Genomic DNA, 115,343 nt, shown 5'->3' on the forward strand with positions numbered 1-115,343 from the left:
TTAGGATTTTCATTTAAAAAACGTTCTAAAGATTCACTGAATACTTTATTAACAGCTCCACGTGCATCTTTATTTCCTAGTTTTCCTTTTGTTTGACCTTCAAAGACAGGTTCGGTGTGTTTAATTGAAATAATTGCAACAATACCCTCTTTAACGTCGTCCCGAGTAAATTTTTCATCTTCAGATTTAATAAATGAATTAATAGTTGCGTAATTATTAATTAAACGTACAAGAGCATCATAGAAACCTAATTCATGAGTTCCACCTTCAACTGTAATTATGTTATTTGCGTAACTTACAACATTACTTGTGATTTTTTCGTTATATTGTACAGCGACTTCAACAGCAACCGCAGGTTCATCACCGTGTGAATATTCACCCTCGGCATATATTACTTCTGGGTGAATTAATTTTTGACCTTTATTCAATTCTTTAACGTAGTCAACAATCCCACCTTCAAAATGGAATTCAATATTGCTGTTATCTCTTTGGTCAATTACGCTTATTTTAAGTCCACGGTTTAGATAAGCTATTTGTTTTGCGTGGTCAACAACAACGTTTTTATCAAATGGGTGTTGATCCATTATGGTGAAATCTGGGTGAAATTTAACTTTAGTACCAGTATCATCAGTTTCAACAGAATCAATCGCTGTTAAATGCTGAGCAATATGTCCACCATTTTGGAAGTGTGCATAATGTAATTTGCCATTGCGTTTTACTCATACATGAAAATCATCACTCAATGCATTTACGACCGAAGCACCTACACCGTGAAGTCCACCTGAAACTTTATAGCTATCTGAGTCAAATTTACCACCAGCATGTAGTACGGTTAAAACAGTTTCTACAGTAGATAAACCAGTCTCTGGGTGTGGGTCAGTTGGTATACCTCTACCATTATCTTCAATTTCTACGTATCCGTCATTAGTTAATGTTATTGTTACTTTATCGGCATAACCTGCCATACATTCATCAACTGAGTTGTCGACGATTTCTCAAATTAAGTGGTGTAAACCTCTTGGACCCGTTGAACCGATGTACATTCCCGGACGTACTCTTACAGGATCTAAACCTTTTAGAACCTTAATATTCGAGGCGCCATATTCTTTTGTTTCGCTCATTGTTTCTCCTTCTTAATGTCTTTTATATATATTAATATTAAATACTATATTGTAATTATATATGTTTTGAATTTTGTAAAAAATAATTTATAATTAATACATTAAGGTGTAACTAAATTTTTTTAGTGCAGTTTTTTTATTCAAATTACTCATGAAAGGAGAAAAAAATGAAAAATTCTGAAAAAAAGAGTGAGTTTACCAGTGAAGAAAGCAAAAACCAAAAAGAATTTATTGCTTCTGAAACTAAAAATCATGTTCAAAATGTTGATATTTTTACGCAAGAACCTGATAGTCCGGTTTCAAAAACTGTTGAACGTAAAAACACAAAATATAAATACACAAAATTATCTAACTTTGTACTAAGACTTTCAAGATTTTATGCGCCAATGCCAATGTGAAAACTTATGTTAATTACATCTGGTTTTGCAATAGTTTTTGGGATTATTAGTGTGTTTTTAGTTAAAAACCCAGGTATTTATAACTTCGGAGCAGCTGCATTTGGTCAAGCAACTGCTAGAATTACTAACGTTTTGCTTAGAAATAACCCAAATATTACTCCGGCAATTTACAATGTTATTGACCACGCCTTATTCTGAATCTTATATATTATTTTATCTATCCCAATTTTTATTTTCGGATGGAAAAAGACCGGAAAGGTATTTACAATGCTTACATTACTATTCTTGGTGGTGTCTAGCCTTGTTTCGTTTGCTGTTGGACAAATTCCTGGTTCAGATAAGTTATACATTATCGGAAACTTTTCACACAGTGATATCCCCGATGAATTAAAGAATTATATTTCAAGCGAATATTGATCTGGAAAAGATCAAATGTGACAATTAATTCCTTTAAGCTGAAATGACGCAGGTAACGTCATAGCACAAATTATTTTTGGTGTTGTTTATGGGTTCCTATTAGCATTTTTCTTTGCTGTAATTGCTATCATTGGTGGTTCAGCAGGTGTTACAGGAATTATTGGTGAATACATGTCTGTCGTTAAACAAAAAAACTTTGGAACAATTAATGGGTACATTAATCTAGGCATTTTGGTTGTTGCGGTTGCAATCGGTTCATACCTACCGGGAAGCTTATTGATTAATTCATTTGCCAAAGGTATTTCTGCAACTGACACAGCATCAATCATGAACAGCGATTTCTTCAAAAATATGGAAACATGATTCGAAACCAACAAAATAAACCTTACTGATTTTGAAAAAGGAAGAATTATTGAAACGTTGCAACAATTTAAGGAATTAAGTTGGTCTCCAGCAATGTATTTCTCACCTAACTTTGTTTCAACTCTAATCTCAAACTTTGTGTTTGTATTTGCATTGAATAAATTATTCCCAAGATTTAAAATTGTTCAATGTAAAGTTTATTCACCTCATATGTCGGCAATTAAAGCTGCAATTATTGGCGATCAAAAAACAATTAATAGTTTTACAGTCACAGTTGGTGAAGGTGGTTACTCAGGTTCAAAAACTAAGGTATTATCATCAATTACCCTATACAAACAAGTTCCACGTTTAATTAAAAAGATACGTGCAGTTGACGAAAATGCATTGATTACAGTTTCGAATGTATCATCAGTTGATGGTAGATTATATATCCCTGACAGTAAATTTTAAAGTGGTGAACCCACTTTTTATTTAAAATTTAATTTAATATTGTTAAAAGATAATCATAATCTATAATTAAGCTATGTTATTAAACTATATTAATTATAAAAATAAAAAAGTCCCTGTTTATCTGGAAGACAATAAAAAAGACACAACAATATTATTTTGTCACGGAATAAATTCAAGTAGTGATTTTATATGTAAACTTGAACCATTTAAAAAAACTTATAATGTGGTTGCTGCTAATTTTATTGGGTCAAAATATACTCAAAAACCAAACCCAGATGATGTAAATATAGAAGACTGAATAAATATTGGAAATATACTGTTGAATTCTATAAAAACGAAAAAGGTTATTGTTTTAGGCCACTCAATGGGCGGGGTTGTTGCATTGCATCTAGCAGGTGATAAACGCGTTAATAAAGTTATAATGATGTCTACTGTCAATCCAACCATGACTGAAAACAATAGTTATAGTATTTTAAAATCAGCAATAGCGCCCACAAATTTTGTATCTGATGTAATAGGTAAGTTAATTGTAAAAGTTAGTGAAAAATTCAAAAAAACATCCAAATTAGTTGAATCATTTAGTAAAAAAGGTGTGTGAGCACCCTTGCTTGAAAAAGTTATCTTGAATAAAGAATATCTAGATTCATTGGGAAAATTATATTCAGAAAACGCCAATAAGATGAATTTTGTTGTAGGTTCTAATGATGCAATAATTGGTGCAAAACATTTTGAGAAGTATGCAAATGAACTAGGTATTCCTTTTACCATAATTGGTAAAGGACATTCACCGATTAAGGATGATCCAATTAAGGTGAATGAATATTTAAATTCGTTTTCATTAAATAAAAATAGACATTGGTGAAACAGATTTGTTACGATTAAAAAACACAAAATTGAATTCAGCAGTTGAAAAGACATTGATGATTTAAACACTGAAATATTAGAAGAATTAGGAGAATAATATGGATTACACAAGTTTCGAATTGAGATTAAAACAATTATTAATGAATGGGAATGGACCAAAGTTGTTGTTGAAATTATTGGAAAGCCCATTTAGATTTAATTCTAAATTACACCCGTTCAATGTATTAACTAGAATGGAACAATCATTTTTAAGAACTCAAGAAAATAAGTATTATAAATTTATTATTGAATGTGCTGAATTTGTTTTAAATGAAGCGGAAGTTGAGCATGTTGAAAATTCATATTGTTTAAATTATGTGGACACATCAAAGATCGAAGCATGAGATGGAGAAAACTTAACTCCTGAAGATATTGTTAATGCCAGCGAAATAATTAAATTTAGAGCCCCACTTGCTTTTAGGAATAAAGATAACACGAAACTAACACTCGTTTTCCCTAAAAAAAGGGATATTGCCTCAAAAAATGAAGCGGCTAAAACTATTGAAATGTTTACAAAGAGAATTAAAGCTTTAAGAGCCAATGATAAAACTCCTAAAGTGGAAATTCTAATATGATTTGTTGATTCATTATATACAAGAAACGAAGAACTATACAAGAAAGCTTTTCAAGCTGTAAACACTGAAGAGTCAATTGCGGACGTTAAATACGGGTCTGAATTATTTGATGAATTTAATTTAAGAACACAGTGGGATGAAATTGAATCATACATCGCCAATTTTAAAGATCAAAATTTAGATTTCTTTTTAAAAATGCCGGATTTGAACAATGACCCAGAAACTTTTGAATTCATGGTTGGATTGAGCAATTCTGCCTGGGAAAAACTAAGTTCTGATAATCCTGATATGGTTTTACTTAGAAATTTAATTTTTGGCGAAGAAAACGATAATTCTTACACTAGAGCAAGAGATATGAGAAATTCAAAGCTAGTCGAATCTGTTACTGAACTTAACTAAAAGCCTGATTGGCTTTTTTTGTAATTTTTATAGTAATTTCTAGTACTTTTATCTTTAAATAATACTTTATAATTGTATTATCTATTTATTAGGAGGAAATTATGTCGATAAAGCGTATTGGTTTAAGAGTTGGTAATTCAATTAATGCAAGTCCTAATTTTGAAAAGATTAAGGAGTATACTGATTATTTAGTTGGCTGATTAACCCAAAGAGTTAAAAAAGCTCACGCAAAAGGAATTATAGTTGGAATAAGCGGTGGAATTGATTCAAGTTTGGTTGCTGCGTTAGCTAAAAAGGCTTTTCCTGATAATACGCTTGGTGTGGTAATGCCTATTGATTCAATGAGTTTTGATTTAGTTCATATTGAGGAGTTAATGAAAAATTTGGACCTACAAACAGTCACTGTAGATTTAAAAAATACTTTTGACGAAATTAAACGTGTAACGTGTGTAGATGACAAAATGTCTTTAAGCAACATTAAACCAAGATTAAGAATGACAACATTATATGCTCTGGCGCAACAACATAACTATATTGTTGCCGGAACTGACAATGAAGATGAATTATTCATTGGATATTTTACAAAACATGGTGATGGTGGAGTTGATATTTTGCCAATAAGCCGATTATTGAAAAACGAGGTGCGATTAATGGCCAGATATTTAAACGTTCCTGAATCTATCATTAATAAAAAACCATCGGCAGGTTTGTGAGAAGGTCAAAGCGATGAAGATGAACTTGGATTTTCTTATGCCGATTTAGATAATTATTTAAATAATAATTTTAATTTAATAAATAGTGATATAAAATTAAAAATCGATAGGTTGCATAAAAACACTCATCATAAAAGACAAAAGCCTTATCAACCAAAATCAATAAAAGAATTTTTTAAAAAGGAGAGATAAAATGGCAGGACATTCACATTCAGCAAACATAGCACACCGTAAAGGTGCTCAAGATAAAGCAAGAGGAAAAATATTTCAAAAATTATTTAAAGAAATTTATGTTGTTGCTACAGGACCGGGAGGAGCTGACGTAGACTCTAACCCGGCCTTAAAACTTGCAATAGCTAAGGCAAAATCAAAAAACATGCCAAAAGCAAATATTGAAAGAGCGTTAGCAAAAGCAAAAGGAGAAGCTAAAGATGGAGCAAATTTTGTTGAAACATTATTCAATGCAACAATAACAGGAGGAGCTACCTTCTTAATTAAAACTCTAAGTGATAACATGAATAGAACCAAATCTTCTATGGCTGCATTATTCAACCGTCAAAATGCGGTATTAGGCAAGACAGGTCAAGTTCCATTTCAATTTGATTTACAAGGAGTGTTAGAAGTTTCTAAAGATTTAATTGATGAAGATACAATAACACTGTGCGCACTAGAACATGGTGCAACAGACATCGACACTGATGAAAGTTCGTATCTAATTTCATGTGCTCCGGAAAGTTTTCCAGAACTTAAGGCCGCATTAGAAAACGAATTAGGAATCAGCGAATTTTTACAATGTGAAGTTACATATGTACCAAATTCAACTGTTGAATTTAGTGGAGAAAAAGCAGAAAAAATCAAGGAATTTATTGCCAAACTTGAAGATGATGATGATGTTCAAGAAGTATTCCACAACATAGAACTTCCAGAAGATAACGACGAATAATAACTAAAAATTCCAAATAAAAATTAACATCTCAAAAATGTTAATTTTTTGTTTATAGTAACCTTTTATTCTTTTTAAGAAATAATAAAAGGTTCTAGAATTGAAATAAATTCTTCCCAGTTTTCTTCAAACATCATGTGACCAGTTTTTGGAATAAAGACCGTTTTAATATTCTCAACATTTTCGCGAAAATATTTTAGACAATTTTCTCTGTCAATTACTCCATCTTTTTCACCTAGAATTAATAAAGAAGGCACTTTAATTGATTTTAATCCATCTTCAATTTGGTTATGAAGTTCTAATACAGGTAATGAATTACCTAATTTAATTACATCTGGGTTATTGTAATCGTTAGGATTGAAATTTTCTTTAGCTAGTTTCATTCATTTTTTATCGTTTGTAAATTTACTAATATCATAGTAAAGAACAGATAAAAAGTTTAAAAATTCTTCAAAATTCTTCGGAAAATATGTTGAATTATAAGTATCAACAGTTTTTAGAGATGTTTTATTCATCGGCGCAACAAACACCATTTTACCTATTAAATCAGGACGCAATTTATAAGCTAATGAAATAATTCCACCCCCCATTGAGTGACCAATTAATGTTACATCTTTAAGATTGTTATCAATTATAAATTTGATTAACAATTTTGCATATTGGTTCACACTTAACTCATGATTTTTTATTGCCTTTACACCATTGCAACCTGGGAATTGAATTGCGTAATAGTCTGTTTTTATTCAATAATTTTCAAAAATTAAAAATGTCGCTGGTTTTGAGTTGAAACCATGAACAAATATTACAGGCTTATGTGGTTGTTTATTATTTTTAAAAACATAAGGATAATCATATTTAATATTCATATTGCCTCCTTGGCATTTACATTTTACCAACACAATAAGATTTAAATAAATAAATTAGGTTAAATCGGTTAATATGGTATAAATTAATTGCGATGAGTCGTCATTGAGGTTGTATAACTTTAATGTACCGCCTGTTTCCACAAACAGGTGTTTTTTATGCTTTTTTGTATAAAAAAAAGTTTGCCATATTAACAAACTATTTATTATTTACTAATTCAAGATTTCAAATTTCTTCGATTAAATCAGTATCCATACGATATGATGAAGCAGATTTAATGGTTGCTTCAGTGTATGAAAATGCTTTTTTATCTGGCGAGATTTCGTTTAAATGTTTAATAAGTTGAGTATCGTATTGTTCTACTTCATGATTTAAATTATTGTAGTCATAGAAGTTTTCGTATACACGGTTTAATTTAGGTTTAACGTGTCCGTCATTAAGTCTGTGACCAATTGTTAATCCAACTACAGGGAATGCTTGACCTTTTATATTTAATAAGTCAATTATTTCTTTTTCGATCGTTCTGACAAGACCTATAAAACAAGTTCCTAATCCTAAATCTGTAGCAATATCTTGAGCCATTGTAGCTTGTATAAATGCATCACCAACTGCCACTGTATAAGATTCAGACGAATGACTATTATATTGTAGTTCTGGGTGTTTTAATTTTGCAATATTCATTCTATTGTAGTCTGCTAAAAAAACCAAAAACATATCGCATGATTTTATTGCACCAGTATATTTACTAGTTTCTCCTAATTTATTTAATATTTCTCTATCTCTTATCACAATAACACTCGATGAATGTCAATTTGAAGATGTCGGTGCAGATTTAATAACATTTATTATTTTATTGTAATCTTCATCGGTAATTTTTTTGTTTGTGTCGTATTCACGAACACTGTATCTTTCGATAGCTTTATTATAAAAACTCATTTTACTCCTTATTTCTTAAAAATGTTTCGTATGCTAATTTAACATTTTTATAACTTTTTCTGTGTTCTGGAATTAATCCATATTTTTCCATTGCTTGTTTATGTTTGAAAGTTCCATAACCTTTGTGTGTTTTGAACGAGTATTGAGGATATTTAATATCCAATTCATCCATATATCTGTCTCTCGAAACTTTCGCTAAAATTGAAGCAGCTGCGACAGTAAGAGATTTTGAATCGCCTTTCACTAAATTTAGTTGTTTCACAGTACAATTAGGCAATTTTTCATAATCTGTAATAACTAAATCAACATCATTAAATTGGTTCGCAATTTCAGTCATTAGTTTTACAGAGCTGGCTTTAGGATTTAATTTATCAACCTCAATACTGGTTAAAAATTTAATATCGTATTTAATAGCATCTCTTTTAATCTGTTCGAAAGCAATTTCTCTTTGTTTTGCATTTAATTTTTTAGAATCGTTTATTAATGGGCTTGAATAATTAGGAGGGAATACTACTCCCGCAACAACTAATGGGCCAGCACAGCAGCCTCTACCTGCTTCATCCAAACCTAAAACTTGTTTTAGATTTTTAAATTCTCTTAATTCGATATTAACTTTATATTCCATTTATCTCCTAATTAAAATTGTAGCAAAGCGCCACAAATCTAATTATTTTTTGTCAGTAATGTCAATTATTTTGTTAACCAATTCCTCTTTTTCCATTTTTTCATAGCCACTAATATACAATTTCTTAGCTATTTCGTATAAACGATAATTTGGAAGCATTAGCAATTTTTCTATTTTTTGTTGTCTATCAGTTTTAACTATCTCGGCTTCGGTTTCGTCTGCGGGTTGATTAGGCATTTGATTTTGTGAAGATTCTGGTGACACTGAATTATGATTGAAAATATTATTTAAGTCTGAAAACATGTTAGTGCTTTGGCCAATTGTCTTGATAAGCTCGAATTGTTTAGCGTTTGCAAAAGCGATATAAATAAATTTAGTTTCACGCACAAATCCATAATATAAAGATATTGTTAGGAACGAAATTATAATAGGTAATACTAATTGTAATATTTGTAAAGTGTTCAATTTTGTGTTTGAAGTGTTGCCTTTTGATATAAAGAAAGTAATAATTTCGAAAAAGCTTATAAACGACATTATTCCAAAAAAAGTGGCTGTACCAGGTTTTAAATGTTCAAAACTTTTATTTTGATAACTTTTAATCATTCCCAAAATGTATGATATAGATATCCATACTCATATTGCGATATACAACAATGGAATTAAGATGTTATAAATAAGGACTGAGCTATTATCTACTTTTGTTGTAAACACTCCATCTTTATATTGAAGTATAAATAGTGATATTTGATGTACTAATATTACTATCGCAACTACAAGTATAGATATTAATGAGCCAATCACGTATTTACGAAATGTTGTTTTTTCCAGCTTTCATAACTCGGCTGTACTATTTATGTTTAAATATGTTCTTTTCATTTTTCTCCTTAATTATTCTTCGTTTTTCAATTCGCTAAAATCAAAATCCGTAATGTTAAATTCATTTGGTATAGGTGCAAAAACAGTAACTTTTTTATCGCTGATTGGATGAATAAATTCTAATTTATAAGCATGTAAACGTTGATTGAATTCATCAATTTTTTTGTTATACACAGGATCTCCATAAACTGGGTGCCCAATATATTTTAAGTGTACACGAATTTGATGAGTACGACCAGTTTCAAGTTGACATCTCACTAACGATTTTGGTTCTTTTTCTAAATAAAAATGCTTAAGTAGATACACTGTGGTAATTGAATCTTTCCCATCCTTGTGGACAGTCATCTTCTTACGATCATTTGCGTGTCTGTTAATTGGTAAATTTATTTTGGTTATTTTATTTTCAATTAAACCATCGCAAATAGCCAAATATGAACGATGAATTTTATGATTTTTTAACATTTCAACCAATTTAACGTGGGTTTCATTATTTTTGGCTATAATTAGCAATCCACTTGTGTCTTTATCGATTCTATGAACTATGCCTGGCCTCAATAAACCATTTTCGTTTGATAGTGTCTTGAAATGAAACAGCAATCCATTTACCAATGTATCATCATGATGCCCTGGTGCTGGATGAACAACTAAATCTGTAGGTTTGTTTAAAACAACTAAATCATCATCTTCATAAACAATGTCTAAGTCCATTTTTCTAGGAACAACATTAGTTTCCTTATCGATTAATTTTGTAATAGTAATATTTCAACCTGGTTGAACAATGTATTTTGGTTTGTTGACTGGTATTGTATTATCGTTTAACAAAACCGCGCCTTGTAAGATTAATTGCTTAACATCGTTTCTTGATAATTCGGTATTATCTGAAATATATTTATCTATTCTCTCTTTATATGTAACTTCTAATTTAATCATATTAACATTATATATATAAAGTAAAAATAAGCACGCAATAAAAAAACGAACTTTTTTATAATTTTTTGGTTGTTTTATTAATTAATGCTTTTTATTCAAAATATTTGAGATTATCTAAAACGTTGTTTATTAATCAAGAAAAATCAAATTCAGGATTAATTGTTAGCGATCATGCAATTCCGTAAAAATTTGCCAACGCTTTGGTTTTATGATACTCGTTTAGATCGATTATTCTACTGCTATTTTCAGAGTAAGAATTAAGAAATTTTATCTCCAACTCTGGCGACAGCTCTAAGGCTGAAGCGCAATAAGAAAGATCAAAATAAATACTGTTCATACTAGAATATTCAAAGTCAATAAACTTAATATTGTTAGTATTATCAAGTAATATATTTTCTTTGTTTAAATCATTGTGGGACGGAACGTCATTAGTTAAAAATTCCGCATATGTTAACAGTGTTTTAATTATATTCGGAGTAAATACTAAGTTAAATTTTCTATGGTTATTTAACACTTCAATGTATTTTTCAATTCTTTGACGAATTACATTATCTTTTAATTTAATTCGGGAACAATGTAATTCAGATATTGCCTTCGCAATGTCAGTAATTATATATTCGTTACCAAAATTAATATCTAATGAATTTATGTATTTTCTAATTATCATATTTTCATTCTCAAATATAACTTTTTCATTACATTTTAGTTTGTCAAATAAAGATAATTTGTTTAGGTGATTAAACTCATTTTTTTGTTTGATTTGTATAAATAAATCATTTTGTACATAAGAAAGATTTGTCAATCCTCTTCCTATTTTTTTGTTATCGCCATTAATAACAAAATTTGAATATACCGATTCATAACCATGTTGTCTGAATTCATCAGATATAAATGTTATTTCTTCAAATTGTTGGTCAGTCATGCAAAATTCAGTTTTAACAATATCGGTGTTAAAATTCTGTGATTGAACCAATGTTATAGCGTCAAAAAAGGGATGGGCTTTACGAACTCATTCAAAATCTATTAATTCTATATCACCTGTTTCATTTATTAATATGTTTTTAGCGGATAAGTCACAGTGTGAAGTCACCAGATTGGCGTCTTTTGTGTATTTCTTGACTAAATCTGCGTATTTTTCACTGCCCTTTTTGTAGTAATGAAAATCCATTTTTGGCACATTTAATGGTAATTGGTGGAATTGTTTTATTTTTTTTATTACTTTCAGTTGAATTTCCTTCGTTAATTTGATATCTTCAAGTGTTTTTCCATCAAATCACTCACGAATTAATATTCCATTTTCATAAAATAAAGTCGTAGAGAGTGATTTTAAGACTTGTGCTTCAATATCATGATTAACGAGATTGGAAATAGGTATTCTAACCTGTACGTCTTTTCTTTTATATTTAGCCTTAAATGTGTAGTTGTGAAACCCCTTATATATAAATTTGATGTCAGAAAGTTCACTTAATAATTCTTTACTGATATTTTCTTTTAAGAATTGTATATAGTTTGTCATATTTAAATTATATCCTTACACTAAGTTTGGGTCACTTAATCTCGTATATGGCATTTGTCAAATATCAAAAATATATTTGATTAAGGATTCATGATATTTCATGAACTTATTCTCTCTTATCAAATTAATGACTGTGTCATAATCGGCTCACATTAATTGTTCAACTTCTTCTTTTTGAATTTCGAACTTCTCTATTTCTCAGTCAGTAAAACCGATGAAATAGTCACAAAATATTTTCTTTAGGTTGATTGTGAATGCCGCTTTTTGATGCAAAGGTTCAAAGTTATAACCAATTTCTTCTAACGCTTCTCGTTTTATTCCTTCAACAGCACTTTCTCCATGATCGACCGCTCCACCAACACTAACATCTCACAAACTAGGATATTTTGGTTTATTTGAAACTCTTTTTTGTATTAACATTTCACCCTTTTTATTAAATAAACACAGAAAAGCAACTATATGGTTGCTACCATACTCTAAACCTTCTCCGCGAATGAATGTTTTGCCTGTTTTTTGACGTTCATTGTCATAAATATCTAATAATTCCATTTGTATCTCCTATATCTTTTATTTATAAATATTATTGCATTTTAAATATTTTTTTATACTTTATATATGAAAAAAAATAGTAAATATAAATGGAAATTCGCATCTAAAAAACCGATTAAACTTTTTGCTTTATTTGTGGCAATATTTTTTTTAATTTTTATGTTAGCTTTTTTAGGTGTAATAATTTGAAAATCATTTGATATCGTTAAGGAGTTTGGATTTAAACCTTGGTCATTTGATTTTGATGATGTAGACGGTATTAAGGGAGGTATATTTAATTCAATAGCTATCTCTATAATAATTGCTATTTTTACATTAATTTTCAGTATTCCTTTATCAATAAAAAGTGCAGTTTTAATTACATTTAGACTTAATAATAAAGTAAGCAAGATTATAAAGCTAATTGTGAAAATAATAGGAAGCGCCCCTTCAGTGATTTTTGCATTGTATGCTCTCAATGTTTTAACGAATTTTACTCATTTTATGTTTAATTCGTTTAATGGAAAAAGTTTTATAGCATGTGTTTTGATGTTTATTATATTTAATTCTGCAGTTTTGATAAATAACTTAGTAAATTGTTTTGATTCCATAAATTTTAACCAGCAAAAAATTGCAAAAGATTTGTGAATAAATTCAACATTGATTATCTATAAATTACTATTAAAATCTAATAAAAAGCAAATTTTAAAATGTTGTTTTACGGCTTTTGTTAAAGTAGTTGGTGAGGCATCAGCAGCATCATTTATTATGATTAGTAATAATTCATATAATTTATGGTTTAGTGGCAAAAATTTCTTCAGCAACTCCGTTAAACCAGCTGCAACAATGGTAACAACTAACTTTTTCGCTTTTAAAAGTCGATATGTGAAAGAATATCTATTTGCATTATCATTAACATTAATTATTATGATTGGAGTAATTAATTTTCTTATTACTTTAATTATGAAAACAAATTCGTTTAAAACAACATACAAAGACAATTTAATTATATTGTCCAACAAGTGAAATAATGGAAATAATAAGGAATCCAAAAGAACTAAAATTTATGATAATATTCAAAAATCAATCGAGTGGTTATTTTTTACAATTATTGGCTTGTTAATCATTAGTGTTTTCGTTTATATCTTGATATTCGGATTTTTATCAGTAATTAAACCGACATCAACTATAAAATTTGGTGTAGATACGACGCTTTGATCGATGTCAACCACATTATATGGCGCTATTTGAACAGCAATTATCGTTATACCTTTTAGTTTGATGGTTTCACTTTATTTTGAGAGATTTTCAAGAAAAACGTTTTTTAGCAAGTTAATTAATTCACTATTAATAACAAGCGGAGGTTTACCTTCATTAGTACACGGTCTATTTGCGTATGGTATTTTTATCCATCTTTTTGGTTGAACATTAGATAAAGGTCACGATTCATCATTATTGGCTGGTGTTGCTTCTGTTGTTGTATTGTTAATACCGGTAATGATTAAACAGTTTAATAACGGATTCAAAAAAATTAACAAAACATTAATTAAACAAGCCGCAAATAAAGGTTTAAGTAACCAAAAAATATTTTTCAAATTAGTCCTTCCATTGATATCACCGACAATTTTTAATTGTTTCTTTATGGTGCTAACTCTATTTGTTGCTGAAGCATCACCATTTTTATTAACTTCAGGAAGACAAAATTCAAGAGTCTTTTCGTTGCTTTACCCTCAACAAACGTTAACAACAAGAATGGTGGCAGAATTAAATAAACACGGTTCTAATTCAGGTAATGTGATGTTGGAATGTGCTTTTATAGCTATTTTATTAACTTCTTTATTTTCTTTAATTACTCATTTTGCGACACCGTTATTGAATGTAAAAATGCAAGAAAAAGTTAAGGTGTATTTAATTAAAAACAAAATAGCCGCGTAGGCTATTTTTTAGTATTTTCAATTAAATTAACAACATCTTGTATTGTTTTTAATTTCAGTAATTCTTCATCACTGACACGAATTTTTAATTCGTCCTCAAGGTCAAAAACAAGTTCAGCCAAAGTTAATGAATCTATTTTAAGTTCTTTTAATTCAGAGTTTAATGAAACTTTAGACTTGGTAAATTTTTGCACTTTTTCAATAACTAAATTTGTAATATTCATAGCGTAATTATACAATAATAGCAAATCTTGGTTTATTGTTTATATCATTTAAAATTTTGACATTACTCAATTCATTTCATTTATTAATATGCAAGGGATTAATTTCGAATATAAGTATGCCATCATCGTTTAAATAATTTTTATAATGTTCAAGTATTTTTTTATAAAAATACCACCCTTCGTCTTTTGAATATAAAGCATGTTGTGGTTCTCATTTTAAATCTTTGTCATTATTTAAGATAATATTTTCATCGAGGTATGGAGGGTTAGATATTATTAAATCAAATTTTTCATTTACATTTGAAAATAAGTCACTTTGGATAATATTTACGTGTGTATCACTGCCAAGGTTATCAATTGCATTTTCCCTAGTTTGCTTGATAGCGATAGGATCAATATCAGAAAGAGTTACTTGTACTTTTGGCGCATTCACCTTAATTGCCAAACCAATAAAACCTGACCCGCAGCAAAGATCAAGTACTTTAAAATCATTGTTGTTTTTCACATATTTTTTTAAAACCAAATCAACCATTTCTTCAGTTTCATATCGAGGTATTAAAACCTTATGGTCTAGTTTTATCTTAGTATTTAAAAATTCAATATATCCCATAATATATTGAATAGGCATTCCTTTTTGAAGTTTTTTTAGTTCTTCATCAGAGATTATTTCGCTTAATCCATAACGACGTTTTTCTAATTTTAATTCTTCGATTGTAGGCATTATTTTAATCCACTTGCTGCTATTTTTTGGTTTTGTTCTTCAGTCAGCAAACTTTCAATAATTGAATCTAATTTGCCTTCAATTACTTGTTTTAAAGATGTGGAATAACCGATTCTATGGTCAGTTACACGGTCTTGAGGATAGTTATATGTTCTAATTTTTTCACTTCTGTCCCCGTGTCCCGCTAATTTTCTATAACCCGATTCTTCATCCTGTTTCTTTTGCATTTCAAGGTCGTAAAGTTTAGATCTAAGAACTGACATTGCAGCTTCTTTGTTTGCAATTTGGCTACGTTGATCTTGAGATGTTACCACAATTCCGGTTGGAATATGTGTAATTCTAATCGCTGAGTCAGTGGTATTAACACTTTGTCCTCCCGCTCCAGAAGAACGATATGTATCAATGTTAATATCTTGAGGTTTAATTTCAATATCTATACTATCATCAATTTCTGGCATTACTGTTACCGTTACTGTTGATGTATGAATACGCCCTGAACTTTCGGTTGTTGGTATTCTTTGGACTCTGTGCACACCTGTTTCAAATTTTAGTTTTGAGTAGGCGTTTTCGCCTTTGACCATAAATACTATTTGACTAAATCCGCCGGCATTTGCTGGCGAAGTTGAAAGAACACTTTGTTTAAAACCGACCTCTTCAGCGTATTTTGAATACATTCTGTATAAATCGCCGGCAAAAATGTTTGCTTCATCACCTCCGGCAGCTCCACGAATTTCAATGATAACGTTTTTATCATCATTTTCATCTTTTGGTAGAATAAGAATTTTTAATTCTCCCTCTAGTTCAACTAGCTGTGGTTCGTTTTCGTCAATGATAGATTTAGCGAATTCAACTTCGTCTTGATCTTTTGATGAAAGCATAGTTTTGGCCGTTGCTATGTCTTTTTCTAAGTTTAAATATTTAGTGAAAACATTGGCAATATCTTTAATTTTGCCAACTTCACGATTTATTTTTGTGTACTCCTTTATGTTGTTAATTACTGATTCTTCGGTTAATTTTTCGACTAGTTCATCATGTTTATTTTTGATACCCATTAATGATTTGTACATTGTTTGTTCCATAATCTAATATTATAAACTAAACCAGCAATATTTACATATGTCTTTAGGCGATAAATAAAAAAACGAGAATTTTCTCGTTATTATAGTAAGTGTATGTTTTGTTCAGCGAGTTCTTGCTTCATTTTTTCGGGCCAATATGAAGATTGGACCTCTCCGATATGGTGTTTTTCTAAAATTAACATACATAATCTGCTTTGTCCTATTCCACCACCAATTGTTAATGGTAAAAGATTATTTAATATGTTAGCGTGAAACTCCGACATTTCAGTCAATTCTTGGACACTTCTATTCGATTGCTTTAATAAAGCGTCTCTATCTACTCTAATACCCATGGACGAAATTTCAATTGCCTTATCAAGTCAAGGTGCATAAATAATTAAATCACCGTTCAAGTCTCAGTCATCATAATCAAAAGCTCGACGAGATTGCACATAACCAGATTTTAAAGGTCAGCCAATTTGATATATAAAAATTGTTCCTTTTTCTTTGGCTAGTTTTTGTTCCCTTTCCTCGGGAGTTAATTCAGGATAAAGATTTTCTAATTGTTGAGAACTGATAAAAAACACTTCTTTACTAAATTTTGTGTCTAATTTGAACTTTTCATTAATGTGTTTTTTGGTGAGTAAAACCGATTTATAAATCTTATTTACTGTATATTTTAAATACTCAATATTTCTATCTTTTTTATCTATTATTTTTTCTCAATCTCATTGGTCGACATAATATGAGTGTATATTATCCAATTCTTCCTCACGCCGAATTGCGTTCATATCGGTAAACAAACCTTCATAAAGATTGAAATCATAATCATGTAATGCCTGTCTTTTTCATTTTGCTAATGAGTGAACTATTTGCAATTCTTCTGTTGAATTTTTTGGTAAAAATGAAACCGGTTTTTCGCCATTTAAACCATCATTTAAACAAGATTCTGATGTAACAAATAGTGGTGCGGTAGCTCTCGTTAAATTTAACTCTAATTTGAGCAGGTCCTGGAAGTACGAGCGCAAATCTTGGATTGCGCTCTGCGTTTGTCTAATTGATAACTTTGATTTATACATTTTAACTCCTTAGTGAATAGATTATATAAGATTATTGTGTAATTTAAAATTTTCCTTATTCATTGAGAAATGAGTATTTTAAGATAACTCTTTAATTCATTTTTTTTGACAAACACTTATATATTAAATAAATACAAGGAATTCCTAAATTGGTTTCGCGATTAACGAGTCGATAACTATATGTCCTCATTGTAGCTTACTGATTGTCATAATAAAAACCAAAACAAATTGGCTCCATAAACATGTTTTTGGTCAAGAGTCTTATAAAACGATTAATTAACAAGAAAATACAATTCCCCATCCACAAAAGCGAATAACGTACTTATGTATTTTTTCTTATATATTAATAGTACTATATCAAAATTAAAAAACACATGTCTAGTATAAGTAATCTAAAGTCTTGTGACGACTTGGAATATTGTCGGGTATTATGATATTATTTGCCCTTTTTTTATTATTATTTTCTTGTTAATAGTTATAGCAATAATAAAAAAATAAAAAACCAAGCGTTTGCTTGATTAAAAATATTTATTTTTCGATTTTAACTTTGATACCAGGACCCATAGTAGGTGAGACAACCAAGTTTTGCATGTATGCGCCTTTAACTGCGGTAGGTTTTAGTTTTTTAATTAGTGAAATAACAGTTTGCGCGTTTTCAACTAATTTTGCTGTATCCATAGATACTTTTCCAATTTGAGTATGTACAATTCCGGCTTTATCTGTTCTATAGTTTGCTTTACCTTTTTTAAGTTCTTCAACTGCTTTTTCAGGAGTTGGAGTAACTGTGCCAGTTTTAGGGTTTGGCATTAGACCTTTAGGCCCAAGTTTTTTACCGTATTTACCTAATAATGGCATCATTGCTGGATCAGCAACCATTACGTCAAAGTCAAATTCGTCTTCTTTAATTTTTTGTTCTAAAGCAGCACCGTCAACTACTTGATCAGCACCCGCCGCCTTAGCAAGTTTTTGTTTTTCTGGGTTATTTGTAACTACTAATACTTTTACAGTTTTTCCTGTTCCATTAGGCAATAGAACTGAACCACGTAGTTGTTGGTCAGCTTTACGCACATCTAGGTTTAGTTTGAATACTAATTCGATTGATCCGTCAAATTTTGTGTATGAAGTTCTTTTAGCTAAGTCAATAGCTTCTGTTAAATCGTAAGCAACTGATTTATCAAATGATTCTCATGCAGCTTTAATTTTTTTACCAACTTTAGCCATTATTCTTCTCCTTCAGTTTCTTCTTCAACGGTGTCAAATGATGTATCTGAACCTTCTGCAGCGGCTCTAGCATCCTCATCTAATTGAGCCTCAAATGCTTCAGCGGCAGCAGCAGCTTTAGCAGCAGCTTTAGCAGCAGCTTTTTCAGCAGCAACATCATCTCAACCTTCGATTAAAATACCCATGTTTTTAGCTGTGCCAGCTATTGTAGCCATTGCAGATTCAACATCGTTTGTATTTAAATCAACTAGTTTGTATTCAGCGATTTCTTTAAGTTGTTGCAAAGTAATTGTTGCAACTTTAGTAGTTTTAGCGTTTGAGCTACCTTTTTGAATTCCAGCAGCTTTAATTAATTTGTAACTTGCAGGTGCAGTGTAAATTTTGAAATCAAATGTTTTATCTTTGTAAACAGTAATTTTAACTGGAACTGGTTCGTTACCTCTGTCACGTGTTGCGTCATTGAAAGCACGGGTGAAGTCAGGCATGTTAATACCTACACCAGCCAATTTTGGACCTGGTTTGGCTTGTCCCGCTGGGAATTCTAATTTACGTACACGAACAATATCAGATTTTGATTTTGCCATAATAAATTTATCCTTTCGATATTGTGGTTCTAGCGATATATATCTCCCACTAGTTTAGAGGCAATTATTAAATTGCTTTTTAATTATATATTAATGATTAATTTTTAAGATATTTATTTTTTCTACATTTTAAACTGTTAAATAACTGTTCTCATAATGAATGATTTACTGAATAATATAGAATTTAAGTCATATTTGTTTAAATAATATAGCAACATTATTTAATAAACACAATAATTCATTGTTATTAAATAAAATTATTTTTTGTAAAAAACCCTTCGCTCACCATAAAACCATAAACCTTTTTTTGTGGTTTTGGCGAGATTTTCGCTCTTTTTAAGTTCGTTTAAATATTGTATATTCTCATAATCATTAGTTCAATAATTTATATTTTTTCTATTTTTTGAAATATATTTTACTCTTGCTAAACCGGATTTCAGTAAATTTAATGCAATGTCTTTGTCATTATGGTTGAATACTTTGCATATCCATCTTTTATATTTATCTTCTGTAATTTTAACAATTTTGATAGGTTTTTTATTTAATAATTTGATAACTTCAACTTTAGCTTTTTGCGCAAAAAAATTTTCTAAATCAGCCACAGAATTATTGCTTTTTTTCGTTTCTGGCGTATCAATGCCATAAAAACGAATCCCTACTTTAACATTATCAATATAAGCATAAATTGTATCTCCGTCTGCTACATAATAACTATTTAATTTATAGTTAGAATATTGCGAAAAATTCATGGTACAAGCCAATGTTGATAAAGGAATAGATAGTAGCGGTATAAGTTTTAATCATTTCATATATTATTAATATCTTTCAGAGATTCCTTTTTTTAAAAAAAGTAAAAAAAATGTATTTTTACTGAAAAATGCAATAAAAAAGCAACAAAGTTGCTAATTATTAAATTTTTCTTTTAAAATAGTTTCGACTATTTCTATTGCTTTAGTTGGGTTTACTTGGCCACCAGAAATTTTCATTAGAGAACCTTGTATCATTTTTAATACTCTTTCGGGACGTGAAGTGTATTCACCAACTAATTTTGTATTTTGTTCAATTATTTCATTAACTCATTTTGTGATTATATTAGGGTCTGATATTTGTTCCAAATTGTGTTTTTTAACTAATTCATTGACATCGTCATGATAATTTTGTAATAATGGAATTAGTTTTTTAAATGAACGTCCACTTATAATATCTGAATCCATTAGTTGTATTGACTGAGATATTTGCTCTGGGTTAATATTTAGATCACAAACATGTTTTTGTGTTGAATTTGCTAATGAAACAATTTCAGCGAAAAACAATTTTGATAATTTTTCTTTATCAGGGTAATTAATTGAGTCAAAATATTTAGCCATTTCCAAATCATTTACTAATGAATTAATGTAAATATTTTGAATACCTTCTGATTTATAACGTTCAGTGCGTTCTCAAGGCAATTCATTCAGTTTTATATTACTTATGAATTCATCACTAATTTTTATAATTGGAATATTCGGTTCTGGGAAATATTTATAATCGACCCCACCAGTTTTTGTTCTCATTACTATATTTGATTGAGATTCAGGGTCAAATCTTTTTGTTTGTTGTAGAATTTTTTCTCCAGTACGCAATTTTTTGGTTTGTATTTCGATTTCGTTTTCAATAGCTTTTGCAATCCCTCTGAAAGTGTTGATATTCTTAATTTCAACCTTGGTTCCTAAATCATTAAAACCCTTAGGGCGTAATGAAATGTTGATATCAGCTCTTAAAGAACCTTCTTCCATTTTTGCGTCTGAAATTCCTAATGAAAGAGCAATTTGACGGATTGAGGAAACATAACTAACCGCTTGTTCGGGGCTTTTAATGCAAGGTGTAGTAACTATTTCTATTAACGGAGTACCAGCACGGTTATAATCTAGTTTAGTAACTTCTCCGTGGTGTTGTCTGGCGGTATCTTCTTCTAAGTGGATTCTTTCGATAGTTACAGTATCTCCAGTGTTTTGGTCAATAATTAAAGTACCATTTGAGCCTATTGGTTTAAAGAATTGTGTGATTTGATAACCTTTAGGTAAGTCGGTGTAAAAATAGTTTTTACGGTCAAAATGCAACTCAGTATCTATATCCATTTTTAATGCCTTAGCCAATTTTATAGCGCTAATTACTGCTTGTTTATTTAACAGAGGCAATGTGCCCGGATAACCTAAGTCGATTTGATTTATACATGTATTTGGTTCAGCATTGAAATCAATTTTAGCACTTGAGAACATTTTTGTTTTAGTGTTTAATTCAACATGAATTTCTATACCAATTATTGTTTCAAAACTATTCATTATTACCTCCTAAAAATTCTTCCATTCAAAGTGCAAATGAAAGCAATTTTTCATCTGTGTAAATTGATGTTTCTAATGCTATATTTACACCTAAACCATCAGAATTTTTGATTCATGGAACGGTGATTGAGGGCAAACCAGCTAAATTAGAAGTAGTTAGTATGTATTCCATATAATCTCTAGAAATATTTTTTGTTGATTCTATAAATGGCGCTATGTCGCCACTGGCAGGGAAAATAATTAAATCATATTTATCATGCAATTGGTCTCAGTATTGTTTTATTATTCGGCGAACTTGCTGTGCTTTGATTAAAAGTTCTTTTTGATTTTCAGAGTGTAAGAAAAAGCTACCCAATGTCAGTCTTCTTTGAACCATCGTTCCGAATCCTTGAGAACGAGTATTGGTCATTATTTCTTGTCAAGTTTGACCTTCTTTTCTTGAACCGAAAGCTATACCATTAAGATTGGCTAAGTTGCTTGATGCTTCAGAGTATGAAATAATATCATAAACTGGCTTTACAGCACGAATCAAATCTTCATTAATTTTTACCATCTCTATTGAAATATCAGTATTTTGAAGCTTTTTAATGATATTAGTATAGGATTCTTGAACCACATCTGACAGCAGATTAATATTTATGTCTAAAATCCCAATTTTTTTAGGTTTGATTTTTTCAATATTATTAATTTTAACTTCTACGGTCGTGAAATCGTTTTTATCAATGCCATATAGAACCTTTGAAATCACTGCAATGTCATTCACGTTGTGAGCAAAATAACTTACAGTGTCAAGTGATGAAGCATACGGGAACATCCCATACCGACTGATTGCACCATAACTAGGTTTGAATCCAACTAGCGAATTGTATGAAGCTGGTAAACGCACTGAGTCGCCGGTATCTGAACCTAATGAGAAGCAAATGTCTTTAGTTAATGTTGCGGCAGAACCAGAAGATGAACCTCCAACTAAACGTAGTGAGTCTAGTGGATTTTTTATCAAACCAAACGCACTAAAGGTACCTGTACCTCCCAATGCTAATTCGTCATTATAAACCTTTGCAACTGGAATAGCACCTGCATCAATTAATTTAGATACAGCAGTAGCGTTATAGCCTGGATGAAAATTTTCCAGTATTTTGCTTGAAGCAGTTGTTTTTGCCTCCTTAGTAGCAAAGACATCTTTAATTGTAAAAATAGCATTGTTTAGTAACCCGTCCCCAACTTTTTTAGGAGCATTAAAAATATGAGCAACAGCATTATTTTCGTCTTTTTCAATGGAAATTAAAGCTTTTTCGAGATTACCTAAATTTTTAATTTTCATTACTGTACCACCTTCGAAGTTATGATGTAATCTTCATCAGAATCATACGCATTTTTTAATGCTATTTCTTTAGTTATTGCTCCAGTGTAGTCAACTTCATCTTCTCTAAAAAAGTCAACTACCGGTGTTTCGTTGATATGGGTTAACGGTTTTACTCCGTTGGTATCTATTTTATTTAAAAAAGATAACTGTTTTTGAATACTGTTTCATTCAACTAAAATTTGATTAATTACTTCATCGCTTGGTTCAAGCATTAATGAACTAACTATTTCAACAAGTTTTGTTTTATCTATTTTTTTCATTTTTCCTCCTCGATTCAATTGATTGGATTTGCTGTAAATTGTTTATTATTTAAGTATTCTAAACTTCCTTCTAAATTGTTAAATTTTAATGAATATGAGTGTAAATAAAGTCTTCTGGCTCTCTTTGCTCCATATTTAATATCACCCAAAACAGGTGCTTTTAAGTTAGCACAAGTTAATCTAATTTGGTGTTTACGCCCACTTAATAAAGTAGCAAAGTATTGATTATTAATAACTTCGATTTTGGTTGTAGCTAACTTAGCATTATTTCGATTCTCTTGAGTAACGACCATTTTTTGTACTGAATCATCCTTTGAAGTCAAAAAAGAATAAATACCAGGTTCAATATGATGTTCGGGTATAAAAAGATACTTTTTGACTAATGAATCTTGTTTTGTGTTTAATTGGACAAGCGATTCATAGTTTTTGGCATAAATTATTAAACCACTTGTTAATTTATCCAATCTACCAACATGGCTTGGTTTAAATGCCGTGTTTTGAGTAAAGTTTAGATATGAATAGACCTGTTGGTCTAAGGAATTTTGGTTTGAGTGAACCTCAACACCTGGTAATTTATTTATTAATAGAATATTTTTATCTTCATAAATAATTTCAGAGTTCAAAGTTAGATTTGGATTTGATTTTAACAAAAATGCATCGGAATCATTTAAGCCATAAATAGTTATTGAATCATTTGAATTTATAATGTAATTTGGATCTTTATTGCGCTTTGAATTTATACGAATATCGCCTTTTCTTAATATTTTATGAATTCTTGATATAGGAACATTTTTATAAATAGAAGTTAAAAACTTTAGTAATTTACGACCTTGGTCATTACTGGTTGCGATAAATTCTTGTTTTGACATAACTAATAGAAAATAGTGGTAAAACCACTATTCGTATTGGTCCGGTCTTTGCGAATCAAAGAAACTAAAGTCTTCTTGAGATTCCGATTCCACTCCATCAATGAAGTTGAATTCAGTTAACTTTGGTAACTCAGCAAGAGTTCTAATTCTAAAATAATCATAAAATTTGTTTGTAATACCATACAAAACTGGATTTCCTGGTGTTGGACTAATTCCTACTTCTTCAATAACACCTTTAGCTAAAAGCGTGTTCATAACTTGTTCACTGGCGACGCCACGAATATTATTTACCATTGAACGAGTAACTGGTTGTTTATAAGCTACAATTCCAGCGACTTCTATAGCAGCATTTGATAAACGGTGTTTTTTAACCACTTGAACCATTTTTGTAATGTATTCTTTATAGGTTTCGCGTGTAGCTAGTTTGTAGATGTCATTAAAGTTTACAACCTTAAGTGCTCCATCACGGTTGTTATAGTCTTTGGTAAAATCAGCCATAACTTTTTTTGCTTCATGAATTGTGTTTAAGTTGAATATTTCTTTAACTTGTTCAAGAGATAACCCTTCATCTCCTTGAATATATAACAACGCTTCTAAAATATTATTTTTCATAATCTGGTCCTTTCGCAAATGTTATTGTTCCAAATTGTTCATTTTGTTCCATAGTAATTTTTTGCATTTTCACAAGCACTAATACAGCCATAAAGGTTATAACAAAGTGATTCATTGAAGGTTGATTAAAAATCATTTCAAATGTTACATTGTCAGTGGTTTTGAAAAGTTCTAAAATAAAAGGTATTTGATCTTGCGGAGTGAGTTGAAAATGGTCTAACTTGGTTTTTCTAAGTTTTTGCGCATATGTTCGTTCGAACATTTTTCTTAAAATTGTAATTAACTTAAGCGGTGTCGAATTACCGTCTAGTTGTGTTTTGTCATCATCAAGAAGATATTCCTCAATGTCGCTTGGTTTTTTGATAAAAATATTTGTACGTAATTCTTCGTGTTCGCGAAGTGTTTTAGATATTTCTTTAAATTGTTGATATTCATATAGACGACGTAAAATTTCACGCTTGTCTTCTTCAATTTCTGGTTTTTCTTCAGGAGTAAATAACATCATCTTTGTTTTCAAAGCAAGCAAAGTTGCGGCCATAACTAAATATTCACCAGCAAGATCTATTTCGTTTTCTTGCAAATCTTGAATTATTTTTAGATAAGCACTGGCCAATTCGGCAACATCGACATCCATAATATCTTTGTGTTTATCTTGGACTAATGCTAAAAGTAAATCTAATGGCCCATCAAAATTTTCGATACTTATATCAAATTTTTTATCGTCTGATTCATATAAATTATTCATTTTTGTCTAAACTCATTTCTATTTCGTTTTTTACTCTGTTAATGATTGCTAAATTATCCATTGCTAAAAAGTCTGTTGGTTTAATAGGTTTTAAAAATTTAACATTTACTATTATTTTTTTACCTCTATTTTTATTCAAGGCTTGGCGAGTATCGCTGATTGATACTGGCACAATTGTTAGATATTGGCTTTGGGCAACCTTAATAGCTCCTGCCTTAAATTCGCCCAATTCATTAGTCAAGATGCGTGTACCTTCGGGGAAAATAACTCCATAACGTTTATTATTTTTAACAAAATCCCCAAATTCATTAAGTGATTTAAGAGATTGGCGTAAATCCTGACGATTAATGAAGATTGTATCTAATAATTCTAAAACACCGCTTGCAAATTTTTTACGCTTTAATTCAATTTTGCCCAAAAATGTAGGAATTTTATTTCCTCCTAACATTGCAAAGTCTTTCTTTTCCAAAGCAGCTAAAATAATTAGCGGGTCAATATTAGATTTGTGGTTGGGCAATAGTAATGCAGGCGATTTAGGTAAGTCGTTATAACCTTCAACATTGATTTTCACATTGAAATATCACAATAACTGTTTTGCTCTTTTAAGTAAATAGTCATTTCTTTGTTGTGGAGTCAATTCATCCGGCATACGACGGTATTTTTTTACCATTGCCCTTAATCTTCAAAGACATCATAAAAAATGTCACCATAAAAAAACCATTTTAAAATTAAAACTCATTTTACACCTCCTCTAATGCCGCGATTGCTACTAGCATATTTCCTTCGTGGCTGGTTGAAATTTTTCAGTCTTCAAATGTTCAAACACCAGATTTTTCTTTGACAAGTTTAATTTTCGAAAAATCAAAAAATTTATTGTCAGCCTTAAATAGCGCTTCTTTAATCGCTCAAAGTGATGCTAAATATGTCACTCTAACCTCTTCGCTGGCTAAATTGTGAAGATAATCGATTTCCGATGGATGACAAAAGCGCTTTTCAAATCCTTGTTCTATAGATCTAAATCTATCAATTAAAACTAAATCGATTCCTAATTTCATAAGATTATTATATGTAAATTTTAATATAAATATAAATATTAATATTTAATTAATGTGATATTAATTCAGCATAATAATTAATTTATTAATTTTTTCAATAAAAGTGTTAATTTTTTCCATTTTAAGATGACATTTTCAAAAAAATGGAAAAGACAATGTATGAAGAAAAACCGCGGAATGTTATTAGAGAAAATTATCAATCAAACAATAAATTATTATGAAAAAAATAATTTGGCTTTCATAGAGAAAAAAAGTTTACCAATTAAGTTTTATAAAATTAATGAAAACCGTCAATTGTTTGATGCTTACATTTTCAAGAAGAGTACTGTTGACTATATTGGTTGTTTTGAAGGTCGTTTTATTGCATTTGAAGCTAAATCCACTAATGAATTTAGACTGCCTAATAGTAATATTAAAAAACACCAAGTTGAATATTTAGACAGAATTTATAAATCGGGTGGTTTTGCTTTTTTCATAATTTTATTTAGCAATGTTGATGAGTTTTATATTGTTAATTCAGTATATCTCAAAGATAATTGAAAAAATTCATGGAGCTATGATGAAATAAAAAAAATCGGTTTTCAAGTCGAACTCACATATCCTGGTGTGATTGACTTCTTACCGATAATTAAAGGTTTTAGTTAATAACATCTTTAAGGTATTTAGATGGTTTGAACTTTACAACACGTTTTTGTTCGATTGTAATGCTTTCTTTTGTAAATGGGTTTAGAGTTTCACGCCCTTTTCTAATTGATGTTTCAAAAGTTCCTAAGGAACTTAATTGTACTTTCTCATCATTTGTTAAACGCTCTTTAAGAACAAAAACAAATTTATCGAAAAAATCATTTGCAACTCTAACTGGTACATCCATTAAATCAGCTACTTCTGCCACGAATTCTTTTTTAGTCATAATGCATCCTTTCATGTATAAATGATTATTTGTATACAGTCATAATAATCATGCAATATTATTATAACAATTTTTGTCTAATTTGTGTTTGATAAACTATGAATAATTACCCAAAAGTATTGAAAAAAGGTGGTTATTACTCAAGTCCTGATTTATTTTTGAAAATTAACTTGATTGGACAACCCGTAAAATCAATAACTTGGCGTAGTTGTTTTTCAATATAACGTTCATAACTTCAGTGTAAGTATTTTTTGTTGTTTACAAAGATTAGAAATGTTGGTATTCTTGTGTCAAATAATTTTCTGGCAAAGTATATATTTAATCTACCTCCATTGTATGGTGCAGCAGGTTGTATTAATTGTGTCTCTCTTATTAAATTTGATAGTAATGATGGTTTTACATCCCGTTCAAGATTTGTTTTAACTTTAATGATTGTGTCAATTAGTTTATCTACGCGCTTATTATGCAATACCGAGATGAAACAGAAGGGGACTCATGGTACAAAATGAAATCTGTTTCTCATATTTTTTTCATAATTTATCATTGTGTTTGTTTCTTTTTCGATTAAATCTCATTTGTTTACTGCAATAATTATTGGTTTTGAATTTTCAAGTGCGTAGCCAATTATACGCGCATCAAAATGACTTAGTTCTCTTGAAGAATCAATCATAATAATCGATAAATCTGATTCATCAAGTGCGGAAATCGCGCGCATTAGTGCATATTTATCAATCATGTCAACGATTTTGCTTTTCTTAGTAATGCCGGCAGTATCAACAATCTCAAATTTTTCACCTTTTAACTCCACAACCGTTTTAACACTATCTCTGGTTGTGCCTGCTATATCACTAACAATTGAACGATCTTCACCAGAAAGGAGATTAAGAAGCGATGATTTTCCTGAATTTGGTCTACCAATAATTGATAATCTAAAGTTTCGGTCAGTCTTCTCGTCATCCAAATATAGGTTTTTAAGACATTCATCAAGGACATCTCCCACTCCATGGCCATGCTGTGCGCTAATTTGGAATATTTTGTCAGCTCCCAATGAATATCATGATCAGTTAAACATGTCGGTATTATCCAATTTATTAGCAACAACCACAACAGGCTTCTCGCTTTTTCTTAACATGCTTAAAATCATTTGATCATCATTTGTAATTTCGGCAGAACCGTCAACCATAAAAATAATTACATTAGCTTCCTCAATAGCTATTTTTGCTTGAGTTCTGATTTGTTCCTGAAATGGTCTATTTTCCACTTCTATACCACCGGTATCAATGACTCTAATTTCTTTACCGCTCCACTCAAAAGTTTCGTATAGTCTGTCTCTTGTAACACCTGGTTCATCGTATGTTATTGAACTTTTTTTGCCAACAAAACGATTAAAAAGTGTACTTTTTCCAACATTTGGTTTTCCAATGATTGCTATTACATTATTTCTCATTTACAACCGCCTTTATTAATCTTATTATTTCAACAACAACGGCTTCAAAATTCATCTCTGTACAATTAATAACATATGCATCATCAACAATTTTTAATGGATCATTTTTTCTGTTAGAGTCTTGTTCATCGCGCGCTTGGACTTCTTTGAGAACTTGGTGAAAATTTGTATTGTAGCCCAATTCTTTGTTTTGAAGGATTCTTCTATTTGCTCTCTCGTGAGCAGTAGCGGTTAAAAATATTTTAACTTCAGCATAAGGCATAATTCGATATGTTGTATCTCTACCATCCATAATATAACCTTTTTTAGCTTTAGTAATTTGTTGGATGTATTTAACAACGTATTCTCTAACGTGTTTGTAAACGGCAATATCTGATGAAATTTTCGATATTTTATCGGCTCTAATTAATGAACTGATATCGACACCGTCGCTATATATTCTTTCATGTTCATCCAAACTAATTTTTAAAATTTGGTCATCTAAAATAGCATTTACTGCTTTTTCATCTTTAGGGTCAATATTTTTGTTAGAAACAACATAAGCTATGGCTCTATAGACGCTACCAGAACTAATAAAAGTATATCCTAGACGCTTCGCCACTTCTTTTGATACAGTCGATTTGCCAGCACCAGACGGCCCATCGATTGCAACATTTATTTTTTTCATAAATCCTCCATTTGAATTGAAACCAATATAATTTATATTATTTAATATTACTAAAAAATATCATTTTTGAATTAAAGTTGTACTTTATTTATGACAATTTCAGCTGATTCAGCCATTGTTACGGTATCTTCGTTATTAAAACGAGATTCTAAACCCAAATCTAAGTTTGAACCGCTATTCAACATTTCATATACATTTTCATTCATAAATTTAGAGATATCTTTCCGTTGCAATGATACTGATTTAAATATATCTTTTTTAAAATTAGACAGTTTAGAAGTTAGTATTCCTAAATTAACCTGAAGGTCATATCAATCTCTAACTTCAATATATTTGATAACGTCGTTTACTTTTGATTTATAAGCAAATAAGCAAGGGTCAATCATAATTGAAATAAGTGAGTTATTTGGTTTCAACTTGTAATAAGTTGAAACATCTTCTAAAAATTCAGAATCTGCTTCCAGAAAACTAGCAAATAAACTTTGTTGGCTATAGTCATTGTGATTAAGATGTTCAATAAAATTTTGGTTCTTCTTTGTTTTCATAATATATATTATATTTTAAATAATAATTAAGATTAAAATAAAGAAAAAACACCGATTGGTGTTTATTTGAATTGTTTAATGAAATCTGTGTTTGTTGTATCCGAATATTGCTCAAGATCTTTCGAAAGTTTTTTTAGGTCTGAAGTTGAAAGTTCTGGAATAACAACCTTCAATAATATTTTTAAATCACCGGCACGATTGTTCTTTCTAACACCTTTGCCGCTTAGAACAAGTGTTTTGCCGTTTTGATAAGTTCTTCGTAATTTAATAGTTTCTGTTCCAAAAGGAGTGGGTACAAGTACTTCGTTTTCTTTGATTATATCTATAAATGAAACTGGATATTCTAGATAAATATTTAGATTATCCCTTTGGAAAAATTGATGAGCCTGAACATTAATTTCAACATATAAATCTCCTGAAGGGCCACCATTTTCACCTCGACCACCATAGCCGTTAAGTTTGATTCTATCACCATTATCAGAGCCGGCGGGAACTGAAAAAGTTACAACTTTTTCTTTTTTGATGTAAATTTTTCCTGAACAAACTTTACATTTATTTATTATTTTTTCTCCTTTACCTTTACATCTATTACATACCGAAGTGTTATTAATAATACCGAAAGGTGTTCTTTGTTGAATTTGCTGTTGCCCACTACCGTGACAAGAGTCGCAAGTAACAATATCGGCAGGTGTTTCTCCACCATGACCGTTACAATGGCTACATACTTCTCATTTATCTAGATTTTGTTTGACTTCCTTACCTCTTATTGATTCATTGAATGATATCTGTAAGCGCATTAACATATCGTTACCACGTGATGGTTCAAATGAATTACGGCCAAATCCACCAAATCCACTAAAGAAATTGCTGAAGATATCACCAAAACCACTAAAATCACCAAAACCACTAAATCCTTGTGGCCCTTCTTCAGAACCATATTTGTCGTAGTTTTCACGTTTTTGTTTATCGCTTAGAACTTCGTACGCCTCATTTAATTCTTGCATTTTTTTATCACTGGTTCCATCTTTTAACTTATCTGGGTGATATTGCATCGCAAGTTTTCGGTACGCTTGCTTAATTTCTTTTTCTGTTGCGTCTTTTGAAACGCCCAAAACTTTATAATAATCTTTTTTACTCATGACTTATATTTTAGCACAATAATAATTAGACTGCTAAATTAAATTGCCGTGATAAATAACATAATAAAATTAGTTTATTAGATAAAAAAGCTAATTCAATAAAAATTTATTTAATTTTTTTAAAAAGTCATTCACGTTTTGCAATTGTGTAGCTAGAATGGTAAGTTTTATAATAGGATTCGTTAACGATTAAACCTAGGAAAATAAAGTAAGAAAGCGATGATACGAACAAAGCAATATACATAAAAGTTCCGATTGCTCCATATTGGTTGTATTTAATTAACGATGTAAGATAACCAAAAGCACCAATAAATAACATATTTGGAAATGAAGCAATAAGAACGCCCGGTAATACAGAGTTTCACGATAATTTAAAACTTGGTGTTAGTTTGTAAATTAAAGTAAAACCAAAATATAAGACTATCATTAAATAAATATCGAAAGAAACATAGAAAAATATTTTTTCGCCAACTGAGTTTAAATTAGTTGAAATTAATTTATAGATAAAAATATAAAATGCGGTTACTAAGAATAAGTAAATACTTATACTAACAACAATAAAAAACCCCTTAATTCTATTTATGAAGAAGTTTCCTAATGTTTCATGTCCATAAATGTAATTTTGTGAGTAAATAAATCTTCCTCAGCCGTTTGAGCCCAGTCATGTTGATGTTAATAATAAAATGGCAATTGTTGTGTACTGTACACCGTGATTAATATTAAGATTTGGCACATTAATTAGGTTTTCAACCCCGGGAATGATTCTAACTAATATTACATTTAAAAATACATTATTGTAGTCTTGAATAAATGAAAGTAGGACAATAACTACCGTTAAGATAGGAACAAAAGAAACCAAAAAATAAAATGATAGAGAAATTGGTATAAAAGTTAGATCTTTGGCGGTAAAACGATTATACGTTCTATCAATTAATTCCTTTGTTTTGCTTTTATTTTTCCATGTAGTTTTTGGAGTTGCAATTCACAAAATAAGCATAATAAAAAATTTGATTATTTTTTCTAGTAATCACCATTGTTTATTTTCGTTAGGTATAACACTTTTATTAATAACTGATTTTTTAATCTTTTTATTATATGCCTTTTTTATTTTTTTTGGATTTTGGCCAGTGTAAATTTGTTCTTCGTTATTGCTCATATTAATATTATATGGAGATTTATGAAAAAAGCAACACAAGTATATTGAGTTGCTTATTAAAGGACTTGATTATGAGTGTTTATTTTTTATTTATTAATAATAAATTATTAATTGTCAATGCTATAGAAATAATCGTAAACACTGTGATAACAATTGAAAACGATAAAAAGATATTGATATAATGTTTCACAGGTAATAGAATTCATGTCACAATCATAGCAAAGTATGCAAATACTGATAAAATTACTATTATTTCAATAATTAGAGAGTTTTTTCTATATTCTATAAATACACAAGAATTGATATATTGATATAAAGATGTAAATCCTGCAAATATCATAAAGCAAAACATTAACGATATAAATGTAAACATAGGCAGAGCAGCAAATTTATTCACTTGTTCAATGATAGAGAATATTGAAACGGTTATTGAAATGAATAAATAGGTTAAAGAAGTTACTAAGAATAAAATTAATGATGTGCGATAATTTTTTTTATTCATAATTTTCCTTTCTTAATCTTTTGGCTAGTTCTAAAAGTAAAAGCTCCCTGATGTCAATACTGATACTTCCATTGTTTTCGTTTTGTATTCCTTTGAATTCGTCTATAAGTGAGTTTAAAACTCCCGATAGATTTTTATAATCGATTTCTTTAAATCTAGACATCAAAATATTGTATTCATTGTCTGAGGAAAAAACTCTTTTCAGACTACAAATTGTTTTATCTTTATGTGTAGAAATATTTAATATTTCCTGTTCAAATTTATATTTATCTTTGATTATTTCATTAATTTTCTTGCTGATTAAATTAAATTTTTTGAGATTCATCTTTTTAAAAATTAAATTAAATAACTCATTTAATTCAAACAGATGACCATTTAAATTGAGTTTGGAATTAATATAAATTAAGAAAGAATTAATATTATCTTTTGTGGGTACAAACGCATCGGATTTCATAAAATAGGAAACAAAGAAATTTGAAAAATACATATATTCAATGTGACTAATAATTTTTTTGATACTTAAAATATTTGATTTTGATATCAAAAATGCTAAATCCATCAACGCATTTTCTACTTTTTCATCACTTTTGTCGAGATTTTTTTTACTAAGCATGAAACTTTTAAAAAGTTGGTGTATTTTCATTGAAATTAAAAAGTAGCGTTTTGGAAGGAAAAATCCATTTTTGTTTCAAATTTTGTTTTTTTGTATAAATTTAGGCAAGAAGATTTCCACCGGCTTATTGTCATAAGAGTATTTTGCAAATAAACCATCGTTGTAAATAGTTTTTAAATTACCAATATTATTTAATTTACAGTTTTTTTCATAAGAAATGAAATCTAAATCGTTTGCCTTTCTGAAATAATCTTTATATTTTAGTTCAAGTGATTTAGAACCATGCAAAACGAAACCGTTTTTTTGCATTCTGAAAATTATATTTCTTTCGACATCATCCTTTTGTTCGTTTTTAGTAGTCATTTGTTTCAAAACTCTTATATTCAGAGTAACAAAAAGTTTCAATTTTAATCATTTATATGCCCTGAATCAGTTATATTCATAATATTTGTTAATATAAATTATTGAAAGCGAATTTAAGAATCAAATAACCTGCAAAAATAATAAAACAATTAGTAGAATATACAAATAAACGTAGGTTTTAAAAGCTATATCTTGTCCTTTATTTTTATTTTTCAGGATATTAAATAATTCAAAATTACTGGTACTTACCAAAACAAAAATGTATAAAATTACTGAAAAAAGCAGAGTAGAAAGAAACAAAAATAAGTAATATCTTTTCAAGCTGTTTTTGATTCAGTTTTTTTGTTTTAAAAAATTAATTTTATCTTTTAATAACATGTTGTACCTCACATAATATCTCTGTTATATTCCATTAGTTTTTCATACGCAATTTCATAAATCGTTTTTACTGTATCGTAAACCCGATTTACTTTAGATTTTGAGATTTTTAGTGAAATGAAGTTATTCCATTTGGAAGTGACATTATTTAAAGCTCTTTGTGCCTCCTCCAATGAATTCATTATTAATATTATATCTTTTGATTCGGCAATGTTTGTTAATTTTCCGAATATTTGGATAACAAATGCTTTGGAATAAGAATTATATTCTTTTAAGTTTTGAAGTTGACCTAAAAGCGTGCAAACCAAAACTCCTCCTTGTAATGCGACTTGTAGCTCCGGTATAGAATCAATATTCAAATGCGATAAGTTATTTCCTAAGGCATCTGCCGCGTATCAAAGCGGATCAGCTTTTTGCAATAAATCAATTACGTAGTTAATAGATCCGCCGATTGCATTATGAAAGTCATATCATGATTTAAAACATATATCAATTTTATTGCTAATTTTATTAAAATCGTTTTGGTCCACAAAGTGATTTATATCATATTTTCCCTCAGCTGTAAAGACACTTTGACTCTTGCGCTGAATTGTAAATAATGAATAATTTATGAGTCCATAATTTTCTTTCATTTTTAATTTTGAAATATTTTCTTCAAATTCTTTCTTCAAAGTATCAATTTCATTTTTAAATTTATAGATATCTAACTCGATTGCAACCGCGTTTACATTTTCATTTTGATAAATTGTTAGCATATTTCCTCCATTTAAACTTTTTTTATACTATACTGAAATTATATCCATAAAATATTAATTGCCATCCAAACTACAGAGTCAAGACCTTGATTTAAGGGAAAATGTGAAAAGTATCCATTTATAGTAGTTGTTTTGATAATTATTTTCAAAATTTAATTAAAAAACAGCCTTTGACGCTGTTATGTTAATTTAAATATAAATTCACAAAGTACAATGAAGACTGGAATTAGAATTATTGACATTATTGTTGAAAGCGCCGAAGCTCTCGCAGTGAAGTTTGGTGCTTTATTATACATTAATGATAGAGCAGCAGGAACCGTTCCCGGAGGCGTTACGCTAACAACAACAATAGTTAAACAAACTTCGGCTGGTATTTTTTTAGCAGTATAGAATGAATACATGATTCCAAGCATGATTAGCGGAACAATGATTAGTTTTATAAATGTGTATAACCAAACATATTTATCCGTAAAAACTTCTCTAAGGCGTTTTTCACTCATTTTCATACCAACTGTTAATCAGACAAGCGGTGTACATAAACGTGATAATGTTAAAACAACATTATTTACATAAGGTATGGTTGTGTGAAAATCCATTCATCCAGTAGGTTCGATATTGGTTGCTATGTAAAGATTTTTAGAGACATCAAAAATGTATTTGCTTGAGTCTTTTGCAATATAAATAGAGTTGAAATTAGTACCAAATTTTGCTTTCTTAACAACTTCTATTGTGTCGAAATAATTAACACCGTCTATTTGTTTCGCGAAAACATCAATTGGAATAGGGTCAATATCCTTTGTTGAGTTTCCTAATCCTGGAATTAACTGAGTTAATCATAAAAATAAACCTAAAATCGTAATCATTAATGTTGAATTGGTTGCTAACTTTTTACATGTTTGTTTAAAGTTATCTTTATTCATTTTAATACCAGAGATAATAACAAAAACAAATGTATATAAAGTTATTCTTTGCGGAATGTTCCACATACTTACACTAATTATTGCTCCGGCTTGATGCGATGTTCCTTGATAAAATTCGCTAATTACAGGCAATCCAAATGTGGCTGTAGCCCCAAAAATTATCAGTATAAACATCATTAATGCGCGTTCTTTTGGCACATCATTATTCGTAGTGGCTGAAATTGTGCCTAGCATAGTTTTGTTTGAAGCATTTTTAACTAATTTTGGTAGTTTTCAATCAAATTTAACTCATAATCAAACAAAAAAGCAAAGAATTATGTAAAAAAGGAGCGATAACAACAATATTCATGCTTGCTCTTTGAGCTTATTAAGGGAAATGCTCGACATAAATCCTTTTAGAGCTATTGCTGGAACTGAAATTTCAAGAATAATTTTAGTAAAAGAGTTAATTCAAGATGATTTTAAAATTCCAAATTTAGTGAACAAATAACCTATTGATATCAATAAAATGCTCGCAATACATACACCAATGAGGTTAGAGTTGGTTATAGTAGATATAAACACTTCACGCATAATTATTGATTATACTCCCATAGATTTTTGATGATAGTAAGTTTATAAAAAAACAAAGTCAGCACTTTGTTTAAAAGTTCTCTATATCATCAATACGATTTTGGTGTCTACCGCCCTCAAATTCGGTGTTGATATATTCCTTAATCATTGCTTTAGCTTCATCAAGTGGTACTTGTCTTCCGCCCAAAACTAGAACATTGGCATTATTGTGTTGTTTTGCTAAGTGAGCATCTTCGACACTAGTAATTCTCGCAGCACGAATTCCATGGTGACGATTTAGTGCATATGAAATACCTAAACCTGTTCCACAAAATCCTAATCCAAAACTCACTTTATGTTCTTTCATATAATTGGCTAATTTATGACCCTGTAGTGAGTAAGAAACAGAAGTTGATGAATCGGCTGGGCCTAAATCTACAACTTCATATCCAAGTTCATTGATATAACTAATTAATTCATTTTTTAATTTGCAACCACCGTGGTCGCTAGCCATAGCTACTATTTTTTTACTCATAATTCTCCTTACATTTATGATTATTATAGTAAAAAGTATCCGTTTTTATTAATTTTTTCCGTTTTTTAAAAAGCAACCACTTTTCTGCTAATAAATGATATGAAAATTACAAAACAATATGATTCTAAAGACTGTGGTTTGCACGTTTTGCAATATCTTTTTATGAAGTTAAATAAAGAATATGTTGATATAAATTATTTAAAACTTAAAGCACACTATACTTCACAAGGGATAAATTTAGCGAACTTGAGTGAAATTGCAACGCAACACGGAGTAAAACTTGATTCATATAATGCAGATTTTGATTCAATTAAAAATATTAATAGAATTGATTTCCCTTTTTTAGTATTAGTTAAAAATAATGGGTTAGCACACTATTTAATAGTAGAGAAAATTACGCATAAATGTTTAGTGGTACAAGATTCTAATATTGGTGGTAGAAATAAACTTTCTTTTGAAGAGTTTAAATCTATTTACCAAAATGTAATCATTTTTGCTTATAAATTGGATAATTCAAAAAACAAAAAAACCATAAATGAAATTGAAGACAAAGTTAGTTCAATGTTTACATTTACAAAACAAACATTCGGTTTATTATTACTTGCCGTTTTATCGGTTATATTAACATTTAGTTCTTCATTTTTTGTAAAACTAACTTTTGATTATGTCTTACCCAATAATTTAGTTAAAACATTAACTGTTTTATTTATTTCATTTTTATGAATAAATATTCTCCGATTTATAAATTCTTCGATAAAAGACATAATTATAAGAAAGTTATCCAATAAAATCGAGTTAGAAATTTCTGAGAATTTTTATTTGAAAATTCAAAGATTGCCGATTAATGAATTGAATAAAATGACACATAACGAACTAATAAAGAGGGCTAGTTATATTAATTTTATCGCAAATTATAAAGCTAATTTTGTTTATTCTTTTTTTATAGAAACAGCGTCAATTGTTGTTAGTTGTGTTTTACTAATCTGATTGAATTATTTATTATTTTTGATAATTTTAATATTCTTAATATTTGCTGTTTTTACAAATGTTATTTTTCAAATGCATATTAATAGAAAATATAATGACTTTATTTCAAAAACCCATCAAAAAGCACAATCAGATTTAGATGTTATATTTACACTAAATACTTTTAATTCTTCTCTTGATCAAAATTATAAAGAGTTAAGAAGAAGGGAAAAGATGCTTAAAAGTATGAATGCAGATTATTCAATGTTTAATAAAAAAAATTCGAACAATTTACTTGTTGATTTGGTAATTGGAAATTTGGGGATGATTATTGTGTTTACAGGGTGTCTATTAATTTTCAAGAATTCTTTAACGGTTGGTACATTAGTAATGGTTCTTACAACATTAAATTATTTTGTACAACCCATTACTTCATTAACCGCAATAACAATGATGAAAAATATTGTTAATAAACATATTCAAATGGTAAATTTTATTTTAAATCTAAACGAATCTAAAATAAAAAGTGAAGGGGTTGAAATTGAAAATATAGACAAAATTGAATTAACCGATATTAATTTCGGGTATGATTATGGCAAAAAAATTCTAAACATTAAAAGTTTAGTATTAGCAAAAAATACTCAAATTATAGGCTCTAACGGTAGTGGAAAAACCACTTTATTAAATTTGCTAAATTACAGAATTTGCAATTGATTAGGTCAAATTAGGATTAACGATATAGATCTCGATTTTATAGATAATGAAAATCTTAAAGAAAATTCGATTTTGATAACTTCTGATCCGTATCTACCATCTTTCAATATTATTGAATTTATTACATCAAATAATAAACAAAATCAAGAAACATTATTGGAAAATATTAAAAAATATAAATTGGATGAATTAATGGAATTATTAAGGTTGAATTTAAATACAGAACTAGTTAATAATGGTTCTAACATTTCTAAGGGTCAAAAACAATTTATTGTGCTGCTTAAACTATTTACTAAAAAATATAGACTTATAATGTTAGATGAGGCTTTTGATAATGTTGATGAAAAAATATTTAAATTGATGATTCGAAAAATAAAAGAATATCAAAAAGATGCTTTCTTTATTGAAATCAACCATAATAAAAAATATGTGCATGTAAACAAGGAGGTAGATTTTGACAAAATTAACAAAATTAACTAAGTGATTTTGACTATACTTGGCTGCTATAACCCTATTATCCATTTTTGTTTTATACTTCGTGTTAACATATAAGATTGAAAAAACTATTAAGATTAATTTCATTGTTGATGAAAAGAAGAATTTAGTGCTATTAGCTCCTGAAAGGTCTTTATTCTATATTGAAAAAAATAAAGAAATATCAATAAACTATGATAATAAAATCTACCTATTAAAGGTAAGTGCAGTTAAAAAAATAAATGAAAATGTTTTAGTTACTTTTTACAAATTACCACGAAATATGAGACTAATTTCAAACACGCATATTGAAGGTGTACTATACTATGACAAAGGTTCGATTTTATCTAATTTTATATCAATGGAGTATTAGGTCATTATTATATAATTTACATATGGTTGAAATTAATATTAATATTGAAAATGGTACATCGTTCCATTTTGAAAATGAATACAAACAAATATTAAGGAATCTACAAGATTATTTTAATATCGATAAAACAATTGTTTTGGATGTTTCGATAGTAAATAATCAAAAAATCAAAAAATTAAACAAAAAATACCGCGGTAAGGATTACGCAACCGATATTTTGTCATTTGATTTTGGAAATGATGACTTCTATAATGAATTACCGATTTTACCGATTGGTGAATTAATTATTAGTCACGAAAAAGTTGAGTCTCAAGCCATTGAATTTAATCACTCTGTGAGAAGAGAGTATTGTTATTTATTTGCTCACGGATTAATTCATTTAATGGGTTATGATCATGAAACGGAAATCGAAAAAGTTGAAATGGACAAAATGGTTGATAGTATATTCAACCCATTAGGTATTACAAGAGAGGAATAAAAATGGACGTAAAAAAATTAAAATCACTTTTACAGTATTCATACTGCCCTTGATCACGCTTTAAAGTGGCGGCCGTCGCAATTGATGCAGAAGGGAGAGAATGACCAGGCGTTAACGTCGAAAATGCTGCTTTTCCATCTGGATTATGTGCTGAACGTTCAGCTTTGTTTGGTTCAGTTGCACACGGCGCAGTGGTAGGAACATTTAAGGAAATTCACATTATTTCGTCTGGGGCTGGTGTGGTTTCACCATGTGCTGGTTGTAGACAAGTATTGACTGAATTTATGCAAGATGATGCATTAGTTCACTTATACAATGGTGAGGGGGATGTAGTTAAAACATTCAAATTAGTTGAATTAGTACCTTTACCAATTAGAAGTGAGCAAATTAAGTAATGAAGGTAAGTATTGTAACCATTATCGGAAGACCAAATGTTGGTAAATCATCGTTACTGAACCAAATTTTAAACTATGAACTTGCTATAGTTTCCAACATACCACAAACAACAAGAGATCAAATTAATGGTGTTTATAATGAACCTGGTTACCAAATTGTCTTTGTTGATACTCCTGGAATACACAAACCATTAAATAAATTAGGCGAATCATTAAACAAGAATGCGTACAATTCATTGAAGGATATTGACTGTATCTTATTTCTTTCGCCTGTAAATGAAAATATCGGGGCGGGAGATAAGGTAATTTTAGAGAAAATACAAAATCAAAAAAATAAAATAGCTGTTATTTCAAAAGTGGACTTAGCCAAATCGCCAGATATTTTATTGGCTAAAGTTGAAGAATTAAGATCATTTGGTTTTGAAAAAATATACAGTATTTCAACCGATAATATCTCTTCAATTAAGAGTTTAATAGAGGAATTGAAATCATATTGTTACGATGGGGAACCATATTATGATGAGGATTTTATAACTGATAAATCAATGAGATTTATGGCTAAAGAAATAATTAGAGTTTCAGCAATGAAATTGCTTCGTGAAGAACTTCCTCACTCAATTGCTGTTGAGGTCAGTGAATTTATTGAAAATGAAAATCAAATTAATATCGAAGCCCTAATTTTTGTAAAAAAACCTTCACAAAAAGGAATGGTTATTGGTAAAGATGGGCAAATGATAAAAAATATAGGCATTAATGCCCGTAAACATATGTCGATGCTATTTGGTGCTAAAGTCGATTTGCGTCTAAAAGTTAAAATAGCTGATAAATGGATAAATGATCCTAAATTTTTAAAGAAAATGGGATATTAAAGGAGAAAATATGAATAGAAAGTATTTGGACAAAGTGTTTAAAGAACACAATATTGACGCTATCGTGTCGGAAGCGCCGCAAACCAGATTATGATTAACCGGCATTCAAACAACTGATGGGTATGTAATTATTGAGAGAAACGAAGCGCATTTATTTGTCGATGGAAGATACATTGAATTTGCTCGCAATAATGCTAAAAATGTTAATATTCACTTATTGGTCGGAACTTCTCTGAAAGATTTTTTTGCAGAAAAAAAATACAACAAAGTTGCTTTTGAGGAAGATTATTTAAACCTTCAAACACACAAATATTTACAAAGCATAATTAATCCAACCGAAGAAGTTTTCATCCGTGGTCAAGAATTACGTATTTTAAAATCAAATGAAGAAATTGAAATAATGCAAAAATCAATAGATATTTCTTTAGAAGCTCTTAAAGAACTTTATAAATGAATAAAACCAGGCATGACTGAAAAGGAAGTGGCTGCGAAATTAAATTATTTAATGAAGTTAAATGGTGCCGAGAAAGAAAGTTTTGATGAGATTGTTGCTACAGGACCTTCTTCAGCTGAACCTCACCATCACCCAACAGATAGAAAATTAGTTGCCGGTGATTTATTAAAGATTGATTTCGGAGCTTTGTATAAAGGGTATTCTGCTGACATCACCAGAACAATTATTATGCCTGACGAAAATGGTAAGGTTAACATTAACAATCCAAAAGCAAAAGAAATTTTAGACATTGTTTTAGAAGCTGCTAAAGCTGGTAGAGATGCAGTTAAGCCCGGCATTAAAGCAAGCACCATCGATAAAATTTGTCGTGACTACATCAATAACGCTGGTTACGGTGAGTATTTTGTTCACGGTACTGGTCATGGTTTGGGTATTGATGTTCATGAATTGCCATATGTAAGTTCTAGAGGTTATGATTACATCTTAGAACCTGGTATGGTCATCACAGTTGAACCTGGAATTTATATTGAGGGTCTTGGCGGTGCTAGAAATGAAGATGATGTCTTAGTCACGGAAACGGGACATTATGTCTTTTCTAAACCAGAAGAAAGATCTTAATAATTTATGAAACAAGAAGATTTGTTAAAATATGAATCTCAGAGGGACGACGTTTTAAAGACACCTTTCATTTCCTATGAAGAACGTGTTTCAATTCTTAAAAAAATAAAATCAATAATTAAAGAAAACATTAACAATATAAACTTTTCTTTAAAAAAAGACTTAAACAAACATGAGAATGAAGTTTATTTTTCTGAAATTGGTTTAATTTTGAATGAAATTAGATTTGTACTTAAAAATCTAAAAAAATGAATGAAACCTAAAAAAGTTAAAACACCATTAGCTTTATTTTCTGGTGCTTCTAAAATTATTCAACAGGCATTGGGGCATTGTCTAATTATTAGTCCTTGAAATTATCCATTTTATTTAACATTTATGCCTTTAATTTCTGCTATAGCAGCTGGGAATAGAGTGATAATAAAGACATCTGAACTATCAAAACATTCTTCTAGTTTGATAATGAAAATTATTAATGAAGATTTAAAAACAGATAAGGTATATGTTATGAGTTCTGACGTTAATGATGTTAAAGAGATGTTAAAAAATAAATTCGATTTCGTCTTTTTCACTGGTTCGGAACGTGTAGGGAAGTTAATCACTGAACAAGTTTCTAGGTTTCACACTCCAATAACTCTTGAGCTCGGTGGTAAATGTCCAGTTATTCTAGATGATAGTGCAGACTTAAGGAATGCAGCCAATAAAATTATGACTGCTAAGTTTATAAATAGCGGTCAAACTTGTGTTGCTCCAGACTATATTGTTGTTCCTAAAAATAAAGGAACTAAATTTATAGAATATTGTCAAGATTACATAAATGCAAAATTAGATAAACTTGAGAATTATCCTAAAATAATTAGCGAGGAACATCACAAAAGAATTATGGGTTTAATTCCCAATGATGTCAACGTTCAATACACTGATACTCAAATTTTGCCAAAAGCGTTCATTTCTGATTGAAATAATAAAATTATGAAGCAGGAAGTATTTGGCCCATTGTTACCTGTTATTGAGTATCAAGATTTTTCAGAAATAGTCCGCAAGATTTCTGAAAAATCAGAACCATTAGCAACTTATGTTTTTACAAAAGAAAAAAAATTTGTCGATGAAGTTTTTAAAAATATACGCACTGGTGCTTTAGTAATTAACGATTTAATGGTTCAGTTAGCTAACCATTATTTACCTTTTGGTGGTGTCGGAGCATCAGGACATGGACGCAGTCGGGGATATGCTGGATTTTTAGAATTTTCAAATTCAGTCAGTTATTATCGGAGAACTTGATTTTCTACTGAATTGAGTGAGCATCCGTATTCTGAATTAAAACTGAAAATTTTAAAGAAAATTATTAAATAAAATGTGTTTTTTTTGCAAAAGCGATTGAAAACACATTTTTTTAATAAAAATATTAAGTTTTTCAAAAAAGTATATATAATGAATTTATGAAAGAATTAGATAAAATTACACCATTAGAAAAAGACTTTGCGAAGTGATACACCGATGTCGTAAAACAAGGCAACCTAATTGCGTATGGACCATTAAAAGGTACATTAGTCTTTAAGCCTAATTCATTTGGTATTTGAGAGTTGATTCAAAAATACTTAAATGAAGAATTTAAACAACAAGGAGTTCAAAACGTTTATCTTCCTTTGTTAATACCTGAAAGATTATTTAACAAAGAAAAAGATCATATAGAAGGGTTTAACCCTGAGTTAGCAACTATTACACAAGTTGGAGAAGCTAAATTAGAAGAAAAGGTTTTTGTTAGACCAACATCAGAAGTATTATTTGCTGATTTATTTAAAAACTCAATTGAATCTTACAAGGATCTACCGATTATTTATAATCAATGAGCGAATGTTATTCGTTGAGAAAAAACAACTAACCCATTTTTAAGAAGTCGGGAATTTTTATGACAAGAAGGTCACACATGTCATAATAATGCAATGGAGGCGCGTCAATTAACAAGAATAATGATTTCACTTTATGCAAAATTTCTTAAAAATTACTTAGCGATCCCTGTAATTGTTGGTAAGAAAACACCTAAAGAAAAATTTGCAGGAGCATGTAGCACATATACAGTGGAAGCTATGATGAAGGACGGCAGAGCCTTACAAGCAGGCACCAGCCACTATCTTGCTCAAAATTTTTCAAAACCTTTTGAAATTACTTTTAAGGATGAAAATAACAATATTCAATTTGCTTATCAGACATCATGGGGTGTTTCTACTCGATTGTTGGGAGCAATTATTATGACCCATGGTGATAATAGAGGAATAATTATTCCGCCTAGAATTGCACCAACACAAATTGATATTCTTGAATTGTTTGCATCTAAAAACCCAAAAGTAAGTGAAGTAGCAAAACAATTAGTTAAAGATTTAGGAAGAATCTATAGAGTAAGATTAGATAATTCCGATAAAAACCCTGGATTTAAAGCTTCTAATTCTGAAATCCAAGGCACGCCACTAAGAATTGAAATTGGTCCTAGAGACCTTGAAAACAATATGGTAACAATAGTTCGTAGAGACACTCTAGATAAAATTGTAATGCCAATCAATCAAGTTAAAAAAGAAGTAAAAACTTTACTTAATGACATTCACAATAATCTATACGCAACAGCAAAAGAAAGATTAGACAAAAATATTGTTGCCGTTGACACATACGAGGAATTTGCGGATCAAATTTCTAAATCTAAATTCGTTTTAGCTCCTTTCTGTTGTCATGACGAAGAAGAGGAAGAAATTAAAGCTGAAACAGGTGCTACCGCACGTTGTATTCCCAAATCAATGGAAAGAGACGAAAAAATGAAACCATGTATTACGTGCCATCGTATTACAAAACGTTTTGTGATTTTTGCACGCGCTTACTAATGGATTAACTTAGCGTTTTGCTAGGTTTTTTTAATTAGGAGATAATATGAATTCTTTTTTAATCCAAAACTTCTCGAATTATAATTTAACGCAACTCGAAAAATATAAAGGTGTTAAAGATATATGTCAATTAGAATTAGGTCGAGCCAAAAGTAAAAGAATGAATGAATTTAAAAATGGCAAGAAACCTTCAACGTTAACTAGCGATATAAAAAACTTATACAACTATTACTCAGAAAATATGCAAAGAGTGTTGGTATGTATGAGTGACATTAGCCGCGAAATATTAGATAATGAGTTGTTAGACCCTTGCGATGACCCATTCTGGTGAGATATGCTTTGCTCTAAAACAACTTATTATAAAAGACGAGCCGCAATGGTTGATGAGTTCTTATTTTATTACTTCGATAGTTTTTAGAAGTGAGCGCTACGGCGCTCATTTCTAATTTATGAAGAAAATGCTAATCATTATTTATGGTTTTGTTCTTTTAAATTATAATGATAATAATAGGCTGGGGGAATTATGAATGAAAGTAATATCAGATTTAAAAAATTTTGCGATTCAATAGGTTTTAAAATTCCGGATAATTTGATAAAAACTGAACTCGAAGTTACAAAGTACGAAACCGATATTGATCAAATCAGTGTTAATATAAACTTCAGAGATGAAATAAATCCTGAAGATTTTTTTGCTTTATTAACAGCCATAAGAGCAAATAAAATTTATAAAGTATTTATAACTTTTAGTTTTGACTTATTACAGTATAAACACACTAATTTAGTTAAATTTATTGAATATATAATCGCTACTAAAAGTAAATATTCAAAACTAAAAGTGTTTGATTGAAACAGAGAATTAATTGGTTTGGATGGTTCAAATTTTGAAGTTACTACTATTAGTGAGGAACGTTTTAATGAGTTTAAAGATTTAGTTGATCAGTTATCTAATTCATTGAATAAATATGGTTATAAAAATTTAAATCTAAAATTAATATATCAAAGTCTTGTATTAAAGGAACTTGATGCATCAAATCGAGATAATGACTTATTAGCCCAAGAACAATTTTTAAAATTGATGAATTCTAAACCCGTACAAAGCAAATCTTCGGATAGTAAACCTAGCAAAAAATGATCTAGAAAACAATATCAGGATGTTGAAATAATTAATATAAAACATTTACCGGAAAAAACAAATATAACTATTACAGGCGAAATATACGCTAGCGATTTAATAGTTACTAAAAATAAAAAATATATTTATTCATTTTCGATTACTGACCACACTGACGCAATTAATGCTAAATGATTTAGAGATGATGCACTTGATGAAGACATTCTAAATAAAGATTTAAAAAATGGAAATTTTATTAAATTATTTGGTACTACTGCATATCAAACATTTGGTAAACCAGAATGATTTATATATATTGATTCATTCGAAAAAGCTGAATCAATATATAAAAAACGTGTTGATACTGCTTCTGAGGACCAAAAAAGAATAGAATTGCATGTTTCATCTAAATTAAATACTATGGATGGATTATTTAATCCGCCTGACATTATTTCAAAAGCGGAAGAATTTGGTATGCCTGCCGTTGCAATTTGTGATTTAGATGCCGTTCAAGGTTATCCTAATTTTTACCAAAAAGCAAGAAAATCTAAAGTAAAAGGTTTATATGCCGCTTCTTTTTCAGTATTCCATAAAAACCCAATCATTTTTTATGGTGATGTTCCGAGTGGAAAAATTACCGATCATTCTTATGTTTCTTTTGATATTGAAACAACAGGTTTAAGTCCAAAGTTTCATGAATTAATTGAATATGGTTCATATGTAATTAATGTGAATAAAATTGCTCCTCAGCCAACACAATTTTTAGTAAAGCCCAAGGAAAAAATTAAACCATATACTACACAACTTACAGGGATTACACAAAAAGATATTGATAGTACTGGTCTTGACTGTAAAGTTGCATTACAAAAAATATATGATGATTTAAATGGCAAAATAGCTCTTGCGCACAACGCAAAATTTGACTACAACTTTATCAAAGAACAATTTAGGTTAAATAATATGGAATTTCCAAATGTTGTTGTTATTGATACTTTAGCAGTATCGAGATTAATTTTTTCTGAACGCAAAAAACACTCGCTTGGAGATTTAGCAGCTAATTTAGGTGTTAACTATAACCCGAATGTTGCTCACCGTGGAGATTATGATGCCAAAGTCCTAGCCGATATTTGATTGGAAATGATGCACACCATGTCAACTAAAAATATCTTCACATTTCAAGATTTATTAGAATTTAAACCGGAAAATGAATTCAAAGATCGTTTCCCGTATGCATTTACTAGCTTGGTTCGTAATCAATTGGGTTTAAAAAAACAATTTGCAATGGTAAGTGATTGTTTAACCAAAAATTATAGTTATGGGCCGAGAACATTTTATGAAGATATCAAACCCGATCCTGATTTATTATTTGGTTCAGGAACATTAAAATCTAAATTAATCGATGATTATTTTTATGCTTCACGTAGTCAATTTTTAGAGGAAATTAAACGTTATGATTATATTGAAATTCCAGCTCCACAGGTTTTCAAACATTGGGTTGACATGGAATTCATTACTAAAGACCAACTGCACGATGGATTGAAAGACATTATTTTAACTGCTAAAGAATATAATAAAATCCCTGTTGCTACAGGTGATGTTAGATATTCCGATAAAGCTGATAAAAAAGCTTTTGAAATTTTGGTTTATGCAAAAGGAATTGGTGCAGCTCGCCACTATTTATATAATTATGGAAGGGCCAAAGAAGGTACTCTAACTATTCCTGACCAGGAATTTTTAACTACTAATGAAATGTTGAATCAGTTTGAATTTCTTGGCGATGAAGATTTAATTAAAGAAATTGTAATTACTAATAGTCGCAGAATTGCTGATATGTGTGAGGAAGTCGTTGTTATAAAAGACAAGCTGTATACTCCTAAATTTGATGACTCTTCAAGAAAACTTAGAGAACTAGTTTATCAAAATGCAAAATTAAAATATGGTGATAATTTGCCTGAAATTGTCGACCAAAGAATCAAGGCTGAATTAACCCCTATTATTGAGTATGGTTTTGATGTAATCTATTGAATTTCACACAGGCTGGTCAAAAAATCATTGGATGAAGGTTATGTTGTTGGTAGTCGTGGTTCTGTTGGTTCGTCTCTTGTTGCGACACTAAGCGAAATATCTGAAGTTAACCCTCTACCACCATATTATTTATGTAATAAATGTAAGTTTTTTGAATTAGCAAATGTTCCTGGAATTACTTCTGCTTATGATTTAAAAAACAAAAAATGTCCTAACTGTGAAATCGATATGGAAAGAGACGGGCATAATATTGCTTTTGAAACATTTCTTGGTTTTAAAGCTGACAAAGTTCCCGATATTGACCTTAACTTTTCTGGCGAATTTCAAGGAGAAGTCCATAATGAAACGAGAAGATTATTTGGTCAAACACATACATTAAGGGCGGGAACAATATCTACAGTTGCACCTAAAACAGGTTTTGGCTATGTAAAGAATTTTATTGAAGAAACTCATACAGATTACTCAGATGCTTATGCTATGTATTTAGCGACTAAAATCGATGGTGTAAAACGCACTACAGGTCAACACCCGGGTGGTATTATCATTATTCCTACTGAATATGATGTTTACGATTTCACCCCAATTAATTATCCTGCCGATGATACAAATTCAACCTGATTCACTACTCACTTTGAATATAAAGCTATCCATGATAATGTTTTAAAACTTGACTTACTGGGGCATGATAACCCTACGATAATTAAAATGTTAGAAACATATACCGGATTGAGAATTGCTGATATTCCTAAAAATGATCCAGAAATTGTTAAGGTATTTAACTCTACAGATCCATTAGGTATAAAGCCATCCGATATTGGTGGTGAAGCAACTGGCGCCATAGGCTTACCTGAATTTGGTACTCAATTTGTTCGTCAAATGTTATTACAAGCTCAACCTAAATCGTTTGCCGATTTAGTATCCATATCAGGGTTAAGTCATGGGACAAATGTTTGAATTGGAAATAATCAAGATTTAATTATGAAAGAGGGCTTTAGACTTCCTGACATTTTCTGTTGTCGTGACGATATTCTTGCTAAATTGGTTGCTGAAGGTGTTCCGAATCGTTATGCGTTTAACATTATGGAAAAGGTTCGTAAAGGTAAAGGTTTAACACCTGAAGAACAAGCTGAATTAAGAAAATACAATGTTCCTGAATGGCAGATAGATTCAATGCTTAAGATTGCATATATGTTCCCTAAGGCTCACGCAGTCGCATATGTTCTAATGGCTTGATGAATTGGTTGATTCAAAATAAATCAACCTTTAGCATTCTATGCATCTTATTTTGCAACTCACGCAAAAGCCGTTGATGTAGAAAGCATGGTGGATGTGCGTAACGGAAAAAAAGCTCACAATAAGTTAGTTCAGCTTCAATCCGTTAATCGTAAAGAGTTAGATAATAAATCAATTGATTTAATGCCTACGCTTGAAGTTGTGCGCGAACTATATGCACGCGGTTTGTATATAGCAAATATAGATATTGAACGTTCACAAGCACATGAGTGAGTAATTGATAACGATGAAAAATGTCTAATACCACCTTTTAAATCACTTGACGGTTTAGGAGATTCAGTTGCAGAATCTATCGTAAATGCTCGCACCGAAAAGTCTTTCAGTTCTATTCAGGATTTTATAACCAGGGCCAAAGTTAATAAAACTTTAGTTGAAAAGATGGAAAAAATGGGCATTTTTGCAAAATTAGATGAAACAGATCAAATGAGATTATTTTAGATAAGTATTTAGTAAAATTTATTTCAATGGAGGAGGCAAAATGAATAAAAATAAAGAGAATCATATAATAAAAAAACCCACGTTTTGAAATGTATTTGTCTTAATACTTATGGTAACTTTTATTGGTTTTGGTGGCGGAAATGCCCTTATGCCTGTGATAAAACGATATGCTGTTGATAAATATGAATGGCTAGATAGTGATGAATTCGACAAAAATGTTGTTATTACAAATATGTTACCTGGTCCAATGGCTATTGAGGCTTTATCTTATATTGCAATGAAAACACTTGGATTTTGAAAAGGTTTTCTTGTCGTTTTATTTGCATCATTGCCGCATATTGTGGTTACAATAGCCTTATTCTTTGTATTGTCAAAGTTACCACTTGAATATTTATATGTGGTTCAGGTTGGAGTGTTAGTCGCTATTGTTGGGAGCTTAATTGGTTTTAGTTGATCATATTTTAAAAAAGGAATTAAATCTAACAAGATTGGTGTGTGAACAATATTATTTTTAATTACGATGGCTTTTTCATTATTTGTTCCTACCCCTTATAACGTTCCAGTCGCAATTATGTTTTTAATTATTGGTATTTTTGCTGCTATTTATTGTGTTCAAAAAAGAAAAAATATCAAGAAATTAAAATGTCAATTAAAACAAGAAAAAATAATCCAGAACACGGATAAATCAATTGAAAATGTAGAAATTTCACATTCAATAACAGAGGTGAGTAACATTGAAGAGATAAATAAAAAACAAGACAATATTAATGAGGTCAAATAATGGGATTATTAGCTTTATTAGTTTCTCTACCCCTTATTATTCTTGTTTCATTATCTGTGTTTGGTGGTGGTCAAATATTTATGCCAATATTTACTTGGTTATGAAAATCCCTTGCTAAATGATTTAATATAACTATAACTACTGAACAAATTAATAGTGTATTTGCAATTTCAAATTCAACTCCAGGAATTTTAAGTCCGAAATTTGCGACCGTTACGGGATATTTGGTGTCGGAAGGGCAATGATGGGGTTATACAGCAATGATATTGACTTATCTAGCATTTTGTGTTCCGCCTATCTTAATGATGAAATTAGCGACGAAATATGCTGATAAGTTTGAAGATTCATTGTTTTTGAAGAAATTAATTAATATCATGAATCCGGTTGTAACTGGAATAATTGTCGCTTTAGCAATTCAGTTATTTATTGGGTTAATTGCGCCACAAGTAGTATTTAATAAATCAGCTAAGGAATATTTTGGATTAGATTACAGTGATAAAACAGTCATATTTTTCTCAGGGTGAAGGGGAATTGTTTTATATGTATATGTACCAATCGGAATTATTATTTCTTTAATTTTGTATTTCAAAAAAATCCCTATGTTTGGGTTAATATTAGGTAATGTAGTAATAGCGCTGATTTTATTTGAACCTTGATTAAAAGTAGCTTCTTAGCTATTTTTTATTTAAATAAAAAACCGGCAAAGCCGATTAATTATGATTATTATTTCTTTTCTTTGTGGTTTGTATGTTTGTTACATTTGCCACAGTATTTATTTAATTCCACTTTTTCTGGGTGGTTTTTTTTGTTTTTCTTACTAATGTAATTTTCCATTTTGCACTCAGTACATTGGAATGTAAATCCTTCTCTTGCCATTCTTGTCTCCTATGTGTAATCTTATGTGTGTAAAATTCTTTTTAATTATTTTTTAATTATAACCATAAATATAATTAAAATAAATTTTTAGTTGTGTTATTTGTTTATTTTAGCATATTTTTGTCAAACGGGATAAATTCTTAGTTAGCTAATTAATTTTTTCTTGGTATTTCTCTAATTTTTGAATTGCTTTTTTTACACTATCGTATGCTGCTGCTCTAGTTGTGGCTGTAATGTCAGCGATTTCTTGATAGCTTAAATTTTCTAAAAAATAAAGTTGAAAAGCTTGTTTTTGAGTTTGTGTTAATAAATTTTGAAATTTTTCAAATAAAGAAATGTAAATTTCACGTTGTTCAATATCATTAATCTTGCTCATTTTCCACCATTAAATCTTTCGTCATTGTGTAGATGAATTTTTCAAGATCAAATTGTTCGAGGTCATCTAAACCTTCACCTAAACCAATGTATTTAACATTAAGGTCAAATTCATCTTTAATTGAAAGGACAATTCCACCCTTGCTTGTACCGTCCATTTTAGTCAAAATAATTCCGGTTGGATTTGCTGCTTCTTTGAAGTGCCGTGCTTGGCTAACACCATTTTGTCCGGTGGTTGCGTCCAACACTAATAAACATTCATGGGGTGCGTCATCTTGGAAACGGGTTATTATTCCGTACATTTTTTGCAGTTCTTTCATTAAGTTTATTTTATTTTGTAATCTACCAGCGGTGTCAATCAGTAACAAATCATAATTTTCTTCTTTAGCTTTTTTAAGAGAATCAAAAACAACTGATGAAGGGTCAACACCTTCTTTTGCTGGTTTAACAATATCAGCACCAGCACGATTCGCTCAAACATCCAATTGGCTGACAGCTCCCGCCCTAAATGTGTCGGCAGCAGCTACCAAAACTTTTTTGCCCATTTGAATATATTTATGAGCAATTTTGGCTACAGAAGTAGTTTTTCCTGAACCATTAACCCCAACAAAAACAAAAATATTAAGGCGACCATCTTTATAATTTAAGTTAGTATCAACAACACTTTTATTCGTGTAGATAACAAACATCTGATCGGCTGTTAGTTCACCAATATCCTTAGTATCGTGTAAATTACGCAATCTTACTTCATTTTTTAGGTGGGTTATAATCGCGTACACCAATGAAGCATTAATGTCAGACATGATTAAAATTTCTTCTAATTCTTCGAAAAATTCCTCATTAATTTTTTTGTGCTTATTTTGCAGGTTAAAAATTTTTCGTCCAAGACTAGATGCATTGCTTAGTCCGGTCGAATATTTTTCCAGTTTTTTTGATTCAATCAGTTTTTGTTCTTCTAATTGTTCAATTTTTTGTTCTTTTTCAGCAAGTTTATCCTTTTTTCTGCCAAAAACTTTTTCTTTTAAAAATTTAAAAAATCCCATAGTGTCTAAATTTTAAAGGAAAATCAAATATTTTTAAGCAAAAGACATTCATTGTTTAAATGCTTTGAGTATAAAATATGTTTATAATTATTGTCGAGGCAATAATGAATAAGAAAACAATGATAAAAGTAAAAGGTTTGGTTAAAAAATTTAACAAACTAAAAGTTGTAAACAATCTTTCATTTGAAGTAAATGAAGGAGAGTTATTTGGTTTTATTGGCTTAAATGGTGCCGGTAAAACCACTACATTAAATATAATTTTAGGTCTTTTAAACAAAGACGACGGAGAAGTATATATTGAAGGCGATTTACTAACAAATAACATAGATAAAATAAGAAATAAAATAGGTATAGTTTTTCAAGAATCGGTTTTAGACGGTGAGTTAACAGTATATGAAAATTTAGTAATAAGATGTTCTTTGTATCAAGATAAGGTAAATAATGTAAAGAAAACCGTTGATAGAATAATGAATGAATTTGAACTAAATGAATTGAAAAATAGACCTTATGGTAAATTATCAGGTGGCCAAAAAAGAAGGGTAGACATAGCTAGAGCACTAGTTCATAATCCACGTATTTTATTTCTTGATGAACCAACCACCGGGCTCGATCCTTCATCGCGAAAAATGGTTTGAGAGATATTAAAAAAACTTAGAAAAGATCATAATCTTACAATTTTGTTAACTACTCACTATATGGAAGAGGCAAACGACTGCGATAACATAATCATAATTAAGAAAGGTGTTAAATTGATTGAAGGCACACCATTTGAATTAAAATCAAATTATTCAACAACAATTTTGAAAATACATGAATTTGACGAAGCGTCAGACATTAAAACAACAATCAATAAAGTTGGTGCTATCAGACAAGATAATTATTGATTAATTAAATTTATGAATTTCATTGATTTAAAACAATTCATTGATAAATATTCCACTAATCTCAAAGATTATGAAATTCTAAAAGGAAGTATGGATGAAGTATTCTTAAACGTGACTAAGGAGAAAGAATAATGACACAACTTAATGCTTTATTAAAAAGAAATTTCCTTTGCTTTTTTAAAAGTAAATCCAAAGTATTTTTCACATTTTTAACACCATTAATCTATTTATTCATTTATTTCATACTAATAAGAAAACTCATGGCAGGTGGTTTCGAAAATATACCAAATGCTTCTAAAATTACTAAAGACGCTTTGGTTGATGGGTTTTTGTTATTTGGAATTATTTCGATAACAACCATCACAACTGCCGTGACTGGTGCGACTCAAATAGTTGATGACAAATTAAGTGGTGTTTTAAAAGATATTTCAATTACTCCAATCAAATCATCAACAATAAGAGTGAGTTTTATATTAATTAATTGAATTATTAATTTAATTATTTCGACCGGATTATTCTTAATTGTTGTTTGTTACATGTTAATTAAACACACAGCAATTAATGGCTGAAATAACTATCTTTATTTTGTTCCGATGATTATTTTATCTACTTTATTTAATTCGATATTATTTACACTTATCTTTAGTTTTTTTAAAAACAAATCTGTTTATAGCGCATTTTGTTCATTATTTTCGTCAATTATAGGGTTCTTAATAGGTGTATATATACCTTGAAACTCTTTAAATAATAATGTGCTTCTTCAAATATGTTCTGTAATTCCGCAGACTCAATTTACAAATATTTTTAAATATTTAAGTTTGGCAAATATTTCTGAAAGTAATATTAATTTCGGTAAAGAAGCATTAGGTATAGATTATATTGTTTTGTTTGGACATAAAATCAATGTTTGGATCTGCATACTTTACTCAGGTTGTTGAACAATAGCTGCTTTAACAGTTGCTTCATTATATAAATTCAATATTAATAAATAGGCATCGCCTATTTTGCTTATTGCGGTATAAAGCCTGTGTATTCGTAAAGTTGTGTCATAGTTTCGGAAAAATATTTTATAATTTATATATTGAATTGATTTGGAAAAATAAGCGATTAGAGCTTTTTAATAAAAATAAAGATATTTTTTATCTTTCCGAGGGGAAAAATGCCAGAAAATAAAAACAAAGAAATGAAGTTCCCACTCTTGGGAGCTATTATTAATGTGCAGGCTTATAAATACAACGGTTATTTATATCGCCAGTGAAATGGAGTTAAGGTTATTAGAAACACAGATGATCACTTCGCGCTGTTTATTTACAAAACAAGAGTTGCCGAAACTGAAAAAAGTTCGTGAGTTTATCGCGAGCCCGTTATTTGATTCATGCCTAAACATGAGAACTATAATGCTTTAATAATGTTAAAGAAAAAGCATAATTATATATATGTAAATATAGCCTCAAAACCAATTTACGAAGATAATACTATTAAATTTATTGATTTTGATTTAGACATTAAGTCATATCCAAAACGCGAACTTGCAATTGTTGATAGGGATGAGTTCGCTCATAATTCAAAGAAATATGAATATCCTGAAAGTTTAAAAATGATTATTTATCAAACGCTTGAATTGGTTGTGGATAAATATGAGAAGCAACAATATTTCTTTAATCCTAAATTGATTGATTACTATATTGATGTAATTAAGAAGGACAATTCTTTACCAAAGGATTTCAGAACTACGGAACCTTCAAAACCTCGCAGATCAAAGAAAGATTAAGTAAAGATTAAACAAATCTAATTCGTTTTAAATAATTAAAAAATAGAGTTTTATGACCCTATTTTTAATTTTGGTTTAAAGAAACGATAATCATTGGTTCTTTATTAAATGTTTTGAAAATTCTTTTTCTAATCACATGACGAGCACGATTTTGAAAATCTTTCAACCCTTCAAATTCTTCTGTTTCTAAAAGACTTACAATTGTTGAAATAATTAATTCTTCAGCTTCTTTTTTATCTTCTTTTGAGATTGCTCCGATGATGTTAATTTGTGTACGTCCTGTTAATTTTTTAGTGTTCGAATTATAAGTCGATGTAATTATTATTGCTCCATCACGGCCTAAAATTTCACGCTCTGCTATAACTTCGGTACTAATATCTCCAATTCCAAAACCATCAATAATAACATCGCCGATACCTTTAATTTTGCCTTTGGTACTTGATAATTTGCCATTGATAAAGTGAGCTATCTTTCCATTTTGTAATAATATACAATTTTGTGGTTTGATTTTAGCTTCTTTACTAATACATTTAGCAGCCTCTGATAAATAACGGTAAAGTCCTTGAACTGGAATAACATATTGGGGTTGCAAAGTTTTAACTAAATCAATTAAATCCTGTCTTGCTGGGCGGTGACGATAGAATTCTTTATTCGAAACATCAGAAATTTTAGGTGTAATTCTAGCAATATCATCTAATGATACTGCTGCAATACTTTCAAGACCAGCTATTGGGGGTGCAATCATAATTACATTATCAGTTGGTTTTAATTTTAAGAAAACATCATTATTATCAGTAATTCTTAAAAATCTTGAGTAAAGACGTTCGATGGCTCCAGTGACCAAAACAACTGCATTGTCTGATTTATTAGCCATTTTGTAATCTATTTGTTCCGGTAATTTTAAATTAGGATTTTCCTTTTGCATTAGATAGAATAATTGTCCATATGTCTTGCCATAAGTAATTATTGGACGATTAGTTTTTATTGCCAGTTCTAGTATTTGATGTATTGAAACCATTTCTTCGTCATAGGCACCAATAATTATTCTTTCATTTTCCTTTGCACTCATAAAAACATCTTTAATTGATTCAGGAAGGTTGATTTTATCTACTGCTTTTCCTGAATAGTTTGCGCGACCAGAATCAACAACTAAAGCAATTAATTTGCGTTTTGTAAAGCCTGTTTTTAAATGTTGAAAATCCAGTTTTCCATAAATACCTAAATTACCTTCAACGAAGTTAAACATAAATAACACATCACCGTCTGGAGTAATAAAATCAAAACCAATATGTCCGGGCATTGAACCAGCAAGCTCAATTGGTTGGACAAAAATTTCACCCAATTTAGCCATCTTACTTAAAGAAATTATCTTATAATCTTTGTTCATGATTTTATATTTCGAAAGACGATCCGCTATCATTATTTTATTAAATGGTGACGTGTAGATATTTAGATTTGGTATATGCATTAATAATCAAGGTAATGCTGAAAAAGTTTCGTTTTTAACATCGGTTACAAACACCCCAACTATTTTGTCTTTATTTTTTTCAAGATAAGAAAAATCAGGAATTAATGTGTCAACTCCGTTTTGTGAATTGATAGGAACTTTAGTTCCGGCATTAATGATATAGATTTTTTCGTTATATTCTAAAACGTAACAGTTTTTACCATTCTCATCTAAACCGCCTAATGCAAAAATATTAATATGATTCATATATCCTCCATTTTGTTAAATTATTTAATTGAATTTTAAAGTTTCTAGTTGTGGGTATTATATACTAAACATTAATATAATATTTAAAATTAAATAATAAAATCAAAAACTAATAATTTCTAGTTCTTGACTTTTGAAAATTCTGCGTATTTATTTATTTTTATTTTTTTAGATTCAACAGGTTTTATAACAATAGTAAATTCACCTTTTTGACTTGTATTATCCAGTTGAGTTCTTATATCTCTTATATTCCCAAAGTACTGAGTTTCATGTATTTTAGTCAATTCTCTAGCGATAAAAATTTGTATTTTATCTGCTCATATTATTTCTAAATCATCCAGAAAATTATTTAATTTATGTGGAGAAACATAAAAAATATGTGAAAAATCAGATGATAATGATTCAAGTTGGTTTTGTCTTTGTCCTTTTTTTTCTTTAGGAAATCCGTGAAAAACAAATGTGGATGATAGTCCGCTTAAAGCAAATGCTGATATTGCAGCATTGACGCCCGGTATTAATTCAATACTGATGTCATTTTTTCTAGCAAGCGAAATTAATTCAAAACCTGGATCACTGACCATTGGCATTCCTGCGTCTGAAACTAAACCTAAATTAATTTCTTCACTTAAGCACATTTCAATAAGGTATTCAGCCGTTTTCTTTTCGTTTATTTTGCTATAAGAAATTAATTTTTTATCAATCCCGTAATATGATAATAATTTGCCACTTACGCGAGTGTCTTCGCAAGCGATTGCATCGCAAATTTTTAATGTTTCCAATGCTCTCAAAGTTATGTCCTTTAAATTACCAATTGGTGTTCCAATAATATAAATTTTACTCATAACACTCCAACATGTATACGAACATTGTTTCCGTCTGTAAAAATAAATTATCGTTAGTTCCGACCGAATTTAAGAACTTGTCTATAACTAAGAAACATTTTTTGTAATTGAATTTTGCATCAGCAATTTTTTTAGCAAATGATCGAAATTTCTTAGGGAGAAAATCAAGCGGCATTCATGATCAAGTTAGTATAAATTTTAAGCATTCGATTAGAAAAACTAAATCATCGTGATATTCACGTTTGTTTAATTTTGTTAATAAGATAATTAGCGAAATTTTATCTTTAAACGACTTAACAAAAGCAGTCAGTAAATCATTAATCTTAGAGAATTCATATAACTGTTTATTCTCTAAGATTAGTGATATATCAGACACAACATTCGCTAAAAGTCAGGCTTGGTCTTTATCAAATCCGAGATTTGAAATTTCATCTTCCAACACAGCCTTTTTTTGTTTATTTATATTTATGATAAAGGAACGTGATTTGATAGTCGTTAGAACCTGATTAATATTTTGGGTTGTCAAAATAAATACCACATCATTTGCAGGTTCTTCAATTGTTTTCAATAGGGCGTTTAAAGCTTGATGTGATGCCAAATCAATATTTTTAAAAACTATTATTTTCAATCCATTCTCAAGAAAATTAGAAAAATTACTTTGTTCAAAGATATCCACAATATTATCTTTTTTTAATCCTTCTCCTTGCGATTTTGATGCATCAGCAAGAATAATATTTGATGGCAAAGAAGATTGATCTAAATTTTTAATGTTTAACCCAGTAAATGAGTTAATCATATAAATAATATTATCGTCTAGATTTACGCCTTTAGTTGTTTTTAATAAATAACAGTGATTTATTTTTTTGCATTTAATAGAAGAATCAATAATTTTTGTTAAATTACTGGCTAACATTTTCAACCGACTCTTTTATTCATTCGCTGAATCTATTATTACTAAATAATTTATTAATTAATTCATCAAGTACATTGCTAATGGATTTATTTGCGTCAATAATTATAAATCTTTCGGGGTCTTGATTAATTAACTTTCAATATCCTTCGTAAACTTTTTGTCTAAATAAATCTGTCTCATTGTCCAAACGATCGTGTTCTTCCACTAAACGCAATTGGTTCATTCTTAATTTAGAATCATTAGGGGTTATATTTAAGAAAATAGTGATTTCGGGCATGGTATCATCAATAATTAGATTAGTCATTGTTTTAACATAATCAATGCCTAGGCCTCTTGCAAATCCTTGATATGCATAAAAACTATCTACATATCTATCACACAAAACAAGCTTATTTTCTTTTAATGCTGGTCAAATAACTCTTTCTAAGTGAATTCTACGACTGGTAGAATATAACATTGCCTCTGCAACAGGACTTAATACTGATTTTTTATCTAAAATTATTTGTCTAATTTTTTCTGCTTCCACCAAATCTTTACCACCTGGTTCTCTAGTTGTCAGGTATTTTAAATTAGGAAATCTTAAAGTTAAGTATTCAACTAATTTATTGATTATTGTGGTTTTGCCACTGGCGTCAGGCCCTTCAAATGTTATAAACATATGTCTCCCCTAAATATTTCTGTTTTTTATAGCTTGTTTTATTGTGAATGGGTCAAGATATTCAAGATTTGAACCCATTGGCATTCCAATTGCTGCTCTTGTTGCTTTTATGCCTCTTTTTTGTAACAATTTTTGTAAATGAGCTGTAGTCATTTCACCTTCTAATGAAGGAGAAAGAACTATCATTATTTCGTCAAAATTGTGGTTACCAATAAATTCAAAAAGTTGTTGATATTCATATTTGTAATCATTTTTTTGTTTAACACTCAACAATTCTGGTAAAACAAAATAAAAACCAAAAAAGATACCCATTTCGTCAATTTTAATTAAGGTAGTAATACTTTCGACTATCATTAATGAATTCATTTTCAAAGGATCATCACAATTTAGACATTTATTATTTTCACGAATGAAGTTACACTGGGAACAATAAACAATATTGTCTTTGATATCTTGAATTGCATTTACTAATTCAACTGAAAAATCAGTACTTTGATTCAAAATAAATGTACTTATTTTTTCGGCTAGTTTTTTACTTATTCCGGGTATTTTTTTAAAAACTTCATTAGCTTTTTCAAGTGTATCTATTTTCATTAGAAACTAAAGCCATTAGGCATATGTGGCATCAATTTTTCCTGCTCATCATCAATTTTGGTAAATAATTGATTAATAACTAATGTCATTAAATCTTCTAATGTTTGAGCATCCTCAGGGTCTAATAAATCTTGATCTTTAATTTTGATAGAAACAATTTTTTTAGCTCCAGTCGCAATAACTTCCAGACCATATTTTTCTTCACTAAAAGTTAATTCCATAAATTCTTCAGTTTTTTGTTCTAATTCTTTTTGCAATTTTTGCATTTTTCTTAACATTCCTTGGTCCATATTGACCTCCTTTATTTTAGTGTTTCAAACAGTAAACTTGTTGGTGTTTGAGCTTTATTAATTTTTATTGGTTTTAAAGGAATTGGTTTTGTTGTGATTCCTTCGTTAATTTCTTTGATTAAAGCTTTTGATACGTCTTTATATCTTGTTCTATCTTTAATTAAAAATATATGTTTATGGGAATTTAAATATTTTTTAATAAATTCCTGGAAATTATAATCGTGTGAAACATCGTTTAAATAATTAAGTTTTGTGGCATCGTTTGTATTTAACAACATGAAGTTATCGTTAGCAGCTAGAATTGTAAGGTCGCTCAAAACCTCTATATATGGGTCATACACTTTATCGATAGATAATTTCTTTAAAACATCAATGCTGTCATTTAACTGTTTTATAAAGCTCATATCTGAAAGTAACAATAGGTTTTTTAATTCGTCATCTGTTAGGGTAGTTTCAAACGATGTTTTTGAAGCATAATTTCTTGAAAAATTAGGCACAATAATATCATTAGGTTTTATTAATTCATTATCCAATGTGATTTCTGAAGTAGTGATTAGACCATCGTCATCAAAATCAAAATCATTTGCAGAATTCAAAATATCATTATTTATAGTTTGTGTGTCGCCCAGCTCATCATTGGTTTCTAAAATCATTTCACAGCTCTCTTCCAATGCGGTTTTTATGGTGTCTTCTTGTCTATCTTTATTCTTTACAGGTGCAATCATTTCAACTCCTTGTTTTTGCAAATTATCATTAGCTTTTCTTTCAATATTAGATGTTTGTTCTTTTGCTTTTTTAAGCGTTTCTAAAGTATCATTAGACATTTTTAAAAGATTTAATTCAATTAATTGAAATGGAGAGTCAGCATACATTAAATCTTTATATAGTTTATATAGTAATTCTGATTTTTCTAATGCGAAATCCAGATCAATATCCAATTCATTCAATTCTTGTTCATTTAGTAATTCCAGCAATTTAATGTCGCCAGTTTTTTCATAAATAATGAAATCCTTAAAAGTGTTTATAAGACCCAATACAAATTGGTTAGAATCTAACCCGCCTAATTTCAATGATTCAAAAATAAGTAAAACTTCTTTAATGTTACCTTCATAAAGAAGATTTATTATATTTATTAGATTCTCGTTAGAAGAAATACCGAATGCAAAAACTATATCGTCTAAATGAATATTACCATTACCATAAGCCAATGCTTGATCAGCAATTGATAAAGCATCTCTCATTCCACCAGTCGCTAGTCTAGCTATGTAGTTTAGCGCGCTAGGTTCAAATCCTACGTTTTCATCGGCCAAAACGTGTTGTAATTGTTCTGTAATAACATTTGTAGGAATTTTTCTAAAGTTGTATCTTTGAACTCTAGACAAAATTGTCAAAGGAATTTTTTGAGGATCGGTAGTAGCCAAGATAAATATAGCATGTGCAGGTGGTTCTTCAAGTGTTTTCAATAAGGCATTAAACGCCCCTTTGGACAACATATGAACTTCATCAACTATATAAACTTTATATTTCCCGTGTGCAGGTGAGTTTTGGATTTTATCTCTTAGGTCTCTAATTTCTTTCACGCCATTATTTGACGCAGCATCCATTTCAATGATGTCGAAATTTCGGTCAATTTTGTTAAGGCAAATATCGCAAATTTGCGTTAAATCATTACCATGTCCACAATTTAATGTTGCTGCAAAGATTTTAGCAACCGATGTTTTACCAACACCTCTTGGTCCCGCAAATAGATACGCATGGCTAACCTTGTGATTTAAAATTATATTTCTAAGTGTTTGAACAATATGATCTTGACCTTTAACTTCACTAAAAGTTCTTGGTCTATATTTACGATATAATGCCTTGTAAACCATTTTCACCCCCCATATAGTTATTTAATTATATTAATATTAATTTAATATGTCCTAAATTATTAAAAATATTTTTTTGGCAAAGTTAAAACAATCAAAAAAATGATATAAATACCACCTTATTTTAGTGTGCAAAATAAATATGTGGAATAAATATGTAAAAAATATTAAAATGTTATTAATAAATAAAAAATAAGGAGAATAATGACAAAGACAGTATTAATAGTAATAGACGGGTTGGGATTAGGAAAAAAATACGAAGGTAATGCCTTCGACTTAGCTAAAACTCCAACCTTAGATAAATTTTTAAATAAATATCCTCATTCCCTAATTCAAGCCTCGGGTGAATTTGTGGGTTTGCCAGCAGGGCAAATGGGTAATTCAGAAGTTGGCCATTTAAATATTGGCGCAGGTAGAGTTGTATATACTGGTTTAAGCTTAATCAATCATGCGATAAAAACTGGCGATTTTAATAATAACAGTGTTTTAAATAAGGTAATGGATGATGTTAAAAAGTCAGGTAAGACTCTGCATTTAGTTGGATTATTAAGTGATGGTGGTGTCCACTCACATGAAGATCATTTATTTGCTTTAATTGAATTGGCACATCAGAAAGGATTGCGAAATGTTTCTATTCATGCAATTGGCGATGGTCGGGATGTTGCGCCAAAATCAATACTTGATTCTTTAAATCATTTACAAGAAATTTGCAATGAATATTCATTCAAAATTTCTTCAATTGGAGGTCGCTATTATGGTATGGATAGAGATAAAATGTTTGACCGTATCCAACTTCATTTTGATGCAATAAGAGGTAATACAGACAACAAATTTTCTGACGTAATTGAATATGTTAACAGTATGTATGGTAAAAATGTTACTGATGAGTTTTTAGTTCCTGCCGCTAGTGAAAAAGGGTTATTTGTTCAAGAAAACGATTCAGTGATTTTCTTCAATTTTAGACCTGACAGAGCAAGACAGTTATCTCACTGCTTTATAGGTTCGGATTTATTTGAATATAATTGTCCTAATTCCGTTAAATTACATAATTTTGTATCTATGATGAAATACGAAGGTGTTAATAGCCTTGTAGCAATCGAAGAAATGAAGGTTGTAAATCCAATTGGCGCCGTAATTGCTGATGCTGGATTAAAGCAATTAAGATTAGCTGAAACTCAAAAGTACTCGCACGTCACATATTTTATGGATGGTGGTGTTGACGTGGTATATGACAATTCATCACGTATAATGGTTGATTCTTTAAAGGTTAAAACATACGATTTAGCCCCTAAGATGAGTGCTGAAGAAATTACAAACCAATTAATAGCACATGGACTGGAAAATGATTTAGTTATCATGAATTATGCTAATCCAGATATGGTTGGTCACACAGGAGTATTAAATGCTACAATTGAAGCAATTGAATGACTTGATACTCAATTAGCCAGAGTATTAGAATGAGCTAACAATAATAATGTTACATTATTTATTACGGCTGATCACGGTAACTCTGAAGTAATGATCGACAAAAAAGGCGGGCCAGCTACTAAACATACAGATAATCCTGTCATGTTAGTTTGCACCGATAAAAATGTTAAATTGTCGGATGGTAAATTAGGAAATATAGCACCAACAGTTCTTAAATACATGGGTATTGAGATTCCAAAAGAAATGACTGAGAAACCTTTAATTTAATATGATAGAAAACAAGTTTAAAAGAGTAGTTTTTAGTGATGTTGATGGTACAATTTACGAATATCCAACGCGTATCATAACAGCAGAAAATAGAGCAACAATAATTAACTCAAAAGTTGAAGATGTTGAATTTGTAATAGCCACAGGTAATCCTCTTTTTCAAAAAATGAAGGATTTAGCCAAAGAATTTCAATCTAGATATTTAATTACTTCAAACGGCGCTGAAATTTATGATACTCATGAATCAAAATATCTTTACAAAAAAACAATTTCAAATTCCGCGCTATCTAAAATAATGTCGGTTGTTGAAAAATATAATGGCGGAATTTCTTGAAACAACGAAAACGGGTTTGGAATTTATAACGTTTCTAATAACACCAAGGAATTTTTATCTGAGTTTAATGATTTCGATTATGACTCAGAACCTATGCCAAAGATTGAAGACATTTTTAAAATCGAAATTTTGGAACCGGTTCATTGTATTGAACAAATTTATAAAGAATTAGATTCAATGAATCTTGATATTGAAATGGTTTTCTTGTTTGATTTTATTGAAATTACAGCTAAAGATGTTTCAAAAGGGTCGGCCGTTGAATGAATGTGCAACAATATTTTTAATACAGAATTAAAATACGTTATGGCTATTGGCGATAGTAAAAACGATCTATCTATGTTATCAAAAGTCGGATATGGTTATGCTATGGATAACGCTTCTGATTACGTAAAATCTAAGGTTTCCCTTTATACTTCAGATTGTAACCAAAACGGCCTTTCCGAAGCTATTATAGATTACGTTTACAGAACTAAAAATGACAAAATGAAGTCAGATATTTTAGATAAAGTAATTTCATATAATGAAAAACAAAGAAAGAAATTTAATTATTAATTTTTACTCGCTATTTATCAGCGAGTTTTTTTTACAAGGTTCGTACCAAAATGTAAATCGTATTATTGTCATATTCGATTAAAAATCAGACATCAATAGTTAAAATTTAGTTTTTGCAAAAGTTTTTCTAGTTTTATTATTTATTCAACAAAAATGAATGACATGTCATAACAATCGAGCAATTAATTTAAGTAATAATATTAATATCAAAATTTAATTTATATTGTTAATGATGTAAAATTGTGAATATGAAACTATTTAACTTTAAATCTACAGAAATGCGTATCGCAGAAAAGACCTTAAAAAAAATTAATGCTTTTGAACCATTAATTCAAAAACTTAGCGACGCAGACCTTAAAAATAAAACATTGCAATTCAAAAGCCGTTTAGCTAATGGAGAAAGTTTAGAATCAATGAGAGCGGAAGTTTTTGCTGTTTCTCGTGAAGCTACCAAAAGAGTTCTTGGTAAAAGACCTTATGATGTTCAAATGATAGGAGGATTGCTTCTTGATTTAGCTTCGGTTGCGGAAATGAAAACTGGTGAAGGTAAAACAATTACTTCGATTGCACCAGTTTATTTGAATGCGCTTGAAGGGAAAGGAGCTATTGTTTCTACTGTTAACGAATATCTTTCAGAACGTGATGCTATCGAAATGGGTGAAGTATTCAACTGATTGGGTATGACGGTTGGTATCAATAAAGCCCAAATGGAGACCGATGATAAAAGAAGAGCCTACGCGGCAGATATTACTTATTCAGTTCACTCAGAATTGGGTTTCGACTATTTAAGAGATAATATGGCGAGTTCAATGGAAGAGAAAGTTCAGAGAGGACTTCACTTTTGTCTAATTGACGAAGCCGACTCTATTTTAATTGACGAAGCAAAAACCCCTTTGATTATTTCCGGTGGAGAAGGTGAAGATACTCAGGATTATTTCCTTGCTGATAGATTTGTTAGAACATTAACTGAAGACGATTATGAAATTGATGAAGAATCAAAAGCTATTTCATTGACATTCAGTGGTATTCAAAGAGCAAAAAATTATTTCGGATTTGAGAATCTTTACCATATTGAAAACTCTGAAATGGTACACCGTATTCAAAACTCACTAAGAGCTCATAAAGTAATGAAAGAAAATGTCGAATATATTGTTAGAAATGGTAAGGTTGAACTTGTTGATGCTTTTACAGGTCGTATTATGGAAGGACGTGCTTACTCTGAAGGATTACAACAAGCAATTCAAGCCTGCGCTGGTGTAGAAATAGAAAGTGAAACTAAAACTCTTGCAACCATTACATACCAAAACTTTTTCCGTATGTTCAATAAGCTATGCGGTATGACAGGTACCGCCAAAACTGAAGAACAAGAATTTATTGATATCTATAACATGCGGGTAAATGTTGTCCCAACAAACAAACCAGTCATCAGACAAGATTTACCTGATTCAATTTTTGCAACAGCAACTGGTAAATGGGCTGCCGTTACTGAGAAAATTAGAGAATTATACGAAAAAGGACAACCAATATTAGTTGGTACTGCTCAAATTGAAGATTCCGAAATATTACATCAGTATCTATTGAATGCTATGATTCCCCATACAGTCCTTAATGCTAAACAAAATGCTTCTGAGGCTGAAATAATTGCAAATGCAGGTCAAGTTAAATCGGTTACAATAGCAACGAACATGGCTGGTCGTGGTACTGATATTAAACTAAGCGCGGAAGCAAAAGAGTTAGGCGGTTTGTATGTTATTGGTACAGATAAGGCTGAATCGAGACGTATAGATAACCAACTTAGGGGGCGTAGTGGACGTCAAGGTGACCCAGGAACATCTAAATTTTACGTATCGCTCGACGACCAGTTAATGAAGCGTTTTGCAAATTATGAAGAATTTAAGGAACAATTTGCTTCTAAAGGCGACGCAGAAATAACCACTAAATCGTTAATTAAAGGTTTTGTGGCTGCTCAAAAGAAAATTGAAGGTTTTAACTATGATTCGCGTAAAAGTGTTCTTCATTATGATGATGTTATCCGACAACAGCGTGACCTTTTCTATGCTCAAAGAGATTTAATATTAATACATGAAGATTTGGGATTTATTATTGAAAGAATGTTAAAAAGTTCGATCAACTCAATAGTAACTAATCCTGAGTTCTTAAATAAAACGGGTTCATTCGTTTATGAAAAATTACTATCGTATTTAAACAATGATTTTCTTGGCAAAGGTGTTAGAGAAAAAATCAATTTTGAGGAGTTGATTAAAATTCATGAAAGTGACATGAAAGACTATTTAATTGAAAAAATTCTTGATAAATACAATATTTGAAGAAATAATGTTGAGAAGGATTATGCCAAGGATTTATTGTTTTATACTGAAAAACGAATAGTTTTATCGGTTGTGGATAAATATTGACAAAATCACATTAACACAATGGATAAATTACGCTCTAATGTCAATTTAGTTCAATATTCTCAAAAAAACCCATATCAAGTTTACACAGAAGAGGGCAGCAAAAAATTCAATCAAATGTTAGCTAATATCGCTACGGATGTAGCAAAAACTATCTTTAACGAACGTTTAGGCGCTTCGTCATTAATTCCGGCAGAAGTAAGACAAGACCCTTTATTTGCCGAGATTAGAAATATAATTGTATTTGATGATGAAAACTTAGACGAAATTGAAAAAGAAAAAAGATTACTTAACTATTACTTTGAAACTAAAAATGCACAAATTCATGTTTCGAACGAAAATATACAAGCAATTGAGGACGATTTCTTTACAAATAGAAATTAAAAAGAACCGCCTATTAACGGTTCTTTTTAACACTAATTTTTATAAATTTGAATAATTTAAGCAATTCATTCATCGCAATTAAAACTAATCCCAATAGAATTGATGTAATAATTAGAATTGGGTGGCCAATAATGTTTGCCATTCTAAAAATCTGTGCTATTTGAGGGACTAATGCAATTATCAGTATTGTTGTTGCAGAAAATGCTATTGCTGCTCAAACTAATCAGTATTTTTTGAATAAAGAAACAAAAATTGATTTTTCACTGATAAAATTGATAGTGTTAATGCCACAAGCTAGCCCCAAAGTAATAAACCCGCATGTAGATGATATTTGAGCTAATTCTAATCCGTTTTTGATTGCATATTCAGCACCAATTGCGTATGAAGCTAATGTCGCAAAACTTAATAATAGTGATTGTCAAATAAGCATTGAGCCCATTCCGCGTGAAAAAATACTTTCTTTTCTATTGTATGGACTTCTGTCCATAACATTTTTTTTGTTATCTACAAAACCTAAAGCTATTGCTGGTAACCCATGAGATACAAGGTTAATCCACAATAATTGACTAGCACCAAAAATATAAAACTCCTGTAAATAATATTCTTTATAAACAAAAAAGAATACAACCATACCAATCAACATTACGAGTATTTCAACTATTGAAGAAACCAATAAGTTCATAACAATTGTTTTGATTTTGTCAAAAGTGGTACGTCCATTTTTAACGGCACTAACGATTGTATTGAAATTATCATCGACCAATATTAAATCTGCTGCCTGCTTCGATACATCTGTTCCTGTTATACCCATGGCGCAACCTATATCAGAAGCTTTAAGTGCTGGTGCATCATTAACACCATCGCCGGTCATTGCAACAACTTCATCGTGTTTTTGTCACGCCTTTACTATGCGAAGTTTATCTTCGGGATTTACTCTTGCATATACAGTTATTTTTGTGACCTTTTCATTAAGTTCTTCATCAGACATTTTAGACAATTCGGAACCAGAGATGCATAAATCACTTTCTTGATAAATACCTAAATTTTTAGCAATTGCTTTAGCTGTTATGATATGGTCCCCAGTAATCATTACTGTTTTAATTCCTGCTTTTTTGGCCTTTTCAACGCTTTCACGAACATTATCACGAGGAGGGTCAATCAGCGCAACAAGACCAATAAATTCGAAATTTTCTTCATCACTAAATGAAATTGTATCTTTATCAATTTTTTTACGAGATAAAGCTATAACTCTATATGATTTGCTACCTCAATTATCATTTATTGATTGTATTTCATCTTTATTTATATTAATAGATTTATTAATAATGATATCGGGCGCACCCTTAGTAATCATTCACTTTTCGCTGTTAATTTCAACTAAAACAGAGTGCATTTTACGGTCGCTATCAAAAGGTAGCGATTGAATTATCGGTGTTTTTGCTAACACTTCTTTCTTCGTAATGTTTAATTCATGGGCAAATCTCAACATTCCGGTTTCAGTAGGATCTCCAATCTCATTGAATGACCCCGTTTTTTTGTCCAAATCAATGAAAGCATCATTGCAAAGTGTTAATAATGAGGCTATATTTTTAAATTTACTTTTGTTTTTATTTTTACTTAACATCAAATTAGATGATAAGTCGAAAACATCAACTATTTTCATTTTATTTTCCGTTAATGTCCCAGTTTTATCTGTACATATAATTGAAGCTGAACCTAGCGTTTCCACAGCTAATAGGTTTTTGACTAAGGCCTTTTCTTTTGATAAAGCCTTAACACCTACGGATAATAAAACAGTCGTAAATGTGATTAATCCTTCTGGGATTGCAGCTACTGCAAGGCTTATTGCTGTTACTAATGAGTGTGTGTAGATATCTAAATTGCTTCAAACACCTGTATAAATATTATTCAGTAAAATTTGAACAAAAAGACTAACAAATAGTAATGCAACACCACCAATACCAAACCACTTACTTAAATTATTTAGTTTGTATTGTAAAGGAGTAATATTTTTACCTTGTTTTTGTATTGATTCGTTAATTTTGCCTAATTCAGTATTAACACCGGTACCAATAACTAACGCAGTAGCTTTACCGTTTGTAATATAGGTTCCAGAATATAATAAATGCTTATTTTCTGCTAATATTGCATTAGTTTCCGCATTTCAATCAGCAAATTTTAAAATTGGTAAGTTTTCTCCAGTTAGTGAAGATTCAACTACCATTAGGTTTGAGGATTCAATAATTTTGCAATCTGCGCTTATAGTATCACCTGCAGCTAAAATAATCAAATCCCCAGGAACTAGGTCAGTAGCCTTGATTTTGATGACTTTTCCGTCACGTATCACATTCGAATATGTTTCGTTCATTTTCTCCAAAGCTCTAACAGCGTTATCGGATTTCACTTCTTGATAGGCGCCAAGCATTGAGTTTAATATAATGACTAAAATAATTATTGCTGGTTCTACATAACTAATAGTTAAATCCACGCCACTTTTTTTATTAGTAACTTGTTCAAAAATGGCTAATCCCAATGAAATTGCGGCCCCAATAATTAATAAAATTATCATTGGGTCCAAAAATTGTTTAAAGAATGCTACTATTGGATTTATCTTTTTATTTTTAATTAACGAGTTAGATCCAAATTTTTGTTTTTTTACCAAAACTTCTTTTGAACTTAAACCGTTATATTTTAATGATTCTTCTTTATTCATTATTTCCCTTTCTACTTTGAATATTATTTTAAATGGATATTATAAAACCTAACAAAAAAGTATAAAAAAAATGGCGGAACAGAGAGGATTTGAACCTCCGCGGGTGTTGCCACCCCTACAGCATTAGCAGTGCCGCCTCTTCAGCCTCTTGAGTACTGTCCCATTTTGCTTTACTATTATATATATAAATTGTATTTATAGGAACAAAAAAGTTATTTTTAATGTTTTTGCTGAAAAATTCAATAAAATTTATCAATTTAATAAAAAAATCTCAAAATAAGATTTACTTATTAAGTAAGAAAAGCGTATAAAGAGCGCTTAATGAAGATAGATGTAATTCCGATTTTAAGATTGATTCAAATTCTTCCTGCGTGAATCATTCATTATAAGCAACTGATTCGAATATTGAACCATCAGTTAGTATATCATGAGCTGTTAAATTTGTTACATCAACAACAAAGTTATATACTTTTTCATTCATTTGTGTAGTTGCAACACAAACATTATGAGCTATTATATTAGATAATTCTATTTTGTAACCAGCTTCCTCTAATACTTCATTAATGCAACATTCACTTGGGGTTTGATTGTCTTCAATACTACCAGTTATAGCAGATGGATATGGTTGATCTCATCGTTTCTTTTCTTTAACTTCTGGAAGAGGTTGGTAATGAATCATAAATTCATATCCCGTGTCTGTTTTTTTAAACAATAGAGCCGCAATTGAGTTAATACTGCGGCGTTGACAGTAAGTAAAACCTTTATCAGATTTAAATACACTTATTCAATCATTTTGGAATAGTTTTGTGTTGTTTTTCATTATATCTCCATTCTACGAATAAACACATTATTCAATATTTAACAAAAAATGAAACATTATTGTTTCATTATATATTATTTATTTAGTGAATTTAAAGCAATTTCAAACATAGTTGAAAATTCTAATAGTCTTTCATCGCTTGAAAGGCTAGCTCCGGTTACAATGTTTTCAGAAACTGAAAGTAAAGCACCGGCTTTTTTATTGCATCTTAAAGCAGTGGCAAATAATGCAAAACATTCATTATCTACAACTTGACATTGGGTAACTTTTTTTGTTTCTTCGATACTTCTTAAACCATAAAACACGTCTGTTGTATGACATGAAACTTGTTTTAATTCAACTCCCATATCGTTTGCAGCATTAATTAGCGAATCCATTGTTGATTTTGTTGGAAACATTTCATGTGTACGTTCACCAACCATAAGTTCAACAAATCCGAAACCATCAGCATAAGCTCTATTAACTAGAACTGGTTGTTTTACATTTAATTCTTCAATATAAGAACCGGTTGAACCCACTCTAATGATTTGTTCAACGCCATAAACAGTATAAAGTTCGTATGCATAAATTCCGATTGATGCAGCGCCCATTCCTGAGGCACCGATAGTTACTTGCATTCCATTATATTCTCCGGTGTAAAATAATACATTTCTTACCGAAGAAACTAATTTTGGATTTTTAAGAAATTTTTTAGCCATGTATTCTGCACGCAATGGATCTCCTGGCATTAATACGTATTTTGCTATTTCGCCTTTTTGGGCACTAATGTGTGGTGTTGGCATGATAGTCTCCTTTTATAATTCTTGAGCATTTTTATATAATGATTGTAATATGGTAATATCTTCATTATCAATATTGGCTTTTATTTCATCATATAAAGATTTTATTTTTTTGTATCTTTTATCTGAATATTTTGGAGCTTTTTGATGTTCTTCAATATCAACTTCTAATGTTTTCATCACAATTTTTAAATTATTTCTGGTGTCAAGCAAAGTTATTCTTTCTTGACTAACTTTAGACACATCAACCAAATTGTGAAGGCGCATTTTATATTCTGAATCCTCATGTTTTTGAGTATCATTAATTAAGTTTTTAGCATCTAAAATCACCTTTTCTAATTTTGGTATTAATTCACTAATTAATTTATCGCTACTGAAGATTTGATTCTTCATTTTAAGTAAAAGAGTATTTTCTACATTTTCAACATATTGTTGTAATTCTTGACCATCTTTGCTTAGTTTTGAACAACTAGCTGCAACAGTAACCAATGGAACACTAGAAGCAAACCCTAGGGTTAATAAAAGTTTTTTATTCATGATTCTCCCTTACGAAATTAATCATACACAATTTGCGTTATTATTTAACTTTTTGTGTGATGTATTCCTTAATTTTATCTTTAATTTCAACATTTTCTAATGAATAATCAATAGTTGCTTTAACGAATCCTTCGATTGAACCTAAATCATATCTAGTGCCTTCAAATTCGAAAGCATAGATTTTTTGATTATATTTGTTTTTTAACTCTTCAAATGCATCGACTACTTGTATTTCATTTTTACCATCATATTCAATTTTAGACAAAATATCCAATAATTCAGGATTAAATACATATCTTCCAAGAATTGCCTTGTGCGATGGGGCAACCTCCAAAGCGGGTTTTTCTACTGCGTCACTAATTTCAAATGATTTTAAATTTCTTTCTTCGTTATTAAGAGGTTTAACAACGCCATATTTGTGAACATTTTCTGGTTCTACCGTTTGCACACCTAAAATATTAGCTCCTGTTTTATCATAAAAGTCAATTAGTTGTTTTATAGCAGGAGTGTTTGATTTAATTAAATCATCTCCTAAAATCACAGCAAATGGTTCATTACCAATTAATTCTTTTGCTGAAGCTAAAGCATCTCCTAGTCCATTTTGTTTGTCTTGGAAAACAAATTTGATGTGTTTAAAGCGATTTGTTTTGCGAACCAAATCTAATAATTTAGCTTTGCCTTTTGATTCCAACTCTTCTTCAAGAGCTTGATTAACTGAAAATAAATTTAATATATCTTGTTTACGTTCGCTAATTACCAAGATAATTTCTTCAATACCGGCGCTTAAGGCTTCGTCTACTAATAAGTCCAAAGAAGGTCTATTTAAAATAGGCACTAATTCTTTGTGAACTACTTTTGTCATTGGCAAAAATCTTGTTCCTCATCCAGCTGCTGGGATAATTAATTTTTTAACTTTTTTATTCATTTGTATCTCCTATATGAATTACTAATCAAATTGCATGTTGCGATGTCTTAATTATTTTATGTTTAGTGTTTTTTTTAATTCGCAAACAGTCCCCTTCTGACATCTCAAAAATATTACTGTTCTCGTCTTCAATAGTTGCTGTTCCCTTGATTAAAAAGGCATGTTCTAAATCATTGTTTTGCATTCAATCGGAATTATATTCAAAAGAATGTATTATTTCGATTTTGTGGCCTTTATTACTAAATAAGGTATGCGAAAGTTCTTCGTTTGTCCATTTAGAATGATTGACATCATTTTTAATATTTATTACATCTTTAATTAGTTTTATTTTTTTAAACATATTATTAATTTTAAACAATTCTATAAAAAATAATAAAAAAATGACCGCTAGGGTCACTTGGTCAACTTAATGAAATGGTGCGAACGAATGGACTCGAACCATCGACCTCACGATTATCAGTCGTGTGCTCTAACCAGCTGAGCTACGCTCGCAATTATAGTTGCGGAATTAATTATACCGCAACTTTTTGGATTATTAAATAAAAAATTAAAATTAACGTTTTGAGAATTGACGTGAACGACGTGCTTTACGTAAACCTGGTTTTTTACGTTCTTTAACACGAGCATCACGAGTTAACATACCTGCTGGTTTTAGTTTAGCTCTGTATGAATCACTTGCTAATAATAATGCACGAGCAATACCTAAACGGATTGCACCGGCTTGACCACTTAGTCCACCACCACGAACATTAACTGTAATGTCGAAGTTTCCAACTGTTTCAGTTAATGCTAAAGGTTGTGAAGCATCTTGTAAAAATAAATCCGATGCTAAATAAGCTCTTGCATCACGACCATTAATAGTGAATGTACCTTTACCTGGTCTTAAAATAACACGTGCTGTAGAACTTTTACGACGTCCTAAACCACGATATTCGATAACTGATTTTGTAGCCATATTATTTTACCTCTAAACTTTCTGGTTGTTGCGCTTGGTGTGCATGTTCTGGACCTGCATATACAAATAAGTTTTTACGTTGTTTGTCACCTAATTTTGTGTGAGGCAACATACCGTAGATGGCTTTTTGTACAATTGCTGTAGGTTTCTTAATTCTTAACTTAGCAGCAGTGATGCTTTTTAGACCACCAGGATATCCTGTGTGGTGGTAGTAAACTTTGTCTTCTTCTTTGTTAGCTGTTAATACAACTTTTTCAGCATTAATGATAATAACATTGTCGCCCATGTCAGCATTTGGAGTAAAGGTTGGTTTGTTCTTTCCTCTTAAAACTGTTGCGACAGTGGCTGCTAAACGACCTAGAACTTGTCCTTCGGCGTCAACAACGTATCATTTTTTATTTGCGTTTTCTTTGTTTACAATAGTTGTTTGTCTCATTGTTTTCTCCTCAATATTTTTTAATTGGTAAAACCAATTCGTTAACGGGATAATTTTTACTGGATTTCATTCGTCGAACCGAATGGTATATCGATTTAAGCGACACAAGCTTATCTCGGTATAAATAAAAATATACATTAAATCTCCAAAATTAAAAGGAAATTTTTTGGAAAGTTGAATGATATTTCAAATAGTGCAATAAAATTGAATTATGAAAAAACTAAGAGATCATTTCAAAATGTTAAAAAAAATTACTTATTTCGATAATGCAGCACTATGTTTAAAGCCGGATATGGCTATTAAAGCAAGTACAGATTTTTATCTAAAATATTCTGTTAGTGTAAGAACTAACAATGCACCTTTGGGAATCCAAAATATTGCTATTATCAATAGTTTACGTAAAAAAATCTGTGACTTATTAGAGACAAACATTAGCGAGACAAAAATCATTTTTACTTCAGGTACTACTGCGTCATTAAATATGTTAGTTCTAATGCTACAATCAAAACTTAAGCCTGGTGATGAAATTTTATTAAGTTCATTTAATCATTCATCGAATTTTGTTCCATGAATAGAAATTTCCAAAAAAACCGGTGCAAAAATAATAGTTGAAAACGACTTGCATAATAATATTAATAATAAAACTAAAGTTATCGCATTTGCACAAATGAATAACAATTTTAATGTTTCTACGGATATGAAATTAATTAAACAAAAAGCTGAATCGGTTGGGGCAATTGTTGTCAATGATGCTGCTCAGGCAATTGTCTATGAGCCTGTTAGTGCAAAATTTTCAGATGTAATAGCTTTTAGTTGTAATAAATTTTATGGTCCAACAGGACTGGGAGTATTAGCAATAAAAAATGATTTATTAAAAAAACTTGAGCCTGTGTTTTTTGGTGGTGGGTCAGTTCTTAACATAGATAAATCATGTACTTGAATTAAAAATGACTCAATTGATTTATTTGAATCGGGCACGGCCAATTTTGCTGGTATTTATATGTTTGATAAAGCGCTAGATTTTTTTAACACTTATTTAGGATATGAAAAAACACAGAAAATCTTGAAAGATTTATCAAATTATGCTTATAAAAAACTATCAAAAATTCCGAATATTCAAATTTATACAAAACCTGATGATCACATTATTTTATTTAATATTAAAGGTGTAGATTCTCACGATATAGCGCACTATTTAGGTACTCAAAATATATATGTAAGATCTGGACTTTTTTGCGCATATTATGTTAGAAATGTGATGCAAGAAAATTCATATGTCAGGGTTTCATTAGGAGTTTATAATAATAAAAAAGAAATCAGGAAACTTGTTGATTCTTTAGAAAAAGGAGGGGACTTCATTGTCATTTAATCAAGAACAAAAACGCCAAATTATTATGGCACATTACTTAGCACCAGAATATAAGAAAATAATAGATAATAATAAAATAATCAGACACGGAAAAGCCTGTGCTGATTATCTTGAATTTAGTTTTGAAATTAATAATAATAAAATAAATAATTTATATTTTGATGGGAAAGGTTGCGCATTTATGATTGCTTCTACTGATTTAATTTGTAAAGAACTTAACGGTAAAAGCGTAGACGAAGTGACCAATTTTATTGAAAAATATGAATCTTTTATCAAAAATGGTGGTGATAGTTCAATAGAAAATGAATTAGGAGAGTTAGCAATTTTTAATAATGTTAAAGAACATCCTAATAGATATTATTGTGCAACGTTACTATCGAATGCCCTTAAAGAAGAGTTAAATGTCTAGAATAATTTTTCATATTGATTTTGATTCATATTTTGCTAGTGCGCATCGAGTATTGAACCCCCAGTATGATGGTAAACCCATAGCAATTGGCAAAAATCTTAAGCGGTCGATTGCTTGTTCAGTAAGTTACGAGTTAAAAGCAAAAGGTGTGAAATCTGGGTGACCTAATTACAAGATTTTAGAAAAAGAACCAAGAACAATTTTTATAGAACCAAATTTTGATCTATATATTAATTTGTCAAACAAAATATTTGATTTTCTTGGGGAAAATTACACTAAAAACATTGAGGTCTATTCAATAGATGAGTGTTGGGTTGATGTTACAAATATTACTAATGAAAATAATGCAGTAAATTTAGCAAAATCAATGCAAAAACACGTATATTCTAAATTTCGAATACCTATTTCCATTGGCATTTCTCATAATAAATTTCTTGCTAAATTATCAACTAATTTAGCCAAACCTTTTGGTGTGAAGCAAACCAAAATAATAGATATTAAAGATAGTATTTGACCTTTGGCAATTGATGAATATTTCGGTATTGGTAAGAGTACTTCTCAAAAGTTAAAAGAAATTGGAATCGACACAATAGGCAAATTAGCTTCTCGTGATAAAAATGACCATGATTTATATGAAATTTTTCGTTCAAGAACTAACCGTTTTATCAATGAGGCAAAGGGTATATTTAATGAAGAATTAAATTATGAACACAATGACTTAAAATCAATAGGAAATGAATTAACATTTTTATCTTTTGATTTAGATGAGCGCGATGAAATATTAAAAATCTTATTTAATTTATGTCAAAAAGTAAGTTTGAGAGCTAAGAATCGTAATACTGTTGGATACGTAATATGTGTTTCGGTGAGAAGCACTACTAAACGATGAACTCGTCAACAAATGACGCTTAATATTCCAACTAATGATAGTGATGAGATTTACTCGAAAGCTAGTTCAATTTTTAATAAGATGTTTAAAGAGAATTTTATTAGAGGTATTGGAGTCAAATTATCTCGTTTAATAAACGAATTTGATGTTGCAAAACCAATATCTTTATTTGAAACTGATGAACATGAAGACAAGATTAAAAAAATTATTAAAAATATAAATTATAAAATGAGAGTAAAATCATTAAAAACAGGTGACGAATTTGAAAGTGATAAAGTGAAAGAAAATATTCAGTCACGTTATTTATGCGAAGATACCGCAAAGAAAGGTTAATTATGAAAATAGGATTATTTGGAGGCAGTTTTAATCCAGTCCATAATGGACATATTAAGATTGCTAAATATGCTTATGAACAATTAGGACTTGATAAGTTAATTTTTATTCCTGCAGCTACTAATCCATTCAAGAAAAAACAAAAAAATGTTAGTGCTCAAGACAGAATTAAAATGATAGAGTTATCAATACAAGGTTGCCCAGAGAATTTTGAAATTTCAGAGTATGAAATTAAGAAAGGTGGAGTAAGTTATACTTACCAAACAATTAGATATTTTGCTCAAAAATACGAATTTGATGAATTGTTTTTTCTAATTGGTTCAGATTGCTTGCCTACTTTACATAAGTGAGAATTTATTGAAGAAATCACCAAGACTGCCAAATTTGTAGTTTTTAAACGAAGCAATAATTTCAATAAAACAAATATTAAAAGATTTAATCTCCTAAAACTTAATAACGAGTTGTATGTAGAATCCTCAACAGCCATCAGAAAAGGTATGTTGTCTTACACTGACCCCAAGGTCAATGCTTTTATAGGCCAAAACAGACTCTTTGCTAAAGAAATTGTGCATTCCACATTAACTGCTTTAAGAGCAAAACATTCAGTGGCTGCTGCAGAATTTAGTGCTAAATTAGCAAAAGCAAATGGTTTAACTTATAATCAAGGATATTTTGCAGGTCTTTTTCACGATATTTGTAAAGAGGTTCCGGAACAAGCGTCAAGAGAGTTTATATCTAGCTTTGGTTTAAATGGTTTTGATAAGATAATTTATCCGCGTCACAAGTTGCACCAGGTTTGTGGTTCATTGTGGGTTAAACATGTATATATGATTAATGACCAAGAAATTGTTGATGCTATTGAGTGTCACACAACATTAAAAAGCAATCTAACTAAATTAGACAAAATTTTATTTATAGCAGACAAAATCTGCGATGGAAGAGCTTTTGGTGGAGTTCAAAAATTACGTCAATTAGCTCTTGATAATCTAGAAGAAGGTTTTAAGCAAGTGGTTAGAGTTAATTATGAATATAATAAATCTAAAGGTGTGGTTTTTGATGCCGAACAGCAAAAAATCTACGATAAATGGATGGAATAGAGATGAAAAAATGGAAGAAATAAGATTACACAAATTTATAGCTCAGGCAGGTTTAGCATCTAGACGCGAAGCTGAAAAAATGATTAAGGAAGGAAAAGTTCTTGTCAATGGCGTGGTTGCTAAATTAGGCGTTAAGGTTACTAAAAATGATAATGTAACAATTAATGGTAAATTAATTGAAAACAAGGTTGAAAAACTTGTATATTATGTACTTAATAAGCCAAAAAAAACTGTATCTAGTTCAAAAGATCAGTTTGGGCGTCAGACAGTGGTTGATTTAGTACCGAATGATTATAGAGTTGTTCCAGTCGGTAGACTTGATTACAACACGACTGGAACAATAATTTTGACGAATGATTTGCAAATAGTGAATGAATTAACTCACCCTAAATATGAAATACCAAGAACATACCGTGCGCGTATTGATGAACCACTTTCACTAAGAAAATTCAGAATGTTAAATGAAGGAGTAATGGTAAATAATAAACTTTCAAAGCAGATAGTTGACCAAGTCGAGCACAAAAGTTATCTAGTAACATTGCACGTTGGTTCATATCATCATGTTAAAAAGCTTTTTGAATCTATTGGTCACAAAGTGATTAATTTAAAGCGTGTATCATTTGCTAATATTAATGTTGATAAAATGCCGGAAGGTACTTATCGGGAATTAACTCTTAAAGAATTAAAAGACTTAAAAAATATTATTAGAATTCAAAAGCAAAAAATGAATAAAAACGAAATAGGGTAATCTCTATTTTTGTTTTCGATTGAATAATGAGTAAATTTAGTAAAAAAAATAGAGCATTGCTCTATTATGCAAATTGTTTTTCATACTCAGCAGCTTGAACAAAAAACTTATGTTCAATTTTTCTGCTTCATGATAATTTGGTTTGGTCGATATTTGGAAGTTTTTTAGTTGTGTAATGTCAAGAAAAACCAAATAAAATCATTGATGAAATTAATGAGTTAACTACGAATGCAATAAGTATTGCGTAATTGCTTCATTCATAACTTCCGGTATAACGGAATATTAACGAACCGATTAATCAGCTTAGTGGTGCAATTATTAGGTAACAAATGAAATTTTCCATTGAGACTGATAATAATGATTTTTCAATATCGTTTGTTCCTTGGAAAAGTAAGACTGATGAAATTGAGAATGACAAAAAGACAATCCTTAACATCATAACTCTCATGAATTTTGCAACCTCATATTTAGTATCATCAGTAGTATTTAAAACTTTAACAATGACTGATTCAGCAGTTGCAGTCACTAAAATATATGACAACACTGCATAAGTTACAGCAACTATTAATGTTCATATATATATTTCTCTACATCTTTTAAAGTCACGTTTTACGTAATTAAATGATAATAGTGATCTTGCACCATCATTTATTCCAAATATTGCCATTACGAATAGGAATAAAACGGGCATACATTTAGCTAAATAGAATTGATAGCTTCCGCCTAAGGAGAATGAAGTTTTGGTAAATAGTAAGTTTAATACCGCAAAAGCTATCGCTGTACCAAAACCACGAACAAACCCACTAGCTCCAAGTAAAAATGTAGGACCCAAAAGTGCTTTATTAAATTTAAATTTAAATAATTTTCTAAAGTCCAATCACGATTTACCTTTTATATTTAAGTAAATTACATATCACACATACATTAATAAGTTGAATGTTCAACCTATTATAGTGGCTACAACACCACCTAAAACACCTTGTTTTAAGACAATAATAAAGACAGCATCAAGCGAAATATTTATAATGTTAGAACCGATTCCAACCCCCATTGTATAAACGTTATACCCTTCAGCTCTAATAAAGTAAGAAAGGAATAAGCTTAAACCTTGAATAATAGTTCCTGATGCATAAATATATACATATTGACTAGCTCATGAAACACTCATATTGTGAGCAGCATCGTAATATGCTTGAAGTAATTCTCTTTCATTAGCGTCTTTTACGACATTAGGGTCAACAATGTTACGACCTGCTAACGAATCTATTAAACCAGACCCAACAAGAGTAAATGAGATCAATGTCGCTAAAAGCGATAGACTAAAGCAAACTCAAAACATAGTTGCTCATAGGTTTTTACCAGTAAATTCATATCCTTTACCAATACATTTCGTATAATAAATACTTGCTCCAACCGGTACCAAAAAAACTATTGAGTTCGAAAATACAATTAATGGTTGAAATGCAGCATTAGCAGTTGAGACTATTAAATTACCGTTGATTTCTGGAATACCAGCCCCGATATTTTTATATTTTTCATATAAAGTATAATATTCATCGTGTGTGATGTGACGGATGTTTAAGGAAGGCAAGAAATTGTAAATTTCTCCAGGGTTAGTATTTGTATCAAAAATTATCTTTGTTTTTGGCACAAATTGTTGAATAAAGATGGTGTCTGCGAACGAATACAATCCAACCATCAAGGCTGTAAGAAGTGAAGGAATAACAACTATTCAAATAGCTTTTTTAATTGGAGTATTGCCAAATAATCTGTTTGCGCGATCTTGTTTGATGTGTTTTCTTTGTTCATTCTCCATATATGAATCTCCTTTCTAATATTTTAAATTTGACGAATAAAAAAAGCAACAATAAATTACTTGATTTATTGGTATTTAATATAAAACGTCGTGAATGATTGTTTTTTTGGATTGTTTATTTAATATTTGCTTTGACAAAAGTCATAACGACGTGTATTTAAATGCATTCTTATTTTATACAAATTATGGAAGCAACGTAAAAATTTTTTGTGAACTTATAAGTCTTATTTAAAGGTTATTCGTAAAATTAAGGAATTTATTTTCTTGTATTTTATTATTTTTTGGCTTATTTTTTTATTATTTTATACATCAATGATAACTTCCTGTTAATTCCGCAATTATTTTTTCAATACATTAATAAATACTTTATAAAAATTAGGAATTTTATTGTAAAATACTTTAAATAAATTATGACAAATGTGAAATTCGAAATTTCAGAGAACGAGGTTGAGATATGAAACGAAAAATAATACAATCTATAGTTGCAACTGCAACAATTTCTGTGGCATCCGTAACCATTTTAGCGATAATTGATTATTACAAAATAAATAACCTAAATTTTATAAATAAACCTAGTGCAATTAAAGATATTAAAAATAGTAAAAATCGGTTTGAAATGGCTAAAAAATATGATAAATATGTTACCCTCAATCAAATAAATAAACTTAAAAAAATAACAGAAGCAAAAAAACAGATTAGGAATTTAGATAGATTAACCGAAGTTGAAATTGAAGAGTTTATAAAGAAAATTGATCCACCTTTGATTATCGATCAAACTAATATTGATGTGGTTGTTGATTCAGCACATTTATTAAATAACTCACGAAGCAAAAATAAATATGATTGATTCAATATTGATAATTTAATGTTTATTGAGAAAAATAAAAAAATATTGCTAAACAAACAAATGAAGGAATTATTAAATCAAAATTCGAAAGAATTAGATCATTTCATTAACACAATAAAGAAAGAAAATGAAGATAATAAATTAATTGAATTAGAAAAAACCTTGAATCTACTTAAGCAACTAACTTTTTTAACTAAGGAGGATGTTTCTAAATTTAAAATTAGATTATTGCCAAATCTAATAAAAAACAAAAACCAAATAGATAATATTGTCAATGATGCCGAAATTTTAAATTTAAAACGCAAGACAATACGAAATATAAATAAAGCGGTTTCTGTTGTTGGTGACAAATCTAAGGTATTAACTATAAACAAAATTCTGGACAATAAAAATGTAAGTAGTTTAGACGTCACAGTTAACGATTTTTATCTAAATCAAATTAATCAATTAATTAAACTGGCTGAAGACGACCAAAAACCTAGACATGAAATTAAAGAAGCTGTGATTTTGGCTAGACAACAACTTAAAGACCCTGCTCGTAACGTTCGTGAAATATATAATCAATTAGTAGATTCAACAATCAAATTTACAAACAAACCAAATAAACTTGAAGGTGTTAATATTTTTCATGTCGATCCTCCTGTCGGTTTGTTTCGTAATCTTAGAATTAACCCCTCTATATTTAAATACATAAGCGGGCCAAACGCGAAATGAAGTGATCAAGTTCAAAAATATTTAGCTCAAGCCAAGGAATATTATCAAAATAAATTCAACCATTTTATTGAAATAGCAACAGATCCAAGGGTTGTCAATTTAAAAGACAAACATTTTTACGGTTCGTACTTTTACACTATTGTTAATCGTAATGTATTGAAAGATATATATGACTATAACCTAGGAACAAGTTATCTTATTAATTCTGATGTGATTTTAAATTTGGTTGAGACTGAGGCAAAAAAGTCAACAGTAACTAAGGATTTTAATTATATAGACTCAATAAATAAAATAGTGTTGGAATTTTCTAAATGCCACGATCGATCAAGTTATTATCCTGGTATTTTCATGTGAGATAAACGCAACGTACCGGTTTATTATTATAAAAATATCGAGGATAACTACAATCCATCTGTTGGAATTAATAATAATTATAATTTCGTTTTTAATCCGTATTTAAAAGAATTGATTTCCGAACAAGAAATAAAAGATATAAATCAAGCTGTGGATTTTTCGATTAATTTTTTACGTAAAAACAATGTTCAGTTTAGTAATGACAATGTTACTTATGTATATCTGAATGCTATATTTGACCCAAACAACAAAATTAACTATTTGGATAAAATCGAAGATGAAACCGAAAAAAACAACCTAAATAAAGTTTTAAACGAAATAGAGATTTTAATAAAACAAAAATTTGATAAATCCATTTTTAATACATTCCAAAATATTAAAAAAACACTTTTTCCTTCGTATATTATGAATAACAGTTCATTTCAAGAATTGGCACATTATATTTTCACAAATGGAAATTTATATGATTTTTCTTTTCTTTCATTTATGATTGAATACGATCCTGGTTTTGGATATTCAAATGAGTATTATAGAGCACCAACACAACTTTGGAGTTTGGTAGATGATTTACCAATCTCAAATAATTTCGAAATACAAAAAGATAGTTTAAAAAATATCTTTATTGAATTTCATCAGCTTTTAGACACTTTACCATTAAAACTTATGACCCCGGAACAACTATTAAATAAGTTGAAGCAAAATAAATTATATGATTTTATAAGTAAATACCAAATGTTTGTTAATAACTTAGATCATTCTGATTATCGCATTGATGAAAACAGGGACTTAAACACCATTTTATTAGAACTAAAATCATCTATTTATAAATGTAAAGAACTTAATGTTAAAGGAATATATTTTGATGTTGATAAACTTGAACAGTTATTAAAAACAATTGACAAAAATAACTCACGAAATAAGTTAACGCTGCAAATAATAAACCTATTTTTATTAAATGATTTATTGTATAACAAGTATCCATCCAGATTTAATTATAGATTTTTTGGACTTGGTGAGAGAGCTATTAATACAATTACAGATGTTAATATTTCTCGTTTAAATAGTTTATATCCTTTAATAAAAGAAAATATTGAATTATTTAAAAGTGGTAATTATGGTGAGAAAATAAGCCAAAATGAATATTTAAAAAATATTTTGTTTGATGATTTTAATAATATGAGTAGTTCATTTTTAGGAAAAATAACATCAGCTAATAAATCTGAACGGCAAGATATTATTGTGAACTTACTAAGTCATATTGACGATATAATTAAAAAAGTTTCCGCCATTCCTGATTTAAAAGTATTAAAAACACAATTAGATGAAAACAAATCTATTATTCAAGAAATTGTTAAAAAAATTGATAATGAGACTGATTTGTCATTTAATTACAAAGTTAGATTAGACGCATTAAAACCGATTTCCGACGCCGATTTTTACGATGAGCTATCCAAAAAAGGAAGAGAATACATAAGATTGATGGTGGCCGTTGCACCATTTGGATCTTACGGTTATAGCATAAATGAATTTATTGAGTTATTTACCGAATATAATAAAAACAATTCTGATAATGTAATTCTCAACTCTCTATTCGCCGATAAAAAGTATGGTTTTATACAAAAATATGGTGAATCGGATACATTGTACTCTTCTTCTCATCATTATTTTAACGATTATGTATCTGCCGAGTGAAAAAGTGAATGAGATTCAAAAAAACATCTATTAGACCAGTTCAAAGATGATATACATATAGGTCGTAGCGACAATAACAATTATGCTAATAGTATTTCCTTATCAGAATCAAACAAGAATAAATTTAGAGACTTAAATAGTATGGTAAGTAATATATTTGATTCATTAAAAAGTAAATTATTCAATACTTTCATTAGTCATTTTAAAATGGATGAATCAAAAGATAAATTCGATCTTAATAAATTATCAAAATTTTCCAACTCTTCCGACTATAGTAATGTAACAATAGAAAATGTTAAAAATAGATATGACAAAGTTTATAAATATTTGTCAAATATTATCTACAATGTACTATTACAAGTTGATGGGAATGTTTTGAAAAAAATAGGTGATGAATTTGGATGGGACATTTATAATAAACAATTATTTTTGTTTGTGACAATGAATATTGCACAAAATTACGATAAAATCAAGGATGTTTTAGACAAACTTGTGATGTTTATCAATTCTCTTACTGTTGAGATGACTGATACTGAAGTAAATAGAGCTTTAAATATGTTTATTAATAACAATCGCGAATTTATTAAAAGCAAAATTGAATCCTTAGACAAGTTGAATTTTGCTTCTGATTAAAAAAATCTTTTACTATAACAAGGTAAAAGATTTTTTTTAATGTTATATGATGCAAATAAATTTAAATAGTTTCATAAATAATTTTATGAAACCAAGAACTTTGGTTCTGGATTTCATAATTATTAAAAAATGCGTAAAAAAGTAACGCTCCATAAATGGCTAGTATATCAAAACAAAAAAATACACAAAATAATCACGGATATTGAAAATACGAAAATAAAATCAAATTAATCACGAAACTAAGATTATTTAGATAAAGTAGATAATGTAACTAAACTTTAATGCAATAAACTCTTTAATGAAAAGTAATTTGATGAACAAACCGGCTTTAATGAGGGTGAAAGAACAAGAGAAGTTAAGAATAGTGGAAACAGTTTATATTAGAAAATCATGACAAAATATGGCGGATAATTACTATTTCAATTCTGAGGGATAGAAATGGACGAACCAAATATAAATATCTTGAAAATAAAACTGAAACTGATGACGTAAATAACATAATTATTGCAATTCTGCAAGAAATTTACCTACAAGAAAATTGTTGATATATTGACAAAAATATGTAAAATCCATCAAAAGAAATATTGTCAAACATGATTAGTAACTTCAAAAAAAGATATTGAAATTTATAAGAATAGAGAATTGGAAATACACCGTTGTATATTTTGGTCTACTTATTATATACCATTAAAACATCATACTTTTTGATAAAAAAAGTGTAAATGTGCCTGTAGAAATTAATAAGAATTGCGATAAATATGTATTTAAGACAGATGAGGCAAAGATGATGTTAATTTAAAAAATGAAACTCGTGAAGGATGGTTAGATATCGGATGAACAAAAAAATGTAAAATAGATAGTTATACCTACTAAAGGACTTCAATTCATACTGAATAAATAGGAAAGAGTGTCTGAGAACCTTCATAGTAAAACACCTATCAAATGATTTTTGAAGTGTTGAAATTTTTGAAACCACTTATGAGATTCATTTTCCGAGACGACGAGACTTTGTTAAATTGGTAGAGCGAAATATTAATTCACTATCTAACTCAAACTAGAATTTGAGGTAAACTAAAGAAAAGAATTATTAAAATATTTTGAATTGAATGCAGATGTTATAGACCTCAAAATATAGTTCAATATAGTCATAAATATATTTCCGAGTCGCACAAAAGTTTCAAAAAAAATTGCACCCAGCAGGGTTTATTAAAATATCCAATCATTTAAAGAACTAAATATAAATGCGTAAACCACATTTAAATAATAAATATCACCGAACAAACTCCAAAACGTACTACATCCTTGTATTAAATCAAGTAATACAAAATTATTGACAACTATCTAGTTACAAGAACTAATCTATTTTTCTAAAAATATCTAACAGATCTCACAAAGTCTGTAATTTGAATCCCTAAAAAATGTAATAAAACAATAAATGTTATGCTGAAATCAATGAAATTAAATGCGTTGAATACACAAAATTTTCACAACTACACTATGAAATTGCTAAATAACTCTATCATTTCTCTTTTCGTTATCCAAAATATTTTCTTCTTTGATTGCAAAAGTAATATAATATTAATGAAAAGGGTGCTGTAAAAGGCTGAGATTATACCTATGTGCTGATCATGGTAATTCATGCGTAGCACGAATTTGTTTAAAAAATATCCCCTTTTCGGTTAATATAGAGGATATTTTTATTTATTAAATTGCCAATAAATAAAAACCTCTCCATAGGGGGAGAAATATGAAATTAAAAATGTTATCAATATTGCCTATTGGGTCATTTTTTCCAATAGTTGTCTCATGTAGCTATGATAACGATAGCAATGAAGCTGATGATAGAAAAGAATTTTTGAGCGATCGGGACGCACTTAAAATGTTTGATAAAAATTCTAGTGAAATTGTGATACCTGAGTATATATCAGAAATTGGACCAAATGCATTTAGCAAATTTTACAAACTGACAAAAGTAAAATTTCCTAAAAAATTGGTTAGCATTGCAGAGGGAGCATTTGACTATACACCAATAAAAATGATCGAACTACCTGAAGGAATTAAATACTTGAATGGTTTTAACTATACACTAATAGACACCCTCACTTTGCCTAATTCTCTTAAAAAAATTGGCGGTTTTAAAGAAACCTTAGTAAAAAAAATTGATTTTAATGAGGGGCTAGAGGAAATTGAAGAAAATGCGTTTGATGATTCTGATGTATCCGAAATAAATTTACCTAGTTCTCTAAGAATTTTAGGGGGGTTTGCCCGAAGTAATATTAAACATATTCAGTTAGATAATAACATTGAAAAAATACACAATAATAGTTTTAATGATACAAAAATTACAACATTGAAGTTACCTTCAAATATAAAAGAGATTGGTGGATTTGCACGCACTTCAATTCGTAGATTGAATTTACCAAACTCATTGAGAATAATTAATGAACACTCTTTTGATTCCACGCCAATACAAGAACTAATTTTAAATGAGAATTTACAAAAAATAGGCGGTTTCTCTAATACAAACCTGAGGTCAATAAAATTCAACGACAATCTGGTCGAGATCTTTGAAAATAGCTTCAACGAATTGGAATGATTGAAATCAATTGAATTACCTAAGAAAATAATCAAAATTGGGGGATTTCAGAAATCAAATTTTAGCGAAATTAATATACCGGATTCTGTTGTAGAAATCCATCCGAACACTTTGGCATATTCAAAAAACATACACTATTTAAAACTACCAAATAATTTAAAAAAACTGGGGGGGTTCCAGGGAACAGTTATAAATTCTTTGCAATTGCCCGAAAGTTTAGAACAAATATATGAAGGTTCATTTGATTCCACACCTATTTCTGAACTAAATTTACCTAGAAAATTAATTTACCTCGGAGGATTTGCAAACACGGGTATTAGAAATATAAAAATCCCTGAAAGTGTGAAGTTTATAGCTCCTCATTCATTTGATTTAAAAAGCGATATTCAATATGAGATCATTGATCTAAAATTACCAACTAATCTCATTTCTCTTGGTGGATTCAAAAATTGAAATATTGAGAAAATAAACTTACCAAATAGCCTTGAAATTATTGAAGAAGGGACCTTAGATAACACAAAAATAAAGGAGTTGAATCTACCAATTAATTTAAAAAAACTCGGTGGGTTTGCTGGGACCTATATAAGAAAATTACATCTACCGAATTCAATTAGACACATCTTACCTAAAACTTTGGATGAAACGGGACTATCAAAAATAACCTTACCTAGTAAATTAGAATCATTGGGTGGGTTTGCAAACACAAATATCACAAGTTTAAAAACACCTAAAACACTTAAAGTTATTTACAAATCCTCTTTTGATAGGGCGCCAATTTCTAATTTATATTTAAATGAAGGTTTGGAAGTATTGGGAGGCTTCGGTTTTAATAAAAATCTAACAATTTTGAAAATTCCTTCAACGGTTAGGGAAATATTGCCAATTTCATTTAATGACACCGGAATTAAAGAGGTTGAATTACCAAAAAATTTAGAAATATTAGGTGGTTTTGGTGGTCAAAATTCCTTGATTTCTTCGGTTATTTTACACGAAAATCTAAAGAAAATAACCAACGACGCTTTTACATATAACACAAAAATTAGAAATATTGTTTTGCCTGAAGGACTGGAAGAATTATATGGGTTCGGTTTTACTCGAATTAATGAGATAAAATTACCATCAACGTTACGGAAAATAGGAGGTTTCAATCAAACACAAATAAACACACTTACATTACCTCCAAGATTAAGAAGTTTCTCCGGTTTTAGTGAAACAGGTGTAGAGGAATTAACATTACCACAATATGTAAAAGATGCTGAAATATCAAAAACTTATTGACCTCGGCTAAACTTATTAAATATTTATAGTAAATATTTAATAAATGATAAAGAATGAATTGAGGATATTAGAAATCAACAAATTCTTTATAATGATTTTTCGAAAGGACAAAATGAAAAAGAATAAACTAATACTTATCGGAGGTTCAATATCTTGAATTCCATTTGTTTCGACAGCCTGCAGTAAGGATAAAACTGACGATACACAAAATGACAATGAAATTCTAAAAACGGAGTTGGAAATTCAAAAGGAAAAATTGCAAAAAATAATTGAGGATGCCCAAATCAAACATAAATCCTATAGTTCTGAAGAGGGGAATGAGGCTTTCATTAAATCTGCAAGGGGAATAGATGAAGCAACCAAAGTTTTCCATGAAGCTAAGACAGTTAAAGAATTGGTAGAAGCAGGAGAAAGACTAAAAAAAATTATAGAAGAAACAGAAAAATACAATAATCTTAGTATTGATGCAAAGCGTCAATTGGTCGTGGATAAATTTAACAAGAAATTGCTTGAGACAAAAATTACGTTGAATAAACTAACTAAACCTGATGCTATAGAATTATTAATATCAGCAATTAATGAAGCCCAAAGTATTACAAACGATGATTTAAGATATTATTACAAATTAATAAAAACAACTGCTAGCCTGCAATTAGCTATTGAAAATGCAATGGTTTTGGATAAAAAAAGCAATAAAGAGTTATATGAACTATATCTATCTAAATGTTCAAAAATAATCAATGACTTTGAGAGAGAATTCGGAAATGATGAAATATACTTAAATATTCAAAATAAAATAAGAAGCCTATTTTCAAATGAAATAAATGCAGATAAATCAAATTACAATGAAGAAACATATGGACAAAAGGAAAATGAACTAAAAGTAAAAGTAGGTGAAATACTAAGAGACATCAAATCAACAACATTAACAAAAAAAATGGTGAGTTCATTGTATGATAATGAAATTACTAGTATTCAATTATTGCCAGAAGTTAAATATATTCAACAAGATGCATTCAAAGATTACTATGAACTCGAAAATATAAAATTTAATGATAAACTCGAATCAATAGGTCGAGGCGCGTTTTCTAATACGAAAATTTCCTCGCTGATTCTCCCTAAAACAATACGGAAAATCAGTGGATTTGATAGGACACTTATTACGGATTTGGTTTTACCGGAAGGAACAGAAATAGTTGAGTTTGCTTTTAATAATGCAAATAGATTGACAAACTTAACATTGAATGAAGGTCTTATAGAAATTTCAGGTTTTGATGAAACTTCGATAAATTCATTGGTATTACCAAGCACACTAAAAAAATTTTACGGATTTAGACACACATTAATTACTGATTTGACACTACCAGAAGAATTGAATACTTTTGTTACCCACTTACCTGAATTGAAAACATTATCTATTCCAGAAAATTTTGATTTGGATTTAATAACAACGAACAAAAGCTCGACAGTAGGTGTAGTAATTTCAATGGATTTGTTTCCAAAATTGGAAAACATTTATGTTACCAGTGTTACTCAAAAAAATAAATTAAAATCAATATTATCAACAAACATCAAAATTGAAGATGAAAACTCAATACGAAGTAAAATAAACGAATTAGAAGCCATTAAAAATAAAAGAATTAAAGAACTTCAATTATATGTTTCATATTTACAAAATATAGCAACGGTTGCTGTAAATAACTATCCAAATATTAGCGAAAAGGCGAAATCAGAATTAGTTAGTTTAACCCAAGCAGATAACAATAATGATAATTCTATTATGAGTGAAATTAAAAACTTTCTTATCAACTACAAATACTCTTGAACAAAAAATAAAAAATTGAGTGATATTGATAAGAATATTACAAGTTTAAAACAAATAATAAACTTGCTTAACTACAAATTTTCTTATGAAAGTGTTGAAAAAGATGAAAAATTGAGCAGTGAAACTAGAAATAATTATCGTAATGAAGATCTAAAATATAACTCAAACAAAAATAATTTTGATGAAATAGAAATAAAAATAACTAAATTAAGTAAACTACTGGAAAAATATAGAGAAATTGTGAGAAATTCTGAATATTATATTGAATACCTTAGTTTAATTGCTAAGCATATGGTGGAATTGAAAGTGCATACATTAAATGTTCAACAAAAAACTAGGTTAAAAACTATACTGGGATTACAAAATTACGAAAGTGATCAGGTGTTATTAAAAATACTTAGCGACTACATTTTTAAACGCAAATATAATTCACATGATACACTAATAACCACTCAAAGTAAGATTGATGAATTAACTAAGCTTATAAAAATTGTTAATTTTGAATTAACTACCGATAACATAAGCATTCAAAGTGATGAAGAACTACCAAATGTATATTCAATTAAATCTGATTTTGATCTAGAAAAAAATAAATACGAAGGTTCAAAAATTAACAAATGAGAAGAAATAATAAAAATAAGATAAAACTTAGATTCTTTTATAGTTCTGTCTTCGCTTCATTGTTTACGATACCGGTTGCAACAATATCTTGCGTTAACATTTCAAATAAAAATGAAAAACTGCCAAATAATTTAGAATTTAACCAAGAATTTGAGTTTTCCAACAATTCAAGCGAATATAAATTAAACAACGTCAAAATAAAAACTTTCAAAAATACGAAAAATCAAGATATGTATATAAACGTTAACGAGTTCATCAAAAAAATGAATGGAGTGGTAGACCCTATGTCTTTTAAATTTAAGGCAAGAATCGGGAATCAACTCCATTACGTTAACGGAGAAAACGAAATAATTTTTGACACAAAGCAAAACAAAATTTTATTAAATAATTTAGACGCCTTTCAAGTATTAAAAAGTTCCGAAACAATTGATTATACAAAGTGAATCGAATATCTATCAACCAAAGTCACCAAACTAGCTGATAAAAAATATAGTGAATTAGACTTAGGTAAATATAACATGAGTATTGAAACAGCAAATAACGATATTTACCTTCCTTTTTCCGTATTTAATCTGCTTTTCTTCAGTCAAAATTATTACAACATCTATTTTAACGGTGAAAAATTTGTTGGTGTTAGCACGGTTATAAACAAAGATATAGATCCAAAAGAATACAACTTAATAATGAATAGTGTTTTGAACAATAAAATGCAAACAGAGAAATTTAGAATAAATAGTTATAATTTTATTTTGTTTGTCTTCGACAATTTTTATGGTCTTAGAGGTAAATTTTTAGAAGAAAATAATGTAAAAAATTTTGATGAGTATTTTACAAAAAACGGCTTAAAAGAACAATTACTATCAATCAATATCGCTGACAATACATCTGCTTATGAAAGCTTTTTCTACGAACACCTAAATGAATTACACTCGTCAATACAGTCTGGATCATATTATCATCCAGAAAATTACAGAGCAAACCCTTATGGGGCGACTAGAAGTCAAAAAGTTAATGAATATATTGCTTGGTTAGGTATATTAAAAAAAATTCGTAGCGCCGTTCTTTCAAACCACGAAAACAAATTTGTTAGTTTTCATGACGACACAGCGATAATATATCTAGATCAGTTTGTTGTCGGTTCAAATGATAACTTAATGAAAGGTGCAAAGCACGAGCATGATAGTTTTGAGAAAATGTATAAAGCAATAGAGTTAATAAGACAAAATCAAACACCGATTAAAAAAATAATTTTGGACTTGTCTCTTAATGGTGGCGGTTCAATTGCAGCGATGGAAAAAGTTGCTGGTTTCTTAACTAACAAAGACCAGCAAATTTTCTTCTACGAAACAATCAATAAGCAGTTATCATATTCAAAATATAGAGTTGATGTTAATAAAGATGGCCAATATGACATGAGAGATGGATATCCAAATTATAAATGATACATTTTAACTGGTATTAATACTTTTAGTGCTGCAAATTTGCTTGCACACATTGCGAAAACAAGCAAATTGGCAACAATAATTGGAAACAGATCAGGTGGCGGAATGTATTCTATATTACCAATTGTACTACCTGATGGCACTAGTTTGGAGATATCATCAAATAATGCCTGAATCGCCGCATCAAAACAGGAAATCGCGGACGAAGATCAATTACCGTACACACAAAATGGGGTAGCTGTGGATATAGAAATTCCCTATTTAGCATACATGAATTATGATGTAATTAGTGCCTACATAAGAGATCCTAAGAAAGGGAAACAAGAATACGACAATTATTTAAGAAGTACGAAAATTTCTGCGTGAAAAAACGAGGCGAAAAATATTGAAAAATATTTAAAATTTATCAACAAAAAGAAACGCAAGGAATATCAAATAGAAATAGAAAATAATAAAATAATGGACCAAGACTCACTTGAACGAATGGAAGAAAAAATTGAAAAAATGAAGTCGATTTTTAGATTTGTAGAACATTTATATAACAAGGAATTTCCTAACCCTTAAATATTTGGGTCGTAAATAATTTGTGTAAATTCATAATTTAAAGTAGTTCCTAATTAGAATGGACGTGTAAAAAAATGGTGGGTTAGCACGCAGGTGAAAGCTTGCGTTTTTTATATCTTTTGTTAAATGGATAAAAAAGAGCTGACTACTTGGCTGACTTAATCAAAAATATTTAGTGTCTGTATTATACAAAATTTTCAGCGACTAAACAAAAGAAATGAAAAAATGAGTAAATATTGTCATGTAAAAAATAAGTCCACTTAGTGTTAAAACAAAAAAGACTTTTTGATCTTATTTTATTGAGATATAAATGACAAAAATATTTATAAAATTGCTAAATACAAAACTGAAGAAAAATTAGATAAATAAGTTTACAAAACAAAATTATAAATAAATTAATTGTGTTACAAAATTATTTTAAAAATACAAAACGGTCTCTAAAAAAGAAGCGGAAGTCATTAAAATTTCGTACTGGCGGCTAAAAAACATAAAAATATTGCTTCAAAATTACGACGAATCAAAAAAATGAAATTTTAATTAAATTAAATCACGCCAACAAAAAATAAGCTTGCGCTTAATAAATTATCTGACTATCTAATTCTTTTTATCATAAATAAAGATAGGTTACGATTCTAAATTCATCAAAAAAGAAGATAAAGATCATTTAACAATCAGCTTTAGAAGAAATTGCAATGAAGGTTGCTCACTTCAATTAAGAAGCAAATAAACATACCAATATTTTATTAAACGTTGCTCTGCAAAAAAGGGTTTAATAGTGCTACACAAATAACCACAAACTAAAAGAAGAATTGTGAGAAATAAGGACAAAGAAAAATATGACAGTAAGTATTTGTTAATTCAACAATTGTCCAAAATCAACGGAAAGTTCAATTAGAAAGATTACTGAATCTTCACAAATATGAATTTGGTGAAATGCTTTAATTAGACGCTTGTAGTGAAGCTTGAATTAAACATTTACATGATTTTCATATTTACTTAGCAGTAGATGCTGAAACATAAAAGATTCTATCTTTGTATGCTGAAAAAGAAGAAACAACAGTCGGTTATATTAAACTACTGGACAACTCTTTGCCCGATATGGCTATCCAATAAGTTTAAAACTGATAGAAGAACCACTTTTTGCCAAACAAGAAAATAACATACCTATGGTAAAATGACTAAATTCTAAAAATATAGGACTAGAATTTAAAAGTTACAGGGAGTTTAACCAAATGATGAAAGAACCAAAGATACAATCAAACTATGACTTATAGAGTATTGTGTCAGCAAAAATTGCTGTACTATTGAAGAAATAAATAAACATTCAAAAAACAATTCAAGAATATAATTAAAGTTTATCAAAATATAAATAATAAAATAAATGCCTTAAAAAAACGACAAAAGAAAATGAACATAGAATTCATTTACTGATTAAAAGAATTACTCAGCTGGTTGTGTTCAATATATGAATAATTACTATGTGCCAATAACAGAAGAAAATAAGAGGTTTTACTACATGGGAAATAGCAAAACAAATTTCATATGAATTCCTCCGGAGAATTAATGTTTATTATTGAAATAAATTTTTAAAAGCGAATGTTTGAAAAGAGAATAATTGACAGATTATCAACTATTTTGCAAAAACACTATTTAGTTTACGATGACGTTTTAACAAAAAAGTTCTATCGTGTCGTTTAGAGAAGCAGAGAATTTGTGATTAATTTATAAAACGTGATCAATGAATCATGAAATTCAAATGTAAGAGAAAAAAATGCTTGAAAAATTACTAGCTTCCGCAGAAATTCTAACTTAATATCTAAAAATTAACAGGAATTAATAAAATTTAAAACGTGCTTTTTAAATGCACGATAATACCAATTAAATTCCACATTTAATCACAAATGTATTAAACAAAAAAGCCCTTTCACATTTTTTAAAAAAAGCTTTTTTGTTTTCTAGTTCACAGAGTTCATTAAGAAAATTCTCAAAAATTTAACGAATCATAAAACCAAGTATAATTAAAACAGATATTTAAGGCGTATGTGCTTAAATTAACACACTAAAATTTTACGCTTCCAATATTTTATGATAAGTCTATTAGTTGATATTTTTCGGGATACTTATTAGATAATTCAATCAATTTATTTTTAAATGAATTTGGGTTATTGTTGCTTTCGTATCCTAAATAATCAAACTTATACGAACTCAATAAACCAAAACCATATGTATCATCGCCAATATTTTGCATAAATAAAGCTACCATGTCGTAATTTTCATCAAAAACCATACTACCGCTTGCGCCTGATACTAAGTCAAAATCTGTAGATTTTATAGGATCATCTTGCAGTGTAAAAGATTTGAAATGACCATATTTTTGATTCTCATACAATTGCTCATTTAGAATAATTTGGCTTGGCTGATTAATTATATGTTCGCGATATCTTCTGTCAAAATATTCTTCATTTTTTGAAACCGGGAATGAAGCAACCCTAAATTTAAGAAAACTGTCATTATTTATAAAGTTTGTATATTTTGATAATTTTAATGGTTTTAATACTTTTCAATTTTCAAGATATTTAATTATATTTTTATTATCAGTTTTTAATGCTTCATCATAAAGATTTTTAACATCAATTATATTTATTGAAATATCAGCATTCGAAGTTTCATTATTTTCTAAATGTCCCTTTCTGTCATATTGATTTTCTGCAATTCAAAGATTTAATTCTAAATCAGAGTCGTTAATATCTAATGATATATCGTAACTATTGCTTGCCACTTTTTTATCATCAAAATCTCATATAACCATTTTTTTATTAACCCGATTATCGGTTCATTTTTTTTCTAATATATCAGTAACGTGTCTGTTCGTGATGAAATAATATCTTAAATCATTATCGTCAGACGGTTTAACTTTTGCGAGCATTGTCATTGTACCGCCACCTACGCTAAAAACACGTTCTCTGATTTTGCTGAATATTCTATCTTCACTTTTTTTTATTCTTTTCCCACCTGGCATTAATGTACCGCTATTGGAGTTTATATCATATAACTGTGATAGAGATGATAATTTAGCGAAAGGGGAATTATTATAAATTTTTGAGGTAATTGAGAAATTTTTATCCTTTCCTTTTTCAACATAGTAACTAATATCGGTTAGGGTTCCATATTTGTCGATAAACACCTCAGAATCATCAATTTTATAATTGTTGGCTACAATTTTCTTATTTGGAATAATTATTTCTACCTTTAATTGACCATTTTTTGTAATTAGGGATTTAAATTTGATATCAAAAGGTATATCAACATTTTCTAATTGGGCAAATTCATAATTGTTTACCCTATTTGTTTGCATTAAATCTTCAATATCAATTTCAATAGGTATAAGAGAAGTAACATTGTAATTCTTAGTAATATCTTTTATTTGATTACTTTGAATCTTAAAATATAGTTTAATTTTCTTATTGTTAAAATCTTGTTTTAGATAATTGTTTATGTTTTTTTTAAAAATTATTTTGTTATTTAATATTTCGAGTTCATTGTCGCCGATAAACGAAGGCATAACCTTGCGGACGTGCTTAGTGATTGAACCATCATTATTAGTGAAATAAACGGATAAATCTGGAATAATTGAAAATAAATTATCAGTCTCAATGTAATTTTTTCTTTTCATTCATTTAGGAATTTCACCTGTTCAAAAATTATCAACGCTGATTTTAAGCGATTTAAACATTTCTGAACTGAAATATTTTTGAGTTATGTTTTTATTATGTTCGGTCCCTTTCAGTTCATAATTATCAGGAAAAAAATTTTCGTCAAATAATTTCTTTGGATTATCTATTTTCTCATCAGAATATTTGTTTATTGGTTTGTCCTCAATTACTTCCTTAAAAACAAACAAGTTTTTAGAATCCTCTTCATCGGTATTGTCACTTGAAGAGTTTTTATTCTCCTGTGTATTGTTAGACGCATCTTTCGAATCTTCTTTTATTACATTGTTTTCTTTTGACACATCGCCACTCTCTTGAGTATTGTTAGATGCATCTTTCGAATTTTGTTTTATTACATTGTTTTCTTTTGAAGAGTCCAACTTATTATTCTCATTGCTATTATTGCATGAAGCTGCTATGACTGGAATTAAAATAGGTGTACTAAAAAGACCAAGAACAAGTTTATTATATTTTTTAATCATGAAATTATTTTAGCAAATATTAATTAACTATTTTTTTATTTTTTTATTAAATGATAATTGTTTTATAAAAAATAAGCTACAAAAGCAGCTTAGTTAATATATGTGTGTTTAGAGTTTGATAGTTATTATAATCCTAGTTCTTTATCTGTAGGGATATTTAGTGCCGATCCAACATAAGAAAATATTTCAGGACTTTGTTTTAAATATTCTCCATTTAAAATACGTTGAACACTTTTTACGGTTTCCTCTAGTTTTACAAATTGACCAGGTGACTTTGTAAAGTGTTGGGTCATGAAAAAGTTCTGAGTAAAGAAGTTTTCTAGTTGAAGGGCTTTTTTGACTATTATTTTACTTTCATCATCTAATTCGTCAAAACCTAAAATTAGAATAACATCCTCTAGGTCCTTATAAGTTTTTAATATTTTTTTAGTTTCTAATATTGCGTTAAAATGATCTTTACCAATTATAGTCTCATTTACTGAGTTAGATTGGCTTGCAAGAGGATCAAAGGCCGGGAATATATTTTTAGCACTCTGTGCTCTTGATAAAACCAAATTTCCGTCTAGGTGGTTAAAAACCGCCACGGCTGATGGATCTGATAAATCATCCATTGGTAAAAACATAGTTTGAAATGACGTAATTGCACCGTTTTTATTTTTAAACATACGGTGTTCTACGTTCGCTATATCACTTTCTAATGTTGATTGATATCCACCTACCGATGGTTTTTTCCCTAACGAAGAACTAACTTCATTTTCTGCTTGAACAAAACGGTAAATGTTATCTATAAATAACAATACATCCTCTTGTTCCGTGTCACGAAGATATTCGGCAGCTGTAATCCCAATGGGAACAATAGACATTCTAGCTCCTGGCGATTCATTCATTTTAGAAATGAACATTACAGAATTTTTCAACAAATCAGATTCTTTTAGCTCGTTATAAAGTTCAATCCCCTCACGTGAACGTTCACCAGAACCTATAAAAATATTACTTGTTTGTTTTGATGATTTGTTATTTACATTAAATATTATTTCCTTCATTAAAACCGTTTTACCAACACCAGCGCCCCCGAATATTCCTATTTTGTTGCCTTTAATAATCGGAATGAAAAAGTCAATAGCTTTTATTCCTGTTTCAATAAGTTCGGGTTTTGTGTTGATAAATTTCTCATTATTTATAGTTGAATTCATTTCGACATAATCAGGAGTGATGTGCTGCAATAATAATGGCTTACCTTCAAAACCATAGATATTATTTTTTGATTTTTGTCCCACGGGAACCATGAAACTTCTGTTTGTGTTGACTACCTTATCAGAAAGGGCTATTGGTTTGTCTACATATATAATTATTGCACCAACCGTAGTATTATTAATAATTCTTTTTACAAGTAAGAAAGTTTTGGCATTGTGTAGTGTTAATAAGTCATTTATTTTTGGTAATTCGTTAGGTTTAAATTCAACCTCTACTACATCTGAATTAAATTTTATTATTTTTCCAATCATTATTTATCTCCTAATTCATATGCGATATTGTCAAGATATTTCTTGTCCAAGTCCAAAAATTTCGTTTCAAATTTAATATTTCAATCTAGGTTCAGAAAATCAGAATATTGCTTCAGTGCATAAGCGAAGTAGTTTTTTATCATATTGTCATCATAATTAGTATCTCTAGATATAATTTCAAAAGTTTCGCGAGCTTGTTTGTTAGTGTCGATTAATTTATTCAAAAATCTCATTGCTTTTTGTTCGTCTTTAACGCCTTTAAATAATCCTCAAGAAATTATTTTTGAAGTTAGCAGAATAAAACGATCAGAATATAATGAAAAGCCTCTTTGTGAGAACATTTTATCTATCATTTTTCCTTTTGATAGTAATGAAGAAGTTTCACTATTAAATTCGTAATCTAATGTAGCAAGTTTTAAGTGACGTTTATATTTTCTAAATATCTTACCAATTTCTCCAGCAACTTTTGTGATTGTGTGATTTTGCACACTTGAACCAGTTCTCGATACCGATAAATCAATATTGATTGCGGGTAATTTACCAGAGGCGAAAAGATCGCTACTTGTAACAATTTGTCCATCTGTTATGGAGATTATGTTTGAAGATATTAGTGATGTTATATCGCCATCTATTGTTTGCAAAATAGGCAAAGCAGTAATTGTTTTTCTGTTTACAAAACTACCCGATCTTTCAAGCAATTGAGAGTGCGCAAAAAACATATCACCAGGCATTGCTTCCTTACCAACGGGAGCATCAGATAATAAAGCCATTTCACGAAAAACATTTGCATGTTTAGTTAGATCATCAAATACAATTAATACATCATCAGTTAATGATAAGTTTTCGGCATGAGCCATACCAACATAAGGCGCTAAAAATTGGTCGTATGTTGAAGCGGCAGAAGCGTCAATAATAATCGTGTTTCTTAAAGCATTATATTTTTTTAATGTGGAGTAGATAGAAGCGATACTTTCTCTTTTTTGACCGATTGCTACATAAATACATTTTACATTTTTATTTGCCTGATTAATAATTGTGTTTAGCGCAATATGAGTTTTACCGGTTTGACGGTCACCAATAATTAACTCACGTTGTCCCTTTCCAATAGGGATTAATAAATCGATTGATGTGATTCCTGTGTATAGTTGTTCGTTTAATGTCTTAACGCTCATAAGATCGTGAGCTAATTTAAAAATCTGACTAGTTTGTTGAGAGTATTCATTTGAAACTGCTATATTATCGTCATCAGAAACAATTATATTTCCGGAAACATCTATAACCTTACCAAAAAAATTATGGTTAGTTGAAATACTAAAATTAGAGTCAATTAATTCCAACTCATCACCTACGCATAATTCGTGTTTTGAGTCATTTGATAACAATATTGCCTTGTTAATTTGAGCACTAATTAAAAGCAATTTGATATGAGGTTTTGATTTGATTTTGAACATTTGTTTTTGTGAGTAATTAAAGTCTCCCGAGACTTCAATCATATAGTCGAATATTGAACTTATGATTGGTTTATTTATGTTAGTTTTTTTATTTAATAATTTTGAATTAACCATTTTATATTCCTTTCATTCCTAAAAACACTAAACCTGCCCCAACTGATATAATCACCAAACCAACTAGGATTAAAATGATGTAAAGAGTTCTTAATTTTCTTTGTTTTAAGGTTTTAAAATTTAACGATATTAAAATTATATTAAGAAGAAAAATTATTGTTCCAATAACGCTTAAAACAATACCGAAATTCTTTTTAAATTCATTTACGGATGCTTTTTGTTCGTTAATAAATTCGACAGCCTTTTCGTATGCGTCGCTATAATTTTTGTATGTATCCTCATTAATAGTTTTGCTATCTGAAAGAATACTTAAATATTGAAATTGAGTATTAACTTTTCCTAATTGTTTGGTAAAGCTGTTATACCATTTTTCCAAGTTAAAGGTTGTTGGATTTGATAAAGCCTTTGTTTTATAGACGTTTTTGCTAATCAAATCCACAAAACGATCAATAACGCTTATATCATAATTACTTGTATGATTAGTTTTTTGTTTGTAATTACTATTCATTAACTCAAAGTTTTTTAAAATTGTTTTGTTATTAAATTTAAAATACTCAGGATAATCGTTACTCAAAAAAGAATCGTAAATTTGAGCTATAGCGTTTCAATTGTGTTCGGAATTGAATGATGAGGATGTAACTGAACTTAAAAATAAATTAATAATGTCGTGTTTTGCGTTTTTTATTGTATAAGTGTCATTTATGTTATTCATTTTTGAAATTCAATAATTTATACTTTCGTTTTGTTTTTGTAAAAATTCGGGTGAATAAATTAATTTTATAAATTGATCTACCATACCAAAGACAATATTTTGTAGGTTGCTGTTTCTGATTTTTGTGTAATCTAAATTTTCATCTAAACCTATTGCGTTATAAAATTTTCTTGCAGTTTCTTCAATTGCACTTATTTGTTCATAAAAGATTTTTTGTACAAAAGAATTTCTATTATTTTCCAGATTAAAACCAATTGTGTAAATTCTTTTTAATTCTGGTTTTTTTCTTTCGGAAATGGATATTTTAGCTGTTTTATTATCGTAAATTTGTTCGACATTATATACGTATCTTGTATTTATTGGATTATTAAAGAAAAAAATATCGCGTTTTTTTAAATTAATCTCTTCAACTAAATCTTCATAACTAAATGACGAATAATCAGATCTTAATAATGGAACCAGGCTGGGTAAGGCATCAAGAGAAGCATTCGTTATCGCGGGATTAGTAGGTAATGCAGGTTTACCGGGAATTAAAGGCGGTAATTGAGGAGGGGTTTCTGGCGACTTAGGTTTTTTGATTTCTTGAGGGATAAATTCCTGATTTTGTTTTAAATCAAATTCAATAAATCTTGGTGTTATTTTTTTTATAAAGTATTCATCTCAGGTTTTAAACCCCTTAGGTATTTGTATGGACAACGCCGATGATGCGGAACCATCAGAATCTTTAATGTATTCAAGATTGAAGTCTTTGTCTACTACTAAAATATCAGAGTTGTTAAAAACAATATTTTTAACCTCAGATAAAAACGTTTTTGTGTACTTCTTAATGGTATTTTGAAAGATATTTTTCTGTACCGTGTTTTCGTTCTCATTATCCTTTTTTATGCTTTTCTTATCAATTGCACGTTCATAATTTGTTTTTGAATCTTCTGAAAGACCAAAAACAATATTTTCAAATTTTTTCCCATTAAATTCAACATTCCCCTTTCCCAATTTTTTTTCTCTAGAAATTGCGTAAGGGAAGGTTATGAAAAAACCATATTTATCAGGGTCAGATATTATTTTTTGTTTATTTGATTCGAAAAAAGTGAGTAATTTGTTGAAATAAATCGTTTGTGATAAAACTATTTTATAATCTGTTTTATTATCATTTTTCAATTTATTTAAATTATCTTTGATGAAACCAATAATTACATCGATAGATTTCTCGATTGAATTAGCAATCTGTTTATTCGCTTCGTCTTTAAAGGTATAAAAATCGGGATCTGGTGTCAATGGAACATCATCTGGTTTTTCAACGCTTTGAGTATTAGCACTGACTACAACCAAAGGGAAAGATAATGAAGAAATAGATCCTAATGAATATAACAATTTATTTTTTTTATTCATAATAATCTCCTTCATATGTTTCTAATGATAATAACATTTTCATTTTATATTCATACTGCTTGGTTTTTAGTTTATCTAATTTAATCGCCTCATCTAATAACAGGCCGATACTTTGTGCAGAAGTTAAATAATTTATTTCGTTGGTAATCTTTTTATACATTTTTTTATTTTCAACTTGTTCACTTGACTGTTTGTTGATTTTGTATAAAACTATTTTAGAAAAACTATTGATTGAAGCGATTTTATTGTTCAAGACAATGTTTGTATTGTATAAAAAGCAAAAAAACGTTTCATCTCTCTGATAGTCTTCAATTTTTATAATAGTTTTATCAAAGCTTGCTAATGCTTTATCACTTATTAACTTTCAGTTATTTTCGTCGTTGACGTTTAAATACAATATACATTTATTAAAAACTAGAGGAATATTAGCCAATGAATTAATTACGACTTTAATGATATTATTCTGTTTTTCCATTTATATCCTTTTCTTCATCTTTATTTTTTCTAAAAAACATCACTATTTCTTCAATTTCTTTTTCACGTTTGTGTTTAATAATTTGTTTATTAAGTTTTAAAATATCTTCGTCAAGTTGTTTAATAATTTGATTAGTCGATATTAAATTATTTTTAGCATTATAAAAATACGACTCTATTATTAGTGAATGAATTGCGTTTGATAAAAATATATCTATTTGACTGTCAATAAATTTTTCAATATTAGGATAGATTTCGTAATTTTTTACACTGCCTTCAAAAGAGATTTTATCCATATTAGTTAATTTATTTACATCAAAATTTTCTAGAGGTAAAAGAGTAAATGCTCTGCTGAATGCTTTGTTGCTATTTATGACAAAATGAACGCTATCATATAATTCATCAACATATAAAAATTTTACTAAGTAGGATAAATCATATGCAAGTTCCTTTTCATTTTGCGAATTATTAAACGACTTTAAAACTGACAATTTATTTTGTTCACAAAATTCCTTTGCTCTTTCACCAATAGTTATAAAATCAACAGACATTTTTTTAGTATTTTTTAAAATCATTTTCTCGTATCGGGTATATGAATCTGTTGAGTGTTTTTGTTCTTCAGTTAAGTAAATTCACAATTGTTTAGGCTTTTTAAAAATTTTTTTAAAAATTAAATTTAACTTGTTGTTTTTGTTTATAAAATCATTTTTTATAACGTATTGTGATTTAAGGCTGGATATTAATTCTTTATTAATTAATGCGTTTTGAACATAAAATTGTAATTTCTTGTTCAATTTCATAATATTAATTAATAAAATATTTTTTTCATTACTAACGCGTAGATGTATATTTTCTAGACTGTTTCTTTTTTGTTCAATTTTTTTAAAATGCATTGTTTTAATCCTTAATTAAAGATAATACCTCGGGTCCGAACAACAATTTCAAAGTGTTGCTTTCAGTGCTATTAAATAGTACTGTACCAGGCATAATTTCTATATAAGATTTTGTTTTTAAAAGAGAGTCTATTTTGTCGTTTAAACTACATAGATAATCATCGAGATTTGGGTCATTCGATGATGATAGATTTGTGCAAATTACTGAAGATGAAATTTCATTTTTTATGATTGGTACCAAAATATTTTGGCTAAACTTAAGATCAATATTGAAACTGATTATAAAATTTCTAAATATTATGTCGTGCTTTTTGGCAATTGCTTCTTTTAACTTGTTATTGAATTTCGTAAAACTAGGCGATTCAAAACCCATACCTTTTGATAATAATACCGACGCGTTTAATTGCTCAAATGATATAAATTCTGGGTCCTTAATTAAGGAATTATATGAATCGTATAAGTTAATAAGTGATAATTCATTTTGCAATTTCATTGATTTTATTTTCTTTTTCAATAATGAATTATTTTTCATTATTCACCTCCTTAGTTATATTTTTTTTGTGTATTGATAATTTGTATAGTGTAAATCATAAATTGGTAACTGAGTATAGTGAATATGCTATTGCAATACATAATTCAGTAATTGTCAGAATTTGTGTAAGAGATAAATCGGAATTTATATAATTAAATCCAAAATTATCTTTAGATATTAGAATTTGATTTAGGTCAAAAATGAATATTAAAACTCCTAAAAATGCCAATTGAAGATAAATAAACGAAAGAGATATTTTTGTGGCGGAAATATTTCTTTTTAGGTAAATTATCATCATAATGATTGAGACGATTGAAGTAATAAATAGATTAATTAGATTAATTCTATTATCATTATTTGCCATAGTGAGAATAAAAAAGCTTACTCAATTTAGTGTTGAAAAACCAGAAATTGATATAGTATTTTTTATTAGACTTTTTGTTTTAAAAGGTTTCACAAATGAAGATATTAAGTAGAATGCCAATATTAGTAGTGAAATCACTGAAAAAGATAAATATCAATAATTAGAAATATATATCTTATCCGGAATTACAAAACTCCTTTTATTGTTAATTACGAAAAAAACACTTGTAGTTCAGGTTAAAATTGCTAATACTGAAATAAGTAAAAAGTAAATCGAATTCCTTGTAAACGCAGAATCGTATTGCTTATTTAAAAACAAGTTGATTTTATCTCAATTAGAAAAGAATACCAAAATTGCCACACCAGAAAATAGAGAAATTATTATTAGTAAATTAATTGCTTTTTTCTCAGTAAATAATTGTTTAAATCAATCACTAAAATCATTTGCAATTAGCATTAGTTTCGCGCTTGAAGGTGAATCGGGGTTAACGGACTTTGCGGTTCAAGTAAAGAAAATAGTCAAAATAAATGAAACTAATAGTGCTTTGAAAACTTGAGAAATAATTAATATAGAAGAATTACCATAAGTAATGGGGTCAGATTTTTTCTTTACATTATATGAATAAAGCGAAAAACTTAGGTCAATAAAGTATAAAGGAATAAACACCCATAAAACTTTTGCTATTTCTATAGCTTCAAAACTATGATATGTAAAGAATAATATAAATGATGAAATCGATAATATAAAATACAAACTAAATCAAGGTCAATAATTATTAATTTTTTCCTTATTAATTAGGATATCTCTAAAGGATTTAGTTATTGGATAAATTAGTAAAAACAGTAAAATGGATATTCGAAACAATAAAGTAAAATTATATTCTCTTGTTTCTAAAGTTGAAAAGTTGAAAAATCTAATAATTTCAAGCGAACTAGAATTGTTTTGATACAACTTCGCCGACATTATAGTCTGGTTAGAAAATATCAAAATAAATAGTAGCGAACAAAAAAACCAAATTCCTAAAATACTTAGATATATTTTGATAGATAAATTATTTTTTTGTTTAGAATTCATTGATTCATAGTCATCATAGATTCTCTTATCACTAAATATAGGTGATGTCATTACGCCCCTTCCTTCGCTCTTAAATTAAACATTGTGTTTTTCCTTGTTTTGATTTTGATTGAACAAAAATTCACTCGGAACATTCTTTTTAGAAATACCTTTTTTAAATAATCAGGTTTTTAGACCGTTTTCACCATAAATTTTAATTAATGAATCTAAATAAGATGTTTTCTGGTCTTTACCACCACCATAAATTAAATCGTATTGTGGAAGGTTGTAATCACCGTAAGCACCTTTATAGTCATATCCTTCAGATCTGAAAGCGGCTACGAAGTCAGTCTTAGCGGACGGTATGATTGTGCTATGAACACCTACTAGTTCATTATTTTGATTTCTAACACTAGAACCAGATGAACCACCAATAGGAACAAAGTGTCTTAACATATATTGTAAACCAGTGTTAAAGTAGCTTTTTAACGTGGTTTTATCATCACTATATGTTTTATAAATTTCCTTGCCTCTAATAGGTGAAACGATAAATCCATCATTTAAACCCGGTTTATCTATAAATGAACGGTATCCAACTTGATATGATAAGTAGTTACCTCTTTTATATCTTTCCTCTGGGAAGTTGGGCTGACCACCCTCGCTTACATTAGTACCACTGTAGAATCTATAATCTGAGTTTGTTCATAAGCTTTGGTATGTTTCCTTTCACTTTATTTGGTCATCGTCATAATATCTTCTTAAGAAGAAATCTTCACGAGCCATTGGATAACCCAAGGCAAATAATTCATCAGTTGTTTTTGTATCGCCTTTTCTTTTTGCAATTGGAAAATCAATGTTTTGGTAATTTAATAGATATGATTTAGAAAGAAACTTAGTTTTTTTATCATCGCTTCTACTATAGTAATCATTAGTAATTAATTTAGCTAATTTTTGTGCATCGCCGTTTGCTAACACTGAATTATCAAGTACTGGTTTAGTATTTCTTATTACTGAACTTTGTAAATTAACTAATTTTTTAAAATCAACTTCAATAACTGCAAAATCAATCATTTCTTCAACATCTTTATATTTTTCTTTATCAGAAGTTGTTAGGTACTGTGATGGTGAAGTATTTAAATAATCTGTTGCGTCATATACTTTTTTTACAGCTTCGCCAATATTGTTTCCACCAAAATTAAAGTTAGTGAATCTATCGTCTAAACCGGTTAATCTCAGTAAGGATTTCACGCCAGTTTGTGGGCTTAAAACAGTTACGTTAAAACCATTAAAGGTGCTAGAAGACATTAATTTTGCAACGTGTGAATTAGTTCCAAAATATCATTTGGTTGGATATCCCCCGTTATTAGGAATTTCATAATCCATTATTCACATAGTCCCGTTAGCACCACGTGACTTACGGTTGTATTTTAATTCATCTTCGTAGCCTTTTAATTCATCCTCAAAAATCTTTAATAAATCGTCAAACGTATAACTCTTAATTTTGTTAATTTCGTCATCTATTTTTTTGTATTTAGCTGCAAAATCATTTTTAATTGCTGGCTTATCTTGTTCAGCCGCTCTGTTTAATTCTCTCTCTTCGTCGTATTTTAAGATATTTTTTTCAGTTTCTTTTTGATCGGTAGCTGCTTTTATATATTCTTGAAGTCTAATGGTTTCTTTATTTGTTTTTCATTTTTTAATTAATTCAATATTTTGTTTTGCTTTAGCGATTTCTTCCGCGAAGGTTTCAGCATAGTTAAAACCAACAGCGAGTGTTTCAAGACCTATTTGTTTATAAAATTCGTTAGGAAGTAAACGCGCCAAACCTATAGATTGATAAACGTCTCTACCACCAAGAAAGTCAACTTTTGAATGTTTGGCAGGAGCACTTTTTGGGTAAATTGATAATCCATCAAAGCTTCCATCTGCTTTTAATTTTGGTAAGGTGTGTCCTTTATAAGCGGCATCTTCATAAGTGTTTATGTTTACATCTTTGGCTATTGAATTAAATTTTTTTGCTGATTCAGGTGTGTAATTTAATTCTGGTCTTATTTGATCAACACTTTGATTATGGTATTGGGTTTTAATACCTTGCATATAATCAGCATTATCAATTTTTCATCTTTCTAATTGACTTGCTTTCACATATTTATCAAAATCGCTATCTGAAAATCCGTTTTGCTTAGGATCTGATGGAAATGTGCCGTCATCATTTGTTCCATTGGGACTGATTTTAAACCCATCAAGTTCGAATGTTCTAATTTCAGATAGATTTGGGTTATTCACGTCAGATAGTAATACTGATATCTTTAATTTTCCGGTAAGGTTTGCATCTCAATCAGTAGAAACTGTTGTGATTTTTACATTAATTCTATTTTTGTAACTATCTTTTAGGCTTAATTTTATTAATTCTTCATATCTTTTTTGAATAGTTTGAGGAGTAAAACTATTTTTACTTTTTGTAACACCAAACTCTTCAATTTGTAAATCAAATAATTGATTAAACGAAAGTTGTCTAACAGAATTTAAACCTTCAGAACCAAGCACATCTTTTTTACCTGAATCATTATTAATTTTTGAATTTTTAGCATCATCAACTTTTTTATCTGGTTGATTTTCTTTTTTTGCGTCATCATTATTTTTACATGATGCAGAAATTGCAACAAATGGCAAAATATGTAATCCGCAATTTGTAAGTAGTATTAGTTTATTTTTTTTCATTATTGATAACTCCTTATAAGTAATCGTATCCGTTATCTATTTCAACTTTTATACCCGCTCCTTCTAGAGCTGATTTGACAGATGTGTTGCCTGGGTCTAATAAAACTGTTCCAGTAAATGCTTCATCGCCATTTTTTGCATATCTCGTAAAAGTTTGTAAGTTTGAAATTGCATTTGAAGTGATTGATGAATCAGTATATTTAAATTTAGTTGTGCCTCTTTTGTTAGAAAAGAAAATTTTCGGTGTTTGGAATGGACCGGTTGCAAAATTTTCTAAACCAGCTGAATCTAAATCTTTTAATCCTACTTCATAATATTCTTTATTATTGAAGAAGGTAACTCTAGTTACTTTTCTTGAACCATTTGTAGGTTTCTGAGTATCGTTAAAAATTAATCCATGCAATGTTCTTATTTTTGGAACCCTACTAAAATCTAAACCGGTTGGATAACTATTTCCTTTTTCATTATTATCAGGGTTTAGCCCTGGACCAAGACCACCTTGGAAGAATGGTTCATTATTTCTTGCATAATAAGCCATTCTTAAACCTAAATTAATTCTTTCGTAAGGGTCACTTGAACTTTCGTTGTAATCAATTTGGTCGAACGCAAGTGTGTCAAATGTAATTCTTGTAGCAATTTGAGAATTTATATTGTATTCCGAGCTCACATTATAGTCGTTGGTGTTAATTCATTCAGTATTTCTAACTGAAAGAGGGTTAACTGTTCACTCATCTTGTAATGAATTTCCTAAGGTGTATAGCGATAATTCTTTTATGTGTTTATTTTCAAGCGCTATTAACGAACCAGTATTTGTGGCTTGAGCTGAGAAAAATAATTCAAGTTGTTTAATGTCATTAGGTAATTCTTCTAAAATAGGTTTAAACGCTTGAGCGGAATCGTTTTGACCCATGTTACGTATACGGTATGAAACAACCGGAAGATTTTTTTCTTTGATTTTCTTGATTAATGTGATTGTTTTGTCATATCCAGACTTGTTTGATGCATCTATTTCAATAACAATTCCTTCGTTAATTTGATTTGGACTATTATCTGGTTTATCACGTTTCATTAATATTGCGTTAATACCATCGCCCTGATTTATTAACCCATCAAATCTAGGATCAGTGTTAATGTTAGATGAACTTCATCCTGGGTAAATTCCGTTTTTAACATCATCTGGATTTCTCATTCATTCAGTATTATAACTAAAGACTCTTCTGGTGTAGTTATCACGTTTTAATCTTGATGTTACACTGTTAAAATCTGGCGCAGGTGAATAGGCATAAGAGTCTATTTCTCCGTTTTCATTTATGTAAACATTATCGGGGTCGGTAGTAAAACCTTTAGCTAGCTGTGCTTCAGCATTTGAAGTTAATTTTGTTACTTTAGTAAAATCAAAGTTTTTATATAGTCACGAGTATCTATGTTCTTTACTTTTGAATTCATTATTATCAAGCATTTTTTGATACTCGATATCCTTGCCTTCTTTGAGGAATTTTTTTACATTAGGCGAGTCAAATAATCTTTGTCATTTATCACTAATTTTCTCTCAAACTCAAGGTTGTTGTTGTCAAAAACTTTTAATTTGGTTTGGGTCATCAATTTCATTCGATAATTCTCAAACTTTTTGTCCGAAACCAGAACTAAGTCCTCCTTTAGTATCACTCAAGACTTTTTCCCTTAATTCTTTTGTTACTTCAACACTATTTAATTTACCGGTGCTGTCATTAATATAAGGATTTACATTTGAGATTTTATTTCTAACGTCAAAATCAAAAATCTGTCTTGGCTTAAAAGGCGTAATATCTGCTTTCACTTCTATTCCAGAGATAATAATAGTTTGTTTATTATTATCTCTTGATGGTGACTCAGGTGTTTTTTGTGGGGGTAATGGAACGGGTTTAGGTTTGGGTTTTTCAGGCGCCGGTTTTGGTTTGGGTTCGGGTTTAGGTTTGGGTTTTTCAGGTTTAGGCTTAGGTTTTTCAGGTTTTGGTTTTTCAGGTTCGGGGATTTTTTGTATTTCCTTCTTAGGAACAGGTTCTGGTTTTGGTTTTTCAGGTTCTGGTAGCGGTTCAGGTTTAGGTATTTCTTTTAGGTTGTTATCCGCGTTAGAAGGATTTGTATTTTTTAATTCTAGATTATCCTTTGGTATAAAATTAGGTTTTGCAATTTGCGCGGATGTATAGTGTGTAGCTAGTTGAGAATTTACAGAAGCAAAATAAACAATAGTTCCTATTGAACCGGATGCTATTACACTACCCAACAAACTCAATACAATTACTTTAGTTTTACGTTTTTTAAACAGACTCATTTTCACCTCAATATATATAGTTATTTATTACCACATAATTATCTAATATTTAACAGAAAAGTCTTTTTTTTTTTTTTTTTTGGAACGCGCCGTTACACTGTGCTAATCAAGTTAATTATCGATAATAATTTAGTATATCAAATATTAGTCAAAGCGGTTGTTTAATTCATTTTAATTATTATTTTTAAAAAAATAATACCGAGATGTTTTAATGGGATATTTGTAATAACAATTTGCTTTATTTTAATTTAATTAAAAGCAACAAAAACCAAATATTACGATGGTGATGTGGTTGTTTTAAATGTTGTGTTTTGTTATAAAAATAAACAAGATAATGATTTTTGTTATTTTCTTGTTAGTTATGAATCGCGGTAGATGTCTTTGTTTATTTTAGACTGCCTAGTAATAAATTAATATTGTAAAATTTTGATTAATTAAATGTTGTATGCACTTAAAGAAATCAATTCACGTGTGCTAGGTTATTATCATATTAATTAAATTTCAGGATTAAAAATATCAAGCATATTATCTATGCCTGATATTTTATAAAATAAGATTTCAAATTTAATGTATTTATATCTGTTTAATTAAAATGAAAGAATTAAGCAATAGTTGAGTTTCTTTTAAGTGTTTTTGCAGTTTTAGCGCTTACTCTTAAAGTAACTTTTTTGCCATCAACGTAAATTTTGATTTTTTGTAGGTTAACGTTGAATTTTCTTTTTGATGCGTTCATAGCGTGTGAACGTTTATTACCTGTTTGCGCACGTTTTCCCGTTAATTGATCTACTCTAGCCATATTTGCTCCTTTCAGTCATTATTTAATAATTATAAAAAAGTATCCTTATTATACTAAGAAAAAGATAATTCAATAATTTTTTTGTTACTCTCTCAAATGTGAAGTTATCTGAATAAAAAATAAGTAATTAGTTTAATTTATGTTCAATTTATCAATTAAAATTTTTGCAGCGATACAGCCGTCAGCGGCTGCAGTTATGAGTTGTCTTACTTTTTTTGCTGTGATGTCCCCTACAGCAAAAATATTTTCAACTTTTGTTTCCATTTCATCATTAACTATAATGAAACCAGAGCTATCTACAATTTCTAGGTGTTCGTAGATTGAATTATCAGGGATAAATCCGATCAAGGAGAATAATGCTCTTGATTCAATTTCAAAATTTTTATTAGTGATATTATTACGTAATACTATTTTGGAAAATCCTTTTTCATCGCCTACTAATTCAAGAATCTCACTATGTTTATGAATTGTGATGTTTTTAATTTCTTTAATTGAATTAACTAGTATTTTGTCAGCTGTTAAATCATTTAATACTATTAAATCGACATTCTTAACGAACCTTGAAGCAAAGATCGCCTCTTCAACAGCAGAATTACCACCTCCTAACATAACTATATTTTCATCGCGATATAAAGGTGCGTCACATGTAGCACAAAAATGAATTCCAAGATATTTATATTGCTGATAATTTTTAATAAAAGAAGGTTCTTTATGTTTTAATCCAGTGGCAATAATTATTGATTTTGACTTTAAGCTTTGACCATTTGCGAGCAAAACTTCCTTATCTCAAACTCCGTATGAATTAATTTTTATTACTTCTCCCATAATCAATTTAGCACCATACTCTTTAGCATGGTTTAACATGTTAATACCCAGGTCGTATCCCGAGATTGAAGGTGTTCCTAATCAATTTTCTACTGTTGCACTTGTTACAATTTTGCCACCAGGATTTTCTTTTTCAATTATAGCAACATTTAATCCCCCACGTGCTGCATATAACGCAGCATTAGAACCGCCAGGTCCTGAACCTATAACTATAAGATCATAATTCATATTACCCCCTAACTTTAGAGTATTCTTGTTTTTTTCTATCAAATAATCTTGTTTTGTTGATGTATTTTAAATATTCACAAGGGTGAGCGTAAACATATCTAAATCTAATTCCTTGTTTTTCTTTGTGGTAGTGTATGTGGTTGAAAAACTGAAAGTAAATAAAGAATAGTGAACCAATTGCAATGAAAACTAATGATGCTATTGTATATAATTGATATGCATCTTGACGTAAAGGTTCTAGCGCTAATCTGACTAGACCATATCAAATAAAATACATTGATGATGATGAACCTGGTTTTAACAGTCCAAAACCATTAATAATTCAAACTAAGACAATATATCCGAATAAATTTGCTAGTCCTTCATATAGGAATAATGGGTATCTAAACAAACCGGGTTGATTTAATGATTGACTATAGGCGTCGCTGATAAACATATTTTGGGCAAAGTTTTTACCAAAGATTAATACAGAGGATCCATCTCAATCAACCTTGCCGTATAGTTCATGGTTAGCATAGTTTCCTCAACGGCCAATAAATTGACCAATTAAAATTGTGGGAATAATTATGTCTAGAACTTTTCGAAAATCTACTTCATGACGCTTATGATATATGTAGATACTATCTATGATGACACAAAGCACAACACCACCTTGAATACTTAGCCCACCTTCTCAGACTTTATATCAGGATGATCAGTCGAATTCAGGCACATATAACGCAACCTCAACCAAATCTCATAAACGAGCACCAATAATGGCTGATGGTATAGTTAATACTATTAATGTATATAAGATTTCAAATTTATATTTTTCACGTTTCCAAAAAAACGTTATTGTTAATATTGATGCCAAAATACCTAAAAGTAATGTAATTGAGTATGTTCTAATTGGAAAAGAACCGATATTGAATAATGTGGAACCTGAGTTAGCAGGTACTCCAGCAACAATGTCATAATAATTGTTTGGGTTCACAACTCCTCCTTGATATTGATTTAATGATTTACATTTTACTATATTTCATATTTATTTTTTAATCTATAATTTATATTAATCATATTAATCTAGTAATTCAGAGATATTTACGGAATGAAATATTGCTTTAAATCTTTTATTGATGTGCTAAAATTGCTTTTGGGTAGAAGTAAATTCGGTAGTTGCTCGAGTGGCTGAAGAGGTTTGTCTCGAAAACAAATAGTGATGTAAATCACTCAAGGGTTCAAATCCCTTACTACCGGCCATTTTTTT

General features: G+C 29.3%; 100 protein-coding genes and 3 tRNA genes (1 of these 103 only partly in view). 35 read left to right on the plus strand and 68 right to left on the minus strand.

The window, feature by feature from the left end:
• Nucleotides 1-1,121, minus strand: the 5' portion of a protein-coding gene (gene gyrB / locus NW238_RS00265; RefSeq protein WP_216567739.1) for a DNA topoisomerase (ATP-hydrolyzing) subunit B. Its footprint begins 808 nt before the window's first position; the window shows 1,121 of its 1,929 coding nt (coding positions 1-1,121); it begins with the start codon at nt 1,119-1,121; its stop codon lies beyond the left edge, outside the window.
• A gap of 167 nt (nt 1,122-1,288) precedes the next feature.
• On the opposite strand from gyrB, the gene NW238_RS00270 reads away from it, so the two are divergent.
• The 5 genes from NW238_RS00270 (at nt 1,289) to NW238_RS00290 (ending at nt 6,282) form a co-directional block, all read left to right on the plus strand.
• Nucleotides 1,289-2,749, plus strand: a complete 1,461-nt coding sequence (locus NW238_RS00270; RefSeq protein ID WP_216505236.1) for a DUF2179 domain-containing protein — start codon at nt 1,289-1,291, stop codon at nt 2,747-2,749.
• A gap of 73 nt (nt 2,750-2,822) precedes the next feature.
• Nucleotides 2,823-3,710 carry an alpha/beta fold hydrolase gene (locus tag NW238_RS00275; RefSeq protein WP_216505235.1) on the plus strand — a complete coding sequence of 296 codons (888 nt, stop codon included), beginning with the start codon at nt 2,823-2,825 and terminating at the stop codon, nt 3,708-3,710.
• A gap of 1 nt (nt 3,711) precedes the next feature.
• Nucleotides 3,712-4,626, plus strand: coding sequence for an HpyAIV family type II restriction enzyme (locus NW238_RS00280; protein WP_216505234.1), 915 nt, complete (start codon nt 3,712-3,714; stop codon nt 4,624-4,626).
• Between the two features lie 101 nt (nt 4,627-4,727).
• The gene (gene nadE / locus NW238_RS00285) at nt 4,728-5,531 is read left to right on the plus strand and encodes an NAD(+) synthase (protein WP_258451605.1); all 804 of its coding nucleotides are present in this window, start codon (nt 4,728-4,730) and stop codon (nt 5,529-5,531) included.
• Nucleotide 5,532: 1 nt separating this feature from the next.
• A complete protein-coding gene (locus NW238_RS00290) occupies nt 5,533-6,282 on the plus strand; it encodes a YebC/PmpR family DNA-binding transcriptional regulator (protein ID WP_216505232.1) in 750 nt (249 codons plus the stop codon).
• A gap of 74 nt (nt 6,283-6,356) precedes the next feature.
• Here the strand turns inward: NW238_RS00290 and NW238_RS00295 are convergent, their stop codons facing one another.
• The 7 genes from NW238_RS00295 to NW238_RS00325 form a co-directional block, all read right to left on the minus strand.
• Nucleotides 6,357-7,148, minus strand: a complete 792-nt coding sequence (locus NW238_RS00295) for an alpha/beta fold hydrolase (protein ID WP_216505231.1) — start codon at nt 7,146-7,148, stop codon at nt 6,357-6,359.
• A 196-nt stretch (nt 7,149-7,344) separates the two neighbouring features.
• On the minus strand, nt 7,345-8,082 hold the full coding sequence (locus NW238_RS00300; RefSeq protein ID WP_216567737.1) for a nitroreductase family protein: 738 nt from the start codon (nt 8,080-8,082) through the stop codon (nt 7,345-7,347).
• Between the two features lies 1 nt (nt 8,083).
• On the minus strand, nt 8,084-8,707 hold the full coding sequence (rnhB, locus tag NW238_RS00305) for a ribonuclease HII (protein WP_216505227.1): 624 nt from the start codon (nt 8,705-8,707) through the stop codon (nt 8,084-8,086).
• 42 nt (nt 8,708-8,749) lie between these two features.
• On the minus strand, nt 8,750-9,583 hold the full coding sequence (locus NW238_RS00310) for a hypothetical protein (protein ID WP_216505226.1): 834 nt from the start codon (nt 9,581-9,583) through the stop codon (nt 8,750-8,752).
• A 12-nt stretch (nt 9,584-9,595) separates the two neighbouring features.
• Nucleotides 9,596-10,513, minus strand: a complete 918-nt coding sequence (locus NW238_RS00315; protein ID WP_216505225.1) for an RluA family pseudouridine synthase — start codon at nt 10,511-10,513, stop codon at nt 9,596-9,598.
• Between the two features lie 91 nt (nt 10,514-10,604).
• On the minus strand, nt 10,605-12,029 hold the full coding sequence (locus tag NW238_RS00320; protein WP_216505223.1) for a phosphotransferase: 1,425 nt from the start codon (nt 12,027-12,029) through the stop codon (nt 10,605-10,607).
• 15 nt (nt 12,030-12,044) lie between these two features.
• Nucleotides 12,045-12,578: an NUDIX hydrolase gene (locus tag NW238_RS00325; protein WP_216505222.1), complete on the minus strand. Its 534-nt coding sequence runs from the start codon at nt 12,576-12,578 to the stop codon at nt 12,045-12,047.
• 66 nt (nt 12,579-12,644) lie between these two features.
• Between NW238_RS00325 and NW238_RS00330 the strand changes: the two genes are divergently transcribed.
• Complete coding sequence (locus NW238_RS00330; RefSeq protein WP_258451606.1) at nt 12,645-14,492, plus strand: ABC transporter permease subunit; 1,848 nt, start codon at nt 12,645-12,647, stop codon at nt 14,490-14,492.
• 1 nt (nt 14,493) lies between these two features.
• On the opposite strand, the gene NW238_RS00335 is transcribed toward NW238_RS00330, so the two are convergent.
• The 15 genes from NW238_RS00335 to NW238_RS00405 all read right to left on the minus strand — a co-directional run bounded on the left by NW238_RS00335 (nt 14,494) and on the right by NW238_RS00405 (nt 26,603).
• Nucleotides 14,494-14,715, minus strand: a complete 222-nt coding sequence (locus NW238_RS00335; protein ID WP_171111252.1) for a phosphopantetheine-binding protein — start codon at nt 14,713-14,715, stop codon at nt 14,494-14,496.
• A 7-nt stretch (nt 14,716-14,722) separates the two neighbouring features.
• Nucleotides 14,723-15,436 (minus strand): peptide chain release factor N(5)-glutamine methyltransferase, encoded by a 714-nt coding sequence (prmC, locus tag NW238_RS00340; RefSeq protein ID WP_216567735.1) that lies wholly within the window; start codon nt 15,434-15,436, stop codon nt 14,723-14,725.
• Entirely contained in the window at nt 15,436-16,515 is a 1,080-nt protein-coding gene (prfA, locus tag NW238_RS00345) for a peptide chain release factor 1 (protein WP_216505213.1), read from the minus strand. The genes prmC and prfA overlap by 1 nt, the downstream gene beginning before the upstream one ends.
• 80 nt (nt 16,516-16,595) lie before the next feature.
• Nucleotides 16,596-17,573 (minus strand): aspartate--ammonia ligase, encoded by a 978-nt coding sequence (locus tag NW238_RS00350; protein WP_216567734.1) that lies wholly within the window; start codon nt 17,571-17,573, stop codon nt 16,596-16,598.
• Between the two features lie 528 nt (nt 17,574-18,101).
• Nucleotides 18,102-18,794: a 50S ribosomal protein L1 gene (gene rplA, locus NW238_RS00355; RefSeq protein WP_216505211.1), complete on the minus strand. Its 693-nt coding sequence runs from the start codon at nt 18,792-18,794 to the stop codon at nt 18,102-18,104.
• A complete protein-coding gene (gene rplK, locus NW238_RS00360) occupies nt 18,794-19,378 on the minus strand; it encodes a 50S ribosomal protein L11 (protein WP_216505210.1) in 585 nt (194 codons plus the stop codon). The genes rplA and rplK overlap by 1 nt, the downstream gene beginning before the upstream one ends.
• A gap of 257 nt (nt 19,379-19,635) precedes the next feature.
• Nucleotides 19,636-20,187 carry a thermonuclease family protein gene (locus NW238_RS00365; protein ID WP_216505209.1) on the minus strand — a complete coding sequence of 184 codons (552 nt, stop codon included), beginning with the start codon at nt 20,185-20,187 and terminating at the stop codon, nt 19,636-19,638.
• A 93-nt stretch (nt 20,188-20,280) separates the two neighbouring features.
• Nucleotides 20,281-21,699 (minus strand): Asp-tRNA(Asn)/Glu-tRNA(Gln) amidotransferase subunit GatB, encoded by a 1,419-nt coding sequence (gatB, locus tag NW238_RS00370; RefSeq protein ID WP_258451609.1) that lies wholly within the window; start codon nt 21,697-21,699, stop codon nt 20,281-20,283.
• Nucleotides 21,692-23,020 (minus strand): amidase family protein, encoded by a 1,329-nt coding sequence (locus tag NW238_RS00375; RefSeq protein ID WP_216505207.1) that lies wholly within the window; start codon nt 23,018-23,020, stop codon nt 21,692-21,694. The genes gatB and NW238_RS00375 overlap by 8 nt, the downstream gene beginning before the upstream one ends.
• On the minus strand, nt 23,020-23,322 hold the full coding sequence (locus NW238_RS00380) for an Asp-tRNA(Asn)/Glu-tRNA(Gln) amidotransferase subunit GatC (RefSeq protein ID WP_216505205.1): 303 nt from the start codon (nt 23,320-23,322) through the stop codon (nt 23,020-23,022). Before NW238_RS00380 ends, NW238_RS00375 begins: the two co-directional genes overlap by 1 nt.
• Nucleotides 23,310-24,191 (minus strand): RluA family pseudouridine synthase, encoded by an 882-nt coding sequence (locus NW238_RS00385; RefSeq protein WP_216505204.1) that lies wholly within the window; start codon nt 24,189-24,191, stop codon nt 23,310-23,312. Before NW238_RS00385 ends, NW238_RS00380 begins: the two co-directional genes overlap by 13 nt.
• Nucleotides 24,192-24,218: 27 nt before the next feature.
• A complete protein-coding gene (gene scpB, locus NW238_RS00390; RefSeq protein ID WP_216505203.1) occupies nt 24,219-24,803 on the minus strand; it encodes an SMC-Scp complex subunit ScpB in 585 nt (194 codons plus the stop codon).
• Entirely contained in the window at nt 24,793-25,548 is a 756-nt protein-coding gene (locus NW238_RS00395) for a segregation/condensation protein A (RefSeq protein WP_216505201.1), read from the minus strand. Before NW238_RS00395 ends, scpB begins: the two co-directional genes overlap by 11 nt.
• Complete coding sequence (locus tag NW238_RS00400; RefSeq protein ID WP_216505199.1) at nt 25,541-26,287, minus strand: lysophospholipid acyltransferase family protein; 747 nt, start codon at nt 26,285-26,287, stop codon at nt 25,541-25,543. Before NW238_RS00400 ends, NW238_RS00395 begins: the two co-directional genes overlap by 8 nt.
• 1 nt (nt 26,288) lies before the next feature.
• Nucleotides 26,289-26,603, minus strand: a complete 315-nt coding sequence (locus tag NW238_RS00405) for a 4'-phosphopantetheinyl transferase superfamily protein (RefSeq protein WP_216505197.1) — start codon at nt 26,601-26,603, stop codon at nt 26,289-26,291.
• A gap of 159 nt (nt 26,604-26,762) precedes the next feature.
• On the opposite strand from NW238_RS00405, the gene recU reads away from it, so the two are divergent.
• The gene (gene recU / locus NW238_RS00410; protein ID WP_216505195.1) at nt 26,763-27,248 is read left to right on the plus strand and encodes a Holliday junction resolvase RecU; all 486 of its coding nucleotides are present in this window, start codon (nt 26,763-26,765) and stop codon (nt 27,246-27,248) included.
• Here recU and NW238_RS00415 read toward each other — a convergent pair.
• From NW238_RS00415 to NW238_RS00465, 11 genes are all read right to left on the minus strand, one after another.
• Complete coding sequence (locus NW238_RS00415) at nt 27,241-27,513, minus strand: HU family DNA-binding protein (protein ID WP_216505194.1); 273 nt, start codon at nt 27,511-27,513, stop codon at nt 27,241-27,243. The two genes, recU and NW238_RS00415, sit on opposite strands and share 8 nt — an antisense overlap.
• A gap of 136 nt (nt 27,514-27,649) precedes the next feature.
• On the minus strand, nt 27,650-28,960 hold the full coding sequence (der, locus tag NW238_RS00420) for a ribosome biogenesis GTPase Der (RefSeq protein WP_216505189.1): 1,311 nt from the start codon (nt 28,958-28,960) through the stop codon (nt 27,650-27,652).
• Nucleotides 28,950-29,627 (minus strand): (d)CMP kinase, encoded by a 678-nt coding sequence (gene cmk, locus NW238_RS00425; RefSeq protein WP_216505187.1) that lies wholly within the window; start codon nt 29,625-29,627, stop codon nt 28,950-28,952. Before cmk ends, der begins: the two co-directional genes overlap by 11 nt.
• 71 nt (nt 29,628-29,698) lie before the next feature.
• Nucleotides 29,699-30,172 (minus strand): hypothetical protein, encoded by a 474-nt coding sequence (locus NW238_RS00430; RefSeq protein ID WP_216505185.1) that lies wholly within the window; start codon nt 30,170-30,172, stop codon nt 29,699-29,701.
• A 62-nt stretch (nt 30,173-30,234) separates the two neighbouring features.
• A complete protein-coding gene (locus tag NW238_RS00435) occupies nt 30,235-31,311 on the minus strand; it encodes a DnaJ C-terminal domain-containing protein (protein ID WP_258451611.1) in 1,077 nt (358 codons plus the stop codon).
• A gap of 106 nt (nt 31,312-31,417) precedes the next feature.
• On the minus strand, nt 31,418-32,467 hold the full coding sequence (locus tag NW238_RS00440) for a YihY/virulence factor BrkB family protein (protein ID WP_216505183.1): 1,050 nt from the start codon (nt 32,465-32,467) through the stop codon (nt 31,418-31,420).
• 79 nt (nt 32,468-32,546) lie between these two features.
• Nucleotides 32,547-32,969 carry a hypothetical protein gene (locus tag NW238_RS00445; RefSeq protein WP_171111205.1) on the minus strand — a complete coding sequence of 141 codons (423 nt, stop codon included), beginning with the start codon at nt 32,967-32,969 and terminating at the stop codon, nt 32,547-32,549.
• A complete protein-coding gene (locus NW238_RS00450; RefSeq protein WP_373422547.1) occupies nt 32,962-34,323 on the minus strand; it encodes an MAG4530 family protein in 1,362 nt (453 codons plus the stop codon). The genes NW238_RS00445 and NW238_RS00450 overlap by 8 nt, the downstream gene beginning before the upstream one ends.
• Entirely contained in the window at nt 34,314-35,078 is a 765-nt protein-coding gene (locus NW238_RS00455; RefSeq protein ID WP_216505180.1) for a hypothetical protein, read from the minus strand. Before NW238_RS00455 ends, NW238_RS00450 begins: the two co-directional genes overlap by 10 nt.
• Before the next feature lie 179 nt (nt 35,079-35,257).
• Nucleotides 35,258-36,484, minus strand: a complete 1,227-nt coding sequence (locus NW238_RS00460) for an AEC family transporter (RefSeq protein WP_216505178.1) — start codon at nt 36,482-36,484, stop codon at nt 35,258-35,260.
• Nucleotides 36,485-36,641: 157 nt separating this feature from the next.
• On the minus strand, nt 36,642-37,085 hold the full coding sequence (locus tag NW238_RS00465; protein WP_216505176.1) for an RpiB/LacA/LacB family sugar-phosphate isomerase: 444 nt from the start codon (nt 37,083-37,085) through the stop codon (nt 36,642-36,644).
• Nucleotides 37,086-37,184: 99 nt separating this feature from the next.
• Here NW238_RS00465 and NW238_RS00470 point away from each other — a divergent pair, with 99 nt between their 5' ends.
• The 12 genes from NW238_RS00470 (at nt 37,185) to NW238_RS00525 (ending at nt 51,615) form a co-directional block, all read left to right on the plus strand.
• Nucleotides 37,185-39,245 carry an Mbov_0121 family peptidase domain-containing ABC transporter gene (locus NW238_RS00470; RefSeq protein ID WP_216505175.1) on the plus strand — a complete coding sequence of 687 codons (2,061 nt, stop codon included), beginning with the start codon at nt 37,185-37,187 and terminating at the stop codon, nt 39,243-39,245.
• Nucleotides 39,220-39,612, plus strand: a complete 393-nt coding sequence (locus NW238_RS00475; protein WP_216505174.1) for an MAG1140 family protein — start codon at nt 39,220-39,222, stop codon at nt 39,610-39,612. The genes NW238_RS00470 and NW238_RS00475 overlap by 26 nt, the downstream gene beginning before the upstream one ends.
• Nucleotides 39,613-39,634: 22 nt before the next feature.
• The gene (gene ybeY / locus NW238_RS00480) at nt 39,635-40,090 is read left to right on the plus strand and encodes an rRNA maturation RNase YbeY (RefSeq protein WP_216505173.1); all 456 of its coding nucleotides are present in this window, start codon (nt 39,635-39,637) and stop codon (nt 40,088-40,090) included.
• Between the two features lie 2 nt (nt 40,091-40,092).
• Complete coding sequence (gene cdd / locus NW238_RS00485; RefSeq protein ID WP_216505166.1) at nt 40,093-40,485, plus strand: cytidine deaminase; 393 nt, start codon at nt 40,093-40,095, stop codon at nt 40,483-40,485.
• Nucleotides 40,485-41,354, plus strand: coding sequence for a GTPase Era (gene era, locus NW238_RS00490; RefSeq protein ID WP_216505164.1), 870 nt, complete (start codon nt 40,485-40,487; stop codon nt 41,352-41,354). Before cdd ends, era begins: the two co-directional genes overlap by 1 nt.
• Before the next feature lie 10 nt (nt 41,355-41,364).
• Nucleotides 41,365-42,426 (plus strand): aminopeptidase P family protein, encoded by a 1,062-nt coding sequence (locus tag NW238_RS00495; protein ID WP_216505163.1) that lies wholly within the window; start codon nt 41,365-41,367, stop codon nt 42,424-42,426.
• A gap of 6 nt (nt 42,427-42,432) precedes the next feature.
• Nucleotides 42,433-43,776 carry an aldehyde dehydrogenase family protein gene (locus NW238_RS00500; protein ID WP_216505162.1) on the plus strand — a complete coding sequence of 448 codons (1,344 nt, stop codon included), beginning with the start codon at nt 42,433-42,435 and terminating at the stop codon, nt 43,774-43,776.
• 86 nt (nt 43,777-43,862) lie between these two features.
• Complete coding sequence (proS, locus tag NW238_RS00505; RefSeq protein WP_216567730.1) at nt 43,863-45,293, plus strand: proline--tRNA ligase; 1,431 nt, start codon at nt 43,863-43,865, stop codon at nt 45,291-45,293.
• A gap of 46 nt (nt 45,294-45,339) precedes the next feature.
• A complete protein-coding gene (locus NW238_RS00510) occupies nt 45,340-45,711 on the plus strand; it encodes an MG284/MPN403 family protein (RefSeq protein ID WP_216505160.1) in 372 nt (123 codons plus the stop codon).
• Nucleotides 45,712-45,816: 105 nt separating this feature from the next.
• Nucleotides 45,817-50,160 carry a PolC-type DNA polymerase III gene (locus tag NW238_RS00515; RefSeq protein WP_216505159.1) on the plus strand — a complete coding sequence of 1,448 codons (4,344 nt, stop codon included), beginning with the start codon at nt 45,817-45,819 and terminating at the stop codon, nt 50,158-50,160.
• 40 nt (nt 50,161-50,200) lie between these two features.
• Nucleotides 50,201-50,941, plus strand: a complete 741-nt coding sequence (locus NW238_RS00520) for a chromate transporter (protein WP_258451612.1) — start codon at nt 50,201-50,203, stop codon at nt 50,939-50,941.
• Nucleotides 50,941-51,615, plus strand: coding sequence for a chromate transporter (locus tag NW238_RS00525; protein WP_373889492.1), 675 nt, complete (start codon nt 50,941-50,943; stop codon nt 51,613-51,615). The genes NW238_RS00520 and NW238_RS00525 overlap by 1 nt, the downstream gene beginning before the upstream one ends.
• A 49-nt stretch (nt 51,616-51,664) precedes the next feature.
• Here NW238_RS00525 and rpmG read toward each other — a convergent pair whose 3' ends face one another.
• The 3 genes from rpmG to ftsY all read right to left on the minus strand — a co-directional run bounded on the left by rpmG (nt 51,665) and on the right by ftsY (nt 53,235).
• Nucleotides 51,665-51,817, minus strand: coding sequence for a 50S ribosomal protein L33 (gene rpmG, locus NW238_RS00530; protein WP_171111173.1), 153 nt, complete (start codon nt 51,815-51,817; stop codon nt 51,665-51,667).
• Between the two features lie 148 nt (nt 51,818-51,965).
• Nucleotides 51,966-52,193, minus strand: coding sequence for a sigma factor-like helix-turn-helix DNA-binding protein (locus NW238_RS00535; protein WP_171111171.1), 228 nt, complete (start codon nt 52,191-52,193; stop codon nt 51,966-51,968).
• Nucleotides 52,180-53,235 carry a signal recognition particle-docking protein FtsY gene (gene ftsY, locus NW238_RS00540; RefSeq protein ID WP_216505156.1) on the minus strand — a complete coding sequence of 352 codons (1,056 nt, stop codon included), beginning with the start codon at nt 53,233-53,235 and terminating at the stop codon, nt 52,180-52,182. The genes NW238_RS00535 and ftsY overlap by 14 nt, the downstream gene beginning before the upstream one ends.
• 104 nt (nt 53,236-53,339) lie before the next feature.
• Here ftsY and NW238_RS00545 point away from each other — a divergent pair, with 104 nt between their 5' ends.
• The 3 genes from NW238_RS00545 to NW238_RS00555 all read left to right on the plus strand — a co-directional run bounded on the left by NW238_RS00545 (nt 53,340) and on the right by NW238_RS00555 (nt 55,890).
• Complete coding sequence (locus NW238_RS00545) at nt 53,340-54,251, plus strand: ABC transporter ATP-binding protein (RefSeq protein WP_216505155.1); 912 nt, start codon at nt 53,340-53,342, stop codon at nt 54,249-54,251.
• The gene (locus NW238_RS00550) at nt 54,251-55,111 is read left to right on the plus strand and encodes an ABC transporter permease (RefSeq protein ID WP_258451614.1); all 861 of its coding nucleotides are present in this window, start codon (nt 54,251-54,253) and stop codon (nt 55,109-55,111) included. The genes NW238_RS00545 and NW238_RS00550 overlap by 1 nt, the downstream gene beginning before the upstream one ends.
• Nucleotides 55,112-55,278: 167 nt before the next feature.
• On the plus strand, nt 55,279-55,890 hold the full coding sequence (locus NW238_RS00555) for a DUF402 domain-containing protein (RefSeq protein WP_216505151.1): 612 nt from the start codon (nt 55,279-55,281) through the stop codon (nt 55,888-55,890).
• Nucleotides 55,891-55,954: 64 nt separating this feature from the next.
• Here NW238_RS00555 and NW238_RS00560 read toward each other — a convergent pair whose 3' ends face one another.
• The 7 genes from NW238_RS00560 to dnaX all read right to left on the minus strand — a co-directional run bounded on the left by NW238_RS00560 (nt 55,955) and on the right by dnaX (nt 62,772).
• Nucleotides 55,955-57,604, minus strand: a complete 1,650-nt coding sequence (locus NW238_RS00560) for an MBL fold metallo-hydrolase RNA specificity domain-containing protein (protein WP_216505150.1) — start codon at nt 57,602-57,604, stop codon at nt 55,955-55,957.
• A gap of 119 nt (nt 57,605-57,723) precedes the next feature.
• Entirely contained in the window at nt 57,724-58,446 is a 723-nt protein-coding gene (gene rsmI / locus NW238_RS00565) for a 16S rRNA (cytidine(1402)-2'-O)-methyltransferase (RefSeq protein WP_216505149.1), read from the minus strand.
• Nucleotides 58,439-59,359 carry a DNA polymerase III delta subunit-related protein gene (locus NW238_RS00570; protein ID WP_216505148.1) on the minus strand — a complete coding sequence of 307 codons (921 nt, stop codon included), beginning with the start codon at nt 59,357-59,359 and terminating at the stop codon, nt 58,439-58,441. Before NW238_RS00570 ends, rsmI begins: the two co-directional genes overlap by 8 nt.
• Nucleotides 59,346-60,017, minus strand: coding sequence for a dTMP kinase (gene tmk / locus NW238_RS00575; RefSeq protein WP_216505146.1), 672 nt, complete (start codon nt 60,015-60,017; stop codon nt 59,346-59,348). Before tmk ends, NW238_RS00570 begins: the two co-directional genes overlap by 14 nt.
• A gap of 9 nt (nt 60,018-60,026) precedes the next feature.
• Nucleotides 60,027-60,611, minus strand: a complete 585-nt coding sequence (locus NW238_RS00580; RefSeq protein ID WP_216505143.1) for a toprim domain-containing protein — start codon at nt 60,609-60,611, stop codon at nt 60,027-60,029.
• Nucleotides 60,611-60,901, minus strand: coding sequence for a YbaB/EbfC family nucleoid-associated protein (locus tag NW238_RS00585; RefSeq protein WP_216505141.1), 291 nt, complete (start codon nt 60,899-60,901; stop codon nt 60,611-60,613). The genes NW238_RS00580 and NW238_RS00585 overlap by 1 nt, the downstream gene beginning before the upstream one ends.
• Nucleotides 60,902-60,912: 11 nt before the next feature.
• Nucleotides 60,913-62,772, minus strand: coding sequence for a DNA polymerase III subunit gamma/tau (dnaX, locus tag NW238_RS00590; protein WP_258451615.1), 1,860 nt, complete (start codon nt 62,770-62,772; stop codon nt 60,913-60,915).
• 201 nt (nt 62,773-62,973) lie between these two features.
• On the opposite strand from dnaX, the gene gpmI reads away from it, so the two are divergent.
• The 3 genes from gpmI (at nt 62,974) to secA (ending at nt 68,145) form a co-directional block, all read left to right on the plus strand.
• Nucleotides 62,974-64,464: a 2,3-bisphosphoglycerate-independent phosphoglycerate mutase gene (gene gpmI, locus NW238_RS00595; RefSeq protein ID WP_216567725.1), complete on the plus strand. Its 1,491-nt coding sequence runs from the start codon at nt 62,974-62,976 to the stop codon at nt 64,462-64,464.
• Nucleotide 64,465: 1 nt separating this feature from the next.
• Nucleotides 64,466-65,350 carry a Cof-type HAD-IIB family hydrolase gene (locus NW238_RS00600; RefSeq protein ID WP_216505135.1) on the plus strand — a complete coding sequence of 295 codons (885 nt, stop codon included), beginning with the start codon at nt 64,466-64,468 and terminating at the stop codon, nt 65,348-65,350.
• A 248-nt stretch (nt 65,351-65,598) separates the two neighbouring features.
• A complete protein-coding gene (gene secA, locus NW238_RS00605; RefSeq protein ID WP_216505134.1) occupies nt 65,599-68,145 on the plus strand; it encodes a preprotein translocase subunit SecA in 2,547 nt (848 codons plus the stop codon).
• A gap of 13 nt (nt 68,146-68,158) precedes the next feature.
• Here the strand turns inward: secA and NW238_RS00610 are convergent, their stop codons facing one another.
• The 10 genes from NW238_RS00610 to rplM all read right to left on the minus strand — a co-directional run bounded on the left by NW238_RS00610 (nt 68,159) and on the right by rplM (nt 75,310).
• A complete protein-coding gene (locus NW238_RS00610; RefSeq protein WP_216505133.1) occupies nt 68,159-70,858 on the minus strand; it encodes a cation-translocating P-type ATPase in 2,700 nt (899 codons plus the stop codon).
• A gap of 71 nt (nt 70,859-70,929) precedes the next feature.
• A tRNA-Ser gene (locus NW238_RS00615) sits at nt 70,930-71,020 on the minus strand.
• Between the two features lie 121 nt (nt 71,021-71,141).
• Nucleotides 71,142-71,678: an NUDIX domain-containing protein gene (locus NW238_RS00620; RefSeq protein WP_216505132.1), complete on the minus strand. Its 537-nt coding sequence runs from the start codon at nt 71,676-71,678 to the stop codon at nt 71,142-71,144.
• Nucleotides 71,679-71,752: 74 nt separating this feature from the next.
• Nucleotides 71,753-72,460 carry a phosphorylase family protein gene (locus NW238_RS00625; RefSeq protein WP_216505130.1) on the minus strand — a complete coding sequence of 236 codons (708 nt, stop codon included), beginning with the start codon at nt 72,458-72,460 and terminating at the stop codon, nt 71,753-71,755.
• A 12-nt stretch (nt 72,461-72,472) separates the two neighbouring features.
• The gene (locus NW238_RS00630) at nt 72,473-72,994 is read right to left on the minus strand and encodes a hypothetical protein (protein ID WP_216505128.1); all 522 of its coding nucleotides are present in this window, start codon (nt 72,992-72,994) and stop codon (nt 72,473-72,475) included.
• A gap of 40 nt (nt 72,995-73,034) precedes the next feature.
• Nucleotides 73,035-73,919 (minus strand): UTP--glucose-1-phosphate uridylyltransferase, encoded by an 885-nt coding sequence (locus NW238_RS00635; RefSeq protein WP_216505126.1) that lies wholly within the window; start codon nt 73,917-73,919, stop codon nt 73,035-73,037.
• A complete protein-coding gene (locus tag NW238_RS00640; RefSeq protein WP_216505124.1) occupies nt 73,912-74,259 on the minus strand; it encodes a cupin domain-containing protein in 348 nt (115 codons plus the stop codon). The genes NW238_RS00635 and NW238_RS00640 overlap by 8 nt, the downstream gene beginning before the upstream one ends.
• Before the next feature lie 75 nt (nt 74,260-74,334).
• Nucleotides 74,335-74,411: transfer RNA gene (locus tag NW238_RS00645), tRNA-Ile, on the minus strand.
• A 61-nt stretch (nt 74,412-74,472) separates the two neighbouring features.
• Entirely contained in the window at nt 74,473-74,874 is a 402-nt protein-coding gene (rpsI, locus tag NW238_RS00650; RefSeq protein WP_171111130.1) for a 30S ribosomal protein S9, read from the minus strand.
• A gap of 1 nt (nt 74,875) precedes the next feature.
• The gene (gene rplM / locus NW238_RS00655; RefSeq protein ID WP_171111128.1) at nt 74,876-75,310 is read right to left on the minus strand and encodes a 50S ribosomal protein L13; all 435 of its coding nucleotides are present in this window, start codon (nt 75,308-75,310) and stop codon (nt 74,876-74,878) included.
• A 211-nt stretch (nt 75,311-75,521) separates the two neighbouring features.
• Between rplM and NW238_RS00660 the strand changes: the two genes are divergently transcribed.
• The 5 genes from NW238_RS00660 to NW238_RS00680 are packed head-to-tail and all read left to right on the plus strand — an operon-like array spanning nt 75,522 to nt 80,155.
• Nucleotides 75,522-76,679 carry an aminotransferase class V-fold PLP-dependent enzyme gene (locus NW238_RS00660; RefSeq protein ID WP_216505122.1) on the plus strand — a complete coding sequence of 386 codons (1,158 nt, stop codon included), beginning with the start codon at nt 75,522-75,524 and terminating at the stop codon, nt 76,677-76,679.
• Nucleotides 76,669-77,088: an iron-sulfur cluster assembly scaffold protein gene (locus NW238_RS00665; protein WP_246526022.1), complete on the plus strand. Its 420-nt coding sequence runs from the start codon at nt 76,669-76,671 to the stop codon at nt 77,086-77,088. Before NW238_RS00660 ends, NW238_RS00665 begins: the two co-directional genes overlap by 11 nt.
• Nucleotides 77,081-78,310, plus strand: a complete 1,230-nt coding sequence (locus NW238_RS00670) for a Y-family DNA polymerase (protein WP_258451616.1) — start codon at nt 77,081-77,083, stop codon at nt 78,308-78,310. Before NW238_RS00665 ends, NW238_RS00670 begins: the two co-directional genes overlap by 8 nt.
• A gap of 2 nt (nt 78,311-78,312) precedes the next feature.
• The gene (locus NW238_RS00675; protein WP_216505118.1) at nt 78,313-79,407 is read left to right on the plus strand and encodes a nicotinate-nucleotide adenylyltransferase; all 1,095 of its coding nucleotides are present in this window, start codon (nt 78,313-78,315) and stop codon (nt 79,405-79,407) included.
• Complete coding sequence (locus tag NW238_RS00680) at nt 79,367-80,155, plus strand: pseudouridine synthase (RefSeq protein ID WP_258451617.1); 789 nt, start codon at nt 79,367-79,369, stop codon at nt 80,153-80,155. The genes NW238_RS00675 and NW238_RS00680 overlap by 41 nt, the downstream gene beginning before the upstream one ends.
• A 64-nt stretch (nt 80,156-80,219) precedes the next feature.
• On the opposite strand, the gene NW238_RS00685 is transcribed toward NW238_RS00680, so the two are convergent.
• Nucleotides 80,220-81,971 (minus strand): MATE family efflux transporter, encoded by a 1,752-nt coding sequence (locus tag NW238_RS00685; RefSeq protein ID WP_258451618.1) that lies wholly within the window; start codon nt 81,969-81,971, stop codon nt 80,220-80,222.
• 454 nt (nt 81,972-82,425) lie between these two features.
• Here NW238_RS00685 and NW238_RS00690 point away from each other — a divergent pair, with 454 nt between their 5' ends.
• The 4 genes from NW238_RS00690 (at nt 82,426) to NW238_RS00705 (ending at nt 94,537) form a co-directional block, all read left to right on the plus strand.
• The gene (locus NW238_RS00690; protein ID WP_258451619.1) at nt 82,426-86,211 is read left to right on the plus strand and encodes a hypothetical protein; all 3,786 of its coding nucleotides are present in this window, start codon (nt 82,426-82,428) and stop codon (nt 86,209-86,211) included.
• 1,747 nt (nt 86,212-87,958) lie between these two features.
• Nucleotides 87,959-90,211 carry a leucine-rich repeat domain-containing protein gene (locus tag NW238_RS00695; protein WP_216505112.1) on the plus strand — a complete coding sequence of 751 codons (2,253 nt, stop codon included), beginning with the start codon at nt 87,959-87,961 and terminating at the stop codon, nt 90,209-90,211.
• Nucleotides 90,198-92,555, plus strand: coding sequence for a leucine-rich repeat protein (locus NW238_RS00700; protein WP_216505111.1), 2,358 nt, complete (start codon nt 90,198-90,200; stop codon nt 92,553-92,555). Before NW238_RS00695 ends, NW238_RS00700 begins: the two co-directional genes overlap by 14 nt.
• The gene (locus tag NW238_RS00705) at nt 92,528-94,537 is read left to right on the plus strand and encodes a S41 family peptidase (RefSeq protein ID WP_258451621.1); all 2,010 of its coding nucleotides are present in this window, start codon (nt 92,528-92,530) and stop codon (nt 94,535-94,537) included. Before NW238_RS00700 ends, NW238_RS00705 begins: the two co-directional genes overlap by 28 nt.
• 2,083 nt (nt 94,538-96,620) lie before the next feature.
• On the opposite strand, the gene NW238_RS00710 is transcribed toward NW238_RS00705, so the two are convergent.
• The 13 genes from NW238_RS00710 to lgt form a co-directional block, all read right to left on the minus strand.
• A complete protein-coding gene (locus tag NW238_RS00710; RefSeq protein ID WP_216505109.1) occupies nt 96,621-98,729 on the minus strand; it encodes a hypothetical protein in 2,109 nt (702 codons plus the stop codon).
• A 125-nt stretch (nt 98,730-98,854) separates the two neighbouring features.
• Complete coding sequence (locus NW238_RS00715) at nt 98,855-100,234, minus strand: MSC_0618 family F1-like ATPase beta subunit (RefSeq protein ID WP_258451622.1); 1,380 nt, start codon at nt 100,232-100,234, stop codon at nt 98,855-98,857.
• Complete coding sequence (locus NW238_RS00720) at nt 100,234-101,781, minus strand: MSC_0619 family F1-like ATPase alpha subunit (protein ID WP_373422550.1); 1,548 nt, start codon at nt 101,779-101,781, stop codon at nt 100,234-100,236. The genes NW238_RS00715 and NW238_RS00720 overlap by 1 nt, the downstream gene beginning before the upstream one ends.
• Nucleotides 101,782-101,800: 19 nt before the next feature.
• Nucleotides 101,801-103,900, minus strand: a complete 2,100-nt coding sequence (locus tag NW238_RS00725) for an MSC_0620 family F1-like ATPase-associated subunit (RefSeq protein WP_258451623.1) — start codon at nt 103,898-103,900, stop codon at nt 101,801-101,803.
• Nucleotides 103,893-104,375: an MSC_0621 family F1-like ATPase epsilon subunit gene (locus NW238_RS00730; protein ID WP_216567714.1), complete on the minus strand. Its 483-nt coding sequence runs from the start codon at nt 104,373-104,375 to the stop codon at nt 103,893-103,895. The genes NW238_RS00725 and NW238_RS00730 overlap by 8 nt, the downstream gene beginning before the upstream one ends.
• Nucleotides 104,359-105,267, minus strand: a complete 909-nt coding sequence (locus NW238_RS00735; protein WP_216505103.1) for an MSC_0622 family F1-like ATPase gamma subunit — start codon at nt 105,265-105,267, stop codon at nt 104,359-104,361. Before NW238_RS00735 ends, NW238_RS00730 begins: the two co-directional genes overlap by 17 nt.
• 4 nt (nt 105,268-105,271) lie before the next feature.
• Nucleotides 105,272-105,799, minus strand: coding sequence for an MSC_0623 family F1-like ATPase-associated protein (locus tag NW238_RS00740; protein ID WP_216505098.1), 528 nt, complete (start codon nt 105,797-105,799; stop codon nt 105,272-105,274).
• Nucleotides 105,789-107,288, minus strand: a complete 1,500-nt coding sequence (locus NW238_RS03610; protein ID WP_373889493.1) for an MSC_0624 family F1-like ATPase-associated membrane protein — start codon at nt 107,286-107,288, stop codon at nt 105,789-105,791. Before NW238_RS03610 ends, NW238_RS00740 begins: the two co-directional genes overlap by 11 nt.
• A 24-nt stretch (nt 107,289-107,312) precedes the next feature.
• Nucleotides 107,313-109,937: an Ig-specific serine endopeptidase MIP gene (gene mip / locus NW238_RS00755; RefSeq protein ID WP_258451624.1), complete on the minus strand. Its 2,625-nt coding sequence runs from the start codon at nt 109,935-109,937 to the stop codon at nt 107,313-107,315.
• A 13-nt stretch (nt 109,938-109,950) separates the two neighbouring features.
• Nucleotides 109,951-112,248 carry a putative immunoglobulin-blocking virulence protein gene (locus NW238_RS00760; RefSeq protein ID WP_258451625.1) on the minus strand — a complete coding sequence of 766 codons (2,298 nt, stop codon included), beginning with the start codon at nt 112,246-112,248 and terminating at the stop codon, nt 109,951-109,953.
• Between the two features lie 601 nt (nt 112,249-112,849).
• Complete coding sequence (gene rpmB, locus NW238_RS00765) at nt 112,850-113,044, minus strand: 50S ribosomal protein L28 (protein WP_216505089.1); 195 nt, start codon at nt 113,042-113,044, stop codon at nt 112,850-112,852.
• A 132-nt stretch (nt 113,045-113,176) separates the two neighbouring features.
• Nucleotides 113,177-114,097 (minus strand): NAD(P)/FAD-dependent oxidoreductase, encoded by a 921-nt coding sequence (locus NW238_RS00770; protein ID WP_216505087.1) that lies wholly within the window; start codon nt 114,095-114,097, stop codon nt 113,177-113,179.
• Nucleotide 114,098: 1 nt separating this feature from the next.
• Complete coding sequence (lgt, locus tag NW238_RS00775; RefSeq protein ID WP_216505085.1) at nt 114,099-115,070, minus strand: prolipoprotein diacylglyceryl transferase; 972 nt, start codon at nt 115,068-115,070, stop codon at nt 114,099-114,101.
• 176 nt (nt 115,071-115,246) lie between these two features.
• Here lgt and NW238_RS00780 point away from each other — a divergent pair.
• Nucleotides 115,247-115,336: transfer RNA gene (locus NW238_RS00780), tRNA-Ser, on the plus strand.
• The last annotated feature ends 7 nt before the right edge of the window (nt 115,337-115,343 follow it).

Origin of the sequence: Mycoplasma zalophidermidis, from assembly GCF_024742155.1 — a bacterium.
Lineage (GTDB): Bacteria > Bacillota_I > Bacilli_A > Mycoplasmatales > Metamycoplasmataceae > Mycoplasmopsis > Mycoplasmopsis zalophidermidis.